This is a genomic window from Exiguobacterium sp. s122, assembly GCF_018618475.1.
Taxonomy (GTDB): domain Bacteria; phylum Bacillota; class Bacilli; order Exiguobacteriales; family Exiguobacteriaceae; genus Exiguobacterium; species Exiguobacterium himgiriensis.
Genome location: NZ_JACSMD010000003.1, coordinates 57672 through 170818 on the forward strand (window position 1 = coordinate 57672; position 113147 = coordinate 170818).

117 protein-coding genes, 3 tRNA genes and 1 other annotated feature (2 of these 121 cut by a window edge) are annotated in these 113147 nt (G+C 50.8%); of the genes, 73 read left to right on the top strand and 47 right to left on the bottom strand.

Going from position 1 to position 113147, the window contains the following annotated elements:
- Nucleotides 1-844, top strand: the 3' portion of a protein-coding gene (locus tag KNP92_RS12735; protein ID WP_214841086.1) for a Na+/H+ antiporter NhaC family protein. It extends 749 nt beyond the left edge of the window; the window shows 844 of its 1593 coding nt (coding positions 750-1593); its start codon lies beyond the left edge, outside the window; its stop codon occupies nt 842-844.
- Nucleotides 845-931: 87 nt separating this feature from the next.
- Here the strand turns inward: KNP92_RS12735 and KNP92_RS12740 are convergent, their stop codons facing one another.
- Complete coding sequence (locus KNP92_RS12740; protein WP_214841088.1) at nt 932-2560, bottom strand: peptide ABC transporter substrate-binding protein; 1629 nt, start codon at nt 2558-2560, stop codon at nt 932-934.
- A gap of 226 nt (nt 2561-2786) precedes the next feature.
- On the opposite strand from KNP92_RS12740, the gene KNP92_RS12745 reads away from it, so the two are divergent.
- Nucleotides 2787-4190 (top strand): basic amino acid/polyamine antiporter, encoded by a 1404-nt coding sequence (locus tag KNP92_RS12745; protein WP_214841089.1) that lies wholly within the window; start codon nt 2787-2789, stop codon nt 4188-4190.
- Between the two features lie 23 nt (nt 4191-4213).
- Here the strand turns inward: KNP92_RS12745 and KNP92_RS12750 are convergent, their stop codons facing one another.
- Nucleotides 4214-6268: a putative bifunctional diguanylate cyclase/phosphodiesterase gene (locus KNP92_RS12750; RefSeq protein WP_260564105.1), complete on the bottom strand. Its 2055-nt coding sequence runs from the start codon at nt 6266-6268 to the stop codon at nt 4214-4216.
- A 158-nt stretch (nt 6269-6426) separates the two neighbouring features.
- Between KNP92_RS12750 and KNP92_RS12755 the strand changes: the two genes are divergently transcribed.
- The 3 genes from KNP92_RS12755 to KNP92_RS12765 all read left to right on the top strand — a co-directional run bounded on the left by KNP92_RS12755 (nt 6427) and on the right by KNP92_RS12765 (nt 8462).
- Nucleotides 6427-7629 (top strand): ornithine--oxo-acid transaminase, encoded by a 1203-nt coding sequence (locus KNP92_RS12755; protein WP_214841098.1) that lies wholly within the window; start codon nt 6427-6429, stop codon nt 7627-7629.
- Between the two features lie 84 nt (nt 7630-7713).
- The gene (crcB, locus tag KNP92_RS12760; RefSeq protein ID WP_214841100.1) at nt 7714-8121 is read left to right on the top strand and encodes a fluoride efflux transporter CrcB; all 408 of its coding nucleotides are present in this window, start codon (nt 7714-7716) and stop codon (nt 8119-8121) included.
- Nucleotides 8118-8462 carry a fluoride efflux transporter FluC gene (locus tag KNP92_RS12765; RefSeq protein WP_251136585.1) on the top strand — a complete coding sequence of 115 codons (345 nt, stop codon included), beginning with the start codon at nt 8118-8120 and terminating at the stop codon, nt 8460-8462. Before crcB ends, KNP92_RS12765 begins: the two co-directional genes overlap by 4 nt.
- A 37-nt stretch (nt 8463-8499) precedes the next feature.
- On the opposite strand, the gene yhfH is transcribed toward KNP92_RS12765, so the two are convergent.
- A complete protein-coding gene (yhfH, locus tag KNP92_RS12770; RefSeq protein ID WP_214841102.1) occupies nt 8500-8658 on the bottom strand; it encodes a protein YhfH in 159 nt (52 codons plus the stop codon).
- A gap of 147 nt (nt 8659-8805) precedes the next feature.
- On the opposite strand from yhfH, the gene KNP92_RS12775 reads away from it, so the two are divergent.
- Nucleotides 8806-9174: an ArsR/SmtB family transcription factor gene (locus tag KNP92_RS12775; protein WP_214841104.1), complete on the top strand. Its 369-nt coding sequence runs from the start codon at nt 8806-8808 to the stop codon at nt 9172-9174.
- 106 nt (nt 9175-9280) lie between these two features.
- A complete protein-coding gene (locus KNP92_RS12780; RefSeq protein WP_214841106.1) occupies nt 9281-11338 on the top strand; it encodes a heavy metal translocating P-type ATPase in 2058 nt (685 codons plus the stop codon).
- 14 nt (nt 11339-11352) lie between these two features.
- Here the strand turns inward: KNP92_RS12780 and KNP92_RS12785 are convergent, their stop codons facing one another.
- Complete coding sequence (locus KNP92_RS12785; RefSeq protein ID WP_214841108.1) at nt 11353-11973, bottom strand: hypothetical protein; 621 nt, start codon at nt 11971-11973, stop codon at nt 11353-11355.
- Nucleotides 11974-12144: 171 nt separating this feature from the next.
- Here KNP92_RS12785 and KNP92_RS12790 point away from each other — a divergent pair, with 171 nt between their 5' ends.
- On the top strand, nt 12145-14214 hold the full coding sequence (locus KNP92_RS12790) for an alpha-amylase family protein (protein WP_251136586.1): 2070 nt from the start codon (nt 12145-12147) through the stop codon (nt 14212-14214).
- A gap of 41 nt (nt 14215-14255) precedes the next feature.
- Here the strand turns inward: KNP92_RS12790 and KNP92_RS12795 are convergent, their stop codons facing one another.
- The 3 genes from KNP92_RS12795 to KNP92_RS12805 form a co-directional block, all read right to left on the bottom strand.
- Complete coding sequence (locus tag KNP92_RS12795) at nt 14256-16859, bottom strand: putative bifunctional diguanylate cyclase/phosphodiesterase (protein ID WP_214841110.1); 2604 nt, start codon at nt 16857-16859, stop codon at nt 14256-14258.
- A 97-nt stretch (nt 16860-16956) separates the two neighbouring features.
- A complete protein-coding gene (locus tag KNP92_RS12800) occupies nt 16957-17823 on the bottom strand; it encodes a YitT family protein (RefSeq protein WP_214841112.1) in 867 nt (288 codons plus the stop codon).
- An 86-nt stretch (nt 17824-17909) separates the two neighbouring features.
- Nucleotides 17910-18317, bottom strand: a complete 408-nt coding sequence (locus KNP92_RS12805; RefSeq protein WP_214841114.1) for a YkvA family protein — start codon at nt 18315-18317, stop codon at nt 17910-17912.
- Between the two features lie 115 nt (nt 18318-18432).
- Here KNP92_RS12805 and KNP92_RS12810 point away from each other — a divergent pair, with 115 nt between their 5' ends.
- Complete coding sequence (locus KNP92_RS12810) at nt 18433-19671, top strand: aminopeptidase (RefSeq protein ID WP_214841116.1); 1239 nt, start codon at nt 18433-18435, stop codon at nt 19669-19671.
- 106 nt (nt 19672-19777) lie between these two features.
- The gene (locus KNP92_RS12815; protein ID WP_214841118.1) at nt 19778-20083 is read left to right on the top strand and encodes a hypothetical protein; all 306 of its coding nucleotides are present in this window, start codon (nt 19778-19780) and stop codon (nt 20081-20083) included.
- 28 nt (nt 20084-20111) lie between these two features.
- Here KNP92_RS12815 and KNP92_RS12820 read toward each other — a convergent pair whose 3' ends face one another.
- A complete protein-coding gene (locus KNP92_RS12820; protein ID WP_214841121.1) occupies nt 20112-20882 on the bottom strand; it encodes an alpha/beta hydrolase in 771 nt (256 codons plus the stop codon).
- 127 nt (nt 20883-21009) lie between these two features.
- Between KNP92_RS12820 and KNP92_RS12825 the strand changes: the two genes are divergently transcribed.
- The 6 genes from KNP92_RS12825 (at nt 21010) to KNP92_RS12850 (ending at nt 23887) form a co-directional block, all read left to right on the top strand.
- The gene (locus tag KNP92_RS12825) at nt 21010-21588 is read left to right on the top strand and encodes a TetR/AcrR family transcriptional regulator (RefSeq protein WP_214841123.1); all 579 of its coding nucleotides are present in this window, start codon (nt 21010-21012) and stop codon (nt 21586-21588) included.
- Nucleotides 21579-21929 carry a DMT family transporter gene (locus KNP92_RS12830; RefSeq protein ID WP_214841125.1) on the top strand — a complete coding sequence of 117 codons (351 nt, stop codon included), beginning with the start codon at nt 21579-21581 and terminating at the stop codon, nt 21927-21929. Before KNP92_RS12825 ends, KNP92_RS12830 begins: the two co-directional genes overlap by 10 nt.
- On the top strand, nt 21926-22240 hold the full coding sequence (locus tag KNP92_RS12835) for a DMT family transporter (RefSeq protein ID WP_214841127.1): 315 nt from the start codon (nt 21926-21928) through the stop codon (nt 22238-22240). Before KNP92_RS12830 ends, KNP92_RS12835 begins: the two co-directional genes overlap by 4 nt.
- A 67-nt stretch (nt 22241-22307) precedes the next feature.
- A complete protein-coding gene (locus KNP92_RS12840) occupies nt 22308-22865 on the top strand; it encodes a GNAT family N-acetyltransferase (protein ID WP_214841136.1) in 558 nt (185 codons plus the stop codon).
- A gap of 86 nt (nt 22866-22951) precedes the next feature.
- A tRNA-Val gene (locus tag KNP92_RS12845) sits at nt 22952-23024 on the top strand.
- A 158-nt stretch (nt 23025-23182) separates the two neighbouring features.
- A complete protein-coding gene (locus KNP92_RS12850) occupies nt 23183-23887 on the top strand; it encodes a DUF554 domain-containing protein (RefSeq protein WP_214841138.1) in 705 nt (234 codons plus the stop codon).
- A 41-nt stretch (nt 23888-23928) separates the two neighbouring features.
- Here KNP92_RS12850 and KNP92_RS12855 read toward each other — a convergent pair whose 3' ends face one another.
- Entirely contained in the window at nt 23929-24711 is a 783-nt protein-coding gene (locus KNP92_RS12855; RefSeq protein WP_214841140.1) for a pyrroline-5-carboxylate reductase family protein, read from the bottom strand.
- A 206-nt stretch (nt 24712-24917) separates the two neighbouring features.
- Between KNP92_RS12855 and yidD the strand changes: the two genes are divergently transcribed.
- Both yidD and KNP92_RS12865 read left to right on the top strand, forming a co-directional pair.
- Nucleotides 24918-25187 (top strand): membrane protein insertion efficiency factor YidD, encoded by a 270-nt coding sequence (gene yidD / locus KNP92_RS12860; RefSeq protein WP_214841431.1) that lies wholly within the window; start codon nt 24918-24920, stop codon nt 25185-25187.
- Nucleotides 25188-25317: 130 nt separating this feature from the next.
- On the top strand, nt 25318-26676 hold the full coding sequence (locus KNP92_RS12865) for an alanine/glycine:cation symporter family protein (protein ID WP_214841142.1): 1359 nt from the start codon (nt 25318-25320) through the stop codon (nt 26674-26676).
- A 17-nt stretch (nt 26677-26693) separates the two neighbouring features.
- On the opposite strand, the gene KNP92_RS12870 is transcribed toward KNP92_RS12865, so the two are convergent.
- Nucleotides 26694-27053 (bottom strand): potassium channel family protein, encoded by a 360-nt coding sequence (locus tag KNP92_RS12870; RefSeq protein WP_214841144.1) that lies wholly within the window; start codon nt 27051-27053, stop codon nt 26694-26696.
- 84 nt (nt 27054-27137) lie between these two features.
- Here KNP92_RS12870 and KNP92_RS12875 point away from each other — a divergent pair, with 84 nt between their 5' ends.
- A complete protein-coding gene (locus tag KNP92_RS12875) occupies nt 27138-28379 on the top strand; it encodes a cytochrome P450 (protein ID WP_214841146.1) in 1242 nt (413 codons plus the stop codon).
- 25 nt (nt 28380-28404) lie between these two features.
- Here the strand turns inward: KNP92_RS12875 and KNP92_RS12880 are convergent, their stop codons facing one another.
- The gene (locus tag KNP92_RS12880; RefSeq protein WP_214841148.1) at nt 28405-29154 is read right to left on the bottom strand and encodes a sugar nucleotide-binding protein; all 750 of its coding nucleotides are present in this window, start codon (nt 29152-29154) and stop codon (nt 28405-28407) included.
- Between the two features lie 98 nt (nt 29155-29252).
- Between KNP92_RS12880 and KNP92_RS12885 the strand changes: the two genes are divergently transcribed.
- Nucleotides 29253-29807, top strand: coding sequence for a GNAT family N-acetyltransferase (locus KNP92_RS12885; RefSeq protein ID WP_214841150.1), 555 nt, complete (start codon nt 29253-29255; stop codon nt 29805-29807).
- Between the two features lie 108 nt (nt 29808-29915).
- The gene (locus tag KNP92_RS12890; protein WP_214841152.1) at nt 29916-30725 is read left to right on the top strand and encodes a DUF368 domain-containing protein; all 810 of its coding nucleotides are present in this window, start codon (nt 29916-29918) and stop codon (nt 30723-30725) included.
- A gap of 39 nt (nt 30726-30764) precedes the next feature.
- Here KNP92_RS12890 and KNP92_RS12895 read toward each other — a convergent pair whose 3' ends face one another.
- Complete coding sequence (locus KNP92_RS12895) at nt 30765-31319, bottom strand: methyltransferase family protein (RefSeq protein WP_214841154.1); 555 nt, start codon at nt 31317-31319, stop codon at nt 30765-30767.
- Nucleotides 31320-31461: 142 nt separating this feature from the next.
- On the bottom strand, nt 31462-32298 hold the full coding sequence (locus tag KNP92_RS12900) for an ABC transporter ATP-binding protein (protein ID WP_214841156.1): 837 nt from the start codon (nt 32296-32298) through the stop codon (nt 31462-31464).
- A gap of 189 nt (nt 32299-32487) precedes the next feature.
- On the opposite strand from KNP92_RS12900, the gene KNP92_RS12905 reads away from it, so the two are divergent.
- Entirely contained in the window at nt 32488-33537 is a 1050-nt protein-coding gene (locus tag KNP92_RS12905; RefSeq protein ID WP_214841158.1) for an NAD(P)/FAD-dependent oxidoreductase, read from the top strand.
- Nucleotides 33538-33545: 8 nt separating this feature from the next.
- Here the strand turns inward: KNP92_RS12905 and KNP92_RS12910 are convergent, their stop codons facing one another.
- Nucleotides 33546-33965, bottom strand: coding sequence for a VOC family protein (locus KNP92_RS12910; RefSeq protein ID WP_214841433.1), 420 nt, complete (start codon nt 33963-33965; stop codon nt 33546-33548).
- A gap of 97 nt (nt 33966-34062) precedes the next feature.
- Between KNP92_RS12910 and KNP92_RS12915 the strand changes: the two genes are divergently transcribed.
- Entirely contained in the window at nt 34063-34434 is a 372-nt protein-coding gene (locus KNP92_RS12915; protein WP_214841160.1) for a hypothetical protein, read from the top strand.
- Between the two features lie 56 nt (nt 34435-34490).
- Here KNP92_RS12915 and KNP92_RS12920 read toward each other — a convergent pair whose 3' ends face one another.
- Complete coding sequence (locus KNP92_RS12920) at nt 34491-35345, bottom strand: hypothetical protein (protein WP_214841162.1); 855 nt, start codon at nt 35343-35345, stop codon at nt 34491-34493.
- A gap of 342 nt (nt 35346-35687) precedes the next feature.
- Between KNP92_RS12920 and KNP92_RS12925 the strand changes: the two genes are divergently transcribed.
- Nucleotides 35688-35885, top strand: a complete 198-nt coding sequence (locus KNP92_RS12925; protein ID WP_214841164.1) for a hypothetical protein — start codon at nt 35688-35690, stop codon at nt 35883-35885.
- A 197-nt stretch (nt 35886-36082) separates the two neighbouring features.
- Here the strand turns inward: KNP92_RS12925 and KNP92_RS12930 are convergent, their stop codons facing one another.
- Nucleotides 36083-36997 carry a hypothetical protein gene (locus KNP92_RS12930; protein WP_214841166.1) on the bottom strand — a complete coding sequence of 305 codons (915 nt, stop codon included), beginning with the start codon at nt 36995-36997 and terminating at the stop codon, nt 36083-36085.
- Between the two features lie 193 nt (nt 36998-37190).
- On the opposite strand from KNP92_RS12930, the gene KNP92_RS12935 reads away from it, so the two are divergent.
- The 3 genes from KNP92_RS12935 to KNP92_RS12945 all read left to right on the top strand — a co-directional run bounded on the left by KNP92_RS12935 (nt 37191) and on the right by KNP92_RS12945 (nt 39452).
- Nucleotides 37191-38432, top strand: a complete 1242-nt coding sequence (locus KNP92_RS12935) for an LCP family protein (protein WP_214841168.1) — start codon at nt 37191-37193, stop codon at nt 38430-38432.
- Nucleotides 38433-38511: 79 nt separating this feature from the next.
- On the top strand, nt 38512-39216 hold the full coding sequence (locus tag KNP92_RS12940) for an SDR family oxidoreductase (protein WP_214841170.1): 705 nt from the start codon (nt 38512-38514) through the stop codon (nt 39214-39216).
- A 17-nt stretch (nt 39217-39233) separates the two neighbouring features.
- Nucleotides 39234-39452 carry a PspC domain-containing protein gene (locus KNP92_RS12945; RefSeq protein WP_214841172.1) on the top strand — a complete coding sequence of 73 codons (219 nt, stop codon included), beginning with the start codon at nt 39234-39236 and terminating at the stop codon, nt 39450-39452.
- Nucleotides 39453-39486: 34 nt separating this feature from the next.
- Here KNP92_RS12945 and KNP92_RS12950 read toward each other — a convergent pair whose 3' ends face one another.
- Complete coding sequence (locus KNP92_RS12950) at nt 39487-40344, bottom strand: aldose 1-epimerase family protein (RefSeq protein ID WP_214841174.1); 858 nt, start codon at nt 40342-40344, stop codon at nt 39487-39489.
- A gap of 74 nt (nt 40345-40418) precedes the next feature.
- On the opposite strand from KNP92_RS12950, the gene KNP92_RS12955 reads away from it, so the two are divergent.
- Entirely contained in the window at nt 40419-40970 is a 552-nt protein-coding gene (locus KNP92_RS12955) for a TlpA family protein disulfide reductase (protein ID WP_214841176.1), read from the top strand.
- A 40-nt stretch (nt 40971-41010) separates the two neighbouring features.
- Here the strand turns inward: KNP92_RS12955 and KNP92_RS12960 are convergent, their stop codons facing one another.
- The 4 genes from KNP92_RS12960 to KNP92_RS12975 all read right to left on the bottom strand — a co-directional run bounded on the left by KNP92_RS12960 (nt 41011) and on the right by KNP92_RS12975 (nt 42740).
- Entirely contained in the window at nt 41011-41217 is a 207-nt protein-coding gene (locus KNP92_RS12960; RefSeq protein ID WP_016508383.1) for a DUF3006 domain-containing protein, read from the bottom strand.
- 391 nt (nt 41218-41608) lie between these two features.
- The gene (locus KNP92_RS12965; protein WP_214841178.1) at nt 41609-42409 is read right to left on the bottom strand and encodes an MBL fold metallo-hydrolase; all 801 of its coding nucleotides are present in this window, start codon (nt 42407-42409) and stop codon (nt 41609-41611) included.
- 165 nt (nt 42410-42574) lie between these two features.
- Nucleotides 42575-42648, bottom strand: a tRNA-Gly gene (locus tag KNP92_RS12970).
- Between the two features lie 18 nt (nt 42649-42666).
- A tRNA-Gly gene (locus KNP92_RS12975) sits at nt 42667-42740 on the bottom strand.
- Nucleotides 42741-42899: 159 nt separating this feature from the next.
- On the opposite strand from KNP92_RS12975, the gene KNP92_RS12980 reads away from it, so the two are divergent.
- From KNP92_RS12980 to KNP92_RS12990, 3 genes are read left to right on the top strand one after another with little or no spacing between them, the layout of a single operon-like run.
- Nucleotides 42900-43229 carry a hypothetical protein gene (locus tag KNP92_RS12980; RefSeq protein ID WP_251136589.1) on the top strand — a complete coding sequence of 110 codons (330 nt, stop codon included), beginning with the start codon at nt 42900-42902 and terminating at the stop codon, nt 43227-43229.
- A gap of 2 nt (nt 43230-43231) precedes the next feature.
- Nucleotides 43232-43786, top strand: coding sequence for a hypothetical protein (locus KNP92_RS12985; RefSeq protein WP_214841183.1), 555 nt, complete (start codon nt 43232-43234; stop codon nt 43784-43786).
- A complete protein-coding gene (locus KNP92_RS12990; RefSeq protein ID WP_214841185.1) occupies nt 43783-44196 on the top strand; it encodes a hypothetical protein in 414 nt (137 codons plus the stop codon). Before KNP92_RS12985 ends, KNP92_RS12990 begins: the two co-directional genes overlap by 4 nt.
- A gap of 42 nt (nt 44197-44238) precedes the next feature.
- Here KNP92_RS12990 and KNP92_RS12995 read toward each other — a convergent pair whose 3' ends face one another.
- From KNP92_RS12995 to KNP92_RS13005, 3 genes are all read right to left on the bottom strand, one after another.
- Nucleotides 44239-47001 carry an SH3 domain-containing protein gene (locus KNP92_RS12995; protein WP_214841187.1) on the bottom strand — a complete coding sequence of 921 codons (2763 nt, stop codon included), beginning with the start codon at nt 46999-47001 and terminating at the stop codon, nt 44239-44241.
- Between the two features lie 181 nt (nt 47002-47182).
- Nucleotides 47183-48112: an alpha/beta fold hydrolase gene (locus tag KNP92_RS13000; protein ID WP_251136590.1), complete on the bottom strand. Its 930-nt coding sequence runs from the start codon at nt 48110-48112 to the stop codon at nt 47183-47185.
- 24 nt (nt 48113-48136) lie between these two features.
- A complete protein-coding gene (locus tag KNP92_RS13005) occupies nt 48137-49822 on the bottom strand; it encodes a formate--tetrahydrofolate ligase (protein WP_214841189.1) in 1686 nt (561 codons plus the stop codon).
- A 244-nt stretch (nt 49823-50066) separates the two neighbouring features.
- Between KNP92_RS13005 and KNP92_RS13010 the strand changes: the two genes are divergently transcribed.
- The 21 genes from KNP92_RS13010 to KNP92_RS13110 all read left to right on the top strand — a co-directional run bounded on the left by KNP92_RS13010 (nt 50067) and on the right by KNP92_RS13110 (nt 71999).
- Nucleotides 50067-50972, top strand: coding sequence for a carbohydrate ABC transporter permease (locus tag KNP92_RS13010; protein ID WP_376778115.1), 906 nt, complete (start codon nt 50067-50069; stop codon nt 50970-50972).
- On the top strand, nt 50969-51874 hold the full coding sequence (locus KNP92_RS13015) for a carbohydrate ABC transporter permease (protein ID WP_214841190.1): 906 nt from the start codon (nt 50969-50971) through the stop codon (nt 51872-51874). Before KNP92_RS13010 ends, KNP92_RS13015 begins: the two co-directional genes overlap by 4 nt.
- A gap of 107 nt (nt 51875-51981) precedes the next feature.
- Nucleotides 51982-52223: a binding site (T-box leader), on the top strand.
- Between the two features lie 67 nt (nt 52224-52290).
- On the top strand, nt 52291-53271 hold the full coding sequence (gene asnA, locus KNP92_RS13020; protein ID WP_214841192.1) for an aspartate--ammonia ligase: 981 nt from the start codon (nt 52291-52293) through the stop codon (nt 53269-53271).
- A gap of 180 nt (nt 53272-53451) precedes the next feature.
- Nucleotides 53452-54747, top strand: a complete 1296-nt coding sequence (locus tag KNP92_RS13025) for an ABC transporter substrate-binding protein (protein ID WP_214841194.1) — start codon at nt 53452-53454, stop codon at nt 54745-54747.
- A gap of 173 nt (nt 54748-54920) precedes the next feature.
- On the top strand, nt 54921-56381 hold the full coding sequence (locus KNP92_RS13030) for an MDR family MFS transporter (protein ID WP_214841196.1): 1461 nt from the start codon (nt 54921-54923) through the stop codon (nt 56379-56381).
- A 36-nt stretch (nt 56382-56417) separates the two neighbouring features.
- Nucleotides 56418-57518, top strand: coding sequence for a PQQ-dependent sugar dehydrogenase (locus tag KNP92_RS13035; protein WP_260564093.1), 1101 nt, complete (start codon nt 56418-56420; stop codon nt 57516-57518).
- Between the two features lie 96 nt (nt 57519-57614).
- Entirely contained in the window at nt 57615-58814 is a 1200-nt protein-coding gene (locus KNP92_RS13040) for a M48 family metallopeptidase (protein ID WP_214841204.1), read from the top strand.
- Nucleotides 58815-58912: 98 nt separating this feature from the next.
- A complete protein-coding gene (locus KNP92_RS13045) occupies nt 58913-60670 on the top strand; it encodes a sensor histidine kinase (RefSeq protein ID WP_214841207.1) in 1758 nt (585 codons plus the stop codon).
- Nucleotides 60667-61374: a response regulator transcription factor gene (locus KNP92_RS13050; RefSeq protein ID WP_214841209.1), complete on the top strand. Its 708-nt coding sequence runs from the start codon at nt 60667-60669 to the stop codon at nt 61372-61374. The genes KNP92_RS13045 and KNP92_RS13050 overlap by 4 nt, the downstream gene beginning before the upstream one ends.
- A gap of 15 nt (nt 61375-61389) precedes the next feature.
- Nucleotides 61390-62103 (top strand): purine-nucleoside phosphorylase, encoded by a 714-nt coding sequence (gene deoD, locus KNP92_RS13055; protein WP_214841211.1) that lies wholly within the window; start codon nt 61390-61392, stop codon nt 62101-62103.
- Nucleotides 62104-62237: 134 nt separating this feature from the next.
- Nucleotides 62238-63404, top strand: coding sequence for an MFS transporter (locus KNP92_RS13060; RefSeq protein WP_214841213.1), 1167 nt, complete (start codon nt 62238-62240; stop codon nt 63402-63404).
- Between the two features lie 93 nt (nt 63405-63497).
- Nucleotides 63498-64883 (top strand): aldehyde dehydrogenase, encoded by a 1386-nt coding sequence (locus KNP92_RS13065; protein WP_214841215.1) that lies wholly within the window; start codon nt 63498-63500, stop codon nt 64881-64883.
- A gap of 165 nt (nt 64884-65048) precedes the next feature.
- The gene (locus KNP92_RS13070; protein WP_251136591.1) at nt 65049-65762 is read left to right on the top strand and encodes a Crp/Fnr family transcriptional regulator; all 714 of its coding nucleotides are present in this window, start codon (nt 65049-65051) and stop codon (nt 65760-65762) included.
- Between the two features lie 178 nt (nt 65763-65940).
- Nucleotides 65941-66060 carry a cytochrome c oxidase subunit 2A gene (locus KNP92_RS13075; protein ID WP_251136608.1) on the top strand — a complete coding sequence of 40 codons (120 nt, stop codon included), beginning with the start codon at nt 65941-65943 and terminating at the stop codon, nt 66058-66060.
- 21 nt (nt 66061-66081) lie between these two features.
- Nucleotides 66082-66552, top strand: a complete 471-nt coding sequence (locus KNP92_RS13080) for a cytochrome c oxidase subunit II (protein ID WP_214841219.1) — start codon at nt 66082-66084, stop codon at nt 66550-66552.
- A 1-nt stretch (nt 66553) separates the two neighbouring features.
- Entirely contained in the window at nt 66554-68239 is a 1686-nt protein-coding gene (locus KNP92_RS13085; RefSeq protein ID WP_251136592.1) for a b(o/a)3-type cytochrome-c oxidase subunit 1, read from the top strand.
- A 54-nt stretch (nt 68240-68293) separates the two neighbouring features.
- On the top strand, nt 68294-68899 hold the full coding sequence (locus tag KNP92_RS13090; protein WP_260564092.1) for a kinase: 606 nt from the start codon (nt 68294-68296) through the stop codon (nt 68897-68899).
- A 133-nt stretch (nt 68900-69032) separates the two neighbouring features.
- Nucleotides 69033-69425, top strand: a complete 393-nt coding sequence (locus KNP92_RS13095; RefSeq protein ID WP_214841223.1) for a GntR family transcriptional regulator — start codon at nt 69033-69035, stop codon at nt 69423-69425.
- Nucleotides 69403-70083 carry an ABC transporter ATP-binding protein gene (locus tag KNP92_RS13100; protein ID WP_214841225.1) on the top strand — a complete coding sequence of 227 codons (681 nt, stop codon included), beginning with the start codon at nt 69403-69405 and terminating at the stop codon, nt 70081-70083. Before KNP92_RS13095 ends, KNP92_RS13100 begins: the two co-directional genes overlap by 23 nt.
- On the top strand, nt 70080-70886 hold the full coding sequence (locus tag KNP92_RS13105; protein WP_214841227.1) for a hypothetical protein: 807 nt from the start codon (nt 70080-70082) through the stop codon (nt 70884-70886). The genes KNP92_RS13100 and KNP92_RS13105 overlap by 4 nt, the downstream gene beginning before the upstream one ends.
- Before the next feature lie 9 nt (nt 70887-70895).
- The gene (locus KNP92_RS13110) at nt 70896-71999 is read left to right on the top strand and encodes a hypothetical protein (protein ID WP_214841234.1); all 1104 of its coding nucleotides are present in this window, start codon (nt 70896-70898) and stop codon (nt 71997-71999) included.
- A 28-nt stretch (nt 72000-72027) separates the two neighbouring features.
- Here the strand turns inward: KNP92_RS13110 and KNP92_RS13115 are convergent, their stop codons facing one another.
- The 3 genes from KNP92_RS13115 to KNP92_RS13125 are packed head-to-tail and all read right to left on the bottom strand — an operon-like array spanning nt 72028 to nt 74309.
- Nucleotides 72028-72669: a hypothetical protein gene (locus tag KNP92_RS13115; RefSeq protein WP_214841236.1), complete on the bottom strand. Its 642-nt coding sequence runs from the start codon at nt 72667-72669 to the stop codon at nt 72028-72030.
- Nucleotides 72666-73832, bottom strand: a complete 1167-nt coding sequence (locus KNP92_RS13120; protein ID WP_214841238.1) for a DEAD/DEAH box helicase — start codon at nt 73830-73832, stop codon at nt 72666-72668. Before KNP92_RS13120 ends, KNP92_RS13115 begins: the two co-directional genes overlap by 4 nt.
- A gap of 54 nt (nt 73833-73886) precedes the next feature.
- Nucleotides 73887-74309 (bottom strand): hypothetical protein, encoded by a 423-nt coding sequence (locus KNP92_RS13125; RefSeq protein WP_214841240.1) that lies wholly within the window; start codon nt 74307-74309, stop codon nt 73887-73889.
- A 361-nt stretch (nt 74310-74670) separates the two neighbouring features.
- Between KNP92_RS13125 and pflB the strand changes: the two genes are divergently transcribed.
- On the top strand, nt 74671-76917 hold the full coding sequence (pflB, locus tag KNP92_RS13130; protein ID WP_214841242.1) for a formate C-acetyltransferase: 2247 nt from the start codon (nt 74671-74673) through the stop codon (nt 76915-76917).
- Nucleotides 76918-76966: 49 nt separating this feature from the next.
- A complete protein-coding gene (gene pflA, locus KNP92_RS13135) occupies nt 76967-77683 on the top strand; it encodes a pyruvate formate-lyase-activating protein (RefSeq protein ID WP_214841244.1) in 717 nt (238 codons plus the stop codon).
- Nucleotides 77684-77723: 40 nt separating this feature from the next.
- On the opposite strand, the gene KNP92_RS13140 is transcribed toward pflA, so the two are convergent.
- On the bottom strand, nt 77724-78950 hold the full coding sequence (locus KNP92_RS13140) for an NAD(P)-dependent malic enzyme (protein WP_214841246.1): 1227 nt from the start codon (nt 78948-78950) through the stop codon (nt 77724-77726).
- 208 nt (nt 78951-79158) lie between these two features.
- Entirely contained in the window at nt 79159-80133 is a 975-nt protein-coding gene (gene rsgA / locus KNP92_RS13145) for a ribosome small subunit-dependent GTPase A (protein ID WP_214841248.1), read from the bottom strand.
- Nucleotides 80134-80377: 244 nt separating this feature from the next.
- Here rsgA and KNP92_RS13150 point away from each other — a divergent pair, with 244 nt between their 5' ends.
- The 6 genes from KNP92_RS13150 to KNP92_RS13175 all read left to right on the top strand — a co-directional run bounded on the left by KNP92_RS13150 (nt 80378) and on the right by KNP92_RS13175 (nt 84413).
- Nucleotides 80378-80764 carry a lmo0954 family membrane protein gene (locus tag KNP92_RS13150; RefSeq protein ID WP_214841255.1) on the top strand — a complete coding sequence of 129 codons (387 nt, stop codon included), beginning with the start codon at nt 80378-80380 and terminating at the stop codon, nt 80762-80764.
- Between the two features lie 22 nt (nt 80765-80786).
- Nucleotides 80787-81431: a PspA/IM30 family protein gene (locus tag KNP92_RS13155; RefSeq protein WP_214841257.1), complete on the top strand. Its 645-nt coding sequence runs from the start codon at nt 80787-80789 to the stop codon at nt 81429-81431.
- Between the two features lie 84 nt (nt 81432-81515).
- Complete coding sequence (liaF, locus tag KNP92_RS13160) at nt 81516-82208, top strand: cell wall-active antibiotics response protein LiaF (RefSeq protein WP_214841264.1); 693 nt, start codon at nt 81516-81518, stop codon at nt 82206-82208.
- A complete protein-coding gene (locus KNP92_RS13165; RefSeq protein ID WP_214841266.1) occupies nt 82205-83233 on the top strand; it encodes a sensor histidine kinase in 1029 nt (342 codons plus the stop codon). The genes liaF and KNP92_RS13165 overlap by 4 nt, the downstream gene beginning before the upstream one ends.
- Nucleotides 83230-83862, top strand: coding sequence for a response regulator (locus KNP92_RS13170; RefSeq protein ID WP_024371642.1), 633 nt, complete (start codon nt 83230-83232; stop codon nt 83860-83862). The genes KNP92_RS13165 and KNP92_RS13170 overlap by 4 nt, the downstream gene beginning before the upstream one ends.
- Nucleotides 83863-83936: 74 nt before the next feature.
- A complete protein-coding gene (locus KNP92_RS13175) occupies nt 83937-84413 on the top strand; it encodes a GNAT family N-acetyltransferase (protein WP_251136593.1) in 477 nt (158 codons plus the stop codon).
- Nucleotides 84414-84422: 9 nt separating this feature from the next.
- On the opposite strand, the gene KNP92_RS13180 is transcribed toward KNP92_RS13175, so the two are convergent.
- The 4 genes from KNP92_RS13180 to KNP92_RS13195 all read right to left on the bottom strand — a co-directional run bounded on the left by KNP92_RS13180 (nt 84423) and on the right by KNP92_RS13195 (nt 87682).
- Nucleotides 84423-86312, bottom strand: a complete 1890-nt coding sequence (locus KNP92_RS13180) for an ABC-F family ATP-binding cassette domain-containing protein (RefSeq protein WP_214841268.1) — start codon at nt 86310-86312, stop codon at nt 84423-84425.
- Nucleotides 86309-87010, bottom strand: a complete 702-nt coding sequence (locus KNP92_RS13185) for a lysophospholipid acyltransferase family protein (protein ID WP_214841270.1) — start codon at nt 87008-87010, stop codon at nt 86309-86311. The genes KNP92_RS13180 and KNP92_RS13185 overlap by 4 nt, the downstream gene beginning before the upstream one ends.
- Before the next feature lie 82 nt (nt 87011-87092).
- Nucleotides 87093-87353, bottom strand: a complete 261-nt coding sequence (locus KNP92_RS13190) for a hypothetical protein (protein ID WP_214841272.1) — start codon at nt 87351-87353, stop codon at nt 87093-87095.
- Nucleotides 87354-87439: 86 nt separating this feature from the next.
- Nucleotides 87440-87682, bottom strand: coding sequence for a hypothetical protein (locus tag KNP92_RS13195; protein ID WP_214841279.1), 243 nt, complete (start codon nt 87680-87682; stop codon nt 87440-87442).
- 563 nt (nt 87683-88245) lie between these two features.
- On the opposite strand from KNP92_RS13195, the gene KNP92_RS13200 reads away from it, so the two are divergent.
- The 5 genes from KNP92_RS13200 to map all read left to right on the top strand — a co-directional run bounded on the left by KNP92_RS13200 (nt 88246) and on the right by map (nt 93137).
- Nucleotides 88246-89097 carry a CvfB family protein gene (locus KNP92_RS13200; protein WP_034803867.1) on the top strand — a complete coding sequence of 284 codons (852 nt, stop codon included), beginning with the start codon at nt 88246-88248 and terminating at the stop codon, nt 89095-89097.
- Nucleotides 89098-89260: 163 nt separating this feature from the next.
- Nucleotides 89261-90787: a degradosome RNA helicase CshA gene (gene cshA, locus KNP92_RS13205; protein WP_152545845.1), complete on the top strand. Its 1527-nt coding sequence runs from the start codon at nt 89261-89263 to the stop codon at nt 90785-90787.
- A 101-nt stretch (nt 90788-90888) separates the two neighbouring features.
- Nucleotides 90889-91140 carry a hypothetical protein gene (locus KNP92_RS13210; RefSeq protein ID WP_034803864.1) on the top strand — a complete coding sequence of 84 codons (252 nt, stop codon included), beginning with the start codon at nt 90889-90891 and terminating at the stop codon, nt 91138-91140.
- A 48-nt stretch (nt 91141-91188) separates the two neighbouring features.
- Entirely contained in the window at nt 91189-92373 is a 1185-nt protein-coding gene (locus KNP92_RS13215) for an EAL-associated domain-containing protein (protein ID WP_214841281.1), read from the top strand.
- Between the two features lie 14 nt (nt 92374-92387).
- Complete coding sequence (map, locus tag KNP92_RS13220) at nt 92388-93137, top strand: type I methionyl aminopeptidase (RefSeq protein WP_214841283.1); 750 nt, start codon at nt 92388-92390, stop codon at nt 93135-93137.
- A gap of 36 nt (nt 93138-93173) precedes the next feature.
- Here map and menC read toward each other — a convergent pair whose 3' ends face one another.
- The 6 genes from menC to KNP92_RS13250 are packed head-to-tail and all read right to left on the bottom strand — an operon-like array spanning nt 93174 to nt 100272.
- The gene (menC, locus tag KNP92_RS13225) at nt 93174-94241 is read right to left on the bottom strand and encodes an o-succinylbenzoate synthase (RefSeq protein WP_214841285.1); all 1068 of its coding nucleotides are present in this window, start codon (nt 94239-94241) and stop codon (nt 93174-93176) included.
- Nucleotides 94225-95589 (bottom strand): o-succinylbenzoate--CoA ligase, encoded by a 1365-nt coding sequence (gene menE / locus KNP92_RS13230; protein WP_214841287.1) that lies wholly within the window; start codon nt 95587-95589, stop codon nt 94225-94227. The genes menC and menE overlap by 17 nt, the downstream gene beginning before the upstream one ends.
- A 49-nt stretch (nt 95590-95638) precedes the next feature.
- Nucleotides 95639-96463, bottom strand: coding sequence for a 1,4-dihydroxy-2-naphthoyl-CoA synthase (gene menB / locus KNP92_RS13235; RefSeq protein WP_214841289.1), 825 nt, complete (start codon nt 96461-96463; stop codon nt 95639-95641).
- Nucleotides 96423-97241, bottom strand: a complete 819-nt coding sequence (locus KNP92_RS13240; RefSeq protein ID WP_214841291.1) for an alpha/beta fold hydrolase — start codon at nt 97239-97241, stop codon at nt 96423-96425. Before KNP92_RS13240 ends, menB begins: the two co-directional genes overlap by 41 nt.
- Entirely contained in the window at nt 97241-98890 is a 1650-nt protein-coding gene (gene menD / locus KNP92_RS13245; protein ID WP_214841293.1) for a 2-succinyl-5-enolpyruvyl-6-hydroxy-3-cyclohexene-1-carboxylic-acid synthase, read from the bottom strand. Before menD ends, KNP92_RS13240 begins: the two co-directional genes overlap by 1 nt.
- Entirely contained in the window at nt 98887-100272 is a 1386-nt protein-coding gene (locus tag KNP92_RS13250) for an isochorismate synthase (protein WP_214841295.1), read from the bottom strand. The genes menD and KNP92_RS13250 overlap by 4 nt, the downstream gene beginning before the upstream one ends.
- 148 nt (nt 100273-100420) lie before the next feature.
- On the opposite strand from KNP92_RS13250, the gene KNP92_RS13255 reads away from it, so the two are divergent.
- Entirely contained in the window at nt 100421-101320 is a 900-nt protein-coding gene (locus tag KNP92_RS13255) for a 1,4-dihydroxy-2-naphthoate polyprenyltransferase (RefSeq protein WP_214841297.1), read from the top strand.
- Nucleotides 101321-101338: 18 nt separating this feature from the next.
- Nucleotides 101339-101890, top strand: a complete 552-nt coding sequence (locus KNP92_RS13260; RefSeq protein WP_214841299.1) for a beta-class carbonic anhydrase — start codon at nt 101339-101341, stop codon at nt 101888-101890.
- Nucleotides 101891-101926: 36 nt separating this feature from the next.
- Here KNP92_RS13260 and KNP92_RS13265 read toward each other — a convergent pair whose 3' ends face one another.
- The 4 genes from KNP92_RS13265 to KNP92_RS13280 form a co-directional block, all read right to left on the bottom strand.
- A complete protein-coding gene (locus tag KNP92_RS13265) occupies nt 101927-102874 on the bottom strand; it encodes a YihY/virulence factor BrkB family protein (RefSeq protein ID WP_214841301.1) in 948 nt (315 codons plus the stop codon).
- Between the two features lie 67 nt (nt 102875-102941).
- Entirely contained in the window at nt 102942-103376 is a 435-nt protein-coding gene (locus tag KNP92_RS13270; RefSeq protein WP_214841303.1) for an NUDIX domain-containing protein, read from the bottom strand.
- A 65-nt stretch (nt 103377-103441) separates the two neighbouring features.
- A complete protein-coding gene (locus KNP92_RS13275; RefSeq protein ID WP_214841305.1) occupies nt 103442-104368 on the bottom strand; it encodes a carbohydrate kinase family protein in 927 nt (308 codons plus the stop codon).
- A gap of 117 nt (nt 104369-104485) precedes the next feature.
- Nucleotides 104486-106390: a heavy metal translocating P-type ATPase gene (locus KNP92_RS13280; RefSeq protein WP_214841307.1), complete on the bottom strand. Its 1905-nt coding sequence runs from the start codon at nt 106388-106390 to the stop codon at nt 104486-104488.
- Nucleotides 106391-106587: 197 nt separating this feature from the next.
- On the opposite strand from KNP92_RS13280, the gene KNP92_RS13285 reads away from it, so the two are divergent.
- Both KNP92_RS13285 and KNP92_RS13290 read left to right on the top strand, forming a co-directional pair.
- Nucleotides 106588-107526, top strand: a complete 939-nt coding sequence (locus tag KNP92_RS13285) for a DMT family transporter (RefSeq protein WP_214841309.1) — start codon at nt 106588-106590, stop codon at nt 107524-107526.
- 132 nt (nt 107527-107658) lie between these two features.
- Nucleotides 107659-107961 carry a hypothetical protein gene (locus KNP92_RS13290; protein WP_214841311.1) on the top strand — a complete coding sequence of 101 codons (303 nt, stop codon included), beginning with the start codon at nt 107659-107661 and terminating at the stop codon, nt 107959-107961.
- Nucleotides 107962-107999: 38 nt separating this feature from the next.
- On the opposite strand, the gene KNP92_RS13295 is transcribed toward KNP92_RS13290, so the two are convergent.
- Genes KNP92_RS13295 through yfkAB form a run of 3 tightly spaced genes read right to left on the bottom strand, consistent with a single transcriptional unit; the run spans nt 108000 to nt 110537 of the window.
- Entirely contained in the window at nt 108000-109142 is a 1143-nt protein-coding gene (locus KNP92_RS13295; RefSeq protein ID WP_214841313.1) for an MFS transporter, read from the bottom strand.
- Between the two features lie 41 nt (nt 109143-109183).
- Entirely contained in the window at nt 109184-109378 is a 195-nt protein-coding gene (locus tag KNP92_RS13300) for a hypothetical protein (protein ID WP_214841315.1), read from the bottom strand.
- A 52-nt stretch (nt 109379-109430) separates the two neighbouring features.
- Nucleotides 109431-110537 (bottom strand): radical SAM/CxCxxxxC motif protein YfkAB, encoded by a 1107-nt coding sequence (yfkAB, locus tag KNP92_RS13305; RefSeq protein ID WP_214841317.1) that lies wholly within the window; start codon nt 110535-110537, stop codon nt 109431-109433.
- A gap of 85 nt (nt 110538-110622) precedes the next feature.
- Between yfkAB and KNP92_RS13310 the strand changes: the two genes are divergently transcribed.
- The 3 genes from KNP92_RS13310 to KNP92_RS13320 all read left to right on the top strand — a co-directional run bounded on the left by KNP92_RS13310 (nt 110623) and on the right by KNP92_RS13320 (nt 112702).
- Complete coding sequence (locus tag KNP92_RS13310; protein WP_024371614.1) at nt 110623-110820, top strand: hypothetical protein; 198 nt, start codon at nt 110623-110625, stop codon at nt 110818-110820.
- Nucleotides 110821-110826: 6 nt separating this feature from the next.
- Nucleotides 110827-112203, top strand: a complete 1377-nt coding sequence (gene rlmD, locus KNP92_RS13315) for a 23S rRNA (uracil(1939)-C(5))-methyltransferase RlmD (protein ID WP_214841319.1) — start codon at nt 110827-110829, stop codon at nt 112201-112203.
- A 91-nt stretch (nt 112204-112294) separates the two neighbouring features.
- Nucleotides 112295-112702: a cytidine deaminase gene (locus KNP92_RS13320; RefSeq protein WP_214841321.1), complete on the top strand. Its 408-nt coding sequence runs from the start codon at nt 112295-112297 to the stop codon at nt 112700-112702.
- A gap of 32 nt (nt 112703-112734) precedes the next feature.
- Here the strand turns inward: KNP92_RS13320 and KNP92_RS13325 are convergent, their stop codons facing one another.
- Entirely contained in the window at nt 112735-112941 is a 207-nt protein-coding gene (locus KNP92_RS13325) for a hypothetical protein (protein WP_214841323.1), read from the bottom strand.
- Nucleotides 112942-113064: 123 nt separating this feature from the next.
- On the opposite strand from KNP92_RS13325, the gene KNP92_RS13330 reads away from it, so the two are divergent.
- A protein-coding gene (locus KNP92_RS13330) for a hypothetical protein (RefSeq protein WP_214841325.1) crosses the window boundary here: on the top strand, nt 113065-113147 show its 5' end (the start). Its footprint extends 205 nt past the window's final position; 83 of the gene's 288 nt are visible here — the first part of the coding sequence; the start codon lies at nt 113065-113067; its stop codon lies beyond the right edge, outside the window.

The following is a 113147-nucleotide window of genomic DNA, read 5'->3' on the forward strand; positions in this document are numbered from 1 at the left end:
GATGAGTGAAGATATTAAAGAACACGACGGCGGTAAAGTGCGCGACTTGATCGTCCCAATTCTTGTATTAATCGTTGCGACTGTATCGGCCATGCTCTTCACAGGCGGTCAAGCACTCGCAGCAGACGGTCAAGCGTTCTCACTCCTCGGTGCATTCGAGGCAACAGATGTCACGCGTTCACTCGTGGCGGGTGCAATCATCAGTTTGATCGTCACGTTCTTGCTTCTGATCGGCCGTAAAATTCCGGCTGGTGACTATGGACGGGCAACATGGGCCGGTGTTCGGGCGATGTGGCCAGCGGTACTTATTCTCTTGTTCGCTTGGACGATCATCGCGGTCATCGGCGACATGAGAACAGGGGATTACTTGGCAAGCTTCGTCACAGACCGGATTGCCGCCTCTTACTTGCCACTCATCTTGTTCGCGATTGCTGGGTTGATGGCGTTCTCGACGGGAACAAGTTGGGGAACGTTCGGTCTCATGCTTCCAATCGGGGCAGACTTGATTATGGCGGTCGAACCGGAACTCTTGCTTCCGACACTCGCAGCCGTCTTGGCAGGTGCCGTGTTCGGTGACCACTGCTCACCAATTTCGGATACAACGATTCTCAGCTCGACAGGTGCAGGCTCGCATCACATCGATCACGTGTTGACGCAGCTTCCATACGCATCGATTGCAGCGGGTGTCTCGGCGGTCGGTTACTTGGTACTCGGAATGACAGCATCAATGTGGATTGGGTTCTTTGCAGCATTCGCGACGTTTGTCGTCTTGCTCGTCATCGCCCAAATCATTTCAAAACGTGGACATGTCCCGGCAGAAATGCGGGCTGAACGCGAAGCGTAAGATCAGGCAGGCACGTCCCGATGGACATGCCTGTTTTTTGTCGTGATCCATTAAAAAACCCTCCCACGAAAGTGGAAGGGAAGTCGATTAGTTTACGTCTAACCATTTGAAGCTTGCGTCAGCTCCGAACGGGTGGCGGTACATGTTCTTAATGTTCGTACGTTCGAGGTACGCCTCACCTTTTTGATAGATCGGTGCGATGGCGAAGTCATCTTCGAGCAAGATGCGTTCTGCTTCTTGCATCGTCTCCCAACGTTTCATCTCATCGGCTTCTTTCTTCGCTTCTTGAACGAGTTTGTCATATTCCTCGTTCGAGTACTCCATCCGGTTGAACGGACCGTCTGTGACCCACATGTCGAGATACGTCATTGGATCCTGATAGTCTGGCCCCCAACCGGCAGCAGAGACGTCATAGTCGCCTGCACCCTCGAGCTCGAGGAAGTTTTTGAACGGTTGTTGCTTAATGTTAAGCGTAAGTCCTGGCAAGTTCTTCTCGAGCTCACCTTTGATGAACTCGTTCACTTTTTTGAAAGCTTCTTCGTCACGTGAGAGGAACTCAAGTTCGACTGTCTCGACACCAAGTTCAGACAATCCTTTTTCCCACGCCGCTTTCGCTTCGTCGACGTTATAGCTGAGAAGGTCTGGATACTTCTCACGGAAGTCCGCACCGTCAGACGTGTACGTGAAGTCTTTCGCCACGATAAAGTTCGCAGGTTGTGAACCGTCTGTCAAGATGACGTCCGTGACACCTTGTTTATCGAACCCTTTCGCAAGTGCTTCCCGGATGTGAACGTTTTGAAGTGTCTCGTTCTTTTGGTTGAAGCGCAAGAAGTTGATGCGCGCGTCGGCACGTGTCTTGAACTCGTCGCTATCTTGGAACTGTGGTACGAATTCAGACGAGAGGAGCGTGTAGTCCGCCTCTTCCGATTCGAACAAGTTGACGCCAGTTGACACGTCTTTGACGACTTTGACGTTGATCGTCTCCATCTTCACGTTGTCTGCATCCCAATAGTCTGGGTTTTTCTTGTATACCCAACCCGTGTTATCTTGCCAACTTTCGAGCACGTAAGGGCCGTTGTAAAGTGTTTTGTCGACGGTAGTTGCGAACGCTTCGCCTTGCTCTTCGACGAACTCTTGTTTTTGTGGCATATACGTCGGGAAGCCAGTCAACCCGAGGAAGTAAGGAGCCGGTGCTTCCAATGTAACTTCGAGTGTCTTCTCGTCAACGGCTTTGACACCGAGGTCGTCGACGTCAGCTTCGCCTGCGAGAATGCTGTTGGCGTTTTTCAAATCTTGTAAGATGTACGCATACTCGGCACCTGTCGCAGGGTTCAAAGCACGTTTCCATGAGTAAACGAAATCTTCGGCCGTAATCGGTGAGCCGTCTGACCAATTGGCGTCACGTAATTTAAATGTGTATGTAAGCCCGTCTTCTGATACTTCGACATCTTCTGCGATCCCTGGTGTCGGTTGGTTGTTCTCATCAAGACGATACAGTCCCTCGAAGACGTTGTTCGTCACGATAATGGATGTTGAGTCTGTCGTGAGCGTCGGGTCGAGCTGTGGCAAGTCCGTCGCAGAGACGAGGGTGATTTCCTTTTTCGCGTCACCTGATGAAGACCCTTCAGAAGAACTTGATGATTCTTCGCCGCCTCCGCAAGCTGCCGTGGCGAGTAATGCGACTCCCGATAAAGCTAACCATTTCTTATTGCGCATTGTGATTCCTCCCGAAAATTCTGATTGTTTCGAATATAGTGTTTATTAAACTACAATTATTATGAATACGCAATTTATTTTTCTTAATTATTCGAAAATATAAACATTAGTGAAATACCTATCAAACGACCCTTTTATTCAGTAGAATGAAAAAATCGTCGGATGATTATACGTTATGGATGTATAGTTATTCGTCAGACGTCAGGGTAAGTGGAGGTCGTTTTGAATGAAGTCACAGACAGCCGGAATCGGCTTTTTTGGTCTCGCAGCGATGGTCGTAGGCACGATGATCGGTGGCGGGGCGTTTAATTTACCGGGCGCGATGGCACAAGGGGCAGGGGTCGGATCCGTCTTAATTGGGTGGTCGATTACCGGACTCGGCATGATCATGCTCGCGTTCGTATTTCAGTTTTTAGCGAATGCGCGTCCCGAACTCGATGGTGGGATATATGCGTATGCGAAAGAAGGGTTCGGTCGCTTTATCGGATTTAACAGTGGGTGGGGATATTGGATGTCGGCCTGGATTGGTACGGTCGCGAACATTACGCTCATCTTTAGTACACTCAGTTACTTTTTCCCCATCTTTTCAGCCGAACATCGCACGTTCCGTTTGGTGATGAGTGCACTTCTCATCTGGGGATTATTTTGGTTGATTCGTCGGGGGATGCGCGAGGCCGCGCTCCTGAATATCGTCACGACGATTGCCAAGCTCGTACCGCTCTTCCTTTTCATCATCTTGATTTTGTTCGCATTCCGCCTAGAAACGTTTCGTTTCGATTTTTGGGGCGAGGAGGGATTTAGTTGGTCGCACGTGTTTCCTCAAGTCAAATCGACCATGCTCGTCACGCTTTGGGCGTTTGTCGGGATTGAAGGAGCCGTCGTTCTCTCGTCCCGCGCTCGCCATAAGCGAGACGTCGGACGGGCGACGGTGATCGGACTCGTCGGGACGCTTCTCATCTATATGATGATTTCAATCTTCTCGTTCGGGGTGATGACGCAAGCACAATTAGCCGCGCTCCCGGAACCGTCGATGGCGTACGTGCTCGAGGCGGTCGTCGGGCCAGTCGGCGCGACGTTCATCAACATCGGTCTTCTCGTCTCGCTCGGCGGTGCCCTTCTCGGTTGGACAATATTAGCGACCGAGATTTCGTATGTGGCGAGTCGGGACGGCGTGTTCCCGCGTGTATTTAACCGATTGAATCGGAACGAGACACCGGTGAACGCGCTGTTGATCACACAACTGTTCACCCAAGTCGTGACGGTCATTGCGCTCTTTTCGGAACAGACGTATTTGGTGTTGTCGAGCATTGCCGGGATTGCAGCGCTCGTTCCGTATCTATTCTCGGCGCTGTTCGGATGGAAAGAAGCGCGACGCATGCGTTCGCAACGGATGCTCGTCGTATCAGGCATCGCCTCGCTCTATGCCGCTTGGCTCCTTTACGCTTCTGGCATGGAATATGTCCTCATCGCGATGATTTTGTACGCCCCAGGGATATTCGTGTTCATAGTAGCAGAGCGAGAGCAAGGACGCCCGTTTCTCAGCCGGATGCAGTATGCGATTGCCGTCCTCATTCTCCTCGCCGCCACGTATGGGGTGTATGGACTATGGACGGCCGCGATTACGCTGTAACTAAAAATCACTGACCGCGTTGGTCAGTGATTTTTTTCGTTCTTTTGATGCGTCAACAGTTCGATGATGCGTTCAGGCGGCAACGGTTTGGCATATAAAAAGCCTTGGAACGAATCGCAATCAGTCGTTCGCAAATGATCGAGCATTTCCTTGTCCTCGACACCTTCCGCGACGACATGGAGGTTCAAGCTCTTGCCGAGGTGAACGATGACATCGAGTAAATGGGACCTTGAAGCGAGCCAATCGTCTAAAAAGACTTTATCGATTTTCAACTCATCGACCGGAAACGATTTTAAGTATTGGAGCGAGGAGAAGCCGGTGCCGAAGTCGTCAATCGACAGGCGGTAGTCGAGACGTTTGATTTGGTTCATTCGGGCGATGATTTCCTCGGTCTGTTGCATGACGAGACTTTCCGTGATTTCGAGAATCACGTCTGTCGGATTCAAATGTAACTGCTGTTTAATATTTCGAAGCGTGTTGATGAAACTTTCGCTTCGGAATTGGTTTGGCGAGATGTTGACGGCCATCGACAAGGAATGGTCGACGAGCGGCTGCCACGCTTTTAATTGTTTCGCTGCTTCTAGAATGACCCAGTTGTTGATTGGCACGATGAGCGCCATCTCTTCGGCGAGCGGGATAAACTCAGACGGCGGGATTTGGCCGAGCTCGTCGTGATGCCAGCGTAGTAGCGCCTCGAACCCAATGAGTCGATCGGTCTTTAACTCATATTTTGGCTGATACTCCAAATAAAAATGTTTTTCTTCGAGCGCTTGATAGAGCGCTTTTTCAATATGGATTTGCCGTGAGAACGCATCATCCATATCTTTCGTGACGAACTGAATTGTCCCGACACCGATTCGCTTCCCTTTAAACAAGGCGCTTTCCGCTCGGGCATATAATTCTTCGAGCGAATTCGTCGCCGACGGATAAAAGACGCACCCGATCGAAATCGACAGCATGATGGAATGATGATAGATGCGGAACGGACGCTGCAACTCATATTGAAGTTGACGCAACAGCCGAAACACGTCCTCTTTCGACTGTTCTAAAAAGAGGACGCCGAACAAACCACCGGAAGGGTGGAACATGACGCTCGTGTCTGGCAAATGACGGTACGCCCGTTCTTTGATTTGGAGCAATAGCTCATTCCCGACGCGGGAACCAAACGATTCATTAATAATTTTAAAGCGGTCGATGTCAAATAGGGCGATGTGAACAATTCCTCCAGACTCATTCGCCGTCTGAAGGAGATCGCGATATTTGCGCAACCATCCTTTCTTATTCAATAAACCGGTCAAGTCGTTGTGATACGCCAAATATTCGACTTCTCGCTCGAGCCGTTTCTTGTCGGAGACGTCAAAGCCAAATGCCGTATATTGAAGAATTTCACCGTGCTCACTTAAAATCGGGACAACGGTGAGGTTCAGCCAACAAACATTCGTCGTATGACGTGTTGATTGAATCGGCATCTCGCCGTTCCAAATCCGATCAGAAAAAAGAGATGCTCGAACCGTGTCAGCAATCGGTTGCTTCTCATGCATCGGGTGCACAAGGTCGAACCAATCCCGCCCGATGAAGTGGTGTTCTGATTCGCCAATCAGGTCACAGAGCATCGGGTTGACAGCGGTGATTCTCCCATCGGCATCGGCTGATAAATAGTACGTCGTCTGTTCGATCATCGCTTGAAAGTGATGCAACAAGTTGAACTGTTCGGTACTGATGAGTGGACCGAATCCTTTCGGTAAGAAGGCGAGGAAATAGCCGTTATAGTCGGCGATGGCGAATGATTGCAAATAAGCGGTCGCATAGACGAGTGACCCGTCTTTATGTTGGAACGGCGTCATCGCTGTCGTCGAGAACGGATATTGAAGGAGAAGGGGTGCCCACGTTTCGAGCGCACTGTCTAATTGCTCGACGACGGGCAACGCTTGATGAAGCACCTCGTCTCGTTCCCATCCAAACAGCGCGGTCGCGTGTTCGTTCCAAAGCAGGACCTCGCCATCGAGATCGATATAACAGCACGGGATTGATAACGCATCGATGAACGTATCAATCGGCAAGTCACGTAACGAAGCCACACGAATTCCTCCCATCTATCTCAAATGAATGAATGTCTACGTTCAGTGTACCTTATTTTCCCAAACCGAGGAATGGGCAAGTTCGCCGTTGTCAAAAGAAAGACGGTCATCATATACTGAAAGAGTAAGAATGACTTTTTAGACAAGGGGGAAACGAAATGTCAAAAACACAAGACGTGATTCAATTGACAGAGAAGTTCGGGGCGCACAACTATCATCCGCTACCAATCGTCATCTCGGAGGCGAAAGGGATTTGGGTGACGGATCCGGAAGGAAACCGTTACATGGATATGTTGAGTGCATATTCGGCTGTCAACCAGGGGCATTGTCATCCGAAGATCATTCAAGCGTTAAAGGATCAGGCGGATAAAATCACGCTGACGTCACGGGCGTTTTATAACGATCAGCTCGGTCGCTTCTATGAAAAAGTGGTAACGCTTACAAATAAACAAATGGTGTTACCGATGAACACAGGAGCCGAAGCAGTCGAAACAGCCGTCAAGGCAGCGCGTCGTTGGGCGTATGAAGTGAAACAGATTCCGGGTCAGGCAGAAATCATCGTCTGTTCAGGAAACTTCCATGGACGGACGATGGCAGCTGTGTCGATGTCGACAGAGGCGGAATACCAACGCGGGTTCGGACCGCTCTTGCCAGGCTTTAAAGTTGTCCCTTACGGCGACATCGACGCGTTCGAAGCAGCCTTAACAGAGAACACGGCCGCGTTCATCGTGGAACCGATTCAAGGCGAAGCCGGAATCATCATTCCACCAGAAGGCTATTTGAAACGGGCGAGTGAGTTGTGCCGTGAGCAGAACGTCTTGTTCGTCGCCGATGAGATTCAATCGGGGCTTGGTCGTTCTGGGAAATGGTTCGCCATCGAGTGGGAAGATGTCGAGCCAGATATGTTCATCCTTGGAAAAGCACTCGGGGGCGGTGTGTTCCCAGTATCGTGTGTGGCGGCCAACGAAGATGTGCTCAGCGTGTTTAGTCCAGGTTCGCACGGTTCGACGTTTGGGGGGAACCCGCTCGCGGCAGCTGTCTCGATCGCCTCGCTTGAAGTGCTCGAAGAAGAGAAACTTCCGGAGCGTTCACTTGAGCTCGGCACGTACTTCATGGACCGCTTAAAGTCGATTGACAACCCGCTCATCAAAGAAGTGCGTGGACGCGGCTTATTTATCGGTATCGAATTGACTGAAGCGGCACGTCCGTATTGTGAAGCACTCAAAGAGCGTGGGTTGTTATGTAAAGAGACGCATGAGACGGTCATTCGCCTCGCGCCTCCGCTCGTGATTACGAAAGAAGAACTCGATGAGGCGTTCGAAGCGATCTCGGCTGTGTTCGCGCCTGCCGCTATTTCATAAGCGAAAACGCTTTGTTATAATTTAAGAAGCAATCAAACACCTGCCGCAACTAATGGCAGGTGTTTTCGTTAGGGAGGAACCGTGATGCTGTATGTATACGTTGGACTGGCCGGAGCGCTCGGTGCGTTACTCCGCTATGAGATTGGTGTTGGCGTGCACAATTTTTATGGCGGGGCGTTTCCGTTCGAGACGCTCGCGGTCAACTTGATCGGAAGCTTTCTGCTCGGCTGGCTCACGCATTTCTTGTTTCGGACAGGCCGCCTCTCCCCGATGGTCGTGACCGCGCTCGGAACGGGTTTCATCGGGTCGTTTACGACGTTTTCGACGTTCAGTGTCGAGACGATCGTGATGATTGAGGCGAGAAACTTGGTCGGCGCGCTCGTTTACGTCACGCTCAGCATCGGGCTTGGTTTGTTCAGCTCCTGGTTCGGCTATAAATTAGGCCATAGGCGTTTCCGCCGATTTGAACATCGGAAGGGGGACGTGTCATGACGATTTTGGCTATCATGCTTGGTGCGTTCTTCGGGGCGATGGCTCGCTTTGGCATCGGTCAACTCGTAAAAAGATGGACGGCCTCTGTCTTTCCATGGGCGACGCTATTCGTGAACGTGACGGGTTCGTTTTTTCTTGGCTATTTGTTCAATGCGTCGATCAGCGAGACGGTACTACTTGGAATCGGGGTCGGCTTTCTCGGTTCGTTCACGACATTCTCGACGTTCAAACTCGAAGTCATGCGTTTTGTGACGAAAGATTGGATTCGGTTTGGGCTCTATTTATTCGCCACGTATGTAGGTGGAATCCTTGCCGCGTATGCAGGGTATCATCTCGGTTAACGAACAATCCCCTCGGAAATGATTCCGAGGGGATTGTTTATTCGGCAAGTTGAAGTTTTTCGGCACATGAGGAGCAGGTGGTCTCGTAAGACTCGCACTGTTCATCCATATGTTGCCCACATTCTTGACATGTCTTATCGGGTAACTTCCGATAAAATTCAACCGATGATTCGAGACGGCTTGCCCATTCGTTCATGATAAAGTGCCTCCTTCAAGATAGGGGATTCGTGTTTAATTAATTTGATTGTATTATAACAGATGGTAATAAGTCAATAATAATATATAACAGACTTTTGCGAAGTGGTTTGATAAACTAAAGGTAACGAGAAATGAGGTGACATCGATGAAGACACCCCAATGCGAGACGATTGCGATTCAACTAGAAGAAGTAGCTGTGTTACAAACGAAACTCGACCAATTTGACGCCTCACGCGTCAGTCGGTTATTTAAAGCGTTTGCTGATCCGACACGATTGAAGGTGTTGTATGTCTTGACGCTCGAAGCGGAGCTGTGCGTGTGTGACGTCGCAGCCGTCATCGGTCATTCCAACGCGACGGCGTCCCATCACTTACGGACACTCCTCGACCAAGGGCTCGTCAAGTATCGGAAAGACGGAAAAGTCGTCTATTACTCACTCGATGATGACCATGTCCGCTCGCTTGTCGAGATTGCGATGGCGCACAGCGCTGAACAACATCCGAACGAACGTTAAGCATCTTCCGCTTCTATAGCGGAAGATTTTTTTTGGTTGCAGATAGGAGAAGGCGGTATTATGATATATTCAAACGGACATTTGAATATAAGAGGAGGACTGCTTGATGACAAGTCGAGATATCTTGCCGATTGAAGGCGTGACGTGTACAAACTGTGCGGCTAAAATCGAACGGCGCGTCGAAGACCGGGCGAGTGTCGCGTCATGCCAAATTGATTTTGCGACGAGTCGCATGATTATTGAATGGAACGAAACAAATGATCATGAAGCTGAATTACAATCGATTGAACGGGTAATGGAACAGATTGAACCAGGGGCCCACTTTGCTCAAAAAAAGGGGGCGGATCAACATGTTGATCGACTCCTATGGCGCTTTGGAACGGCCCTTGTCATATTCGGACTCGGTGTGTTTACCGACTCGCTTATCCTTTATGTCCTGGCCTATGTAATCGTCGGATATGACGTCGTGTATGCGGCCGTTCGGAACGTCTGGCAACGAGAATGGTTCGACGAGAAGTTCTTAATGACGATTGCGACGTTCGGTGCGTTCGCCATCTCAGAATATCCCGAGGCGGTAGCCGTCATGTTGTTCTATCAGCTCGGTGAGTATGTGCAAGGGCGAGCGGTTCGTGCCTCCCGTAGGTCAATTCAATCGTTGTTGACGATGAAACCGACGATGGCGCGGGTCGTTGAATCGACCCGAGAAGTCGTGCGACGACCCGAGGACGTGTCAATCGGCTCAATCATTGTCGTGTTACCAGGCGAGCTAGTTCCAATGGACGGGAGCGTTGTAAAAGGAGCAAGTTCACTCAATACCGCTTCCCTCACAGGAGAGGCCGTCCCGCGTCCGATTCGGCCGGGCGAACCAGTTTTGGCGGGCATGTTGAATTTGGAAGGACGGCTTGAAGTCGCTGTCGAGCGTCGCTCGACGGAATCAAGTTTACAGAAGATGATTACCCTCGTCGAAGAAGCGAGTGCGAAAAAAGCGCAGACCGAACAAATGATCACGCGTCTCGCAAAAATCTATACACCCGTCGTCGTCGGTCTGGCGGCACTTGTTGCTTTCATTCCACCGCTCTTTGTCGGTGGATTAGAAGAGTGGGTGTATCGTGCCTTGATTTTTCTCGTCATCAGTTGCCCGTGTGCGCTCGTCATCTCGATTCCACTCGGTTATTTTGGTGGAATCGGAGCTGGGTCGAGACGAGGTATTTTAGTGAAAGGGGGCGAGTACTTAGATGTGCTCGCCGAAGTGGACACCGTTATTTTCGATAAGACGGGAACGCTCACGACCGGTGAATTTAACGTCACAGCAGTCGAGACAAATGGCAACTTATCAGCAATCGAACTCATACAGATTGCGGCGAGTGTCGAGCGTGCGTCGACGCATCCACTCGCAAAGGCTATTGTCGACCATGCTGGTGAAGGAAGAACGTTTTCCGATATCCGTGAAGAACCAGGTTATGGTCTCATGGCAATGGATGGGAACGATTGCATCTATGTCGGAGGTACCCGTTATATGGAGAAGTTAGGGCACAAGGTCCATGAAGAGAGCGTTGGAACGCATGTGCATGTCGTTAAAAATGATGTGTGGCTTGGTCGTATTGAATTGACAGACTCGATTAAACGCGATGCGCGCGAAACCATCGCTGCATTGAAACGGAACGGGTACCGGACAGTCATGTTGACCGGGGACCGGGCTGTCGTCGCAGAAGCAGTAGGAGCGGAACTCGGGCTTGATGAAGTGAGAAGCGACCTTTTGCCCCATGAGAAAGTTGAAGTGGTAGAACGATTCGTAAAAGACGGGAAAGTTGCGTTTGTCGGTGATGGTTTAAATGATGCGGCCGCTTTAGCTCGGGCCGATGTCGGTCTTGTTATGGGTGGGATCGGAAGTGACGCGGCAGTAGAAGCTGCTGACGTCGTCATCATGAACGACGAACCACATGACCTGCTCACAGCGATGAAGTTAGGCAAGCGGACGAAACAAATCGTATGGCAAAATATTGCCTTCGCTTTTTTGATGAAAGCAATATTCATGCTCCTTGGTTTATGGGGAATTGCCACGATGTGGGAAGCCGTTTTCGCTGACGTGGGAGTTGCGTTGATTGCGATTGGAAATGCGACCCGATTAATTCGAGAAACAAAAAAAGACCTCAACCAAGGTTGAGGCGAGAAGGCCAATCAAGTGCGATTGGCCTTTCTTTTCGTATGTGTCATTAAGAAAATGAGAATGACGAGGATGGCGATGAGAAGAATGGCGACGGAAATGAGTGCCTGAATCGCAATGTCGATTTCCCGTTGTGTTGCTGTCAGCTGTTTGCGAATGTCGTTATACTGCATCTTCTTCAACGATCGCAAATCCTCTAAAATCGTCTGGCGCTGATCGGTCATCGTCTCGGCGACAGCGGTCGCTTGTTCGAGGTCGCCGGTCTCATAGATGACGACCACACGGTCCGCTTCTTGTTCCCAAATGCCGTCTCGATACAATAAGTCGAGAAGCGAGCTCGGTGTATCCGGGTCGCCAGCGATGGAGGCCTTCAACTCTTTCGCACGTTGGGACATGCTGTAGTACGCTTCGAGGAAACGTCGGTCTTCGTAGGCGAGAAGTCCACGAATCGCATTGGCTCGCTCGATGTTATAGTACATAATCTCTTCGATGGCTTGATAGGAATCTAGTCGAGGCCCGTAAATATCCTCGATTCGTTCGTTTGTATTGCGTAATTGCACGATAAAACTGGCGATGACAAGCACGAGTAAAATGGCCAAGGCCCCGAATAATGCTAACCACTTCCGCTGTGACATGGCACTTCCCTCCCTTCTGATGACAATCGTACAACAATTTCTTTCATTCGGCATAAATTATTTTTTTGGAAAAGGAAAAAAACGGGTAAACGTTTAAATACATAGGATGGCGTACTATGTTATCGTTTACAATTGATGAGGGGTACGATTTTAATCATAAGGAGAATAACTATGCCAGAGAACTCGTCGTTAAAAAAGTTACACCAAGTTTTAAAAGATAAACGGACCGATTTGCACTATGAGATCCCGTCCTTATGGAATCGAATGCGCTTCTTATCCGAACCGGTCCGCGATGGTGTCGAACGGGTCAACCCATACGATTTCTTAATCGAGACGATCGAGAAAGGCATTCTTCCGCATGCGGTCGACGGCCGTGATTACACCGAATCAGTCGCGAAGGCGGACGCTTACTTGGAGACAGGTGGCGATTGGATTAAGCGTGCTTCGGTTTACTCGATGCAAGTGCGGACATCAACGTCTTGGGATCATGATGGGTCTGGTTATGTCGAAATGAAGAATACACAAGGAATGAAAGATACGGGGACGTTCGTAAAGACGCTTGCCTTGTTGCCTCATCTCCTTTACATGGGAATCGATACGTTATTCATGTTGCCAATCTCGCAACATAGCCATAAAAATAAAAAAGGCGAGTTCGGCTCTCCGTATGCCGTCCAAGATTTCTTCGCCATCGATGAAGAGCTCAAAGAGACGCTCACAGGGGACGACATGACCGTCGAGGAAGAGTTTGCCGCTTTCGTCGAAGCTTGTCATATGGTCGGCATCCGTGTTGTCATCGACGTCATTCCTCGAACGTGTGCCCGTGACAACCGATTAATTTTAGAAAATCCAGAATGGTTCTATTGGATTCCGGTTACCGAGCTCGACTATTACCATCCGCCGCACGTACCGGGAATCGGTGAGAACGTGAAGCCAGAATATGCGTTCTTGCCGATGATTTACGGATCAGAAGAAGTGTGGCACCATCTGCGTCGTTTCTCGATGGCACCGAACTTAGTCGATGCGGCGAAATGGGAACAGGTGAAAGCATACTTGCTCGACCATCCGGAAGAGAACTTGCTCGCCGTCATCGAGCGGGAATTCGGTTTAACGACCGCTCCGGCGTTCTCCGACTGCATCAACGACCCGCAACCGCCCTGGTCTGACGTCACGTATTTCCGCTTGTTCCTGGATCATCCGATGGCGGCAGCGCCATACGTGAACGAAGCGAACCTCGCACCGTACATTTTATTCGATTCGATTAAATCGAATCAGTTCCGAGGCGAACAAATCAATGAGCCGCTCTGGGCGATGCTGACGGACATCATCCCGCACTATCAGCGGGAATATGGGATTGATGGCGCACGGATCGATATGGGCCATGCGTTACCGGTCGATTTGGCTCAACGGATTTTGACGGAGCCACGAGCACTCGACTCGAACTTCAGCTTTATCGCCGAAGAGTTGATTGAGATTGGGGCGTGGGCGGCACGCGATGCCGGTTATAATATGATTATCGGCTATGGTTTTTATAAAGAACCACGTTTTGACACGCACGATACACACCAATTCTTTTACGATTCACGCTTCTTGCCACTCCCTGTGTTCGCTGCCGGGGAGACCGCGGATACCCGCCGCATCGCCACTCGTGACGGCGGTCGTCAAGCGAGTCGATTGCTCACTGTCTTGAACGGGTTCATGCCGAACGGGGTGCCGATGACGAACTCCGGACTCGAACTCTATGAGACACAGCCGATGAACACCGGGCTCGACTGTCGTCCGGAAGAAGCGTATCAGCTTTTCCCGACTGATCCTTATTTCGGCAAACTCGCCTTCTTCGACGCGTATCAGTTCCATTGGGATCACCCAGAACGGGACGAGATGATCGAACTGATGCATCAAGTGGCTGGAATTCGTCGTCGTTGGCTGGACGTACTCGTCAATCCGAGCCATTTTGAGCCGTTGACGATGGGGCAGATGGATGCGCCGTTTATTGGTCTGGCCTGGTTGCGTCCGGACACGAACGAGACACTCCTCGTCGTCGCCAATACGAATATGCACCAATCGCTTCAGGGCACGGTCGCCCTCGACGGCGTACGTCGCCGGAACTGGAACGCGAGCCGTTTCGCCGAGATGGTCTACTCCCCGAATTCGTGGCCGTACGCGGAGCACAGTTTTGATGACAATTGGAACTTGTGGGTCGATTTGAAACCAGGTGAAGTGAAAGTATATGAGATGAAATAAGGCAAAAACGCCTCGGACCGAGAACAGGTCCGAGGCGTTTGCTATTGTCGTTGTTTCATGTAGAAGATGACGAACTCATCGAGTGGCATCGGTTTCGCATATCGATAGCCTTGCATCGAGTCACAGCCGATTCGGCGTAAAAACGTCTCTTGGTATTCGGTTTCGACGCCTTCTGCGACAAGCGCCATTCCAAGTTGTCTCGCCATGGCGACAATGGTCGCCGTGACCGTCTGGTACTCTCGATTTTCTTCGAGTTGCATCGTGAACTCGCGTGGAATCTTGAGTTCGTCGATCGGATAGCGGACGAGGTAGGCGAGCGAGCTATAGCCGGTACCGAAATCGTCAATCGACAGTTTGATGCCGAGTGCCTTCAGTTCGAGGATACGATTCAAGACGCGGTCGGAATGGTGTGCTGCGACCGTCTCCGTCAATTCGAAGTTCAATCGGCTCGGCTCAATCGGGAATCGCTCAAAGAGTGACGTCAAATACTCGATTAAGTGTTCATCGAACAATTGGCGGACCGATAAGTTGACCGACAGCTTCGGTAAATCGATTTCGCCTTGTTCGAACGCATACATGAGCTGGAACGTCTCGTGAATCATCCAACGGCCGAGGTCTTGAATATGTCCTGTCTCTTCGGCGATCGGGATGAACTCACTCGGCGGGACGAAGACGCCGTCGCGCTGCCAACGCATGAGCGCTTCGGCACCGATGATCCGCTTCGTCGCCGCATCGACCTGAGGCTGAAGGTAAAGCGAGATCTCGCCTTTTTCTAAAGCGGTATCGAGTCCTTCCATCAACAGTTTACGCTCTTCTTTGTCTTCACGGAGCTCTGGTGCGAACAGGACGGTCTCATCCCGTCCTTTTTCTTTTGCCTTATACATGGCCAAATCAGCGTTTGACAGTAGATGTTTGAGTGTCGCCCCGTGATGAGGATAACGAACGATTCCGATGGAGGCGTGAATTTCGACAAGCGTCCCGGCCAAGTAGTAGGGAGGACTGTAGACAAGACGACGTAGTCGTTCAATCAACATCTCATCGTCATCGTGTTCGGCGACGACGATGAACTCATCCCCACCGAGGCGTCCGGCGTATTCGTTCGGCAATAGGGCGAGGCGGAGCCGTTTGCCGATGTGTTGTAACAATTGGTCGCCCATATGGTGACCGAATTGATCGTTGATTTCTTTAAAGCCATCCAAGTCAGAAAACATTAACGTGAACGGGCGTCCGTCTTCGATGAGCCGTTCAATCTGCTCCTGGAGGGCATAGCGGTTATGTAACCCGGTCAAGCTGTCATGGTTCGCTTGATACAGAATTTGTTCTTGCTGTACGATCATTTGCGTGATGTCTTTGACGATGGCATAGATGCCCTCGACGTCTCCATTGATAATCATCGGGATGTTCATCAATTGCCACACACGTTTCGTCCCGTCATCGGTCACGATATTGACTTCGAGCGTTTCCGGACGTCCGGTCGTCAAGTCGTGAAGGGCGGTGGCGTAAGCCCCTCGGTCCTTCGGTTCGATCACGTCGAGAATGTTTGTCCCGATTAGCGTGTCGGCGGTGTGGCCGAGAACGGAACTCCCCGCCTCATTGACCGACAGCACTTCGCCGTCCAAGTCGAATAAAAAAATTGGTTCCGCATGATAGGCGAATAGCGAGCGATATTGTTGTTCGCGAATTTCGAGTTCGTGTGCTTTTGTCGTCACGGCAGTCTCGAGGTCGGTGTTGACGGTATGTAGGCGATGACTGATTAACGCGTTTTGTTTCGTCACGACGAACTGACGAATGAGTAAAAGCAACACGGCGTTCGCAATCATGGAATCGAGGACGGACGTACCGAGCAGCCGGTCGGATGCAAGCATGAAAAGCATGACGATCATGCTGTAGACAGTATAATCAATCACCGAATCATGGATGAGAACGTCTTCGCTTGGTTCATCGTACAAAAAACTAATGGAGATGAGGAAGATGCTACTGACTTGGAGCACATGAACAAGGTCGTGGCCAATTCCAGCGAAGGCAATCACTTGATTCACGATTGAGGCGGTCGTAAACCCGAGAATCCCGACGAGAAGGAGGATTCGAAACGTATGACCCGGCGTGACAAAACGATTCAAGTACAAAAAAGCGAGCGCCATATACAAACTGACGAGCACCATCTGCTCTTCGAATCCATTCAATTGATTGCGATACGCTTCTCCGTGAGAAGAATAAAAATAAAGATGGAGCGCACCGACAAGTAAAAAACTGAACAGGGCGAACACATCGAATGTCCGGAGTTTCAGCGTGCGCATCTCAATCGATTGTGTGATGACAATCAAAGCCATAATTAAATAAAAAAAGTTTTGGCTAAACAAAATCAAATCACTCGAAACAGGAACTTCGTAATGTAGCGCGGTCAAGTACGTCATGAAGCACACGTTTCCAGCACTAATCAGGATGTAAATGAAGCGTCGCATCCCGCGATGGGCCGCAGCCGCGTAACCGCTAAATAAGGTTGCGATGAACGTGATGACGATGAAATAGACGAACAGACTCGTCTCACGTAGCGAATAAGGACTGAAAATAATCAATAAAAGTCCAAGAAAAAATGTCCCGACGAGCAGGGCGGGTACTGATTGGCGCAAGGAGTGGCTAGACAACTCATGCACCTCCTTCTATATTCTATGAGGCTCATTCGTATTATCGGAACGAATTCTGGTTTGTTACACTAAAAAATCGACAACCACGCGTTGTCGATTAAAGGGTGTATGAATGTTCCTTGAAGTTTCCGACGACCGAATCAATTTCTGACACCGTAATGAACGCTTCTGAGTCGATATCCGACACGATTTGACGCAATTTTGGGATCTCATTGTTTTGGACGACGACGTATAGCATTTTTTTCGTATCGTTCGAATATCCGCCAATCGCATCCATGATCGTGACACCACGCTTCAAGTTCTGCTTAATCACCAAATTGATTTCATCCGACTTTTTACAGATGATAAAGCACTGCTTTTGAGCCGAGAAGAAACGGTGAATCGTCAACAACGTCCGTGAGCGAACGAAGCTCAAGACGAGGGCATACATGACGGCTTTGATGTCGAATGTAATGAAGACGAGCACGTAGACGACGATGTCTTGCGTCAAAAAGATTTTAGGGAGCGAGAGGTTTCGGTTCGTCGTATAGATGACTTTTCCGAGAATATCGAGTCCACCTGTCGAGGCTCCAGCAAATAAGAGTAGCGCCAACCCGAGCCCAGAAACGATGCCGCTGAAGACGGAAGCGACAAGCGGGTCATCGAGCGGGGTCGGTGGAATGAGGACCGGTAGCGCATCGATTAAAATCGAGGACAAGACGACGACGATTCCCGTCATGAAAATGAATCGCTTCCCTAAAAATTTGATTCCGACGATAAAGAGCGGGATATTCAGCAAGAGTTGCGTGAGCCCGATTGGCGTCCCGAAGAGTTCGTTGACAATAAGTGTGATCCCGACGATTCCTCCCGAGCCGATTTCGTTTGGCTTGAGAAGCAAACCGACGAAGATGGATTGTAGAATCGTTCCGGCAATAATGAACAGGACCGTTTCGACGGCGATTCGTTTTCTTGATTTTGCGTACATAGAAGTTGGCTAGGCGCCATACGCCCCCTTTGATATAGTTCTCAAGCAAGCGTACTTCGACCGACGCAGAATTTCAAGCGTATGATTTACATCTCGTGATGAAACCGGTCAATATCACTGGCGAGTTGTTCGTGAACATAATCGATGACTTGGGCATCATCGAACAATCCAAGCGGTGCATCATCCGGAATGGCATCGAATGGCGAGACGAAATACAGCACGGCCGCGACGAGCGCATCTTCTTTTTCTGGTTGCATGTCGAACTGGTCGTTATAGATTGCCCGTAATATATTGAGCAACTGTTTCATCTGGAAATAAAGCGTCAATTCTTCTTCGCGCTCGATGTTCGAGATGTCATAGGAAGCGACGTCGACAGTCACTTTGGCGAGGGCTAGTTCGCCTTGGACGAGCAAGTCTCCGCGCTGCTCATTATCGGTGTATGACGTTTTCGCTGTATCTAGAAAGTGTGCATACGTTGTTTTCCAATCTGGCATATTAAATTCCTCCTTCTTTCTTCATCTACTAATATGCCCGTTTTTGCGATTTGGTTGCAACTTTTCCGAAAATTTAAGAAAATAAGAAAGAACGAAAAAAGGAGGAACTGTACATATGTCTACTTATACAATCCCGACCGAAGCGGAGTTTGCCCGTTATGCGGAACTCGCCGTAAAAAAAGGTGTCAATATCCAACCGGGCCAACAGCTTGAAATCCGTGCCGATATCAGCCAAGCGCCACTCGTCCGTCAAGTCGTCAAAGCAGCATACGCTGCTGGAGCCAAACAAGTTTTCGTTAACTGGAGCGACGAGGAGTCGACGAAGATTCGTTATTTTGACGCGCCACAAGACTCATTTAAAGAATTCCCAGAATGGTTGAAAGCTCGTTTTGAGCAACTTGCAGAAGAGAAGACAGCGTTCTTGTCGATTGTCAGTGATGATCCCGATGCGTTAAACGGTGTCGACTCGTCTCGAATCGCGGATTCGAACCGGGCCGCCGGCGTGGCGCTCGCTACATGGCGCAAGTACGTCATGAGCGACAACGTGAGCTGGTCAATCGTTGCCGGTGCCTCAGAGGCATGGGCGAAAAAGGTATTCCCAGACCGTGAAGATGCGGTTGCTGCACTTTGGCGTGCTATTTTTGCGGCAACCCGCATGGACGAGACAGACGTCGTCGCCGCTTGGGACGAGCACGATCAAGCGCTCCGGACCCGTGCGAAGCTGTTGACGGAAAAGAAATATGCGAAATTGCACTATAAGGCGCCGGGTACGGAATTGACGATTGGCCTTCCGAAGAAGCACGTCTTCCTTGGTGGTGGCGGACCGAACACGGATGGCGTCGATTTCATCGCCAACATGCCGACGGAGGAAGTGTTTACGCTTGCCGATAAAGATGCGGTCGAAGGGCATGTATCGAGCACGAAGCCACTCAGCTACAGCGGAAACTTGATTGACGAGTTCACGCTTTGGTTCGAAGGTGGAAAAGTCGTGAAAGCGGAAGCGAAACAAGGTCAGGCTGCACTTGATGAGTTGCTGAACCTCGATGAAGGGGCGCGTCGTATCGGTGAAGTGGCGCTCGTTCCGGACGATTCACCAATCTCGAACTCGGGCCTCCTCTTCTACAATACGTTGTTTGATGAGAACGCCTCGTGCCACTTGGCGCTCGGACGTGCCTACTCGACATGCCTAGAAGGCGGACCATCGATGTCAGCGGAAGAACTCGCCGAGAACGGGGCGAACGATTCGATGACACACGTCGACTTCATGATTGGGTCAGCCGAGATGGATATCGACGGGGAGCGGGAAGACGGTTCACGCGAAGCGATCATGCGTGCTGGGAACTGGGTGATTTAAAGAGGGAAGAGACGAATCCGATACGGGTTCGTCTCTTTTGGTATGAAGGAAAAAAACATGGCCGGCTCGAATGATTCAGGAACGACTACATAAAGGGGAAATGAGCGTGAAAAAAGGCTTACTTTCAATCGGCGTGACTTGTCTCGTTTTGATGGTGTTACACGCGACGCCGCACGCGGCGCTCCGGACATACGTCTGTCTAATGGGGCACCCAATCGCCGCACTCACATCGCCGATTACAGAAGACGATTCGCGAAACGAGCTAGAGCAGACAGCATTTGAAGAACGGGGCGGGAGGATTTATACGTTGACGGACCCACCAGTGGAACGCGCGACACAAGGTCGGCTCGAGAGCTATTTCGTACGGAAAGTCGGACCGTTCTATTTGGCGGAACATTATGGGGGCGGATAAAAGGGAGGCAGCAGACGCTGCCTCCCTTTTAAGAATGGTCGTACAAATAGGCGAGTGCGTTCGGCAAGCGACGGCACCACGCCGACTCGTGATGAATTGCACCCGGTTCGACTTCATAACGGAACATGATTCCGCTCCTCGCAATCGTCTCGACCAATTTGGCGTTCGTATACAGATAGTCTTCTGGAGTGAACGGGCCGCTCGTCTCGTCCGTTCCGAGGTCCATGTAAAGCCGGGCCGACAGTTCCGCTTGTTTCAGCTCCCGGATGAGCGGGTCCAAGTTCGACCAGGCGGCCGTCGATAACGATCCGACACGACGAATCGAAGGATACGTCATCATCATATAGAGTGAAATGACTCCGCCCATCGAGCTGCCCATCACGCCGACGTCGTCCATATCTGTCGCGTATCGCGCATCAATCCACGGTTTCAACTCGTTCATAATCCAGTCGGTATACCGTCGTCCTTTTCCGCCGAGCGTCGGCCGTGTCTTCGCGAGTTCGGGTCCGATTCGCCGAACCAGCATCTCATCTTCAAAAAAAGAGTAGTCGTCATAACGATCGAGCCAATCCGGCGGGCTAGCGATTGCAACGACCATGAGCGGCAAACGGGACGTCTCGATGAATCGATCGATGCCCCAGTTCGCTTTCGTTTCATGGTGAAAGACGTTTTGACCGTCATGCATATAGAGGACAGGCAACCCTTCGTCATCGGAAACGAAATCCGGGCGAAACACGGATACGAGTCGTTTTTGACCGGTTTGGTCGCTCGGTAGGTTAAAGCTGAACTGTTCAATCATATATACGCTTCCTTTCACTATTTCTAAATTGATTGTGACGTTGTTTCATCAAAAGTTCAATCACCACACTTGACTACCTACCGTTCGTTAGGTAAAGTAAATGGAGAAGATAGGAGGACGAACGAATATGAATACAAAACAACGAATCGAGCAAGCGGCGACGCGCCGTTTTGCGTTAGAAGGATACGAAGGACTCTCACTCGCCACACTTGCCGAGGACGTCGGGATTAAAAAGGCCTCCCTCTATGCCCATATTGAAGGAAAAGAGCAACTGTTTAAACAAGTGGTCGAAGCGATGGCCGCTCGGTATGACCTCGCTTGGAAAGAAGCGCGTGACGAATCGTGTGCTGCGCCGCCACTTGAACGAATCGAAGCAATCGTACATGCACTGATCTGTTTCTTCGGGGAAGAAGAGACGTGGATGCTGACGAAACGGATGCTTCTTGTCCCACCACCGGAGCTGAGACCGTTCATCGAGTCGACGCTCGGGAATGTGGAGGCAGAACTGCAGGCGTTTGAAAAGGAACAGTTCCGCCTCGCGATGGAGCAGGGGGCATTGCCGGAGCAATCGCTTGACGACATATATGACGCCTATTATTGCTTTTTAGACGGGGCGCTCATCTCGCTCTTCACATTTGAAACGAATCGCTCTGCGCGTCAACGCGCTGCTTTTAACATCTTTAAGAAAGGAATTGGATGGACATGAAACGAGATCAACTAGCGTGGCTTTGGCTCGTCATCGCCGGTCTACTCGAGATCGTCTGGGCGACGACGATGAAACTATCGAACGGCTTCACTGTTCTTCTCCCGACTGTGATAACGTTCGTTTTATTGATCGTCAGCTTCGGCTTATTGGCTTTATCGTTCCGGGTGTTACCAGCCGGAACGGGCTATGCCGTTTTTACCGGGATTGGCGCTGTCGGAACGGTCATTGTCGGAAATATATTGTTTGATGAGGTGCTCACCGGTATGAAGCTTCTTTTTATTAGTACGTTGTTAATTGGTGTGATTGGTTTGAAACAAGTGACAGGAGGAGAGACGGGATGAGTTGGGCATTTTTAATTGGGGCGGGACTTGCCGAAATGATCGCTGTCTTCTTCATGGGGAAATCAAAAGGCTATCAAATTTTGAAATGGTCCGTGCTATCGGTTATGACGTTCGCGCTCAGTTTCTATTTATTGTCCCGTTCGCTTGAGACGTTGCCACTCGGACTCGCCTACTCGATTTGGGTCGGGATTGGGGCAGCCGGTGGCGTCATCCTCGGTATGCTCTATTTGAATGAATCGACAGATCGCCGGCGTATCTTCTTTTTAACGCTCATTATCGGAAGCGTCGTCGGCTTAAAAGTCATCGCTTAACGAGGATTCAACTTGCCTCAAAACGGGAATTAATGAGTAAAGACTGTGAATGAAAGGGGCGGGAACGATGAAGCATGTCGAGTTACACTCTGAACGCTTACGGCTTGAACCCTATACGATTTCCGATTTTTATTTCGTGAAGTCTTTACTCCAAGACCCGCGTGTCATGAGGTTTATCAGTCCGGACGGGAAACCGTTCACGGACGAGCAGACGATTGAATGGTTCGAGCGGCAGCTTGCGCGTTACAAGACAGGACGACAAACCGGGTTACTCAAATTGATGACGTTCAATAGTGATGAGCCAATTGGTCATGCCGGGACGTTACTGCACGATTTGGATGGTAACGTGGAATTAGAGGTCGGCTACTGGCTTGCGCCGAAACATTGGCATATGGGTTATGGCCGGGAAGCGGCTGCCCGACTCATGCAACATGCGTTTGAGGAAGGCGAGACGGGGATCATCTCCCTCATCCATCCTGACAACGTGCCTTCCCAACGTGTGGCGAAAGCGAACGGCCTACATTGGGATCGCGACACGGTGTATGAGGGCATGGTCGTGTCCGTTTACGCAGGCGATTTAGAACGGCTATGCCGACATATGCAACGGCAAGAACTGTCTCGCTAAAAAAAATAAAAAAATTTTTAAAAACTTGTTGCCAAGTGATTAGTTTCTTGATATATTAATAGTGTCCTTAAGAGAGGACACGACCTGATTCTGTAGCTCAGCTGGGAGAGCGCTACCTTGACAGGGTAGAGGTCGCTGGTTCGAGCCCAGTCAGAATCACTTGGGTGCCAAACCCGATGCGAAACCCACCGGAACATGGGTTTCCGCGAAGCCACTTCTTGCGAGAAGTGGCTCTTTTTTTGTTCTTTTTTCAATTGACAGACGTTGGAACGGATTGGTATATTGCTTTCAATACATATAGAAACGGGGGATACCGGATGGTGTTGTTAGGGACGATCGTCAACGCGGCGCTCATCGTCGTCGGGACGTTGCTCGGCCTTTTATTCCATCGAATCCCTGAGCGGATGAAAGAGACGGTCACAGCGGCGATCGGGCTTGCGGTCGTCGTGCTCGGTGTGCAGATGGGGATGAAAAGTGAGAACTTCTTAATCGTGATCGGCAGCCTTGTCGCCGGGGCGGCGCTCGGGGAATGGTGGAAACTCGATGAAAAATTGAATGAAGTCGGCTACCAATTGGAACGCCGCATCGGCGGGAAAAGCAAGTCGAGCATTGCCGAAGGATTTATTACAGCGACGCTCATTTTCGTCATCGGGGCGATGGCTGTCATCGGGGCGCTCGACAGCGGCTTACGTGGCGACCACGATGTATTGTATACGAAAGGATTAATCGATGGGTTTACCGCCCTCGTCCTCGCCTCCTCGCTCGGAATCGGAGTCATGTTTTCGGCCGTTCCGGTCTTGCTGTATCAAGGGGCGATTGCCTTATTGGCGATTCAAATTATGAAAATCGTACCCGAAACACTCATGGACAGCTTTATTTTAGAGATGACGGCAACGGGCGGGGTGATGATTGTGGCGATTGGTTTGAACTTGGCTGGTATCACTCGGATTCGAGTCGCAAACTTGTTACCTGGTATTTTAGTCGTAGGCATCATTGTTTCCATCTTACATATGCTCGCATAAGAAAAGGTCCGAACGTGATGATCAACGTTTCGGACCTTTCGTCATTCTTGATGTTGTTCAACATCTTCTTTCGCACTTTCACGGAGCGCGGCCGACATCACGTCAGATAAATTGCGATCACGCAACACGCCGACGCCACGATCGGTTGGCCCGCCCGGGGCAGCCACGTCTGAGATAAGCGCGTCAGTCGGACGCGTCTCGTTCAACAGTAGTTCAGCCGATCCTTTCATCGCTTGAGCGACGATTTGTCGTGCCGTCGTCTCGTCAAATCCGGCATCGGTCAACACCGGTGTCATCGACCCGACGATTTCATAAAAGAACGCTGGACTGCAACCGGCGGCGGCCATGAAGGCAGACATCGTTTTCGCGTCTGTCACGGCGGTTCGGCCGACCCGTTCAAATAGCGCCGTCGCCGTCGCGCGCACGACCTCGTCCGTCTCCGGTCCGAACCAAAGCCCTGTCATCCCGTCACGGAAAGCGACCGGCGTGTTCGGCATGGCGCAAACGGCTGGGAGCCCTGAAGCGGCCTCGAGTTCCGCAGGCTCGATATGTGCGGCAACTGAGATTAAAAGTGGGGCATGCCATGTCTTCGAGCGCACGTATGGGAGCACACCGTCTGGTTGCATGGCGAGTACGACGATGTCGTATGCGTTCACGTCTTCGTCTTCTACGACTTGGACGCCGAGTTCATTGTGGAGTTGGTCCAATCGAGCCCGGTCACTCCGATTCGTCATCGTGATCGTCTCCGGCGAAAGACCGGAGTCAATCCAACCTCGGACGAGTGCCTCACTCATCGAACCGGCTCCTATCATTAATAATTTCATGTTTCGTCACCTCTTCTGTTAGATTCGGTCTTGTACATGGTGCCTATCATAACAAATGTTCCGCTGAATATCCCCTTCTATGCTCGAATTGTAAAAGAAAGGAAATAATGTAACCACTTCTTCACACGTCATATCGGACAGTGAAAGTGACAGAATCCGTTCGACGAGCTATGATGGCAGTAATCTATTCGAGCGAGGCGATTTTCATGAAACGAATTCTTGTGCGTGGCATAAAAGGGTACCAGCGTGTCCTCTCTCCCTTAAAACCTCCGACATGTCGCTTCTATCCGACGTGCTCCCATTACGGGATTGAGGCGATTGAAAAGCATGGTGCGGTCAAAGGCGGTTACTTGACGGCGCGACGTTTATTACGGTGTCAGCCGTTCCATTCGGGTGGACTAGACTATGTGCCGGACGAATTTGACTGGAAAGCCCCTTTACAACGAGAAAAACCGCCTTCACAGCGAGATGCCTAAGCAGCGTCTCGCTGTTTTAGGTACAGAACCTTTCTGTCACTATTGTTTTAGTACAATACTTTTGACAAGGTTCTAAGTAGTCTGAAAAAATAGAGAGGTACAACTACATAAGGGGAAAGGGGATTTCAGCATGAGTCAATCGTTCAGTGAACTAATCGGTACGATTTCAGACTTTGTGTGGGGACCACCGCTGTTAATTTTGCTTGTGGGGACAGGCGTTTATTTGACAGTACGTTTAGGTGGCCTTCAAATCACAAAACTGCCTTACGCATTAAAGCTCGCCTTCTCGAAAAATCAAGACAAGACGTCACGGGGGGACATCAGTCACTTTCAAGCCCTCATGACGGCCCTTGCAGCCACCGTCGGTACGGGGAATATCGTCGGGGTCGCCACGGCCGTCGTCCTTGGTGGACCAGGCGCCATCGTTTGGATGTGGCTGTCCGGGTTCTTTGGGATGGCGACGAAGTATGCCGAAGCCGTGCTTGCCGTCAAATATCGGGTGACGGATGAGCGCGGACAAATGGCCGGAGGCCCGATGTATTATTTGGAACGTGGGTTAAAACAACGGTGGCTCGCCGTTCTCTTCGCCGCGTTCGCCTCGATCGCCGCCTTTGGAATCGGCAACGGCGTCCAGACGAACTCGGTCGCGCTCGCGCTCAAGTCGACGTTTGACGTTCCGCTCTACGTGTCTGGTATTTTGGTAATGGTGTTCACGGGTGCCGTCATTCTCGGTGGTGTGAAATCCATCGGACGTGTCGTCAGTTATTTCGTTCCGATTATGATCATCTTCTATTTAGGTAGCGGTCTTATTATTATGGTCATGAACTTCACGCTTATTCCGGATGCGATCGCACTCATCTTCAGCAGCACGTTCAGTGCCGAGGCCATCGGCGGAGGAGCCATCGGGGCCGCGATTCGTTACGGTGTCGCGCGCGGCGTCTTCTCAAACGAAGCGGGTCTCGGTTCGGCTCCAATCGCTGCGGCCGCGGCGAAAACGGATATGCCGGGTCGGCAAGCGCTCGTGTCGATGACACAAGTCTTTCTCGATACGCTCGTTGTCTGTTCCATCACGGGAATCACGCTCGTTATGGGCGGACAAATCGGCTCGGGACTTGAAGGTGTCGATTTGACAGCGGCTACGTTTGAACAGTTCCTCGGGCCGTTCGGTCGCTACGTCGTTACGATCGGTCTCGTCATGTTCGCCTATTCGACGGTCCTCGGTTGGTCGTATTATGGGGAACGCTCGATTCACTACTTGTTCGGACAAAAGTCGATTATCCCGTATCGGATCGCGTTCGTCCTTGTCGCCGGTCTCGGTGCGATGACGACGAACTTGAACTTGGTGTGGGCGCTCTCGGACGTGTTCAACGGATTGATGGCCATCCCGAACTTGATTGGTCTCTTGTTCTTGTCAGGGGTCGTCATCGCCGAGACGAAACGATTCAATCAACAACTCGCGCTCGAAAACCGCAATCGAAAGGCGTCCTGACGCCAAAACGCCACCTCTCACGTTGGAGGTGGCGTTTTTTTCTGTTTCACTTCTTTGAGTCGGGCTTGTTGCAAGTGATTGAATACTTGGGTGACGAACCCGACCATGATGCCCGTACCCGTAATCACGTAGCCAATCGTGAACGCTTTTCCGAGGTCTGTTGTCGGAACGAAATCACCATAGCCGATCGTCGTCAGCGTGATGACGCTGAAATAGAGTGAATCGAGCCAACGCAAGTTCTCGAAACTGGAATAAAACAACGTACCCGACAAGATTGTGAAGAAAGCGAGGCTGAACAACACTTGAAATTCAGGTTCTTTTAACCCACGCCAGATTCCTCGAAACATACGACGGAACGTCAAGATGAATGAAAGCATACTCTTTTCCCCTTTCTCTAATAGGTTTGTTCGTGACAAAGGAGGGAACATCCTCTATAGCTCAACGAAGAAAGGGTGAAGGAGATGACGAAACCGATACCAAAAGAACAAGGTCTCGATCACAGCCTCGATTTTTTACGGGAAGGCTATCATTTTGTCCCGAACCGTCGAACGAGTTTTCAGTCGAACGTGTTTGAGACGCGTTTGTTAGGGGAGCGTGCGATTTGTCTCGGCGGAGAAGAAGGAGCGGCGTTGTTTTATGATGCTGAACGATTCATGCGACAAGACGCGGCCCCGAAACGGCTATTGAAGACGCTATTCGGGGAAAGCGGCGTACAGACACTCGACGGTCCTGCCCACACGCATCGGAAGCGCATGTTCATGTCGCTCATGTTTCCGGAAAATATTGACCGCCTGATCCGTCTTGTCGGTCGGGAATGGGAAAAAGAACTCGATCAAGCGAGCGGGGAGACAGTTCTTTACGAAACGGCTCAACGCGTATTGATGCGGGCCGTTTGCGAATGGGCGGGGGTGCCCCTTGCCGAATCCGAAGTTGACAAGCGCACGAACGAGATGCGGCTGTTGTTCGAATCGGGGACAGCACTCGGACCTAAGCATTTTCTTGGGCGCAAGGCACGCGCGTCTGCCGAGGCATGGATCACATCGATGGTCGAAGAAGTGCGTACGAAGCGCTTGTTGCCGAATGAGAAGACGGCCTTATACGAGTTCTCGTGGCATCGCGATGAGTCGGGCGAACTGTTACCGGCAAACGTCGTGGCCGTTGAAGTGATCAATATATTACGGCCGACCGTCGCCGTGTCCATTTACGTCTTGTTCACGGTGCTCGCACTTCATCAGTTTGAAGAAGCGCGTGAGAAACTTGCAGCGGGATCGGTCGATTCGCGAGCGTTTGTGCAAGAAGTGCGACGGTTTTATCCGTTCTTCCCGGTGACCGCCGCGCGAGTGAAGCGAGATTTTGAATGGAACGGCTATGCGTTCGAGCAAGGGACGCTCGTCTTGTTGGATTTATATGGGACGAATCATGATCCGGCGCATTGGGAAGAACCTGGACAGTTTAAACCGGAACGGTTCGAAGATTGGAAAGAAAGTCCGTTTACCTTCATCCCGCAAGGTGGAGGAGATGTCGATTTCGGACATCGTTGTGCGGGTGAACACGTCACCATTGCGATTATGAACGAGACGATTGATGTGTTCCTCCGTCGCTATCGCTATGACGTTCCCTCGCAGGACCTCAGTTATAGCTTCGTCGACTTGCCGAGTCTACCGAAAAGTAAGCTCATCTTGGCAAACATTGAACGTAAATAAAAAATGAACCACCCGAAGGGGTGGTTCATTTCGTGTGGAGCGATAGCCGTTTCGTAATCGGTTCGATGCGACTGTTCGTGTCCACCATCCGATTATCTCGTTTTGGTTCATCGGCTCGTTCGATACGCCACGGACGATCGTGAAGTTCAGCGAGAGCGGACGCGATGTCATACAACGAATAACTTGTGTTTCCGTTCAGTTGGTAAAGGCCAGGACCTCGTTTCGTCAAGATGTTAAAGAGAGCATCGGCCGTATCTTCTAGAAACGAGCACGAGGGGTACCAGTGAACGCTCGCGACGATTGCGCCTTTTTGCTCCATTTCGGCTTCGAAAAAGTCCATCATATTGTTTGAACCAGCTGTGTCGCCGATTTGCCATCCGAGCCGGACGATTTGAGCGCCAGGGTTGGCACGGGCGACGGCTTGCTCACACGCACGTTTATATGCGCCATATTCGTCTTCAGCGTCAGGCGGTGTGTCCGGTGTGATGGGCCCGGTCACCTTGTCCGAGAAGACGGAAACGGTACTCGTAAATAGGAACGGAATCTCGTATTCCCCACATAGTTTGGCGAGCGACGCAGCCCATTCAACTGATCCCATCCCGATATGAAGGAAATAATCAGGACGCACCGATTCGATGAATGCTCGCATCTCCGCTTCCTTATCGGTCGAGACTTTGGAACGGTCCCAAGCGACAGATTCAATCCCGTGTCGCTTTAACGTGGCGGCGACGACTGGAGCGACCGTCCCGTTCATCCCTGTAATGATTGCTTTCATATATCTTCCTCCTTTCTGTTTCTATCATCCCACAGTTCGCACGTTAACAAACACACTCTTTTTATCAATATGATAAAGTGGGAAGTGGAGGAGATACGATGAACATTCGACAAGCAAGAAAAACCGATGCAACGAACGTGGCCCCGCTCGTCTACGCGGCCATCCATGACATCGCGTATACGTTGACGGGAACGAAAGAAAAAGAACAAGTCCTCGACCGGCTCGCGATGTGGATTGGCCGGCCCGCGAACCGTCTGAGCTACGAAAACATTTGGGTCGCGGAGAGTGAAGAGACCATCGCGGGGATCATCATTGCCTACGCAGGAGCGGACGCGGCTAAATTAGACGAGCCGATTCGACAGTGGTTGGTAGAAGCGGGAGAAACAGGGGAACTCGACGTCGAGACAGAAGGCGATGTGTTTTACATCGATTCCGTCGCGGTCGATTCACAGTTCGGCGGACGTGGAATCGGGACGACGCTCATTCGTCACGTCATTGCACACGCCCGCACGTTAAACATCCCGGTCGTCACGTTGAACGTGGACCAGACGAATCCTGCGGCAACGCGCCTTTACGAGCGACTCGGATTTTATAAACAAAAAGAGATTAAAATCTCTGGTGGACGGTTCGATTATATGGTGCTCGATTTATGAAGACGGACGAAAGTCCGTTTTTTCAGTCTTGAAACCGATGCATTTGTCGACGCTGTCCGCTATACTAAATGCTTGAAACGAACTTGCGGATAAAGGAGCCTTTTACTTATGGAATGGAGAAATATATTACGCGGCATCGCAATGGGGACGAGTGACTTAATCCCTGGCGTCAGCGGCGGAACGATTGCGGTCATTTTAGGGATTTACGACCGATTGATTGAAGCGATTAGCGGTGTGTTTAGCCGGTATTGGAAAAAACATATCGGTTTTTTGATTCCGCTCGCAATTGGGATGGGCGGTGCGATTTTAGGACTGAGCCGTCTCATTGAATTTTTATTGTTAAATTATCATGCGCCGACCCAGTTTTTCTTTATCGGGCTGATTTTAGGGATTATCCCGCTCTTGTTGTTCGAGTTTAAATCGCGGGCAACGATGCGGCCAATTCATATCATCGCGATGATTGTCGGGACGATCCTTGTCGCGAGTATGGCAATCATCAAACCTGCCGATACGGCAATCATTACCGACGTGACGATGGGGACAGCGCTCCTTCTCTTCTTCTCGGGGTGGCTCGGCAGTATGGCCATGCTCTTACCCGGCATTAGCGGTTCGTTCGTCTTATTGTTGATCGGTGTCTATCCGACAGTCATTAGCGCCTTATCGAACTTGAACGTGATCGTCATTGGAATTGTCGGTCTCGGTGTCGCCGTCGGATTTATCGTCAGCAGTAAAGTGATTCGCCATCTACTCGCGAACTATCCAGGCATGACGTTCTCTGTCATCCTTGGACTGGTGATTGGTTCGCTCGCCGTCGTCTTCCCAGGCCTTCCGGAGACGACTGTCATGTGGGGATTGAGCATCGTCTCGTTCCTTGCTGGCTTTATCATCGTACGATTGCTTGGAAAATTCTCGGCATAAACAAAAGACGCGGTGCTCGCTTTTGCGAGACCGCGTTTTTTAGTAGATGAACGGAAGCAGACGCTTCCGAGACTTTGACCACACGGCATAAGCCTCACCAAAATGTGCGGTCAACATCTTCTCTTCGATTTGAATGCGCCATAAAAGGGCCGCTCCCATGGCAATCGTTCCGAGCATCGCAAACCAGAAGAAGCTGAAGGTAAGCGAGAACCCGAACGTGATGAACAACAGTCCCGTATAGAGTGGATGCCGTAAAAACCGATACGGACCTGAGCTCACAATTTCATCCGTCGGCCGGACGACGACGTGACGTGTGAATTGATGCCGTAAATGAATGATGCCCCAGTACCTTAGGGCGACACCGGCGATGTAACACACAAGCCCAATGACGCGCAACGAAACGTCTTGACGCTCGTCCGTTAAGACAGAGAAACCGAATGAACCTGCAAAAACAATCACCATGACGAACGAGACGATGTAAAAACTCATATGCTCGCTTCGACCATCTTTCGAGTCGTCACGGTTTCGATAGCGCCATAGCTCATAGAGCCAAGCCATCGAGGTGACAACGAACAACCCGTCAAGCCAATCCATAGTTTCTCCCCCTTCACTCTCTTTTCACTCATACCCGTGCCGCTTTGACTAAAAACGGACGAATCAAGTCGGCGTGTGCTCCCTTCCACTTGTTCGAGGTCGAATCAAAAAGACCCTGCCTGAAAATCGAACAGGCAGGGGATTATGCGTGAATCAATTGGGGGCGTGGCGCCTCCATCTCGACAGCGGGCTCTTCTTTTATTAAATGATACGTTAAGCACATCGGCTTCTCGGTGCGCGGGTCACGACCGATGATGGCGTCGATGTGGAACACTTGGCGCAGGACGAGCGGGCAGATGACTTCCTCGGCAGAACCCGTCGCGAGCACTTCGCCTTCTTTCATCGCCACGATATGGTCAGCGAAACGAGCGGCTTGGTTCAAATCGTGCAGGACCATGACGATCGTCCGGCCTTGCTCACGATTCAGCGTCTCGAGCAGTTCGAGCACCTCAAGTTGATGAGCCAAGTCGAGGTACGTCGTCGGTTCGTCTAGGAAAATCAAATCGGTCTCTTGGGCGAGCGCCATCGCAATCCAGACACGTTGACGTTGACCGCCGGACAAGGCGTCGACGCTACGATCTTTATAGTCAAGCGTGCCGGTGACGTCGAGCGCCCAATCGATGACTTCGTGGTCACGTTTGGTCAATCGGCCGAATCCGGATTGATACGGGAAACGTCCGTAAGCGACTAGTTCGCCGACGGTCAAGCCGCTTGCGCCTTCTGGTGTTTGCGGTAGGATCGCCATTTTTTTAGCGATTTCTTTCGTCTTACACTTGGCGATGTCGGCGCCGTCTAGATGGACCGACCCGTTCGAAGGGGAGAGAATTCGTGTCATCGCTTTCAACAGCGTCGACTTGCCGCAACCGTTCGGTCCGATAATGGTCGTGATTTGACGGTCCGGAATCGTTAAACTGAGCTGTTTGACGATCGTCTTATCGCCATAACCGACTTCGATGTCTGTTGTATGTATCCGTGACATGATAATTCTCCTCTCGGGGTGCCAAATGTGATAATGATTCTCAATGTCGTACTCACTATAGCAAGCGCTTCACTTTATGTCAATCTTCAATCTGAGAGAAAACGGATTGTACTTCCTTACGATACGCGGTATAGTGAATGAGAATGATAATCAATGACGAGTGGACACGTGGAAGGATGGTTGAGTAGGATGAAAGAACAAGACGTATTCGATGTGACGATTATCGGCGGCGGGCCAGCAGGATTGTATGCGGCGTTTTATAGCGGCCTGCGCGGAATGAAGACAAAAATAATCGAATTTCAACCGCACCTCGGGGGGAAAATCCATGTCTATCCTGAAAAGATGATTTGGGATGTCGGCGGTGTGACGCCGACGACCGGGGCAAAACTGATTGAACAGTTAATCGAACAAGGGCTCACGTTTGACCCGACCGTCGTCTTAGGGGAAAAAGTGGAGTCGATGACGAAAGATCACAACGGCTATTTCATTTTAGACGGCACCCACGGGCGTCACGTCTCAAAGACGGTCATCGTCGCGACCGGAAGCGGGATCCTTCAACCACAAAAGATTGAAATCAGCGGAGCCGAGCGCTTCGAAGTATCCAATCTTCATTACACGGTGAAATCACTCATGCGTTTCAAAGGGAAGACGGTACTTATTTCGGGTGGGGGAAACAGCGCCATCGACTGGGCGAATGAACTCGAACCGATTGCAGAACGTGTCATTTTGACGTATCGAAAAGAGGCGTTGAAAGGACATGAGTCACAAGTTGATAAGTTACGTTGCGGCCGCGTCGACTGTCGATTGTCGACTCGAATCCAGGACTTGATCTCACGTGACGGACAGCAAATTGATGCAGTCGAGCTTGTGGACTGCGTCACTGGTGAAACGGAGCAAGTGGAAGTGGACGAAGTCGTGATTAACCACGGCTACGAACAAGATGCGACGCTACTAGGCGATAGCGAGCTTCAAGTCGAAATGAAAGATGGGTTTTACGTGTCAGGGAATGCGCGGAGCGAGTCGTCAGTGCCAGGATTATATGCAGCAGGGGATATTTTGACGCATGAGGGGAAAGTGCATTTGATTGCCGGGGCGTTCCAAGACGCGGCGAACGCTGTGAACAGTGCGAAGACGTTCATCGATCCTGAGGCGACGAAAGCGGCCATGGTGTCTTCTCATAACGAACGGTTGAAGTCAAAAAACCGGGCCATCATTGAACAGACAATCATCAAGCAGTGAGGATGTCCTCACTGCTTGAGTTTTGGATAGTCACATAGCTCGACGATGACACCGCCTGAATGGCGCGGATCCATATAGATGAGACGCCGTCCTTTTACTGTCGTACGTAACGTTTCTTCTAAAAATGTAATCCCGTCTCGTTTCAGTGATTCAATCGAGGCTTCTAAATCCTCAACCCGATAGGCGATATGGTGAACCCCTTTGCCTCGTGCTTTCATAAATCGGGCGATTGGACTCGTCGGACTCGTTGGTAACAATAATTCGACAACATCGTCCCCGACATGAATGACGGCGATTTCTGTCTCGACGCCGACGGCTGTATTTGTATAGCGGTCAACGAGCTCGCCTTGGAGGACGGTCGTGTAAAACGTGATGGCTTCGTCTAAATCACGGACGGCAATCCCAGTGTGGTCAATGTGCATAGTTATTCCTCCCTCTCTGTCTAGTGTGCCGAAAGTTGAACAAATTGTCACTTCACAACGTTTTCCAATAATCCGATATACTAAGAGAGGGAGGGACGGCGAAATGAACGGAAAGATCACTCTTGGATTGATCAGCGCGTTCGCGCTGGTGTCATTTATGTTTGGGCTCTCACTTGCGACATTTGTCGATTACCGCATTAATGAAGAACAAGTCGTGCTCGAACGGTTGACGACTCATAAAAAAATAGGGCCGGCCGAAATCCTTTCGACGGAAGTGGATTTTCATTTGAACGGATCGAACTACGCTATCCGTTTCACAGATGAACCGCACATTACGTATTGGTTCAGTGTCATCGAACGCGAGATTCAATTCGACCGAATCGAGTCGCTCGACCCACGTGATGTCGGCCTGAGGACTGCTTTATTTGAGGAGATGCCGCCGTTGGCCATCGAATCGACAACTGCCGCTGAATGAAAAAGCGCCTGTACCCCTTTCTTTTTGACTGAAAAGAATGGGAGATAGGCGTTTTTTTAGTTGAAACGGGCTGCACGCGCGGGCAAGATATTCGTCATCGTATAAAAGGCCGACTGCTTCGCTACAGCTTCTTGTTTGATGATGGCATATTGTAAATCGGGTTGAAGCGACGTGACGGTTAGGCGGAGTCGCCTTGACGGTTTCAATTGATGGCAAAACGTCCGTTGAAGGAAAGGGATGGCTTCTTGTGTGACTTCTTCTTGTTCGAAGAGATGTATTTCATGAATCATGACACAGTCTTGATGGTAATGGGCGCGAAAAATACCGACGGCTTTCCCTTTCCGGTGCAAGGTGTAACAACAATGATTGCGTGCGAGGAAGCGTCGCAACCGTTCTTCCGTCAACGGGAAGACGTCGGGCAACACGAGCGCATGCTCGTTTCGATGATGTAGCCATGTCGCATAGTTGCTCGGGTCCACGACGGAGAGTTTCCAATGGTCGAACGTGGCTTTTTCGTATGGGACGAGCGGAAGGACATAGTTGAATGACGTGTGATAAGGATCGAAGCCGAGCGAGGTAAACAGATTTAGCTTGTCTTGGTCCTCGTCGTGGACGACTTGCAACAGCACCATCGTCTCCTGTACGCTTTCTCTACTTAATTTATGGAGGAGCCGATTCATCAACCCGTGAAAGACGTGCCGATTTCGATACGCTTCATGTCGAAGCCGAATTACCCGGTCCGTCCCTTCATCGAGTCGCTCGGTCGCTAAGGCAGCAATCGGCGTCTGACCCTCTAACGCCACATAAACGTGGTGCTGAGGTGAGGAGCAAAAAAAGTCCGGACCATGACCGTTTGCGTACATCGCCTTCACGCCAAATCGAGCTCTTGCTGATAAGTTTGACCATTCCACGTAACTGATTTCAGAATTCAAGCGGGTTCCTACTTTCTGATTCAAGGTAAGTACAGTTAAATTGTAAGCGCTACCAAATAAAAGTGATAATGTAAAAATAATGAATTAATGAGGGTGGATCCACACGGGCCTAAGTCTTTTAAACTAGCAAGAGCTAGGTCGAAAGCGCCAAATGAAGGGAGAATTGACTTCCTGTTTCAAAAATTATAGACACAAACGATTAGATTGTTTGAGGAGATGTGAGATTTGTCGTTGAATTCAATCGAAGGAAAGTTCTGCGTGCTATACTATTCACATGAATCGATAAAGAGGTGTGCAATGAGATACGTACTAACTTGTTTCATGGCATTGAGCTTTGTGTTTGCACCGCTCGTGTCATATGCAGAAACGGAACCGGTTGTTGTTCACGAAAACGTCATCGTCGAGAACGACGTGGAACTATATGAGGGATTTCGCTCGCCGAACGAGATGGTGTTTATTTTCATCTTGATCGTGTTATTGTCTGTCATCGGACTCGGGATAATAAATGCAATCGAATAACGTGAAAACGTTCACAAAAATGCAATAAGTGATGCGTAAGCGTTTCCAGTTTTTCTTTTATACTAAAGATGTAGGAAAGAGGTTCTGCACCAACTTCAATCCTCCTTTTCAGATGAACACCCCTCGTTCATATCATGTTATTCGGACCTGTCGATTTCCGTCGATGGGTCCCTTTTTGCTATACGAAAAACGAACCCCTAAAACGGGATTCGTTTTTCTTTGGCTAGTCGCCGCAGCCGTTTCGTCTCATCGAGATGACCTCGGCTTTCAAGCAAGTTGATATACACCTTGAACGGTTCCGAGCGATGTGAAAAAAAGGGGATATATTCGGTAAATAATTTTTGTTCTGCTTCAGAAAACTGGCCGCGCTCGACGAGCAATTCGAGCTCAAGCATTTTTAAGGCTTGATAGTCTGCGAGCGCTTGTTCATCGTCAGCCGACTTCGCTAACACGCGTTCGCAAAGGGTGACGACGCGTTGGTGGAACGTGGACCATTCTGAAGCGGTAAACGAATGGGCGAGCAGGGTCGAAAGTAAATCGACGCGAGACGAATCGACGTCTTTTGCGACATGAAGGGCGGTATAGAGCGACCGATCGATCCATACTTCGGAATTCGGTGCATCGAGCCGATAGTAGTGAACGAGTTGGGTAAGCATGTCGGTTTGGGAAAGTTTTAACAGACGAAATGGGTCGCTCGTCGTAAACAGGGGTTCTTCGCCAGCGGAAGACGAGAGGAGGAAGAACATTTCCTCATACATGGTACGGGCTTGCGCGTCTTCCTCGGCGTAATAGGCTAAATCTCGGATGATTTTTTTGGCGTGAATATACCAGTTTTTTTGATCACGTTCGGTCATCACTTGATTCGGCAACACATATAAATGGTCGTAAGCAAGTTCGATAAAACGCTCGGCGAGAATGATGGTTTGTGAGAGCGAATGGCGCTCATCTGACGACTTTTGCTCTTTATAGCGAGTGAATTGACTGAGCATAAAGTCAATGTCTTTCTCTTCAATCACGTGCTTCGGAGTATGGCGATACATCTCGACGATAATGTCGCGAAGTGTTGCCTCTCCGTACTGTTCTAACAACATACGAAGCTTTCCGATGCGCATTTGCTCTCCCTCCTTTCAAGAGGACGTCGAACCGTCTACCTCAAAGGGCAGACACCAATTAATATTCCTTTCCCGGTTTTGATTTGAAACAATCCTTTCAACTCATGCTTAAGGCGTATTTTTCCGCCATCCGTTGTCAGGAGTGAATTTCTCCGCAATAATAGAAGAAAATCTAAAGGTAGAGGTAAAGACTATGAATGATGATCAACATTTGTCACGCGTCGAACGACGAAAGCGAGAGCTTGAACGCGAACGGGCTGATGCCGAGCGACAACATAAAGAAGTTGAAGAACAGGACAATCATACGGAAATGAACGACCACGAAGCGTCTCCAATTGATCGGGAACAGCGAACAGAGGCGTCAGAGCATCCGTTCTTGAACCAAACGGAAGCGCAGCGTACATCTAACCAGAATTCAAAAGCGCGCGATCGTAAACCGTCGGTCCGGGCACCGAAACCGAAATGGGGTTTACCGATCGGCAAAGGTTCGAAACGGAAACGGGAAACGCGTGAGCAACAAGCACGTCCGGCCGAAGCGAAACGGCGTGAACCAACGCGGGACAGCTCGCAGCCACGGGAACAGCCGCCGAAAGAAAAGCGCAAGCGCCGCGGCTGGAAAGGGAAGATGTTCCTTTTCTTGTTGCTTGTGACGGTGATTGTCGGATATCTTGCGACGAACCCGTTTACGTTCCTCGTCATGGGAAGCGACGCCCGTGTCGGAGAATCACTTTCCGGTTCACGGACGGACTCGCTGCAACTGATTGAATTTGTTCCGCGCTCACGGGCGGTGCAAAACGTCTCCATTCCGCGTGACACGTATACGGCCATCCCGTGTGAACCGGACCGCGAAGGTGATAAAATTACCCATGCGTTCGCTTATGGGGGCGCGACATGTACGGTGGGAGCGGTCGAAGGGTTGACCGATGCTTCTGTTGACGGTCAAATCGTCATCACGTTCGAAACGTTCATGGAGTTGATTGATACGGTCGGCGGCGTCAATGTGACGGCGACACACTCGTTCAGCGAGAAAGGGTTCAATCAGACGTATGAGTATACGGAAGGGGTCTCTTACTCGATGGACGGGGACATGGCCCTCGCCTATGCACGCCACCGGAAATCGGATACGGACGGGGCGAGATCGAGCCGTCAAACCGAAGTGATGGGCGCCGTAGCCGACAAGTTAGCGAGTCCGTCAGGCTGGACGAAGATTCCTGCGACGTACCGCTTCATGAAAGACGAGATGGGACTCGAAATGAACCCGCTTCAGATGGCATCCGTCGGCTTGACGATGCTCCTCCGACCAGACGTCAATAAGATGCAAGTCGAAGGACAGGACGCCTACATCAATAACGTCTATTATTATCAGCCAAACGAGGAGAGTGTCCAAGCGATTCGAGACGCGTTGGATTTGACGCTATGGGGCACCGTCAGATAATTTCGTGAAACGGGTTTGATTCCATGACGAAAGAGGAATTTTAATCAAATGAACTACTCTTTTGAGGAGGGAAATTTGAATGAAAGTTTTAGTCATTGGAGCAACCGGCAAGATCGGAAGACGCGTCTTGAAAAGTCTAGCGAAAACTCACCAAGTGACCGCTTTAATTCGTTATCCTGAACTGCAAGCAGAGTACGAGAAGATGGGTGCGCGCGTGCTGACGGTCGACGTCGAGAAAGAGCTCGATAAAAAGATTCACGAAGCAACGTCTGGTCAAGACGCGGTCATCATCGCCGCGACGGCCGGTGCCGACGGATCGAGTAAAGAGATCGAACTGCTCGACAGAAGCGTCGCCATGAAAGCGATCGATGCAGCGAAAAAGGAACGGGTTCGCCACGTCGTCCTGCTCAGCGCATACGGTGCCGATCAACCGGACGCCGCACCGAAAGAACTGTTTAACTTTTTGTCAGCCAATAACGCAGCCGATGAGTATATCGAACATAGCGGTTTAAACTATACGATCATTTGCCCAGTGACCATTGTCGATGGGGTCGGGAAAGGCTCGATTGAAGCATCGGAAGATTTGAACGACCCGAACGGTGCAACCATCTCCGAAACGGATGTTGCGACCGTGATCGCCGCCTCGCTCGACAATCGCGGTTTATACGGTCGCCGGATTGAAATCATGTCCGGTAGCACACCAATCAATGAAGCGCTCGATTTTGATAGTCGCGGTGAGGCGGCGACGGCCGGTCGGACGACGCTCCGTCGACCACAACGATAAAGGGAGGAATACATTTGATGGAACGTAAACTGTACAAAGACCCGTCTGATCAAATGATTGCCGGTGTTTGTTCCGGCTTAGGGAGATATCTCGGGGTCGACGTGACGCTCATGCGAATCATCTTCGTCGCACTCGCACTGTTCGGCGGACCGGGTATTCTCATCTATATCGTCTTGGCGATCGTCATGAAAAAACCGCCGTCAGAATATGAGGCGGAACAAGAAAGTCGTTATTAAATAACAGGCTGACCTTTAGGGGGTCAGCCTGTTTTCATGTCTCGAGATAAAGCGTATAGGTGGCTTCGAACATTTCGCGCGGCGGGAGGAGTTGCATGTCCTCTTTCTGGCGGATATCTTTTTGATGGCCAGTATAATCGGCGTGCCCGAACCATGGCTCGAGGCAGACGAACGGTGCCTCAGACTGCGGTGGTGACCAAATGCCGAAATGAGTGAACGCCGGACATTCCATGACAATCGCTTTGCCTGAAGGATCGTGACGAAGTGCGGCATAGTCCACGTTCTCAAAAATCAACGCGTCCTGGTCGAACAATGGGTGGGTAAGTGGGATATAGCGCCGGTCGCCGAGCGGTTCATACGCGCCGCTTAAATAAGGACCTTCGAGGAGAAGACGGTCGAGTGTGCGCGACGTTCCGAAGTCGATCGTGTAATCTTCAAACACACCGCCCGCAAACGGAACATTGAACGCGGGATGACCGCCGATACTAAACGGAAGGACGTCGTCGCCAACGTTGTGGACACGGTACGTGACGGACAGCTCTTGTCCGATTAAACGGTACTCGACTTGGAGCTTGAACGCGAACGGATAATGGCTACGTGTCTCGGCAGAGTCTTGTAGTTCAAACAGGGCGTACGTATCGGATGAATCGATTAAATCAAAGTGTTCATCACGTGCGAACCCATGTTGACTCATCGTATAAATGGATGCGTCGTAACAATAGCGGTCGTCAAGCAAGCGGCCGACAAACGGGAAGAGGATGGGCGCTTGGCGTCCCCAATAGGTCGGGTCCCCTTGCCAGAGGAGTTCGGTCTCACCGACTTGCCAACTCGTCATCTCGGCGCCGTGGGCTTTTAGCGTGACGCGCACGTTTTCATTTTGAAGAGATATCATGTGTTAGGCTCCTTCGTACGAATATGATAAGTTAAGTGTAGAAAATGTATCGCATCGACGACAAGGGGTAAATCATGAAAATCCATAAATTATTCATAGGTTTGATTATGTTGGCGCTGATCGGCGGCCTCGCGTATAAAGGATATGGGGAATATCAGGCGAGCCAACAACCTGAGCCGATGAGCATCAACGGCGACTCATCGGTTCTTGGCGGGCTCGAGGTCGGGCAACGCGCACCGGATTTTGAATTAAGTACGATTGACGGGAAGACTGTCTCGCTCGCTGACTTCGCTGGTGAACAGATTGTATTAAATTTTTGGGCGACGTGGTGTCCGCCATGCCGAGAGGAGTTGCCGGAATTGATTTCGTTCAGTGAGGAGACCGGCATCCCGGTCCTCGGGATTAACGTCACAAAAAACGAACGACGCGGTCAATCGGACGTCGAAGCGTTTTTAAAAGAAGTACCGCTCAGTTTCCCGGTTTTGTTGGATGAGGCGGGCGCGGTCGAGCGGACGTACCGTGTCGTCGCCCTCCCGACGACGTACGTGATTGCCCCGGACGGCACGGTCACCGCCAAACAAGTCGGTCCCGTCGACTTCGATTGGCTGCATGGACAGACAAATTGAACAGACAAAAGCAGACTGGGACGGACCGGTCTGCTTTTGTTTACTTTTTATAATGTTGTTTGATCAATGCGTCAAAATTCGGTGTCATGTCTTCCTCGAGATAATAGTGATGATTATCTCGAATGATCGTATCGCCAACTCGTGCTTCTGATGGCAAGAATCGTCTAGGGATAAAGCTCGAGCCGTTATTCCAACGCAACACGGCGTATTTCCCTTCAACTCGCACCAACGTGCCATACTTGATCATGCCTCTTCCTCCTCAACGAACAGCTTTCTGTCTCTTTTATTCTTATAGAGTGTATTCCCAAATTCCACAAAACCTACACATATTTGACTTAGCATGCACAATCAGATAAGAAGAAAAGAAACAAAAGAATTGTGAAGAAAGTTTGAAGAAAACGCTTTCTTTTTAGAAAAGTTTCTTCTATAATAAAACCACGGGGTGATTATGACGAATTTGTGAACAATGGGGGTATGGTCAATGTTTTCAACAGCCATGATAGGGTTGCTTGCGCTCACGGGCGTAACGGTTTTTGGGATTGACCGTATGTTCACGGTCCGTTCAGAACGCGTCACAAAGAAATAGTTCTACATAGGGGGGATCGCAACGTCTTGGGGAGACGTTGCGATTTTTTTATTTAATAATCTTGACGCCGTGCTTCACGTTCTTGCATCTTTTGTTCCACGTGCTTGCGATTGCGTTCATGGACGCGGTCAAAGAAAGCGTGGGTGGGCCAAAGTGGAGACCATACCCGTTCTTCTGGTAACGCGAGGATATACTCTTCGGCAGCGCTCAGCCGTTCAATCATCTTGCTCCGGTCGTCACAGACGTCGCCATGGCCCGGGACGAGCCAGCGGATTTCATGCTCATACACGGCGGTCTGTAACGTTTGCAGCGAATGGATGTATGCTTCGGCGTCATGCTCGATAAACGGCGGCTCGATATTCGATCCGTAGTCTCCACAGATGAGAAGTTTGAGCGGTTCGACGACAAGAGATAGATGCGTCGAGTCGTGCCCCGGTGTCAAATAGAACGTAATCGGGGTCGCGCCGAGCTCTAGCGTCCCGTCTTCAGCGATAATCAGGTCGACGTTTGGTTTTTGAATCGGCCGATCGATATAGTTCTGTTCATAGAACGACTGGATTTCATGTAGCTGTTCGTCCGAGTTTGTCTCGACGAACGCCCGTGAGGCAATGACGGTCGCATCCGGGAATGCGTAGGCACCGATCAAATGGTCATAATGATGGTGTGTATAGATGACGTACAGCTTCTTGCCGTTTCGAGTCAATTCGATGTCGCGGCGAATCATCGCGACTTCTTCGGGTAACCAAGTCGGATCGACTAAAATGAGGCTCTCCTCCGTATGGATTAATGTCGATGTCGTACGCATAAGTGCACTTTCGTACACGGTGAACGATTGTAAGCGAACTTGAATCACGGCGCATCCCTCCTCTTGAATCTATCTACCTTTTCCCGATTTCAAGCGACGTATGCGTTATCGTGAAAAACAAAAAGCAGGAAGTCCGAAGACTTCCTGCTCGCTGCATGATGTGCACCATGCGGGTTATGTGTGCGAGTCGTTTCTCGCGTATATGTTGAAAGTTGGAGCGGGTGAAGAGAATCGAACTCTCGTCATCAGCTTGGAAGGCTGAGGTTTTACCATTAAACTACACCCGCAAATCAATTCAATTAAAATGGAGCGGGTGAAGAGAATCGAACTCTCGTCATCAGCTTGGAAGGCTGAGGTTTTACCATTAAACTACACCCGCGAAACGCTTAACGTTACGATAAATATAATAGCATAGGAATTTAAGTTTGCAAACCCTTTTTTGAAAAAACATTGGTTGTGGCGCGGTACGTTGTCTTGCTAAGATAATAGAAGAGGGGAGTGAACGGCCGTGAGCGAACGAAAATCATATTTGCAATTAATGAGTGATGGATTTCGGATGATGAAACAAGCGAAAGAAACCGAGCAGACCATCCTCCTCCGAGACTGGACGTTCTCGTTTCGGCATGATCGACAGTGGACGGTCATTTTACGGACGGAACGTGTCAAATGGGTCAGTCGGCCGTTCGAGCAATTCACGATCGAACCGACATGGGTTCAGTTTGGCGATGCGTTGCTTCACCGTCACGTCGAGTCGAACGAGGTACGTTTGAAGGTCGACGAAGAATGGGGAATTGAAAGTAAGGTCGTCTGTGACAATCAGGAGTGGGACCGATTCGTCGAGGCGCTCAAACAATTGAAGGGGGAGTAGTCGTGAGTGGAGAGAGGCTGTATCGGATTGAAGCGGAAGCACGTGGAAGTGCTTGGCGTGCCCGTGTATTGACCGGTATCCAGCGGTTCCGCTTCTTTAAAGGGGAATTGCTCGCACCGACAGAACGTCCATACGTCGTCTTGAGTATCTCGCAAGACAAAGGGACACTGCCTGACTTGATTGAGAGCGATATGGGCGTACTTTTGATTCATGAACGAATCGCCCCGGTCTTTATGAACCTATGCCCTTATGACGTTCAGCTCGTCCGTGTGGAACTGCACACGACGACGGGGCGATCCGATGAATATTGTGCACTCAACGTATTGAGACGTTTTGAAATCGAGCATTTGGAGGACTCTGGAGAATACCGTCCCCTTAGTTCCGAACGCCTTTATTTTCTCTCGCATCAAACCGTTCGCATGAATTTATTTGGGCATATGATCGCCCAAGACATAAACAGCCAACGCCTGTACGTGACGGAGCGATTAAAGTATGCGCTCCAAGCAAAAATGGTGACCGGCTTAGCATTTAAAAAGACGAAGGAGAAGACTGCATGAAAGAATATGAAATCGATGGCTGGATTCGTTTGGCGTATCCAGAACACTTTGAATATAACGAAGAAGAAGACCACGTCAGTTTTTACTCGGTAGAGCCTGACGCTCAAGGTACGTTACAGATGTCCATCTATGAGGCGGAGGCCGAACAAAGCCCGGAAGACGCAGCGTTACAAGAGTTGAACACGTTCTTAGGTGAATTCCCAATCGATGTGAAAGTCGCGCCGAGTGTGACCGATCAGTCGGCAGGCATGACGACCGCTTATGCGAGCGGAATCGAGGACGGGATGCATTTGGACGTCTGGTCACTCACTGACGGAAAACGTCTCTTGTTCTTGACGTACGTCGCCGATAAGCGGACAGATGAAAAATTAGAGATTGAAGCGATCATCGATTCGATTGAATGGACATGAAAAGAGACACGATGCCAAGTTTGGCTCGTGTCTCTTTTTTTGTTATTGGAACTTTGGTACGTCGAAGTGGAGCGTGTAAGAATCGAGTGTTTGATACGTTTGATAAATGCGTGTCGTCTGTTTTGTGGCCCAACCGATGTCTGTTGCATATTGATGGATGCCTGGATTGGCAGGGTTGAAACGCATTTTATAGAGTGTGTTTTGCTTATGGGTTGGGTGATTGATGTAACTTGCCCCGATCCAATAAGCTCCACCAACGATGGCAGCTTCAGGAGTGAACCATTTTTGCTCGAAAGCAAATTTTGCTCCTGTAGCGAGAGGACTGCTGTCCACCGCTTGAATGCCATACATATTGTACACAGTCGCAGCGACTGCACGATCTGGGTAAATCCGAGTGCCACTTGAATTAATCAAAGCATTTCCATCTTTATCGACCGGCACCCCTTGAGCAAGCAATGATTTTCCATGGCCTGTTTCATGTACGGCGTGAGCCAATAAATAGATTTCATTGATGCTATATTGATTACCGGCGTTAATGAATGCTTGTCCTTGGTTTGTAAGCGTTCCACTATTCGTGAGCACTCGATTCAATGTTGTTGCAGTTGTTCCAGCGCTCTTCGATAAATCAAGGAACTGATAGAAAGCTTGTGAATTTTGATCGAAATTAGCTGGATTCACAAACGGCTCGAGGTCTGTAACAGAAGCTCTACGCCACACGTTATCAAAAATTCGAATATTATGACCAGCAGGGCGGCGATATGAAACTGTGTAGTAAGTTCCTGTTTGGCCAGTGATGGTCACCGTTTCTCCAGGATTGATTTGTCCGTATGCGTGTGATGTTAGACTCGGTTGGCTAAGGATATCAGCGGCGCCGACAACAGAGCTAGGTGTGACGAAACCAGTCATTGAACCATATTTGACGCGATACCAGACGGTCGTCCCAACAACTTGCCGATCCACATATTCAAGGCTTGTTCCGTTAGGAATTGTCGCGAGCGTAACTGCAGTTGAAGAGGCAGACATTTTAAGCGCTGTTCCAACCCCAGAAATGACCCGCAACTGATTGTTTACGATGGTGCCGGTGTTCCCGTTAACACTTACCCAAGCACGTGGTAAATAGGCTGGAGCGTTGCGGTGCGCGTCTGTTTGCCCAAACTGCGCGACTTGCCGTTCCGCCATGGTGCGCACAGAAAGCGGATAAGATGTATAAGACACAACACGTTGAATACCAGTAGCAGGTGGTGTCGTCGAAACTGGTGCGGTATAGCTCAAATGAATGTATCCACCGACAAAGTTACCACTCGTCAAGATTCCCCATTCTGTATTCAAGACGGGCTTCACTTTGACGATTGTCCCATGTGCGAGTGTTCCGATTGCTGTATTACTAGTTGACGGAGTCGGTCGTACGTTCAAAGGCGTATTATTTGAGACAACTTGTACTTCCCGCTCTGGTCCATACTGCTCGGTTGGCTCTGTCGGTGTCGTTGGTGCCGTCAACGCGAAGTCACGGGCGGCAACAAAACCGACTCGATTGTTATAACGGATTTCAAACCAGGACCCAGTTGCGCCGTGTGTCGCCAATTGATCCACTTTTGCGCCGAGCGGGATGTCTTGAATCGTCGTACGAGTCGATGACATCGACGAGAACATCGGAACTTGGCGTTGTGCATAATAAGGTGTCGCGGTTTGTGGTGCCGTCAACGAAAAGTCGCGAGCGGCCACATAACCTGTCTGATTGTTGTAACGAACTTTGAACCATGAACCTGTCGCGCCATGGACCGACAACTGGTCGACTTTCGCGCCTGTCGGAATGGTTTGGATGGTTTGAGACGTTGTCGATGTCGAAGTGTACATCGTCGCCGCTCGTTGTGCGTAATACGGCGTCACCGGTGCGGCAACTTCCGTTTCAGACAAGTTGCGCATCGGGACGTATCCGGTCACGGAGCCGGCCGTCACTTTTGCCCAAGAACCAGTCGCCCCATGAGTAGAGACGAGTCTCACGCTAGACCCGACCGCTAGCAAGCCGAGCGATTGACCTGACGTCGACATCGAGTTGAACACGCTCGTTGCCGTCTTGACGTAAAGCGTCGTTGGAGACGAAGTGACGATGGCTTGGAGACTGCGCATCGCTACATAACCTGTTTGTCCGGCATATGTGACTTTCGCCCAAGAACCAGTCGCACCATGCGTCGATACGAGTGTGACGCTCGCGCCTTTCGGAATCGTCGCGAGTACAGGTGCCGTTGAAATCATCGAACTATGCATCGTCGTATTTGTCACGGTCGTATGTGTGGCGTTCGATTGAGGAGTCACGGTTGTCCCTCCTGAAAGCGTGAAGTAACGTTGTGCAACGTAACCTGTTTTCCCACCGTAGGTCACTTTTAACCATGAGCCTGTCGCACCATGTGTCGAAATGTAGGTGACCGTTGCACCTTTTGGGACCGTCGTGACGATTGGAGCGGTCGTCGTCATCGCCGAGCGCATATTGACGTTCTCGTTAGCCGTATAGGTTTGTACACTCGTCTTCGTGACGGTTGTTGGTTTGAGCGTCAAATAGGAAGAGGATACGTACCGTTTTTGGCCTTCGAAGTCGATTTCGGCCCAGTTGTTGCTTGTCGAATAGACGTGAACCGTCGTCCCTTGCGTCAGCTTGCCGACGATGGATGATGTGGTCGAAGTTGAAGAACGTACGTTCAGAATAGAGGTATTTACCGTACCTTCGTATGTTGCTGCGTATGACTGAGTCGGGCCAATCGTGCTGAGCACAGTGCTCGTGACGAGGACGGCCACACTAAGTCTTGTCATCGTTGGTTTCAATGTCTTACCCCTTTCGATCCGTGTGAATCTATGTCATTTGATTTGAATTTCATTGCGTGCGGTCTAAGTATAGCGTACTGAAAAAATGGAAAGAAGAAGAAAAATTTCAAAAAAGGTAAATGATTTAGAATGGGTATGTCTGAATTTTACAAAAAGAAAAAACCTCCAATTAATAGGAGGTTTTTTCAAGTGGGATAGAAGTCGTTTGGAGGAGCCAGGATGTGATGTCATTCCACACTTCGGTCCGGTTTGTTTCGCGTAACACTTCGTGACGTGCTCCGTCATAAGTCAGGGCGGTCACTTCGATGTCAGCAGCCTGATAGTTCCGGACCATGCCTTTCAGTCCTTCCCCGTCCTGTACGACAGGGTCATCCGCCCCGACGACGAAGAGGAGTGGAAGCGTCTTCGGATGTTCATGGATTCGCGGGAGCGACGTGACGTCGAGCGAGGCGCTTGCGACTTCATATAAGTAGCCAAGCGTCGGTAGCCCGCCGCAAAGTGGGTCGCTTCGATATGCCGCCACTTCTTCGGGGTCACTTGAAATCCAATCGCTTTCCGTCTTAGGTGGATAGAATTTCAGATTATAACGTCCAAACAACACGCGTTCGAATAAGCGTGACGGATAATCGCTTCCTTTTCGGCGGATGGCCATATCGATGGCGAACCGTCCGATGCGCCCGAGGATGCCAGAGCCGGGGGGAGGCGAGATAGCGACCACCCCAGCAAGTTGGTGGCCCATCACTTGACCGAGTCGGAGTGACAACAGGGAGCCGAAACTGTGTCCGAGCACAAAGGTCGGGAGACCTTTGCCATACGTCTCGATCACGTGCATCGCATCCGTCACCATATGTTCGAACCCTTCATTTGGAAGTAAATGCGCATAAGTCGCCTGCTCTTTCGCAAATTCACCTGCCCCGCGCATATCACAGACATATACATTAAATCCATTTTCAGCCAAATGACTAGCGAACTCTCGGTAACGTGCATGATGTTCTAACATGCCGTGAAATAAGAAGCAGTCGGCGACGGCGTTCATCGCTTTCACGGTCAAGATGTTCGTCCGATATCCATCTGCATACGTATGCGCTGTAACGTTCAAACTCATCCCTCCAAAATGTAGTCGTTAGAATAGCCCAATTGCGTTACCGGTCTCGTCGATGCCCATATTGAGTGCGGCGGGTTGTTTCGGTAGTCCTGGCATCGTCAATACGTTTCCGGTCAAGGCGACGAGGAAGCCGGCGCCGACGGAAGGCTTTAGTTCTCGGACGGTCACGGTAAAGCCTGCTTGATAACCGATTTTTGTCGGATCATCGGACAGTGAGAACGGCGTCTTTGCCATACAGATTGGCAAGTCGGCCCATCCGTTCGTTACAATGTGCGCCATCTGTTTACGAGCTTTCGGCGTGAACGTCACGTCGGATGCCCCGTACACTTCTCGGGCGATGGTCGTGATTTTGTCTTCGATTGAGTCCGTCACTTCATAAAGCGGGGTCAACGCGGCATCGTTCGACTCGACCGCTGCGATGACGGCCTCGGCAAGTGCTTCGCCGCCTTGTCCACCTTGCGCCCATACTTCGCTGAGTGCGACGCGGATTTTTTGTGAGCGGCACCATTCGAGGACCGCTGTAAGTTCTTCTTCTGTATCGGAGTTGAAGCGGTTGAGGGCGACGACGACCGGGAGGCCGAGTTTCGCCATCGTGTCGACATGTTTCGCGAGTAGCTGTAAGCCTGTTTTCACAGCTTCCACATGCTCGACGTGAAGCGTGTCTTTCGCGACACCGCCATGCATCTTGAGCGCGCGGACAGTCGCAACGAGGACGACGGCATCCGGCTTCAATCCGCCAATCCGTGATTTGATATGACAGAACTTTTCAGCACCGAGGTCAGCTCCGAAACCGGCCTCTGTGACGACGTATTCGCCCAGTTTCAGCGCGGTCTTCGTCGCGATCAGAGAGTTGCAACCATGAGCGATATTCGCGAACGGTCCACCGTGCACGAGGGCAGGTGTCTGTTCGAGCGTCTGCACCAAGTTCGGTTTGAACGCTTCTTTCAACAAGAGCGTCGCCGCACCGGCGGCGCCAATCTGTTCGGCCGTTATCGGTTCGTTGTCACGGTCGTATGCGACGACGATGCGCTTAATGCGAGCCTCTAAGTCGCTGAGCGAGTCGGCGAGGCAAAGGATTGCCATGATTTCTGAAGCGACGGTAATATCGAATCCGTCCTCACGCGGGACACCGTGAGCGGGGCCCCCAAGGCCGATCGTTACGTTACGAAGGGCTCGGTCATTCAAATCAAGGACACGTTTCCAGACGATGTTTCGGACGTCGATTCCGAGGTCATTCCCTTGATGTAAGTGATTGTCAATCATCGCGCTAATTGTATTATGTGCCGCCGTGATGGCATGCATATCTCCAGTGAAGTGCAGGTTGATGTCTTCCATCGGCAACACTTGGCTGAATCCGCCACCGGCTGCGCCGCCTTTCAAGCCCATCGTCGGACCGAGTGACGGCTCTCTGAGACAGACGATCGCTTGCTTATCGAGACGATTGAGCGCTTGTCCGAGTCCGACGGTAACGGTCGATTTCCCTTCGCCGGCCGGCGTTGGATTGATCGCTGTGACGAGGACGAGTTTCCCGTCTGTTCGGGTCTTCACGTCATCAAGCAAATCGAACGATAACTTCGCTTTGTATTTACCATATAGGTCCAGGTCGTCTTCTTTTAGTCCGAGCTTTTCTGCGATTTGTTTGATGGGAAGCATCTCCGCTTGCTGGGCAATCGTCAGGTCGGTCAAAGGCTTGATGGTCGTCATATACAAAAATCCCTCCACTTTCGAACGTTTTATTAATAAAGTAATCATTTTATTCGTGAATCGAGCCAGAATTGAAGCGGATTTACCTATTTCACCGGACTCGTTCGTCTTGTCATTGTGTTTATCATACAGTATCACCGTTTGAAATTCATCCGTGAAGTTCAATATATTCCACCCATTTTGTCAAATGTATCCGTTTTCATTGTTGGTCTATCCATGTAAATTGATAGTGGAGGCGATCAACATGACAGATACAACGAAACGGATGAAACGAAGACGCAATTGGAAGAAGCCGGCCAGCTTTATCGGCTTCGTCGGTCCGGCATTTTTAGCATTTGTGGCCATCGTCCTCATCCCGTTCTTTAACGGCATCTATTACAGTTTCACCGACTGGAACGGGGTGACCGGCCAGTTGAACTTTATCGGCTTCGACAATTACCAGCGGTTACTGTTTGAGGACGAGCAATTTCGGGCGTCATTTTGGATTACAACGAAATATACGCTCGTCGCCGTTTTATTGACGAATGTCGTCGGCTTTTCGCTCGCATTGTTATTGACGCTCAACATTAAGACACGCAACCTGCTTCGGACCGTCTTTTTTATGCCGAACTTGATTGGCGGACTGATCCTCGGCTTTATCTGGCAGTTCATCTACGTCAAAGGGTTTGAGTCGATTGGGTCGCTTACCGGCTGGCGTTTGTTTGAACTACCTTGGTTAGGTGATGCGCAGACCGCATTTTGGGGAATTGTCATCGTTGCGATTTGGCAAGGTGGCGGCTACGTCATGGTCATCTATATTGCGGCACTCCAAAACGTGCCGACGGACCTTCTCGAGGCGGCAAAGATTGACGGAGCCAATCGCATGAAGATGTTGCGTCATATTACACTCCCGATGATTATGCCGTCGATTACGATTTGTTTATTCTTGACGATCTCTTGGTCGTTCAAAGTGTTCGATACGAACCTTTCACTCACGAACGGTGGGCCGTTCAAGTCGACCGAGATGCTCGCTTTGAACATTTACACGGAATCGTTCGTGAACAACAATTATGGACTCGGCTCGGCGAAGGCGGTCATCTTCTTCCTCGTCGTCGCAGCGATTACGGTCACCCAAGTCTACTTGACGAAGAAGCGGGAGGTGGAGGCATGACGACGGAAAAAATTGAACAGCTCGAATCAAAGCTTGATCAAACTCCAAGGCGGCTATTACCCCAAAAACCACTCCGCACCGGAAGCTATACGGCGAACCTCGGACTAGTTGAACTGATTGCCATCTTACTTGGCCTGCTTTATCTTGTCCCATTCTATTACGTGATCGTCAATTCGTTTAAGTCGATTGCGGAAATTTATACGAACACGTCCGCTTTGCCGAACGTGTGGCTCGCCTCTAACTACGCGGAGGCTTGGGAAGCGATGAACTATGGGCGCGTCTTCTTTAACTCGCTCTTCATCACGGCCGGGGCTAACCTTTTCATCGTCATCTTCACGTCGATGGCGGCATGGAAACTCGTACGGACGAAACATTGGATCTCGACAGTCATCTTCTTTTTGTTCGTCGCTGCCATGGTCATCCCGTTCCAATCGATTATGATTCCGCTCGTCAAAGTGTCGAGCATTCTCGGGCTATTGAACAGTCATTGGGGATTGATGATTATGTATCTCGGGTTCGGTTCCGGCATCTCGGTGTTCTTATATCACGGTTTTATGAAATCGATTCCCGAGGAAATTGAAGAGGCTGCCATCATCGATGGATGTTCGACGTGGGGTGTGTTTTGGCGCATCGTATTCCCACTGTTAAAACCGATCACGGTGACGATCGTCATTTTGAATAGCCTCTGGATTTGGAATGATTTTCTCTTACCTTCACTTGTCCTCCGAGACATCGAACTGCGGACGATTCCGCTCGCGACGTTCTATTTCTTCGGACAATATACAAAACAATGGGATTTGGCACTCGCTGGATTAGTCCTTGGGATCGTTCCGCTCCTCGTCTTTTTCTTCGGTATGCAAAAGCATATTATCAAAGGGATTACGAGCGGCTCGATCAAATAACCCTTCCCAAGGGTTCTCCTCCGTCCGCTACACGGGGGAGATTTTATTTTTTAAAAAGACTGTTGACATTCGTCTGAATATTGATAATAATAGGGTCAATTCAATTGTGAACGACATTGAAAGGACGAGTACACAGAAGACGTAAGCAAAGCGAGCCGGGGGCGGTGAAAGCCCGGTCTGAAATCTCTGTCGAAGAACCTCCTGGAGTCGCTACCCGAACGCTTTGCAAGTAGACGTAGCCGGACCGTTCCCCGTTATCGGAACTACGAGATGTTCGTCTCGAAAAAGTGAGTAGATTCGTCTACTAATTTGGGTGGCACCGCGGAGCTTGAAGCCTTCCGTCCCATAGTCCATGGGATTGGAGGGCTTTTTTCTATTGCTTCATCCCAAATACCCCACAATTGGAGGAAGACAAAATGACAACAGCAACAAGCATGATGAAAGAAAGACAACAGGCAATCACTTCGGTAAAGGCAACGTTCGAAGAAAAGTTCAGCACAGCACTCGGCCTCACACAAGTCCAAGCGCCATTGTTCGTCACGTCGGCGAGCGGCGTGAACGACCATTTGAACGGCGTTGAACGCATCATCCAGTTCGACACGCAGTACCCGGGACATGAGCTCGAAATCGTCCAATCGCTCGCAAAATGGAAACGTGAGGCGCTCGGCCGTTACGGATTCGATGCCGGGGAAGGGCTTTATACACAAATGCGTGCGATTCGTCGCGACGAGGAACTCGATGCGACGCATTCGCTGTATGTCGATCAATGGGACTGGGAACGCGTCATCACTCGTGAAGAGCGGACGACGGATTATTTGAAAGCGACGGTCGAATCGATTTATGCGGCTTTGCTTGAGACGGAGAAGACAGTCGAAGCGAAGCACGGCATCGAAGCAATCCTTCCTGAGGCGATTCATTTCATCACGAGCCAAGAGCTTGAAGATACGTATCCGACGCTCTCACCAAAAGATCGGGAAAGCGCGATTTGTAAAGAGTATGGTGCGGTATTTATCTCACAAATCGGTGGTGCGCTCCTCTCGGGCGAAAAGCATGACGGCCGAGCGGCAGATTATGACGACTGGTCGCTCAACGGCGATATTCTCGTCTGGCACCCTGAGCTCGAGTCAGCGTTCGAGTTGTCATCGATGGGCATTCGAGTCGATGAAGCGGCCCTCGCGAAGCAACTTGAAATCGCGGATGCTGAAGAGAAACGGAAGTACCCGTTCCACCAAGCCGTTCTAGAAGGTCGTTTGCCGCTTACAATCGGTGGAGGTATCGGGCAGTCACGCGTTGCGATGTATCTGCTCCGGGCCCGTCATATCGGCGAGGTCCAATCATCGGTTTGGCCGAGCGAAGTCGTGGCGGCATGTGAGGAAGCCGGCATCAGCTTGTTGTAAACATTATATAGAAGAAACTCGACACCAGGACTTTCATTTATGGAAGTCCTGGTTTTCTGTGCAACATTTTCCACCCTACACGTCAATTTTTACACCTACATAATGGAAGCGTTTTCATTTACATTTAACATGTACTTAATGGATGGCATCATTCAATCAGGCATCAAAGGAGGAAACAGAATGAAACGAGCATGGAAATTGTCCACGGCCGTTATGACGGCGGGCATGGTCATGACCCTCGCAGCATGCGGCGGCGGTTCACTCACAGAGAATGAAGGGTCGAACGATGCGAACGCGAACGAAGGTAATCAAAAAGAAGTGACGCTAAACGTATTCCAATTCAAAGCCGAAATTGCGAAGGACCTTGAGGCGATGGCGAAAGAATACGAAGAGGAAACAGGCGTCAAAGTGACGGTACAAACCGTCGGTGGTGGTGCGGATTATGGGGCGGCTTTGAAATCGCAATTCGCATCAGGCAATGAACCGGACATTTTCAATAACGGTGGATTCACAGAAGCGAAGACGTGGCAAGACAAGCTTGAAGACCTCTCGGATGAGAAGTGGGTCGGCGACTTGAGTGATGTCGCTAAAGAGCCGATGACAATGGATGGAAAGTTGTACGGGATGCCGATGAACTTAGAAGGGTACGGCTTCATCTATAACAAGGAACTGTTCAAGAAGGCAGGCATCGATGAATTGCCGAAGACATTGTCTGAATTGACGGATGCAGCCGAAAAACTCGATCAAGCAGGCATCACGCCATTCTCGGTCGGCTACGCCGAGTTTTGGATTCTCGGAATCCATCTTTTAAATATCCCGGTGGCGCAACAAGACGATCCAGATGCCTTTATTCAAGCGTTGAATGAGAACAAAGCGAAGTTTGAGGACAACGAGCAATTCCAACAGTTCTTGAAACTGTTCGATTTGACGATTAAGTACGGGAACAAGAACCCGCTCACGACGGACTATAACACGCAAGTCACACAGTTTGCCCAAGGGGAGACGGCGATGCTCCAGCAAGGGAACTGGGCGCAACAGATGATTCTCGACGTGAATCCGGACATTGAGATGGGCTTCGTACCGATTCCGATTAACGATGACAAAGAGAAGATGGACCGCTTGCCGGTCGGCGTCCCGAACAACTGGGTCGTCAATAAGAACTCGCAATATAAAGAAGAAGCGAAAGATTTCCTCGAATGGATGGCGACCTCGGAGACGGGACAAGACTACATGGTCAACAAGTTCAAATTCATCCCGGCGTTCAAGTCGATTGAAGCGAACGACCTCGGTCCGCTCGCCGATGACATTCTCGCCTATTCGAACGAAGGCAAGACGATTTCGTGGAACTGGTTCAAATATCCGGACGGTGCCGTCAACGAGTACGGTGCGTTGATGCAGGCGTATGTCGGCGGACAAAAGACTGGAGACGAGATGCTCCAAGACTTCACGAAAGTATGGGCCGATAAAACGAAATAAAGACACGGGCGCGAAATGACCCCTTCGCGCCTTTGTTTTTTGATGACGTGAAATTATTCTTGTTTATAAGTATTCTTTCTTGTCAAACGGACGTCGCTCAGACAAAATAATAGACAGTGGAAGTGGCGTTCGGGATTGACCGGCGCCACTATTTTGTTTGGGAGATGAATCGAATGAGAAAGAATGTTACGGTCGCCTTGCTACTTGCGACCTTTTTAGCCGCGATTGAAGGGACGGTCGTCTCCGTCGCGACACCTGTCATCGCGAGTGAGTTGAACGGCGCTGCGCTCGTCAGTTGGGTGTTCGCCTCGTATCTGTTGTTCACGGCGGTCTCGACCCCGATTTACGGGAAAGTGGCCGACCTGTTCGGGCGGAAACGCGTGCTCCTTTTCGGAATTGGTTTGTTCACGGTGGCTTCGCTCCTCTGTGGCCTCGCCGGATCGATGGAACAATTGATTGTCTTTCGGGCGCTCCAAGGACTTGGCGCCGGTGCGGTACTTCCTATCTCGATGACGATTATCGGGGACTTGTATAAGTACGAGGAACGTGGAAAGATTCAAGGGATTTTAAGTGCGGTGTGGGGAGTCTCAGGTGTCCTCGGTCCTGTGATTGGCGGATTTTTAGTTGAGGCGTTGTCTTGGCGTTACGTCTTTTTATTGAACGTCCCGTTCGCGCTCATCTCGTTTTTGATGATCGTCGTGTACTATAAAGAAAATGTAAGCGAGACGACGGAGCGGATTGATGTGAAAGGCGCTTTCTTGTTCGCAGGAGGGACGTCAGCATTTCTATACGCACTCATTACGTTCAGTGAAACGAACGTTTGGACGACTCCCGTCGTCATCAGTGGGGTGGCGAGTTTGTTGTTGCTCACAAGCTTTTACGTGTCCGAACGGCGAGCCAAAACACCACTTTTCCCATTTAAGCTATTGAAGCATCCGGTGATCGCATCGATTAACGGCGCCGTCTTCTTTGCAGCCTGGGTACTCGTCTCGATGTCTGCATACATCCCGATTTGGGCGCAAGCGGTCCTCGGAAAAACGGCGACGGAGGCGGGGTTCATGCTCATGCCGCTCTCCGTGTCATGGACAGTTACATCGATTATCGGGGGACGGACGCTCGGGGCGGCTTCGCCGAGACGTCGTGCTGTATCGGGAATGAGTCTGTTGCTACTTGGTACGGTTATTTTGACAAGCCTCACCCAGGCGAGTCCTGATGTATTCGTCTATCTCGCCGTCGCATTGATTGGCGTCGGTTTCGGATTGTCGCAACCGATGTTTATCGTCGTCTTGCAAACGGTCGTCTCGTATCGGGAACGGGGGACGGCGACCGCGGCGAACTCGTTTTTGAGCACGGTCGGTCAAACGCTCGGAGTCGCCGTATTCGGAGCGGTCTTTAACTTTATCGTGTTGAGCGGGTTTCGGACGGAGGAGGCGCTACGCGGCGTCTCGCTCGAGTCGTTCTTTAACCGGGCAGCGAGTACTGCGCTCGAGGCGGGTGTCCGTCTGCAAGGGGAACAGTTGATTGCAGACGGGTTGAACACCGTGTTTGCCGGGGCCGCGCTTGCTGCGTTCATCGCCCTTCTCATCGCGCTTCGTTTGCCGGTGCGCCCACCCGAGCCTTCACGTGATAACTAAAATCACGTTATGATGGAGGCAAGGGAGGCGATTACAGTGAAACGATGGATTCTCATGTTAGGCCTAATTTTCGTTGCCGGATGTGCATCTGAACCGGCTGAAGACGGCAGGCAAGACGAAACACCGGTCGAACAGGCGCCTGAACAAACGGAAGAAACGGAGAACGGACAAACGAATGACGACGTGGAAGGCTTATCGATTGGGACGAGTGAGGCTGTTGCGAGCCAACTTGAAGCCCCATGGTCGATCGCGAGAACCGCAGACGGCTGGCTCGTTTCAGAACGAGGGGGTACGATCGCCGTCATCGATGAGGAGGGGAACGTGGACCGACAAGCTGTCGAGTTGACAGAAGCGGTCCTTGAGATTGGAGAAGGCGGGCTGCTCGGTCTCGCCCTCGCCTCGGACTTCGATTCGTCGCGCCAGTTGTATGCTTACCATACGTACGGCACACCGGGCAATGTTCAAAATCGCGTCGTCGAACTGACTTGGGAAGAGGACCGTTTCGTCGAGACGGACGTCATCCTCGAAGGCATCCCAGGTGCACAGTTTCATAACGGCGGCCGACTGTTGTTAGACGGTGATGCGCTCTGGGTGACGAACGGCGACGCCCTCGTTCCGGACCTCGCCCAAGACGAGACGTCGCTCGCTGGGAAAATTCTGCAGATTCCGCTGTCCGGTGAAGGCGAACCGACTGACTGGATCTACTCTTCAGGTCACCGTAATCCTCAAGGGTTGGCGAGTATCGACGATGTCCTCTATGCGAGTGAACATGGGGCGTCCGGTCACGATGAAGTCAATCGCATCGAGCAAGGAAAGAATTACGGATGGCCATTGATTGAGGCGGACGAGTCCGAAGACGGGCTCGAGACACCGTGGTTTGAGGTCGGTCCGACCTCGTGGGCCCCGTCCGGTATCGTCGCGGACGACGCATATGTATATATGGCGACATTGCGCGGGAATCGTCTCGTCGCCCTCGGTCGCGAGACGCAAGACGTCATCCCGGTCGTTGAGGACAAGGGACGGATTCGGGACGTCTGGCTCGAAGAAGACACGCTATATTACATCACGAACAATACCGATGGACGGGGCAATCCTGGCGCCGACGACGATCAATTGTATCGTGTGAGCATCCGATAGAAACTGACAACTTGTCAGTTTCTATTTTTTTTGTTGCTTTTTGAAGGTAAGTCGCTATAATTAGGTTGTTAATTGGAAAATGAAGGGGAATATTATGTGAATCAAACAAAACTTATCCATAAGCACGAAAATTTGTATTTCGGCTTGCTCGTCGCATCAAGCATTATGACCATTCTTGTAGCAATCGTTTTAACATTTGCGACTTACGGTTTCCTTTTAGTGATCATCGGCTTCATCGTGTCGTTATCGATGTTCGCCCACTGGGTTCAAATCGGTTACATCCGAACGAACGGGGTCAAAGTGACCAAACATCAATTTACGGATTTATATGAGACCTATCAACGCGTCGGACAAGGGATGGGCATCCGGATGTTACCAGACGTCTACATCTTGCAAGCCGGGGGGATCTTGAACGCGTTCGCGACTCGGTTCTTCCAAAAGAATATGATCATTTTGTATTCAGACATCGTTGAATTGTCACGAAACGGTCAAGTGAAAGAAGTCGAGTTCGTCATTGCGCATGAACTGGCACATATTCGCCGTAACCATGTGCAAAAACAATGGCTCGTCTTGCTCGGGAATATCGTCCCGTTCCTCGGGTCAGCCTATTCACGGGCTTGCGAATATACGTGCGACCGGATGGCGGCTCACTATATTCAAGACGAAGCGGCAGCGAAACAGGCGCTTACCGTCCTTGCAATCGGTGGCACGCTCGCCAAGGAAGTAAACGAGTTCGACTATTTACAAGAGGCGAGCCGTGAGAACGGCTTTATCGCCAAATACAGCGAACTCATTTCGACACATCCGACGCTACCAAAACGAATCGCCGCCATTGCCACGGCAGCTGGCGAAGTGAATGTACCGGTATTTAAGACGGCCGGATATGTCAAAGCGTCAATCATTGGAACAATCGCCTTGACGGTCGTGTTGAACGGGGCCATCATCGCATGGCTGGTCATGAGTGACGGGTTCACGAGTCTTGCTTCGACGCCATTTATCGAAGAATTCGACGACATGGACCCGATTTTGGAACTGGCCTATGACAATGCGAGCTATGAAGAGTTTGAAGCTGAGATTTCAACTGGCGCCGACGTCAACGTTCAAGATGGATTTGGCGATACGCCGCTCCACAACTTGTTCTATAACGAAGAGGTCGACTATGCGACGGTCGAGCTATTGCTCAAGAACGGAGCAGATGCGTCGATTAAGAACTTGGACGAGATGACGCCGCGTGATTTGGCCATCGAGGGAGGGTATTCTTTCGAACTGGTGGAATTGTTGCGCAAGTACGAATAAAGGAAAGATTCGTTCTATAGTACATCTATGGAGCGAATCTTTTTTTATGTTTCTTTGCAAGCGTTTGCATTGGGCGTGATATAATGGCAAGAGGAGGGATGAGAGTGAACAGCATACGGACGAAGCTGACGGGGATGATCGCGCTAACGATTCTCGTCCCGGTCATTTTAGCGACGGTTGTCTCATATTGGTATGTGAAGGATCGTGAGCGTGAGCGGGGCTTACAGCTGACCGAATGGTCGCTCGAGCGTGGCACGCTACAATTCGAACGTTACATATCGGACTTGAGTCGTCTCCCGACGAGTCTTTATGCGAATCGGGACGTACTCGACATTTTAGAGTACGGTCCGGGTCTATCCCTCGAACAGACCGAGATTGAGGTGCGTCGAGCGCTACTTGGGATGTATTTATCACGAGAAGACGTCGCACAAATTCAATTGCTCATCCTTGAAGACATGGATTCATTTGCGGCTTATAAAATGAAAGTGTCACCTCGCTCGAAAAAAGAACCGAGTTCAATTCAGCAACAATTGCTTGAGAATAAGGAGAGCCGTGTGTTGCTCGAGGCGTCGCATTCGCTCGTTCCGTATCATGATTTCGGACCGATCGTATCCGAGCAAGAAGTCGTCACGCTCCATTTCCGGCTCGATAAAATCGAAACGGATACGCCGCTCGCCGTCTTATCCATCGACATTCCGGAAGACGTCTTCATCGGTCAACTCGCGTCATTACAAAACAATCCCGATGAGAGCCTCTGGTTCGTCGGGGCAGGTGAGCAAGTGTTCGCCCATCTCGGTGACGAAGTGATTCCAGACACGGTCGCACCGATGTCTGTGTCTACGGACGGAAAACATCATCGGATCATCAAATCGTTTGAGTTCGAGAATCAGCGGTTTTACGTCGGAAAATCGATTCCGGACCGCTTGCTGACGGAGCCGGCTTCTCGAACGTCGTTTATTATTTTTGTGGTTGGGGTGGTGTCACTTATTTTGGCGCTCATCGGCGCTACTTATGCATCGATGCGCTTGACGACCCCGATTAAGACGCTCACGTCAAACATTTGGCGAATCGAGCAAGGGGATATGACCGTCTCGTTCGATTCCCTCGGAAATGACGAGTTCGGGGTGCTCGGTCGACAATTTAAACGAATGATTGAACGCATCGATGATTTGATTCAGCGGGAATATCGGCTCGCGCTCGAGAATCGAACGAATGAGCTTCGAGCGCTCCAGGCCCAGACGAATCCACACTTTTTATTCAATGCGTTGCAGTCCATCGGAACACTGGCGCTGAAGGGCGACGGGAAAGTAGTGTATCGCCTGATTACGCAACTGTCCTCGATGATGCGCTATACGATGCATCCGGATGAATCATTGGTCATGTTGAAACGAGAGGTCGATCATTTGCATTCATACGTCCGGCTTCAGCACGTCCGTTTCCCAGACCAGTTCAACGTTGACGTCGACGTCCCTGAAGAGTTGCAGACGCTCACCGTCCCAAAGATGATTTTACAGCCGCTTGCCGAGAACTTTTTCAAGCACGGATTCGAGCGTGACGGGGCCTCGACATCAAACCGTTTTTCTCTTCGCATCCGTCAAGTCGGTCAGGAGCTCGTCATCCATTGTGAGAACAGCGGGCGAAAAATACCGAATGATCAACTGGACGCGTTAAACGAACGTATGGAACAGACGACCGAATTACGTACTGGGGCGGAAGGTACCGGTTTAAAGAACATTCGCGATCGTCTCATGTTAAACTATAAACGGGAGGCTGAATTTATGTTGGCTACGCCAGAGACAGGCGGTTTTCGCATTATCATGCGTTTTCCAGCGGTGAAGGAGGCAGATGCGTCATGACAAAAGTGTTGATTGTCGATGATGAGTCGCCGGTACGGGAAGCTGTCAAGTTACTCGGGGAATGGGAGCGTCTCGGTGTCACGACCTTGATGGAGGCGAGTGACGGGAATGAGGCGAAAGCATTGATTGCCAAAGAACGTCCCGCCCTCGTCCTATCGGACATTCAAATGCCAGGGTGCAACGGAATCGAGTTGATGGAGTGGGTCCATCAAGAAGCAGATTCGACAAAGTTGATCGTCTTGACCGGATACGATGAATATTCGTATATGCGGCGTGCGATTCAGCTCGGGAGCTTTGACTATCTCTTGAAACCGATTGACCCAGACGTGTTGAATGACACTCTCGAACGGGCACTTGTCGACATCTGCCCCTCGCTAGAAGACCCGATTGTCCAAATCGGTGCGTTCATCGAACGGCATTATGCGGAAGAACTGAGTCTGCAGGGAATGAGTGAGCGCTTTTTTTTAAGCCGTGAATACATATCGCGGCGCTTCAAGCAACATTATGGCGTCAACTTATCAGAGTATTTGCTCTCGATTCGCATGCTCGAGGCCAAACGTCTCCTTGAGACGAGTAGACAACGTATTTACGAGGTCGCCCAAGCGGTAGGCTTTTCGGACGATAAATACTTCCGAAAGGTCTTCAAGAAACACGTTGGTGTTACCCCGAATGAATATCGGGAACAAGATCAACGACAACCTTAAAGGAGGACATGAATCATGAGTGTACACATTGGAGCAAAAGAAGGACAAATCGCAGAAACGGTATTACTTCCAGGAGATCCGCTTCGTGCGAAATATATCGCCGAGACGTTCCTTGAAGACGTCGAATTGTACAATGAAGTCCGTGGCATGTACGGCTTCACAGGTACGTATAAAGGCAAACGCATCTCGGTGCAAGGGACAGGGATGGGTGTACCGTCGATGTCGATTTATGTGAATGAGTTGATCATGTCATATGGCGCAAAAAACTTGATTCGTGTTGGGACGGCCGGTGGAATTCAGGAAGACGTCAAAGTCCGTGACGTTGTCATCGCCATGAGTGCATCAAGTGAGATGGGACAAAACCGTGTCCGTTTCAACGGTATGGATTATGCACCGACTGCGACGTTCGACCTCCTACATCGTGCGTATATGAACGCCGAGAAAGCCGGCATCCCGGTTAAGGTCGGTCAAATCTTCACAGCGGATCAGTTCTATCAAGATGATTTCCATCACTTCAAGAAGTGGGCTGACTTCGGTTGTCTCGCCATCGAGATGGAAGCAGCTGGTCTCTACACGCTTGCAGCTAAACATAAAGTCAACGCGTTGACGATTCTTACAATCTCAGACCACTTGTTGACGGGGGAAGAGACGACGTCTGAAGAGCGTCAGTCGACGTTTGACGAGATGATTCGTGTCGCCCTCGACACAGCTGTCGAAGTAACCAACTAATCGTGTGCCCTACAAATTCGTTTGTAGGGCATTTTTGTGTCGGTGTGCTCAGTCGTCTATACAAAAGAAAGACGGCAAGCTAGACTGAAGCTGAAAACGTAGTCCTCACCGACTATGCCGAGGAGTTGAAACGATTGAATAAGACGTCAGCGTTTGTCATCTACAGTATCGTCTTTTTTGCCTTCTTTGATTTATTCGCTCAGCTTCCCGTCATGAGCACGTTCGCCGTCTCAGTCGGGGCGACGCCGTTCATCGCCGGCGTCGCGATTGCTATCTACTCGTTATCGAACACGTTCGGCAATATCTTGTCTGGCGTGTGGACGGATAAGATTGGTCCGAATCGCATCTTGCTAGCAGGTCTCCTGTTGTCGAGTGTGAGCCTGCTGTCCTACCACATCGTCGATCACCCGACGACGTTACTTGTCGTCCGTGTCGTCCACGGGTTTGTGGCCGGACTCATCGTCCCGGCCGCCTTCACCTTGTCCGCCAATTTGACGGTTGCGAACCGTCAAGGGAAGAAAGTCGCGCTCACCGGGAGCTTCGTCGGACTCGCCGCCATCCTCGGACCTGCCTTTAGCGGCATACTAGCGAGCCGCACGTCGGTGCCTGCCGTCTTTTCATTCGTTGCGCTCTACGGCGTGATTGTTGCTATCTTGACGTTGTTCGTCATGCGGTCATCCCGTTTGCCGGAACGGCCATCGGATGATGAGTCGCACGTGACGTCCCACGGGTTACAGCGCGACGTCTTCAAAGCATATGTCGGCGCGTTCTTGCTCATGTTTTCGCAAGGGGCGCTCGCTTACTTGTTGCCACTCTACGTCCAAACGCTCGGGTACGACTCCCGGTTGAGCGGGACGCTACTCAGTACGTTTGGTGTCGTGGCGGTCCTCGTCTTCGTCTTACCGACGAACCGATTATTCGACCGTCTTGAACCGACGAAACTTGCCGCATTCGGCATCGGCATCCTCGGCCTCAGTCAACTGCTCATCGGGAGCTCGACGAGTGCGATGGCGCTTTACGGGGTGCTCGCCGTTTACGGGCTCGGTTTTGCGATTTTATTCCCGGCCATCAACACCCTATTAATTCGCGCGACGACGCGAACGAATCGAGGGAAATCATACGGTTATTTTTATGCCTTCTTCTCGCTCGGCACGGTCGTCGGATCTGCATTGCTTGGCTGGATCACCATCGCGTTACCGTATAAATTCACGGTCACAGGTGTCGTCTTGCTTAGTGCTGCCGTCGGATTCAGCTTATTCGAACAGTTGCGCCGACGTGTCTTGACTACGAAGTCGGAGTGACGAGTCGTTTCCCATGAGAGGATTCAAAATGGTCGCGAGGGAAGCGAAAATGATAAGATGGAGGTAGCGTTATGACTCAAGGGAGGAACTTTCATGCTCGCACCGATTGAACAATTGTCAGTCAAGGAACTGATTCAGAAGCAACGCCGTTTCTATAAGACACAAGCGACCAAATCGCTCGCGTTTCGACTCAGTATGTTGACGTTTTTGAAAGAAGCCATCAAGCATCATGAACCAGAAATCATCGAGGCGCTCAAGACGGATTTGAACAAATCGGAACTCGATGCGTTCACGACTGAGATTGGCTTCATTTATGATGAAATCAATCGAACGACGCGCGAATTGAAACGCTGGATGCGCCCGAAACGTGTGAGCGGCGCGACGATTCATCTAGGGACGAAGAGTGAGATTATGTATGAACCGTATGGGACGGTCCTCGTCATCGCACCTTGGAATTATCCGTTCCAGCTTGCTATTGCCCCGCTCATCGGAGCCATCGCAGCCGGAAATACAGCCGTCGTCAAGCCATCGGAACTGACCCCGAACGTGGCCCGCATGATTACGACCGTGCTCGAACGCGCCTTCACTGACCGTTACGTCGTCAGCGTGGAGGGGGACAAAGACGTCGCTTCTGCGCTTCTCGCCGAGAAATGGGACCATATTTTCTTCACCGGGTCGACTGCTGTCGGGAAAATCGTAATGGATGCGGCGGCGAAACATTTGACGCCGGTCACACTTGAACTCGGCGGCAAATCACCTGCCATCGTGCATGAAGATGCGGTCATTGACATCGCGGCGAAACGGATCGCCTGGGGCAAATGGATGAACGCCGGTCAAACATGCGTCGCACCCGACTATGTTCTCGTTCACGAATCACGCCGAGATGAGTTTTTAGAGGCGATTAAGCGGGAGGCGTTTGCGATGTTCGGCAATGGGGTCGGGACAAAACGATTCACGCGCATCGTCAACACGAATCATTTTGACCGAATCACTCGTTATTTGGACGAGGGCGAGATTTACTTTGGCGGGGAGACTGACCGTGACCTCTTAAAAATTGCACCGACTGTGATGACAGACATCCAAGCGGAGGCGAACGTCATGAAGGATGAGATTTTCGGTCCGATTTTACCGGTTCTGACATATCGTGATTTGGACGAGGCGATTGAATTCGTTTCCGAACGTCCGCATCCGCTCGCACTTTATTTATTCACCGAATCGAAATCGGTCGAACAGAAGGCGTTCAAACATCTTGCATTCGGCGGAGGATGTGTCAACGATGTCCTCATGCATTTGACGAACCCGAACTTACCGTTTGGCGGAGTCGGCGACAGCGGCATCGGGTCGTACCACGGACGATACAGCTTTGAGACGTTCAGCCATGCGAAATCGATTTTACGAAACACGACAAAGTTTGATTTGCCGCTTCGGTACCCGAACTTTAAGGCGGCCGAGAAATTAATTCGTCTCGTCTACCGTTGAATGTAAACTGCAACCTAGAAGGGTTGCAGTTTTTGTATGCGTAAAAACGAAGATTGTTTGAAATGTCACATACTTCTGTGATGAAGCTACCTGTTCTCCTGTATAATAAATCCATACGATCAACAGGTACGAGACATTCATAAAGAATGATGGAGGGAGCAGGGCATGATGTCGACGAAATGTGGAACGACCCAACCGAACAGTTTCATCTTCTCGAGCGAGACAAAACAATTGTTGCTTGAAATGATGACGACGCAAGAGTACCCAAAGGCGAGCATCGTCTGTTGGGAAGGTGAAAAGTGTGACAAATTCTTTTATATAAAGAGTGGTGCGGTCAAGTTTACAAAAATCACGAAAAAAGGAAATCCACTTGTCATGTTTTTATTCGGCGCAGACGACTTTTTTGGTGAGTTCGACATCGTGGAATCCTACCCGAGTTCATATAGCATCGAGACGACAGAAGAAAGTGTCATCGGCACGATTTCGAAGCAAGAACTCGAGAAGCTCATGCAACAAGATATCCGGTTCGCAGGCGAGATCATTCGTTGGACCTCCATGATGCGGAAGCATTCAGAAATGAAAGTGCGCGACTTGCTGCTTTACGGAAAACCGGGAGCACTTGCCTCGACGTTGCTTCGGATGGCCGCGATGCATGGGATTGAAGAGGATGGTTGTGTCGTCATACCGAGACATCCGTCGGACGGGGAACTTGGTCAATTGATTGGTGCACCTCGAGAAACGGTCAATCGCCTCATGAGCCAATGGCGGAAGGATGGCGTCTTGACGACATCGTCTAATACGATTGCGATCCAAAATCTCGAATTCTTAAAAGAGCTATGTCACTGCGAAGGCTGTCCGGTTGGGATCTGCCGATTATAACGATTTTGAAACCGTCTCGTCACGAGACGGTTTTTCTTATGGCATTTGTGAATTTTATGTGTTGAAACTAAGCAAAAATGATGTGATTGTCACTTTTCGAGTGATAAAAGTCACATATTAATAGGGATTCGATTTCATACAATGAAGGTGGAAAACAAAGCGGAAAGGGGTGCTTCACGTGGATAAAAATAATGGGAAAGAGCCAGACTTGAGAGGCACGTTCACATCAGTCATGATCGTCGCGGGCGTCATCATCGCCATGTGGTCGTCGGTCTTTTACTTATTCCTTACACGATAATTCAGAAAGGAGTGACAGACATTGCATATTCATAAACTTGAAAAATATTGGTTAGGTTTCGGCATCATATTATTAGGCGTCTTCTTGACCGTCCTTGGCATTTCTGCATTTGCAGCAGGGAATCAACCGGCTTCTGATGCCGACTTGATCGATCCGGCCACCGTCCATCAGACGGCGCCGTTCGACAATCCGGGCTTACACAAAATCGGGGACAACGAATACGAGCTCGTCATGGTTGCCCAAGCGTTCACGTTCACACCAGGTAACGTCGAGATTCCAAAGGGTGCGAAAGTGACGTTCCTCGTCACGTCACCTGACGTCGTCCACGGCTTCCAGCTCGTCGGGACACCGGTCAACATGATGGTCGTACCGGGTCATATCAACTCACTCACGTATACGTTTAAAGAAACAGGAGAATTTCTAATCCTTTGTAACGAATATTGTGGGACCGGTCATCATATGATGTCGACAAAAATTAAGGTGGTGGAGTAACATGAACGACGTAGCTTCGAAATTAAAACAGTGGGAAATGGAACGGGGTGTGCCGGTACCGAGTATCGGTGTTAAAGAAGCACGCCTCGCCTATGCCCACGTCGTCATCTCGGTCCTTGCCGTCTTAATCGGTGGGTTGGCGGGACTCATGCAGACATTGATTCGAACCGGTGTCATTCCGGAAATCTTCGGTTATTATCAACTGTTGACCGCGCACGGCATCATGCTCGGTCTTGTCTTTACAACGATGTTCATTATCGGTCTTCTTTATGCGCTGCTCGCCAAGTCGTTCGGACGGTTCGAAGCCTTCCCGACACGCCTCGCCTGGCTCGGTTTTTGGATGATTATCGCCGGTGCGGTGCTCGTCACGATTATGGTACTCGCCAATAAGGCGACGGTGCTCTATACATTTTACGCGCCGCTCATGGCCGATCCGGTGTTTTATATCGGTCTCGTCTTGTTCGTCGTCGGGACGTGGCTCTCGGCGTTCGCCATGTTCCGAATGTACGCGGACTACAAGCGAGAGAATCCAGGGATTCACCCTCCACTTCCGGCGTTCATGAGTATTATGACGATGCTCCTTTGGGTCATCGCCACGCTCGGTGTCGCAGGGACAATCTTGTTCCAATTGCTCCCGCTCTCGCTCGGATGGACAGATACGGTCGGAATCGAGTTGTCGCGGACACTGTTCTGGTACTTCGGCCATCCACTCGTTTACTTTTGGCTCATGCCGGCCTATATCGTCTGGTATACGGTCGTGCCGAAAGTCATCGGTGGGAAGATCTTCTCGGATGCCCTCGCTCGAATGGCATTCCTGTTATTCTTGTTGTTCTCGTTCCCGGTCGGCTTCCACCATCAATTGACGGAGCCTGGAATCGATCCGTTCTGGAAGTTCGTCCAAGTCATTTTGACGTTCCTCGTCGTCATCCCATCGTTCATGACCGCGTTCTCGCTCTTTGCGACGTTTGAACTTCGGGGACGTACCCTCGGTGCTCGCGGCTTATTCGGCTGGGTGAAGAAGATGCCGTACAGTGACGTCCGCTTCCTCGCACCGTTCGTCGGCATGCTGTTCTTCATTCCGGCGGGTGCGGGCGGCATCATCAACGCTTCCCATCAATTGAACGCGATGGTGCACAACACATTGTGGGTGACCGGTCACTTCCATATCACGGTCGGTACGGCTGTCGCCTTGACGTTCTTCGGAACCGCGTATTGGCTCGTCCCTGTCCTACGTGGTCGTACCCTCACGAAAGCGATGAACCGCCTTGGATTACTTCAAACGGCAACATGGGCGTTCGGGATGTCGATTATGTCATATGCGATGCATATCTCAGGACTCCAAGGGAACCCGCGACGAACCGGTCCGGCGACATATTTCTCGGACGCGCTCACGCGGGAATGGATTCCGTACCATATCGCCATGGCAATTGGTGGGACAATCCTCTTACTCTCGGTCCTCATCTTCGTCTACTCGATGTTCAATTTATCGTTCCTCGCACCGAAAGGAGAGGAAGAGTTCCCGCTCGCCGAGACGGAAGAGGCCGCGATGGAGACGCCGCGCTTCTTCGAGAACTGGAAGCTTTGGATCACCGTCACGTTTGTCTTGATTGCGTTCGCTTATACGATTCCGATTTGGCACTTGATTGAAAGTGCGCCACCTGGCGCACGCGGTTGGGTGCTCTGGTAAACTGAAGTCAGCCCTCATGTGAGGGCTGGCTTTTTCGTGAGAGGAGTGGGGAAGGTGAACATCCTTCGGAAAAACATAAATCAGGCATACACCAAACATTCAGCGGGAAAACCCTTCATCGTCGCAATCGATGGGCTGAGCGGGTCGGGAAAGACGACGATGGTCGAGCAGTTACGCGACCTTTCAAAAGATGTAGTCGTCTTTCATATCGATGACTTCATCGTCGAGCGGTCCAAACGATACGGAACAGGCGAGTCGGAGGCGATGGAATATTATGCGCTCCAATGGGACGTCGACTTGCTCGTGAAGACATTGTTCAAGCCGCTACAGGAGGGGAAAACGAAGTTGACATTGCCTTATTATGAGCGCGACCGAGATGAGGTCATCAACCGAACGGTGGAAATCGCACCGAACGCACTCGTATTGATTGAAGGCATCTTTTTACTGCGTGACGAATGGCGACGATATTTTGACTATATCGTGTATCTCGACTGCCCTCGAGAAGTCCGGTATGAGCGGGCATTACATCGCGATACTTACATCGGCGACTTAGCGGAACGGCTTGACAAGTATACACGACGCTATTGGCCGGGCGAAGCGCACTATGTGAAGACCATCAATCCAAAGGCGAAGGCCGATCATATCGTTCATGCGGATTGACGCATCCATATTCAAGTGGATGCGTTTTTTTGTTGGATAGTTTTTACAAATAATTGTTGACAGTGAAGTGTATTACATTGATAATACAGTCAGATAGTGTATTAGTCGCATCATACACTTAGAGAGGTGGCCTATGATCATTCAATTTAACACGAGAGCCCCCGTCTATATCCAAGTCGTCGATTACTTCAAAAAGAAGATGGCGCTCGGAGAATTGCAGGCGGGTGAAGAAATGCCGTCCCGGCGCGAGCTCGCGACCGAACTGAAAATCAATCCGAACACTGTTCAAAAGGCGTTCAAAGAAATGGAGGAACAACAATTGATTACGACCGAACGGAACCGGCCGAGCCGCGTCACGACCGATGAACACATTTTAAAACGAATCCGCACGGAACTAGTTGACGAAGCGGTCGCTGTCTTCGTTGAATCGATTCAAGAGCTCGACGTCACGATGGATGAGCTCGTTGATAAAATCAAACGACAATACGGGGAGGAGAATCTCGATGATCGAAGTACTGGGAGTTAAGAAACGTTACCGCAAGAAACAAGTGCTTGAAGACGTGTCATTCACGGCTCAAAAAGGGGAAATCACGTGTTTGATCGGATTGAACGGTACTGGGAAATCTACGATTTTGAAAGGCATCATGGGCCTCACTCCGTTCGACCGGGGCACGGTGCTCGTCGATGGGGAACCGCTCGATTTGAATCGCGTGGCGTTCGTTCCGGATCACTCGACGTTTCCGATTCACTTCACGATCGAGCAGTGTGAGGCGTTCATGCGCGACTTTTATCCAAAATTCGATTCGAAACTGTTTGCCCGTCTCGTCGATGAGTTCAAGCTGTTCCTAGAAGACAAGTTAAACGAGCTGTCGAAAGGGACACTCGCGAAAGTGAACTTGGCGCTCGGCATCGCGCAAGATCCGGACTATTTATTGCTCGACGAGCCGTTTTCAGGGATCGACGTGTTCTCAAAAGAACAGATCGTCGAGTTGTTTTCGAGTGATTTGATGGAAAACCGAGGCGTGTTGATTACGACGCACGAGATTGACGATATCGAATATTTGGTCGACAAGGCCGTCATCTTGAACCGAGGACGAATCGTTCGTGAGTTCGACGTCGAGGACGTCCGTTTCATTCACGGTAAGTCGATTGTCGATGTCATGAGAGAGGAGTACGGGGCATGAATTTATTAAAGTTAGTCGGATGGGAAGTCGAACGGGTGACAAAACCATACCTCATTTTGATTTCACTGCTCGTCGTCACACAGTTCGCATGGCTTGGTTATTTCTTATGGAGCGAGACAGCGTTTTATGAAGAGATGCGTCGTACCGGGACGCCGGATTATGTGTTGACGTTTAGTAATTATATCGGGGGCACCCCATTCATCTTGTCGATTGGATTTGCCGTCACGGCGATGCTCATGTATAGCTTTTGGATTTGGTATCGCGACTTCCAAGGCCGTGGTACGTTCATGATGCGGTTGTTGATGATTCCGCAACAGCGGATGTTCGTCTTCACTGCGAAACTTTTCACGATGATGTTGATGGTACTCGGACTGTTTTCGATTCAGTGGATTGTATTAAAGATTGAGTACATAGCGTTCACAAATTGGTTCAATTCACAAATGATGCCGATTAGCGGCTCTTTTGAGCGGGCCATTAGCTTCGATGGAGCGTTAGCAATCATGTTTCCAGCCTCACTATTCAACTTTTTCGTACATCAAATAGTAATTGTCCTCGTCATTTTGTTTATTTTTACGTTTGTATTAATTGAACGAAGTCTTTGGCAACACACAATTTGGGCATCTGTGTTCGCTGGTTTGAAACTTGTAGGTATTTTGGCCGTCCCGATTATTGGATACTTTTTTATAGAAAAACGCTTAATTTATGATGAAACGCTTTTATTTATCGGAGGCGTATTAGTCAGTATGTTCTTTATGACGGTCTGGATGATCCGACACTATTTGACAAAGAAATTGAATGTGTGAGGTGACGAGATGAAACGAATTTGGAACGTGATTGCTCTTGGAGCCATCATTGTGATTGGATTGGGCACGTTTGCAGTAAACGCGACAGAAACGACTGCAGAGTGGGTGCTTAAAGTCGGATCAAATCCGACGGTTTGGAAAGACAGAACAGTTGATGTCAGTTATAGTATGCAAGATGCTGTTAATAAACAGTTTGAAGTTACATTGGAAGAAAGTCGTCCGACGACGAATTTGAGTTATTTCGAAGAAGGGCTTCGTTATCGAGAACGATTGAGCGGGGATGAACGTAAAATCCATCGACAAATGAATCGTTTGACGTTCGCTCAATCGATTCAAACCGGTCGAGGTTTCCTTGGTATCGGACAACGAGGGAATGACGAGCTAGTCGTCTTTAAACAACTTGATGGAGAGAGCATATCTACTTACACATTTGAAGGGAAAGATAGTCAAATTTCTGATGTTATTACAGGATTTTGGGCAGGGTTATTTGTTCAAAAAAATGAATTAAATTTAATTTATCGTGAAGGGCATGACGGGGAAGAACGGACGATGCTCGCGACGTTTAATGAAGCAATGAATGATGTCACAGTCTCAGAGATAAAAATGGATAAAGGGTTCGTTTCACATGTGTTTGGAACAAATCGATTTTATAATACGAACATGTTGATGGAAAAGCAGGATACTCGATTTGTACCTGTTGGGGTAGGAGGATATGAGTCGGTCATAGAATATGGACAAACATCTTATAATCAAACAGATTTATCTGGATTATATGCATATGATACGAAAGAACGTCAAGTTGTCAAGTTGCTATCAGATAAGGAGTTTTGGACATCTACGATAGTTGATAATGAATTGATTGCTTTAACCGCTGAGGGAGATGAAGTGGTCATTGATTTAAATACGTTGAAACAGACGACGAGAAAAACACTGGAAGGTTCAGTCAAAGAGGCATACTACTTAGACAACCTACTTTATCAGGTTCGCTCCATAAAAGATGGGGTCATCATCGATGTGTACGAAGACGGCGAACAAATCTCGAGTGCGACGGTTTTAGCTGAAAATGATGAAGCGAAAGCGATGCTCAATCATGCTACATTTTATGTGAGATAAAAATAACCGAGAGGCGACCGCCTCTCGGTTATTTTGATGGTTTCGGAATGATGACGCCTTCTTCTAAATCGAGCAACAAATCAATCAGTTCCGCACAAAACTCGGGGAACTGGTCAAGAAACGCACCCGGGCCGACCTCGTCTGTGAAATCGATATATAAATCGGATACGTTACCCGCCATCTTTTTCGGGAGGGCGAGGAACGCCGATCCGAAACGCCAGCTGCCGCGAATGTCGAGCAACTTCCCGAGCATGATGTCACCGAGCTCCCGCTTCTCAGGGAGGTTGACCACGTATGTTTCTTTCGTTTCCCAGTCGCGAAGACCGTTCTCGGTCACTTCAAAGACCGAACAGCGAGGGACGGCGAGCCCGCGGAGCGCATGATACAGGGCCGGGGACATATCTGCTTTATGATCCGCCAAATAGCGACCGTGCGGTGTCATCCCGTCCTCGTCCGTCTCAAAGAAGACGGCCCAATCGATGAACAGATCGCGGAACAGTTCGGCGTCTTTTAAATGCCATGTGCCTTCCGAGGCGATTTCTTGAATATAGTTCGTCCATTGTGTGCTTCGTGCGAGTGCTGCCTGCTCATACAACTTTTTCAGTTCGGCCAGCAATTCGGACTCTTCCACAAGCAATGGGAATGGAATCACTTTCCGGTCTTTTTTCATCGTCTTGGTCCTCGCTTGTTCGCGGGACGCTTGACGACTTTCGGTTTGTCTTCGATTCGTTTCTCGATGACATCGCCGCGGTAAATCTCGAGCTCCTTCAACTCAACACCGAGTTGACGGGCGAACGCCTTCAAGTGCTTCAAGTCCTCATCGGTCACGAGAGAGAGGACAGTCCCAGCGGCATTTCCACGAGCCGTCCGGCCAGAGCGGTGAATGAAGTCGTCAATCGACTCGGGCAAGTCGAAATGGACGACGTGCGTCACTTCTTCGATGTCAAGGCCACGAGCGGCAAGGCCCGTCGTAATGAGGAGCGGGTACTCGCCTTTGCGGAATTCCCGGAGCGTCTCGACGCGTTCCCGTTTCCCTTTTAAGCTGTCGAGCATCCGATAGTTCACGTTCATTTTTTCGAGCTCTCCTTTTAACGGAGGCAAGAACGAGCGGTTGTTGATGAACGCGAGCGCTTTGACACCGTCGACGTGAGACAGACGACGGAGTAGTTCCGGTTTATAGCGGCGCGTCGTCAACATGTAGCCGTACGTCACTTGGTTATTCACGGCCCGCTCGATTTTGATGTGAGCCGGTTCGTTCAAAAATGGTGCGGCCCAGTCCGTTAACGAGTCTGTCAATGTCGCCGACACGAGGGCGATTTGACGATTTGCTGCTGTATGCTTGATGATGCGTTCTGCAGTCTCAGTGAGTCCGCTGTCGATGATTTGATCCGCTTCATCGAGAATGACAGTGTGCGTCTCATGCAACTTCAATTTTTTCTTTTCAATCAATTCGACGAGACGTCCCGGCGTCCCGACAATCAAATGCGGTTTTTTCTTCAAGCGGTCGATTTGACGCTTCAGCTCAACCCCACCGATGAATGAGCCGATCCGGACATCACCTTTCTCTGTGAAGCGCTGCGCGACGTTTTGAATCTGCATGACGAGTTCCCGTGTTGGAGCGACGATGACGACTTGGATGCGTTCGTTCGTCGGGTCGATTTTTTCAATCGCTGGTAGCAAATAAGCGAGCGTCTTTCCGGTGCCGGTCGGCGCCTCGATGGTCACGTCTTTGCCGTCTAGCAAGAGCGGGAACGCTTCCGCTTGGACCGGCATCGGTTCATTGAAGCCGAGGCGTTCCCAGGCTTCATTAATAAATGGCTTTGTAAAGTTCATATCAGTTCTCCTTATCGTTGGGCAAAAACAAAGGAAGCATAAGCGCTCCCTGTCTCAAATATAACGAACATGTTCAGTGTCGCCGTCAAATGACGAGCGGAGTGTCTGCGTATACGTTTGGCCGTCTTCGATGAGCGAAATGTGCACATCCATCCCGTCGGCTGTCCGTTCAATGCCTTCGAGTGTAAATCCTTGATAGACGCGGTACTGTAACTCCGCTACTAGCTGCTCATACGGCTTCAATTCAGGATGTGTCTCGATCACGTCAAGCGGGCGCGCGACGAGTGTGACGAGCAAACTGTCTCGATAATCGATGAAATCTTCATTCTCGATGTCATCATCGAAACGAATCCAAAATCCTGCATCTTCAAATTCTGTGATGAATCCGTCACGCGATTCTCCAGCTGAATCGACTTTAAGTGAAATCCGGTCCCCGACTTTTAAGTCGTGTTCGGGTGTCAATGGTTCATACGTCATGGGAAGAACCCCTTCCTCTTCTACAATGTTCTGCCTTCATTGTGTCTGAAATGCGTCAAAAATTCAAGTTCTATCCCCGGAGTGTGAGGGATATCACGCATGAAACTGTATACTTTGTCACAGATATTCATGATGAGTACAGATAGAGTGAAACATAAGTCGTGGCGGGCATCACCTGTTTCAAATTAGTTAGAAGGTACGGTATAACAGATGGTGAAGCGCTTACAAAAAGCGAGGGATATCAACGTTCATTAGATTGTTACAACATTCACAAGTTCGTAATACATCTTGTTCACTTTTTCACGTACACTCATATTATAGAAAGCAGGCAGTTATCTCAACCTATGAGGAGTGACCAACCATGGCAACCGAAATCAAATCAGCGTGGTCAGGATTTGTTCCTGGTCAATGGACGACGGAAGTGAACGTCGGGGAGTTTATTCGATTGAACCGGCACGAGTATACAGGAGACGACCGTTTCTTGGCAGGCCCGACAGAGGCGACAAATCGTCTTTGGGCGCATGTGATGGAATTGACGAAACAAGAACGAGAACGTGGCGGGGTTTGGGATGTTGATCAACATACCCCATCGACCATCATCTCGCACGGACCAGGATACTTAGACAAAGCGTTAGAAAAAGTCGTCGGCGTTCAGACGGATGAGCCGTTCAAACGTTCAATCCACCCGAACGGCGGGATTCGGATGGTCGATGCGGCCCTCGAATCGTACGGGTTCGAGCCGGATCCACAGATTACCAAGATTTATTCGGACATTCGGAAAACGCACAACCAAGGCGTTTTCGATGCGTATACGCCTGAAATGCGTGCAGCTCGGAAATCCGGGATCATCACCGGTCTTCCTGACGCGTATGGACGCGGACGCATCATCGGAGACTATCGCCGCGTCGCTCTCTATGGTGTCGACTTCTTGATGGCTGAACGGAAGAAAGATTTGGCAAACCGTGGTGGCTTCTTATCTGAAGCCGACATCCGCACACGCGAAGAGATGTCGGAACAACTCCGAGCGCTTCAAGAATTGAAACAACTCGGTACGGCGTACGGGTTTGACCTCGGCCGGCCGGCGGAAAATACACAAGAGGCGTACCAATGGGTGTACCTCGCCTATCTCGCTGCGGTCAAAGAACAAAACGGTGCAGCTATGTCACTCGGACGCGTTTCGACGTTCCTCGACGTCTATGCTGAGCGTGACATCGAAGCCGGTCGATTGACGGAGTCGGATGTCCAAGAAATCGTCGATCACTTCATTATGAAGCTTCGAATCGTCAAGTTTTTACGGACGCCAGACTATAATGAACTGTTCTCAGGTGACCCGACATGGGTGACCGAGTCAATCGGAGGCATGAGTGAAGACGGTCGCTCGAACGTGACGAAGAGCTCGTTCCGCTTCTTGCATTCCCTCTCAAACCTCGGCCCGGCTCCTGAGCCGAACTTGACGGTGCTCTGGTCGACGAAATTGCCAGAAGGGTTCAAACAATACTGTGCGAAGATGTCGATTGAGACGTCGGCCATCCAATATGAAAACGATGATCTCATGCTTCCGACGTTCGGTGACGATTATGGCATCGCCTGCTGTGTGTCGCCGATGAAGATCGGGAAACAGATGCAATTTTTCGGCGCCCGCGCCAACATGGCGAAAGCACTCCTCTACAGCATGAACGGGGGACGCGATGAGAAGAGCGGCGACCAAATCGCACCGGCTTGGGAGATGAACACGGAAGACGTCCTCACGTACGAAAAAGTGTACGCCGACTTTGACCGGACGCTCGATTGGCTCGCTGAACTATACGTCAACACGCTCAATGTCATTCACTTCATGCATGACAAATATGCGTACGAACGGATTGAAATGGCGCTCCACGACCCAGAAATTTTACGGACGATGGCATGTGGGATCGCCGGCCTCTCGGTCACAGCTGACAGTCTTTCCGCCATCAAGTATGCGACGGTGAAACCGGTCCGAAACGAACAAGGCATTGCTATCGACTTCGAGACAGAAGGCGACTTCCCGAAATTCGGCAACAACGACGACCGTGTCGATGCAATCGCCGTCGAACTCGTTGAATCGTTCATGCAAAAAGTACGCAAGCATAAAACATACCGTGACGCGCTCCATACGCAGTCGGTCTTGACAATCACATCGAACGTCGTCTACGGCAAGAAGACCGGGAACACACCGGACGGCCGCCGCGCCGGCGAACCGTTCGCACCGGGTGCGAACCCGATGCACGGCCGGGATACGAAAGGGGCTGCCGCGTCGCTCTCATCTGTCGCGAAACTTCCGTTCGAACACGCGCAAGATGGTATCTCATACACGTTCTCGATTGTCCCGAAAGCGCTCGGTAAAGAAGAAGTGGCCCGTGAACTCAACTTAGCGGCACTCCTTGACGGTTATATGGGCGGGGCACATAAAGGCCATCACTTGAACGTCAACGTCTTCAACCGTGAGACGTTGCTCGATGCGATGGAGCATCCGGAAGAATATCCACAGCTCACGATCCGTGTCTCAGGCTACGCGGTCAACTTCATCAAGTTGACACGTGAGCAACAGATTGACGTCATCAACCGGACGTTCCACGGTTCATTGTAAACAAAGGCTTTAGCGGCTCATGCCGCTCACTCGTTAGGAGGTCATTTCGATGACAATGGGATATGTACACTCGGTCGAATCGTTTGGAACCGTTGACGGCCCGGGGATTCGTTTTATCGTCTTTTTACAAGGTTGTGCGCTGCGTTGTCTCTATTGCCATAACGCTGACACGTGGGATTTCAAAAAGAATAACCATCGTTCGGCCGAGGACGTTATTCAAGAAGCGCTCAGCTATCGTCCGTTCATGGAAGCGTCAAAAGGCGGCATCACGATTTCTGGGGGCGACCCGCTCGCACAGCCGGAGTTTTTAGAGGCGCTGTTGCGTGAAGCGAAGAAACACGGGCTTCATACGACACTCGACACGTCGGGTGCACTCCGTCCCCCTAACTTGGACGCGATTTTGGACCATACCGATCTCGTCTTGCTTGATATTAAACATATCGACGATGAGATGTGTAAGAAACTGACCGGACGGAGCAACGTCAACACGCTCGCGCTCGCGGAACACTTATCCGAGCGCGGAACGAACATGTGGATTCGCCACGTCCTCGTCCCGGAATGGACACTCGATGAAGGCGCACTCCGCCGTACCGCGGCGTTCATTCGAAAACTCGACCACGTCGAGAAGGTCGAAATCTTACCGTACCATGAGATGGGCGTCTATAAATGGGAGGCGCTCGGCCTTGACTACCCGCTTAAAGGGATTAAACCGCCTACGTCGGAAGAAGTTGAATGGGCGGAAGGGATTTTGCAAGGAACGATTTAAAAAAACTGCGCAGACCGTCATGGTCTGCGCAGTTTTTGGATTACAGATGCTTTTGACTCACGTGCAGCCGGATGGCTTCCTCATCGAGCGGGCGTTTAGCAACGCCTGTTTCGACAGCGGCTTTCGCAACAGCGACGGCGACGGCCGGTGCGACGCGTTCATCGAACGGGCTCGGGATGACGACCCCGTTCGCCAAATCTTCTTCTGTCAACAGGTCGGCAATCGCGTGGACGGCGGCTTCCTTCATTTCCTCATTGATTTCGGTCGCGCGAACATCAAGCGCGCCACGGAAAATACCTGGGAAGGCGAGAACGTTGTTCACTTGGTTGGCGAAGTCCGAGCGACCGGTCGCGACGATGCGGGCGCCGGCGTTTGTCGCGAGGTCCGGCATAATCTCCGGGACCGGGTTGGCGAGGGCGAAAATGATTGGGTCGACGGCCATTGAATGGACCATCTCTTCCGTGACCGCCCCGGCTGCCGAGACGCCGATAAAGACGTCGGCCCCTTCGAGCACGTCCGAAAGCGACCCTTCGTGCTGTTTCTTGTTCGTCGCTTTGGCGATTTGGTCTTTGAACGGGTTCATCCCTTCGACACGTCCTTCATAAATCGCGCCTTTCGTGTCACAGATGACGAGGTCCTCGACGCCGAATCGCTTCAACAGTTTGGCGATGGCGATACCGGCTGCACCGGCACCGTTCATGACGACGCGGAGTTCAGGCATCGTCTTGTCGACAAGGCGTAGCGCGTTGACGAGACCAGCCAAAACGACGATGGCCGTGCCGTGTTGATCGTCATGGAAGACGGGAATCGGAAGCGATTGCTTTAAGCGAGACTCGATCTCAAAACATTCCGGTGCTTTAATGTCTTCTAGGTTGACCGCGCCGAACGTCGGAGCAAGCAGTTCGACCGTTCGAACGATCTCGTCGACGTCATGCGTGTCGAGGCAGATTGGGAACGCATCGACGCCGGCGAAGCTTTTAAACAATACGGCTTTCCCTTCCATGACCGGGAGGGCGGCCTCAGGTCCGATATTTCCAAGACCGAGGACGGCGCTGCCATCTGAGACGACGGCGACGGTATTGGCTCGGAGTGTATAGTCATAGGACAGCTCTTTATCGTCAGCGATACGTCGGCACGGCTCGGCCACACCGGGCGAGTAGGCGAGGCTGAGCGCCTCCTTCGTGTCGACCTCGACTTTCGGAGTCGTTTCTAATTTTCCGTGATGGAAAGCATGCATCTCGAGTGCGCGTTCGTTCAATGTTTTCATATCTCTCTCCCTATGGCTAAAACGATTTTGTCTATGGCAATTCGTGTCCATTGTAACGGAGAAACCGCTTTCTTTCGAGGGATTTGTGCACATTTGATGGAACAATTTCTGAACGGATGTTCACAAATGTCGGACTCATGATAGGACATGGTGCTAATTGCATCCATCAAAAGAGGGAGACACGGTCATTTCCGTGACTCCCGATTCGTTATGCTTTCGTCTTCCGTTTTTTCTTTTCAGCGATACGAGCTGCCTCGGCTTGTCGTTTCTCGGCGTAGCGAAGTTCGCGTTCGAGTTTGACGAAACTTTGGTAACGTTTCGCATCGAGTGTTCCCGATTCAATCGCTTGCCGAACCGCACAGCCTGGTTCTGCTTGATGCGAGCAGTCGCGGAACCGGCAGGCATCCGCAAGCGTTTCGATATCGCGGAACGTATCGTCGAGATGATCAGCCCCGTCCCAGAGACCGAACTCACGCATACCCGGTGTATCGATGACGAACAAATCCTCGATTTGGAACAGCGCGCGATGTGTCGTCGTATGCTTGCCCCGTTCATCCCGTTCCCGGACAGCTTGGGTCGTTGCAATCGTCTCACCGGCGAGTGCGTTCGTGAGCGTCGATTTGCCGACACCGGATGAACCGACGAGCGCAATCGTGCTCCCACTCGGTAAAGCCATACATAGCGACTCGACACCATCCCCGGTGAGTGAACTGACAGGAAAGACGTCGACTCCGGGGACCGTCAAGTGGATGTCGCCGACAAGTGTCTCTACATCATCGGCTTGATCGCTTTTTGTCAAGACGATGAGCGGTGTCGCGCCGGTCTCCCAAGCGGCGAGCGAGTAACGCTCGAGGCGGCGCAGGTTGAAGTCGTGGCCGCACGCCATCGTGATTAAAATGAAATCGACGTTCGCGCAGATCAGCTGTTCGCGCGTCTCGTTGCCGGCCGCTGCCCGTGAAAGGACAGTGCGTCGTTCAAGGAGACGTCGAATCAAGCCTTGACCATGCTCGCGAACGGTGAATTCGACATAGTCACCGATGACGGGATAATCGCGCTCGCTCTCGGCCTCATGCCGAAATTTTCCGGATACGCTACACGTGTAGGTTTCGTTCTCCGTCGTGACTGTGTACATATGTTGGAACTGTGCCGTGACACGTCCCGTTGTGCTTATTGTTTGATTCAAATAGAATCCTCCCTTTAGTAGTGGAGGACAGTCGCCCTCCGATTGGCTGACAAGGTCGGTACTGCATGGATTAGGGTGCTCATAAAACATCATCCTTTCGTTGTTCGATAGCAGTAGTATACCACATCGATTGAGAACGCTAACATCTCAGTCTTCAGACCGAGGGAAAACAGGCCTTCCGCTCGTCGCACCAAGAAAAATAACGTATTATGATAAGAGTGTACTTAACGAGGAGGGATGACAGATGAATCGCCAGGTGAAGCAAGCGCTGTTCATCGTGGCCGCAATCTCTTTAGTTCTCGTTCTAATCGGCTTTTTACCAAATATGATTTTATTTGGTTTGGGGGCGCTCTTAGCACTGTGGGCTGGAGTCAGATTCATGGCTGTGACACATGTCGGCGCGAAAATCGGTTACGGCATACTCGCCGTAGTCGGGATACTCACTGTATTGTCGAACATTTGGGCATTGATCGGAATTTTGGTGGCATGGATCCTGTTTAAAGGGTATATGATGTATGCCAACCAAAAGCGGGATGTCGAGATTTTTAATGCGGACGGGTCACGTGCGAGTGGAAGAAGTAGCTTTCAATCGTTTGACCAAGTTTGGCAGAAGTTTGTAAACCGTCGCTAAGATTCACAAGGAGGATACGATGATGAAGACACCATTTGACCAGTTTCGTGATTTAGCTAATGAGTTGACGAAAGAGATATCGAAAGAAATGAAGAAGTATCAAGACAAAGAAGCCCCGCGTACGAGTGGCGAAGCCGAGTTGAACCGTCATATCCGCGGTGCTGAAAAAGAAGCGTTGTCGGTGGAGCGTCTCGTCGAGCGTCAAAAAACGTTGCTTGACGAATTGGCGACAAAACGAGATGACGCCAAACAGATGGCCGATAAGCGCTATGAGCAGACGGAATTGGCGAAAAAAGCAGGCGAAGAGAAGTTGGCAGAACGGGCCGCTCTCGAGTCGAAGCATTACGGGGAACAATACCGTTATTTCGAAGGCTTGATCGATGAAGGAACGCGGGAACTCGACGCCCTCGAGCGACGCGCCCTTGAAATGCGCTTGAAGCTCGATGAAATGCAAAACAAACGGTACGAGTTTGCGATGCGTCAAAACATGGACTTGTTGAAAGGTGCGCTCGACCAAATCTTTGGAGCAGATCCATCGAAATCGCATCCGTTCACAGAAGAGGAAGAAAAGAAAGAGTCAACTTCAGAAGAATCAATCGATTCGGCAGATGAGGATGACTTCGAAGCAAAACTGAAAGAACTTGAGCGTCGTTTCAAACAAGACTGACGCAACGGTTCAGCGATGGTCCGAGATAGGTTCGGACCATCGCTTCTTTGCTTCATCTTACATATTAGGAGAGGAGGAAGCCGGATGGAACGTTGGAACACACGCCAAATCATCGGATTTATGATTATCTTATTCGCCATCGGTCTATTCATCGATATCGTCACTGGCGGCAATAGCATTCTGTTCAGCATGATTTTACCGCTACTTTTGCTTTACATCGGACGTCGCTTTAGCCGAAAAGGCAATCAGCCGGTCAGCTATGTCTTTTACGGCATCGGAGGCATCATGCTCGTCGGACTCATCTTCTCATCGGCAGCGTTTGGGTTCGTTTTATCAGGACTTTTGCTCATGTTCGGGTATCGCCTTTATAAAAATCGTCCACTCGAATCGAATCGATTCCGCACCCATCTCCGGCAAGAGCAGGCGTTTTCGTTTGGCACGAAAGAGTCAGGACATTACGTGTTGAAAGACACGAACGAGTTCTTCTTACTTCGTGATGTCGAAATGGACTTGTCTCGCGCCATCATTCCGGAAGGGGAGACGTTTTTACTGTTAAATGGACTCGCCGGTGACGTCCGCATCCTGATTCCGGCTGGGTATGATTATTCGATTGATGCCTCGATTGGATTTGGGAAGATTCAAGTCGACGAATCGAACTATTCACCGGTCTTCAATCGTCGATTCTATACAGCGTCGGACGACTATCCGACGGCGACACGCAAAGTCCGGATTCATATCGTGCTCATGAGCGGAAGTGTCGAGGTGATGACGGTATGAAAAAAGATTCCTATCCAAGGACGGTCGTCTGGCATCAACTATTCAGCAGCTTGTTGACGGCACTGTTCGTCACATCAGCCTTTTTAATAGGTGACTCGACTTCACTCCGAGATTTGTTTACACGTGAAGAAGGGTTGCCTTTCGGTGTGTCCATCCTCGTCATCGCCGTTTTGATTGGCAGTGTGTTCGGGGTCGGGTCCTACTTTTACTTACGTCGCGATTTTCGAGAAGTCGCGAACGCCCTATGGAAATTAGAGAACCAAAAAGAAATCACGTTTCGTCCGTTGTCGCCTTATCGCGACACGTTAGAGCGAATCGTCCGGATCAGTAAACAACGGACCGAGATGGTCGAGGTCGCCAAACGCGTCGGGGACCGTCCCGTCAGCGTCGAGGAGGCGCGAAGTGAGGCGGTCGTTGAAGAGCGTCGCCGTGTGGCCCGCGAGTTGCACGACTCTGTCAGTCAACAACTGTACGCCATCTCGATGATGACGACGGCGGCCAAACAGACGATCAATGCCAAACCGGACGTCGCCGCGAAACAAATCGCACAAGTCGAGGTCATGGCTCAAACCGCCCAAGCAGAGATGCGCTCGCTTCTTTTGCAACTGCGTCCTGTCGAGCTCGAAGGGATGACGCTGAAGACCGGGATTGAACGATTGTTAGAAGAGCTGTCCCGTAAACAATCGACTGAGCTTGTGTGGCGGCTTGAAGAAGTGCATTTATCCCGTCACACCGAGAACGAACTGTTTCGAATCGTCCAAGAAGCGATCAGCAACACCCTCCGTCATGCCAAAGCGAAGCGACTCGAGATTGAGATGCGGACCGTCCAACAGACGGTCATCTTGAAAATCAATGATGACGGCATCGGGTTTAATGTCGATGATACACAAGTCGCTTCATATGGCTTACAATCGATAAGAGAGAGAACGGCTGAGGTCGGTGGGACGTTACGTCTCGTGAGTGTCCCCGGTGCCGGTACTCAAATTGAAGTGCGCGTGAAACAACAAGTGGAGGGATTGGAATGATTCGAGTCGTATTAATTGATGACCACGAAATGGTCCGGGCCGGAGTGTCGGCTTTCTTGTCGACCCAACCGGATATTGAAGTCGTGGGCGAAGCCTCGGACGGGGCGACGGGCGCAGAACTCGCTATCGCGGAGAAACCGGACGTCGTTTTAATGGACCTCGTCATGGAGCCGGTCGACGGTGTCGAGTCGACGAAACGCATTAAGGCGAGCTGGAAAGAGGCGAAGATTCTAGTCGTGACGAGCTTTTTGGATGATGAGAAAGTGTATCCGGTCATCGAGGCCGGGGCGATGAGTTACGTCTTGAAGACGGCGAACGCGAACGAGATTGCCGACGCCATCCGTCAGACGGCAGCCGGCAATCCCGTCATGGCCGCGCAAGTGACCGGGAAGATGCTCGAACGTCTCCGTCATCCGGAAACGACACTTCACGAGAGTCTGACGGCACGAGAGCGTGAGATTTTACAGCTGATGGCCGAAGGGAAAGCGAATCAAGTCATCGCCGACGAATTGTACATTTCGCTCAAGACGGTAAAGACACACGTGTCGAACATTTTGACGAAGCTCGACGTGTATGACCGGACCCAAGCCGTCGTCTATGCGTTCCAACATAATTTGGTGAGTAAATGAGCGGTGTCATGATTCCGACGTTAGAGACGGAACGGCTGACGTTGCGGCCGCTCGAGGTAGTCGACGCAAGTTAGTTGTTCCCGATTTTTTCGAACGCGGCCGTCTTGAAGCATTATGGGATGGAGCCCCATGTCACGGTTGACGAGACAATCCAGATGGTGACGAACATGGTCGAAGGAATGCAGACGGGCACGGCAATCCGATGGGGAATCATACGCAAACGCGATTTGACCTTGATGGGGACGATTGGCTTTCATAACTTGGCTCGGCGTCATCGCCGTGCTGAAATCGGTTATGAGATTCATCCGGACTATTGGCATAACGGTTATGCGTCCGAAGCGTTGCGCCGGACGCTCGACTATGCCACCCACGTGGCAGATTTTGAACGGGTCGGGGCGGTCGTCTACACGGGGAACATCGCGTCGCAACACATGCTTGAGCGGAACGGGTTTTTACGCGAAGGCACGCTCCGGCACTATATGCGCCAAGCGGAGAAAGCGCATGACGTCTATATGTATAGCTACATACACGAAAGGCAGGATCACGAATGATCCTGCCTTTTACCGTTTCTGCGCCTCAATCTGTTCGTCAATTTCTGATAGGTATTCCCATCGTTCCATTTTCGAATCGAGCGCTTCTTTCAGCGTCGAGATTTCAGCATAAATCTCATTCACTTTTCCGAGGTCGCTGCCGGCATCGGCCAAGCGTGCCTCGGCGGTCTCGATGGCAGACTCAAGTGAGGCGATGTCGTCCTCAATCGTCTCCCATTCCTTCTGTTCTTTAAACGTGAATTTGACGACGTCCGTCTTGACGCGCTCCTTCTTCTCTTTCGGTTCCTTTTTCGCTTGAACTTTCGTCTCTTCGAGCGAGGCCAAGTAGTCGCTATACTCGGCATGGTACACGTTGATTGCACCGTCTTCGAACGCGATGAGTCGACCGGCAATCCGATCTAGGAAATAGCGGTCGTGACTGACGGCGATGACAGTTCCGGGGAAGGATTCCAAATAGTCCTCGAGAACGGATAACGTCTCGGTATCGAGATCGTTCGTCGGTTCATCTAAGAACAAGACGTTCGGTTCATCCATTAAGATGCGCATGAGGACGAGACGACGTTTTTCGCCGCCCGAAAGTTTCGCAATCGGTTTATACTGGGCGTCTGGAGTAAACAAGAACCGCTCGAGCATCTGACTCGCCGTAATCGATTCACCGTCTGGGGTGTGAATGACTTGGGCGATGCGCTCGATTTCATCGATGACACGGCGTGACAAATCCTCGAACTCGACTTGTTGGCCGTAGTATCCGATGTGAACGGTCTCGCCATGTACGATTGAACCAGACGTCGGCTCAAGTCGTTTCGCAAGGAGATTCATAAGCGTCGTTTTCCCGCTTCCGTTCGGACCGACGATGCCGTACCGTTCACGACGTCCGAATAGCCAGTTAAATTCACGGATGATTGGCGTGGCCTCATATTGGAACGAAAGGTCTTCGACTTCGATGACCTTTTTCCCGAGACGACGCGATCCGACAGACACGTCGAGCGCTTCGTCTTCAGCGAGCGATTCTTGATGTTTCAAGTCTTCGACACGTTGGATTCGGGCTTTCTGTTTCGTCGTCCGTGCTTTGGCGCCGCGTCGGAGCCAAGCGAGTTCGCGCCGTAAGATGTTCTGCCGTTTTTGTTCCATCGATTGGGCCCGTGCTTTCCGTTCGGCTCGTTTCTCAAGGAACAGCTCATAGTTTCCGTCATAGAAATAGCTCGTCCCGTCCGCAATCTCTAAAATGTGATTCGTGACACGATTCAAAAAGTAACGGTCGTGCGTGATGAGTAAGATGGCCCCGCGATAGTCCGCGAGCACCGTCTCGAGCCAAGCGATCGTATCGGCATCGAGTTCGTTCGTCGGCTCGTCAAGCAAGAGCAAGTCCGCTTCATCGAGCAGGGCCGCAGCGAGGGCGACCCGCTTTTGTTGGCCGCCAGATAAAGAACTGACGTCAGCTGTCACGTCCGGAAGGCCAAGTCGGTTTAAAATCGATTTTAATTTCGCCTCGGTCTCCCATGCGTCAGCGGCGTCGACGGCTTGTTGAGCTTTCATGAACCGTTCAAGTCGTTGTTCGCTCGCGGGGTCGGCCTCAAGTTGTTGTCGGGCTCGTTCATACGCTTTGAGTGCGAGGACGGACGGGGTGTCACTCGTGAACAAGGCGTCTAAAATGGTTTGGTTAGGTGCGAATTCGACCGTCTGTGTCAAATAGCGGATGCGATAATCGTTCGGGTGTTGCATCGTGCCCCGGTCGGCCGTCTCATCGCCAGCGATGATTTTCATGAACGTCGATTTTCCGGAACCGTTGACGCCAATGATTCCAATGCGGTTTCCCGGATGAATCGTCATCGTCACGTCGTCGAATAGGACTTTGTCGGCAAACTCTTTATGGATGCCTTCGATTGTAAGCAAACTCATGACTCGTCTCCTTCCACGACTTGGCGAATCGCGGCTTCGACCGTGGCGGCGATTTCTTTATTCGGGATATCGGCCGGATCGATGGACGGAAGAAACGTCACGTCGACTGTGCCTGGCGTGATGCGATTTTTCATCTCGAGCAGATGGTGACTTCCTTGAATGGCGACCGGTACGATTTTAGCTCCGCTCGACGTGGCGAGCGTCAAACTGCCGGCTTTGAATTCTTTGATCGGTCCGCCTTTTGAGCGTGTGCCTTCTGGGAAGATAATAATCGATTGGCCAGATTTAATCGTCTCGACTCCAGAGCGAATCGCCTGGATGGATTGACGTCGGTCGCTCCGGTCGATAAAGATACAACCCATCAATTCCATCCAACGCGGGATAATCGGGAATTTCTGTACCTCAATTTTCGAGATGAACGCTTTCGGATGTTTCGTTGCCGTGATCATAATCGGGACGTCGAAATTCCCTTGATGGTTCGCAACGTAGACGACCGGTTCGTTCGGAATGTTTTCGAGGCCCGTCACGCGAACCTTTGCCCCGGCGACCTTTAATAAGAAGTTGGCCCATTTATAAGCGATTTCTTGAACATAGCTGTAGCGAGCTGGGACTTCCAGCGTGCGTGCTTTCTTCAAGAACGGTAACGTCACGGGGAGTACAGCGAAAAACGAGAAAAACCAAATAGCGGTGCGGATCATACAGTTGTCTCCTTTCCATGTAGCGCGCAATAAGAAAGAGTCTTCTTCTCAAATGGAGAATCCGACTCTACGGCATGAAACCTTATTCCCAGAAGCGAGAATCGCTTTCCTCTTCTTCTTCCTCGAGTTCGAACGTAATTCGTTTATTCACCGGGTCGACGACGAAGTAAGCTCCGTCTTGTTCGATGCTTTTAATTTGCATCGCCTGATCGTTCCCGATTTCAAGGGTGAGCCGAATCCGGTTGTCGTGATCGACGAGTAAGATTCCGTCTTCCTTTAACCACAGCTCCATTACCGGTGAGTAACGTAATAACCATTCGTTCGATAAGGGGATTTCATTCATACGTGTATGTGCCTCCTACGGTTCAATTCCGTTATGCGATCTACTATCTTCATTAGAATAACAAAACTGACCGTCGAAGACGAGTGTTATGTAGAGCGTTTGCGCGAGCTAGAATGCATCCGGGCGACGATTCGATTGATTCGCTTTTGGTCACGTCGTTCTTTGATAAGGTGGTTCGTTTGAGCGATTAGTTGCTTGAACGATGACAACCCCATCGCGAGTAGCGCGGCGAATAAGAACGTGCCGATCGGATCCTTGAAAAAACCGGTTTGGAACGAGACGGATAAACCGACGACCGAGATAATCGTGGCGAGAAAGTAAAATAGCATGAGTGACTCTTCCTTTCCGACAGGATTCAAAAAGTATCGAACGTTATGTTCGTTCGACACCGGTTCGATAAATTCCTTTTTCTGTCGAACACAAGAAAAAAACGCCTTCTCGAACGGAGAGGCGTTTCACTCTTGGACCATAGTGACGGATGAAGATACATTCGTATCCACACCGTTTGAGAAAATGAAGCTGAGTGAAGCGAGAAGGGCGAAGAACGTAATTAATAATCCCTTCATGAAGCGTTTCGCAAAAGAGCGAGATTGAACATCAAACATTTTATATCCCCCGTTCGGCAGTGGCTGAAACCTAATTGTTTAACAACACTCCTCTAATAATAACGTTTTCAAAATGTGGATACTAGATGGAAATATCTCGTTCACGAAATTGTCACAATTATTCAAACATTGACGACGCATCCATGCCATTTTTTCGCTTCATCTTATCGTCCCTGTTCACATTTTGGTCACATTTGTTTGGGGGAAGAAAAAGGAACATGATATGATTAGGAACGTGTGTAGGTAGGTATACTGACAGTAATAGAAGAAAAAAGGATGTGGATCATATGGCATTACGTGCAGGAGAAGTCGTAGACTTGGTCGCGGAACGTTCCGCTGATTTCGGTGTGTTCATCGGAAACGGTCGTGAAGAAGTACTGCTTCATCGAAAAGAGCAAACGGAAGAAGTCACGGTCGGACAGACGGTGCGTGTCTTCCTTTATCATGATTCAGAAGGACGGCTCGCCTCGACGATGACGATTCCGAACGTGACGTTCGATGAGTACGAATGGTTCGAAGTGACGGGTGTCCGGTACAATACGGGCGTGTTCGTCAATATCGGGATTCAAAAAGATGTGCTCGTCTCACAAGACGACCTTCCTGAAAATCGGTCGTACTGGCCAAAAGAAGGCGACAAGCTATGCGTTCGCCTCAAGTACGACCAAAAAGGGCGTCTGTTAGGCGACCCGGCTCCATACGCTTACTTGAATTTATTAGCTCGCCCCGCAAAAGAAGAGTGGGGCAACCAAGACGTGTCGGCAATCGTATTAAATAAACGAGACGTCGGGGTCAACGTTTGGGTCGAGAACGAGTCACTCGGTTTCTTACATGAAGCGGAGATGACAAGATGGCCACGCCTTGGGGAACAATTGACAGTCCGCGTGACGAAAGTGAAACAAGACGGGACGGTACTCGTCTCAATGAAGCCACGTGCGTACGAAGCGATTGAAGGGGACGCAGGAAACGTTCTCTCTTATATTGAAGAACGAGGTGGCCAAATGCCTTATGGCGATAAAACGGCACCTGACATCATCGACCGGGAGTTCGGGATGAGCAAAGCGGCCTTCAAACGTGCCCTCGGTAAGTTATTAAAAGAAAAGCGAGTTGAAAAGCTCGACAACGGGTACAAATTGAAATAAGATTACTCATGCTGACGCAGTCATGAAAAGTTTTAGAATGTATTTCTTTCATTTTAGAAACGAATACGTTATAGTTAGTAAAGTTGACTAAGAGGAAACATTGAAAGAACGTCTGTTGAACGAACTCTCAGACGTTTTTTGTATGAACAAAGGAGAATATAATTTGACAAAATTCCAAGATTTACAGTTAAGTGAAGCATTAGTAAAAGGTGTACTCAAGATGGGCTTCGAAGAAGCCACACCGATTCAAGCTGAAACAATTCCTGTCGCACTCACTGGAGTGGACGTATTAGGACAAGCACAAACAGGTACAGGGAAAACAGCAGCTTTCGGTATTCCGACAATTGAGCGAATCGATTCAAAGGCGCGTCAAGTCCAAGCACTCGTTCTTGCACCGACACGTGAACTTGCGATTCAAGTTGCAGAAGAATTGAACAAAATCGGGGAAGCGAAACGTGTATACGCACTCCCTGTTTACGGTGGTCAACAAATCGACCGTCAAATCCGCGGCTTGAAAAAGAACCCACAAATCGTCGTTGCGACACCAGGACGTCTCATGGACCACATGAAACGCAAGACGATCAAACTCGACGAGATCCAAACGGTCATCTTGGACGAGGCGGATGAAATGCTCAACATGGGCTTCGTAGAAGATATCGAGACGATTTTGGCTGGTCTTCCAGCTGAGCGTCAGACGCTTCTCTTCTCAGCGACGATGCCACCACAGATCAAGAAGATTGCTGAACGCTTCATGAAGTCGCCGACAATCATCAAAGTAAAAGCGAAGGAAATGACAGTTGAGAACATCAACCAACAGTTCCTCGAATTGCGCGAAGGCCAGAAATTCGATACGCTTTGCCGTTTGATTGACATCGACTCACCAGAACTCAGCATCATCTTCGCTCGTACGAAGAAACGCGTTGACGAAGTGACAGAAGCCCTTATCAAGCGTGGTTACACGGCTGATGGTCTTCACGGTGACTTGACGCAATCAAAACGCGACCAAGTCATCCGTCGTTTCAAAAACGGCACGATTGACATCTTAGTCGCAACAGACGTTGCAGCACGTGGTCTCGACATCTCAGGTGTCACACACGTGTACAACTTCGATGTGCCACAAGACCCGGAAAGCTACGTGCACCGGATCGGACGTACAGGCCGTGCTGGTAAAACAGGTACTGCTCTTACGTTCATCACGCCACGTGAGTTCGGCCAAGTCAAAGCAATCGAGCGTGTGACGAACAAGAAGATGAACCGTCGTCACGTACCGACAATCGCGGAAGTACTTGAAGGCAACCAAAAGCAAGCAGCTGAAGAGTTGATCGAACGCGTTCAAGCGGGCGACTTCAAAGCTTACACGCAACTTGCGACAGAGCTTCTTGAAGAGTATGAAGCAGTTGAAATTCTTGCGGCAGCCCTTCGTGGATTGACGAAAGAGCCGGATTCAACACCAGTTGAAATCTCATACGCAGACCCAATTCGCGTGAAGCGTCAAGGCGGACGCAACGACCGCGGTGGATACCGTGGAAACCGTAGTGGCGGCGGCGAACGTCGTGGCGGCGGAGACCGTGGCGGCCGTAGCGGTGGCGGCGGTGGATACCGTGGCAAACGTAGCGGTGGAGACGACCGTCGTCGTTCGGACGATCGCCGTCGTTCAGACGACCGTGGCCCACGCCGTCCACGTGACTAATCGATAAATCAAAACCGCATTTCCTTAAGTGGATTTGCGGTTTTTTTATTGCGGTCATGCTACACTAAACGAGTAGAGATGGAAGGATGAGGTGTCAACGGATGGTAGAACTTAGTTTCGGTTTCGTCATACTGTTGGTATGTGTATTGGCGTTAAAGCCAATCGTATCAAAGACGGACCGGCCGAATTTTCGCTATATCCCCGTAGCGACGTTACTATTTGGCGCGATGATTTGGCTCGTCATGGCCATCGGTGTCGGTGGGAAAATGGGAATCGGCTATGGGGTAATGAGTATCGTGTATTTCATTGCTTGTTTCGGTGCCTATATGTATGTGCATACACGAGCGAGCTGAAACCGGCTCGCTTTCTTATTTTTGATTAAATGAATGAGGTGATGACGAGTGGATGCAGTGGATGTGATGATGAATCCAGACGAAGTCGAGGTGACGTATGAGCCCGTTCTTGGAGCGGCGACGTTTCAAGTCGAAGGCTATATGGTGCATGGCCAGTTTAGGGGTGAATCGCTCACATCGTTCTTTTATGATGACGACGTGCCGGTCGAATATCAGCTCGATATCGCCAAGCGGATGGAGCGTTTGGCTGCGGAGTCGCTCCGGGATGCAAAACAGTTCGTCACGTTTCGCTGTCGGGCTGAATGGATCCTTGAAGAAGGGGGCGAAGCGTTTCTCGCACCGCTTCACGAATTGAACTTCCCGCTCCATCGCATCTACGTGACGATTCAAGGGACCGACCTCGTCGATGTGTCGAGGTTATCGCGTGTCGTCCAGTATTACCGTTCATACGGTGTAAAAATCGCGCTCGACTGTGCGGAATCGACGAGCATCGAAGACATCATGGCCATCGCGCCGGAACTATTGCTCGTTGACTTGGCGACGATGGTCGAGAAAAAGACGTTATCGGTGACGTATCCACACATGCTGCAGACGATGGAGTACATCGCTTCAAAACTTGGGGCTCCGCTACTTTATAAGTCAATCGATCACGTCGGTCAGTTACGTTACGCGTGGCAACATGGCGGACGTTATTATATGGGCGGGTTACTAGGTCAACGAACGATGTCACCTGTATACGAGACGAAAGGAATGGGTGTGCTCGCACAAGAAGTGCCGTCGTTCTTTCTTCATGATCAGGAACGGTTGCAGCGCCTCTATGAACTCGAGTTTGAGTTACACCGTCAAATTCAAGAGCTCGTTCAGACTGGAAAATGGTCTCGAGACAAGAAGGATGAATGGTTACTTCATATCGCTGCGAAGCTCGAAGGGAAATTTGTCCGATATTATCTAACTGACCGGACCGGATTCCAGACGAGTGCGAACATCTATCAGGCCGATGCTGAATGGAAGGTCGACAATACGTATCGGGGATATAACTGGAGTTTTCGCCCATACTTTATTCAGACGATGGCGGCGATGAGTGTCCGTGGACGCGGTTACTTATCCGACGATTATCGGGATTTCAGCTCGAATGAAGTGACGCGGACGTTTAGCTACCCGTTACCGGACGGCATGTTCTTGTTTGCCGATTTGTCAGAGGAATACTTATATCAAAACCGATTATTAGATTGAAAGAGGGATGCAGGATGCTTGATTATGATTACGATGCGTTACGTGAGATTGGCCGAATCGTGGCCTTGGCGAGAGATGAAATGGCGAAAGCGGTCACGCCCGGTATCACAACAAAACAACTGGATGAGATTGGACAACGGATTCTTGAAGCGGAAGGTGCGGCCTCTGCGCCGATCACGATGTATGAGTTCCCCGGCTATACATGTATCTCTGTCAATGAGATTGCAGCGCACGGGATTCCAGGCGAGCTCGTCATTCAAGATGGGGACCTCGTCAACATCGACGTCTCGGCCGTAAAAGACGGGTATTATGCGGACACGGGCCGAACGGTCATTGCCGGTACGCCGAAATCGTCACAGCACGAGCGACTTGTCGAAGTTTCCCTCACGTCGCTTGAAGCGGGACTCAGCAAAGTAAAAGCCGGGACGAAAGTGAACCAGATCGGGAAAGCGATTTATGCCGATGCCCGTAAGAATGGCTTCACGGTCATCCGTAACTTGGCCGGACATGGCTTAGGGCGTACGCTTCACGGAGAGCCAGAGTCGATTTCGAACTACTACAACCGGGAAGAGAACGACATCTTGAAAGTCGGTCAAGTCATTGCCGTTGAGACGTTCATTTCGACGAAAGATGAAATCGTCTACCAATCAGAAGAGGACGGCTGGTCGCTCTTCACACCGAACAACAGTCTCGTGTCTCAATTTGAGCACACGGTCGTCGTTACTGAGGATGGCTATGAAGTATTGACGGGCTCGTTCCGTTAAATAATAAAAGGCAGATGACTATGTCATCCGCCTTTTTTATTTGAGCCGAATCGTCTCTTCAGCCAGGTGCTGAATCATCGCCCAGTCAGGTCTCGGATCGTCCGGGAGTGTCAAGACACCGTTTTTGACTTCGAGTGGGGCATCTAGCAAATCGGTCTCGAAATAGGCACTCGTTCCAGCCATGTCGGCCGGGAAGGCGGCGCCGCTCAAGGAAGCGAACAAAAGCGTATGATAACGCCCGATTGCGGATTCGTACATCCCACCGACCCAATACGGCACATTCATCTCACGGATAGCGAGTGCCTCTGTCAAGCCCCCGACACGGGCCGGTTTGATGTTGACGATTCGTCCGGCGTCGAGTCTCGTCATCGTTTCGACGTCTTGTCGGCACGAGATGGACTCATCGAGACAAAGCGGAGTGTCAAGCCGGGCTTGCAAATCGGCAGATGCGCCCCAGTGGGTGCTCGGGAACGGTTGTTCAATCATCAAGAGACGATACGTATCCAACTGTTCGAACCATGATTGCGGTTCATTCCCACCGCTACCGTTCAAATCGATCATGAGTGGGGCGTCAGGGAAGACAGCACGTATCTCGTTCAACGAAGACAATAAATCTTCGGGCGCCGCTTTTAATTTGATGCGATCGAATCCTGCCGTGAGTGCTTCTTCGATTGCGTTTAACGTTTGGGTTAAAAGGCCGATGCCAATCGTTCGACCACAAGCGACTTGATCACCTGCGCCGAGCAATTGTTTGAGCGAAGTCTCCCTCCGGGCCGCTTCAATTTCCCAACACGCACTTTCCCACATCGCCTTCGTCATCGGATGGCCGATGATGGAGTGAGCGAGCGTCAGGAACGATTGAGGCGATATGAGGTGACCTTCTAACAGTTTCGTAATCAGTGTCGAGGCGTCGATTGTCGAACGGATGGTCTCTGCCGTATACCAGGGTGTCTCGAAGGCGACACCTTCCCCGTATCCGACGAGGCCATCGGTTGTCTCGATTCGGAGGATGACCGTTCGTCGCGTCGAGAGGACAGAATGGGCGGTCACGATCGGGTGTTTGAACGTCAATGGCACAATGTACAAGTCAGCGCGTCGAATCATAAGCGGTCTCCTTTAAACGATGGCGCATCAATTTTCCGTTCGCATTACGAGGGAGTTCGCGGACAGAATAAAACGCCTTCGGATGTTTATAACTAGCTAGATGTTCCGTCAGCAGACGTTCGAGTTCGAGCGCGTCATACGTTCCGACGATATAGGCGACTGGGACCGTTCCCCACTTCGCATCTGGACGTCCGGTGACACCGACGTCTTCAATACCCGGGCATCTTCGAAGTACACTCTCAATTTCAGCCGGATAGACATTCTCCCCTCCAGAGATGATTAAGTCACTTCTCCGGTCATGAACATACAAATAGCCGTCTTGGATTGTACCCAAATCGCCGGTCCGCCAAAACCCGTCTTCCGTCCATGCGTCGGCCTCGGGTTGTTTATAAAAGCCGGGTGTGACGGTCGGTCCGCTTACTTCGATTTCTCCATCTGAATTGATTCGGATGCGGGTCGGCAAGATGGTTCGTCCGCTAGAGCCGAGATGGTCGAGTGCTTCCGACGGGAGTAACGTCGCCACTTGGGAACACGTCTCGGTCATCCCGTAAGTTTGGGCGACCGGAATGTGGCGTCGCTCGGCTTCTTCGAGAAGCGGTTGAGGGACGGGTCCACCTCCGACGAGTACGACGTGAAGGGCGTGGCGTTTGAGCCCGATTGCGAGTAACTGGTCGAGCATGACGGCGACGAGCGAGACATGGGTGATGCCTTCTTTTTCAATCAAGTCACATGTCCGTGCGGCATCAAACTTCGGTTCTACATAGAGCGTCGAACCGAAACAGGCGGCGCGATACACTTGGGCGAGTCCGCTCATATGGAACAGCGGGGTAACGATGAGCATGCGATCATGTTCATCATACCCGAGGTGATGTCGGGCGGCCTCGGCGCTCGCGACGTGGTTGCCGTATGTCTGCTTCACGGCTTTCGCGCGTCCGGTCGTCCCGGATGTGAACATGAGCGACATTACCTCGTCTTGTTTCCACGCATGGAAGTCAGAGATCGGTTCGTCGTCGCGCATCGTAAGCGTGAACTGTGGAACCGGAATGTCAAACGGCTCATCGACGAGCATCAACTCGACATCCGCCGTCTGAAGTTGAGCTTCAATCTCACTCTTTGTTAACCGCGTATTCAAAGGAACGAGTGTTTTCCCAAGCAAGCGGACGGCATGAATGGCGATGACGTAATCGGCGCTATTGGCTGCATACAAGCCGATATGACGTGCATCGGGTGCGTTGCGCTTAATCAAGTGAGCGAGACGTGCGCTCTCATTCCGTAAGGCGCCCCACGTCATCCGGTGGTCAGATGTGACGAGGGCGAGACGATCCGTCGCGTGATTCAATATATTCATCGGGCATACCTCCAAAAAAAGAGTAGCGAAGTCGCTACTCTCGTACAAATTAAGGGAAACGCGGGAATTGACCGAAGTCTGGGTCGCGTTTTTCTTTGAACGCGTCGCGTCCTTCTTTTGCTTCATCTGTCGTGTAATAAAGGAGCGTCGCATCGCCTGCGAGCTGCTGAAGACCAGCGAGGCCATCCGTGTCGGCGTTCATCGCTGCTTTCAAGAAGCGGAGTGCAGTCGGTGAGTGTTGAAGAATCTCTTGGCACCACTGAATTGTTTCCGCTTCAAGTTGATCGAGTGGGACGACCGTGTTGACGAGTCCCATGTCGAGTGCTTCTTGTGCGTCGTACTGACGGCAAAGGTACCAAATCTCACGGGCTTTCTTATGCCCGATGATGCGTGCCAAATAGCCTGAGCCGTATCCAGCGTCGAACGAACCGACTTTTGGTCCGGTTTGACCGAAACGCGCGTTATCCGCAGCAATCGTCAAGTCACAGACGACGTGTAAGACGTGCCCGCCGCCGATGGCAAAGCCAGCGACCATCGCGATGACCGGTTTTGGAATGACGCGAATCAAACGTTGAAGATCGAGAACGTTCAAGCGTGGAATCTCATCGTCACCGACGTATCCACCATGGCCACGAACCTTTTGGTCGCCACCTGAACAGAACGCTTTTTCGCCTTCACCTGTCAAGATGATGACGCCGACTTCTTTGTCGTCACGGGCGCGCGCGAACGCGTCAATCAACTCGTTGACCGTGAGCGGACGAAAGGCGTTCCGTACTTCTGGGCGGTTGATCGTGATTTTGGCGATCCCGTTCCATTTCTCATATTTGATATCTTCATACGTTCGGACCGAAGTCCAGTTTGCTACTGATTCCATTTTCATTTCCCCCTAAAATCAATTTCTCTATCATTGTACCAAATTGTTGGGCATTCTCGATATGTGGAGCATGGCCGGCGTCGGGAATTTCATGGATGCGAATATGCGCTTGGCGCAGTTGCATCCGTTTTGCAATCTCCCGAAACTTTAAATCGTGTTTTCCGACAATCAAATCGGTACGTGGCAACCGGTCGAGCATCGGCCAGACGGACGGCATACTGCCGGTTCCGATGGCGCGAAGGTGATCGGCGAGCGCCTCAGGACGCTGGGCCAACCGCTCTGGCCGAAGTGCCGCGCGCATCTCTTCGGTCTGATGCCAAAGTGGGAGTCGTTCCCACCGATTGACGAACGCTTCGATGCCGTGCTGTTCAAGAAAACCGGCGAGCGCTGCGTCTTGCGTTCTGCGCTCTTTCCGCAAGGTAGCGGACTCGAGCCCCGCGGTCGTGCTAATCCCGATGAAATGCTCGACCCGGTCGTCACATGCGGCTAGCGTCATGCCGATTCGGCCTCCGAGCGAATAGCCGATGACCGTCCATGGTCGATCGTCGCGGTCGAGCAGGGCCGAGAGGTCCCGGACTTGTTGACTCATCCGCATCCGGCCAATGGATTCGTGACTCGTTCCGCCATGCCCGAGGAGCGACGGGGAGATGAGACGTGCGGGTAAGTCAGGAAAGCGGTCAATCCAGCTTCCTTGCCCGGTAAATCCATGCAAGAGCAGGACAGGGCGTCCGCTACCGCGCTCGAACAGTTCATAATCGACTCCTCGAATTTGATGCATCACGTCCCGTTCTCCAACGTCAAACGGTCACAGAGCGAACTCGTCCATTCGCGATGGGCTCTGACGTTCTCGGCCCGATCGGACGGGAATTCAATCAAGTGGATCCCCGCTTCAATCGCTTCCTGAATAGCTTCTGGCTCTTCGACGAGGCGATAGCTCAAGCCATACGTATCGGCAAAGCCACGGATATTCAACTCAAGTGGAGTCCCGAACAAGTCTTCGAACAGTTGAGGCTCGATGGACGCTTGTGGCAGGAACGAGAAGATGCCGCCCCCGTTATTATTGACGATGACGACCGAGAACGTGCCGGGATGCGTCTTCAACAGCTGAAGCGCGTTGCTGTCATGGTAAAAGGCCAAGTCGCCGACGAGCAAAGCGGCTCGTTCTGTATCGTAACAAGCCCCGAGCGCGCTGGATAAAATCCCATCGATTCCATTCGCACCGCGATTGGCGAGTACATCGAGCGGTTGACCTGCCCGTAACGTCGTGTCGACGTCTCGGATCGGCATACTGTTGCTGACGAATAGTCGCTCAATCGAGGTATTGAGCAATTGACGGGTCAAGGCACTTTCTCCTGTCAGTCCGCCCTTGGCAGCTTCTGTCGTACGTTCGAGCGCGCTGAGCCGGGCGCGATACGCGTCGTCGTACATGTTATTGATTTCACGTAAATAGTCACGCGCATCCCCGTACACGAGAATCGCTGTGCTAGAAGGGTCTCGAAACGACCCGGGCTGTTCGATGATGACTTGGGTCGTGCGTCCGAGCCATTGGTTCAATCGTTTCGAGACAGGTGCGGCCCCGAACCGAATGATCGTATCGGGAAGCCACTCGTCCCGATGCTCACTTGCGAGCCACGTATCATAGTTGACGCATACGTCCTCAAAGCGTCGCATCCCACTGAGTGGGTCTGCGAAAATCGGGATGCGATGGGTGGCCGCCGTCTCCTGTATTGCCGGTAACCAGTCGAGCGGTGTACCAGGTCCGACGAGGAAGGCGAGCCGTTCGACGTGAAGGCATGTGTTGAACCGGGACACGTCTTGTGGCGTCGGGCGGAAGTAGGTCGGCTCGTTCAATTCGTACGTTGACGTGAACAGCGTCTTCAACTGTTCGATATCAGGTAAGAGCGGTTCGCGAAACGGAACGTTGACGTGAACGGGTCCAAGCGGTGCTGATGCGGCGAGACGGACGAACCGGCTGATGGTCTGGCCCATATAGGACAAGGAAGACTCGTCTGGTACCGGCAAATCGACACTTGCTTTCACATGTTCGCCGTAGAGACGAACTTGATCGATTGCTTGCGGTGCTCCGACGTTTCGCAATTCATGCGGCCGGTCAGTCGTGAGCACGACGAGAGGCAACTGCGCAATCGTCGCCTCGGCGATGGCTGAAAAATAGTTCGTCGCGGCCGTTCCGCTCGTGCAGACGAGCGCGACCGGTCGAATCGTTTCGCTCGATCGGGTCAAGCCGAGTGCAAAGTAGGCGGCCGAACGTTCGTCGACAATGATATGGTGCCGAATTTCTGGGTGAAGATAGGATGCCATAGCGAGCGGTGTCGAACGAGATCCTGGACTGATGACGACGTCCTTGACGCCTTGTTCGACGAGCCGGTTCACCATATGGGCAACCCATTTGGTTAACGTGTCGTTCATGATGGACTGCCTCCTGGTACAGCTGGGTTTAATCCGAGTGCTTCTTTGATTGGACTCAATTTCATCTCGGTCTCTGCTAATTCGGATTCAAGCTCAGACTCTTGGACGATTCCACAGCCTGCATACATCGCGACAAATTGATGATGGACGAGCGCAGATCGAATGGCAACGACAAACTCGCCTTCGCCTTCGGTGCTCAACCATCCGAACGGTGAACCGTACCAACCGCGGTCGAATCGCTCGATGTCACGTAGCAACCGAACGGACGTCCGTTTCGGATAGCCGCCGAGGGCAGGGGTCGGATGAAGCGATTCGATGATGGACAACAGCGATGCGTTCGTATCAAGTGTCGCTCGAATCGGTGTGTGCAGATGATAGACAGAGCGCGTCTCTAAAATACGTGGTGACTCCGGAACCTTGATTGTTGCTGAGTAAGGGGCGAGTGCATGTTGAATATCTTTGACGACAATTTGATGTTCTTCAAGGTTTTTCTGATCGTGAAGCAAGTGCGCTTTCGCCGCCTCGGCTTCGTCTTCTGAGAGTGGACGTTTCGTCGTCCCGGCGATGGCTGCCGTCTCGATATACGGTCCCTCTTTTTTCACTAATCGCTCTGGCGTAGCGCCGAAGAAGCCCATTTCTCGTTTCGGTTGATATAAGAAGATGTAGCTTCCGAGCTGTTGCGCTTCGAGATGACGTAACGTCTCGGCAAACGGAAACGCTTCATCGGACGTCTGGTAAATCTCTTCTCGGGCGATGACAATCTTTTCAACTTTTTCTTCCTTGATCGCTTGTTTGGCTTGTTGGAAGCTCGATTTAAAATGATCGACCCCATTCTTCACTTGCGTATACGTAGGGGACGGGCTGTCTGGCGTCTGGAGCGAGCTAAACTGGGCCAACTGGTCTGCTAATTGAATCAAGTACTGTTCGACCGATTGTTTTGCCGATACGAGCGTCGACACGGTCAGCGTGTGCGTATCGCCGAGCCGGCGATATAAAAATTTCGGCACGACGAGTGAAGCTTCCCCGAACGCTTCCCACATGTTCTTTTGAGGCCGAACGAACGTATCGAATGAAAAGCCCGAGAACGCGTATAAAATCGCGTCGACGTCTCGGCGATGCAAGCTCCAGTCGTACTGTAGTCGCTGAAAGCGCTCCGCACCTGACGCTGTTAGAACGAGGGCGTCGGCACAGCCGAGCATCTCGAGGGAACGGTCAGCGGAAGTGAAATAATAATGGGACGTTTCCGTGTTTTGAATGATATGAAACGCATCGAACGAAGGGATTTCCCACGTGTAAGACGCAAGGACAGGACGTTGCCAAGCGCGGGCACGTTTATGGGCCTGTTCGATTCGTTGTTTAATATGTGTTTGAGTATCTGGCATGAACGAAAAGCCTCCTCAATCCGATAGAATTCTCATCTTTTAGTGTATCATGACTTGGCTGCTGACCCGCCTGTCAAATGCTCGAGGAAACGGCGGGCATTGACAGATTTTTTTACGTAGACGTAAACTAACGAAGGGAGGGAAGGATATGAAACAGAGAGAGAAAGGTGCGTATTGGCGCATGATTCGGCCGCATACGTTGACGGCAAGCTTTATTCCGGTGTTGCTCGGGACGTTTATCGTCGTCGGTCAAGTCGAGTTGAAATGGGGATTGTTTTTAGCAATGCTCATCGCGTCCGTCTTGATTCAAATCGCAACGAACTTATTTAACGAATACTATGACTATAAACGTGGTCTGGACCATGAAGGATCGATTGGAATCGGTGGCTCGATTGTCCGGGATGGCTTCACGCCAGGGCAAATACTCGGGATTGCCCTCGGGATGTATGGGGTCGCGGCCGCGCTCGGTCTCTATATTGCCGCGTCTACAAGCTGGCACTTATTATGGATTGGCGCCTTGTCGATGGTCGTCGGCTATTTGTATACGGGCGGGCCGCTGCCGATCGCCTATACACCATTTGGCGAGCTGGTCGCGGGACTATTCATGGGATATGTCATTATCGGGATTTCTGGATATATTCAAGTCGGGACGGTGACGACTGAACTGCTCATCGTCTCATTCCCGATGGCACTGTTGATCGGGGCGATTTTACTCGCCAACAACATTCGAGATTTAGACAATGATAAAGAAAATGGGCGGAAGACGATTGCGTGTCTCGTCGGGCATCAGCGAGCGGTGCTCGTCTTGGCGGGGTTCTTCGTGACGGCGCTTGTTGGAATCCTAATCGGTGTTGTCGTATACGACGTCACGCCATGGGTGCTCTTATCACTACTCACGATCCCGCTCATGATTCGTGCAGTGAAACGTTTCTGGGTGAAACGTGAACCAATCGAACTCATGCCGGCGATGGCGATGACCGCGAAAGTGAACACGTTGTTTGGCGCGTGGATGGTCATTGGATTATTGGTCGCTCGAATCATCGCATAACAAAAAGGAGTGGGGAAGATGACAGTCGTAAAAGACATGTTAGCGTTCAATAAACAGTTCGTGACAGAAAAGAAGTATGAACCGTTCGTATCCGATAAATTTCCGGATAAGAAAATCGTCATTTTGACATGTATGGATACACGTTTGACAGCACTATTGCCACAAGCGCTCGGATTGAAGAATGGGGACGCGAAAATCATCAAAAACGCAGGGGCAGTCTTGTCGCACCCGTTCGGTTCAGTCATGCGTTCCATTCTCGTCGCTTTGTACGCACTCGGTGCCGAAGAAGTGATTGTCATTGGACATTATGATTGTGGGATGGCTGCGATTGACCCGAATGCGGTCATCAGTGAGATGGAACGGCGCGGGATCGATCCGCAGACGCTCCAAACGCTTAAAGCATCAGGAATGGATTTGGAGAAGTGGTTACATGGGTTTGATTCGGTCGAGGCGAACGTCAAAAACTCGGTCGGTCTCATTCGAAACCATCCGCTCTTGCCACCCGAGACGAACGTTCATGGATTCGTTATTGATCCGGGGACAGGGCGCCTTGACGTAGTCGAGGGATAACGAAAAAGGCGAACTCGATTGCGAGTTCGCCTTTTCTTATCCATACGTATTGATTGGGATGTCTTTGTAGTCGTCTTCGGTTTCGCCTTTTTTCTTCGCTTTCTTGTTCTTCTTAAAATCACGTTCATACGCTTGTTCGCTCGGTGTTTTGAAGAAGCGCATCCACGTGGCGTTAATCTCCGAGCCAATCAAAATGATCATCCCGGTCAATTGGAGCCAGAGTAACGTGACGATAATCCCGCCGAGCGATCCGTACGTCGAATCGTAATTGCCGAAGTTCGATACGTACAGACTGAATCCGAGCGAGACGAGCTGCCACGTGATGACACCGAAGATTGCACCCGGGATTGTACTTTTCCAAAAGACGTGCTGTTGGGGCGCAATCTTATAGAAGATGGAGAGTGTCAAAATCAAGATGATCGTCGTCAACGCATAACGGAAAATGTTGATTAAAATGACATCTGCCCCAGAAATCGGGAGAAACTTGGTGAAAAACGAGATGATTTGCGAACCGAATACGTTCGAGACGATGAGGAGCAATACGCCCACGCCAAGTAGGAACGTCAACCCGAGGGCAATCCCTTTACTGACAAAGAATTTGCGTTCATTCTCTTCACCGTATGCGTGAATCGCCATATTGATGAGTCGCTCGACCCCTTTTGAAGCGGACCAAATCGCTAAAATCGCACCGATTGAGAGCAAGCCGCCGCGAGGTTCCCCGAGCGCTTCAAAAATACCGGTTAGAAACTCGGTAGCCGCGGCGCCGGGTGCCAAATCGTTCAACTGCTCTTGAAACGACGCCTGTGTGATGTCAAAGAACGACAATAAGGCGAGGATGAAGATGATTCCTGGAAAAATAGACAAAAACCAAAAAAAAGCGAGCGTCGCACCAAAATCTTGGACGTTATGCTCTTTAAATCGACGCAACAGTTCCTTCCCGAACGAGAGCCAATTCTTTTTTTCTTTCACTTCTTTCGTATCCATAGCCTACCTCCCAAACGTTATCGTTAGAAACCATCTTCCCGATTTGGAGGGAGGTTACACCATGAATTCAATCTTCGGCTAACGTTTTGTCATAGAAGCGCGTCGAGGTCTGGCTGAGTAGTTCCGCGAGCGAAGGGGGACGGACCGGGAGGTGACTAAGGGCACTCCGTTTAATCCACATCGGCGTGTAAGAACCTTCCGTCTGTTCGGCTTGGAACTCTTCGCCTGTCCCGGTACCGAATTCGCCTCCGGTGATGCGTGCCCAATAATAAGGGTTCAATTCGCCGTTAAATGCGACATGTGCGGCGACACCTTCGAGTTCGATCTGAACGCCGAGCTCTTCATGCGCTTCACGAATCGCCGTTTCTTCCGTCGTATGACCGAACTCGACACCGCCGCCCGGAAAGACATAATACAGGACGTCCGCTTTCTCACGTCGAATGAGGGCGACCTCGTCTTGTTCGTTGACGAGAATAATGGCGCTACGTTGTTTCGTTCTCATAAATCCAATCATTCCTTTCGGTATCCGAGAACAAAACGCATCGACGCGGCGGTCGATGCGTTAGTTCAGTCGTGGGTAGGTTGTTCGAGGGAAGCATACATCTCAGGCGTCAATCCGTTGTCATGAGAACCGATGACTTTGCCAGCGACACGCATGCCGAGGCGAAGTGCATCTTCAATCGAATGTTCTTTCATGAGTTCAGAAATGACGGCGGAGAAGAAGGAATCCCCGGCGCCGGTTGAATCGGCGACTTTCACTTTCGTCGTTGGCACATGGCCTTGTTCATTCGTACGAAGGTCGACATAGACCGCCCCGAGTTCGCTCATCGTGACGATTGTGAGCGGTGCGCCTTTCATCGCAAGCACTTCCGCGACGCGAAGGGCATCGTCGACCGTGACGATGGACATGTCCGAGAGGATCTCGGCTTCTTCACGGCTGCAGATGAAGCCCGTGAAGCCTTGAAGCAAGTGACGGTTGCGTTCGATGACCGAGAGGTGACCACATACGCCGTATAACGGTAACTTCATCTCACGACACAATTCAATCGTCTCATTCAAGACGTTGACCGACAAGTCGAGGTCGATCGCGACGGCCTTACTCTCAGCGAACACAGTGTCGATGCGACGGAGAATACATTGTTCCATCATCGCTTCGTCAGGCTGTTTAGAGATTGACGTCTGGAGGTCACCGTTGTTGTCCATGACCGCGAGCCACATGCCCATGCCGTTGTCGTCGAGTAAGTCGACATGGTCGACGTTGACGTTCAAACCGCGGAGTTCTTCCAGAACACCGATGCCGATTTGATCGTTCGTCACGGTCGAGACGAAACGGACATCGTTCCCGAGTACGCCTAAGTTTTGGGCGACGTTTCGACCTGTCCCGCCGTTTGAGAACGCGATGTCTCCGACGTTTTTCGCGTCTTTGTGAAGCGGGGCGAACGATGTTCCTTTTATGTCGACAAACACTTTGCCGATTACTGCAATCGTATTCATACCTTGTACCACCTTTAGCCAATCTACCTATTGTTTCGGTCTGTTAGACACATTGTTTCCATTATAGCGAAATCGGCATTTGCTTTCAATGACGGTTTCGTGTCGTGTCGAAAAATGTCAGTCCCACGAAGAGCTAAGCAAACGCAGCCCGTTTAAAATGACGAGAATGGTCGACCCTTCATGTCCGACGACGGCGAACGGCATGACGAGTAACTCAAAGATGTTCGTCGCAATCAAGACGAGGATGACCCCGAGAGCGAAGACGACATTTTGAAGGACGATGCGATTCAATTTGCGCGACTGCTCAATCGCTGAGCTGAGGCGAACGAGGTCATTTTTCATAAGCACGACATCCGCCGTCTCCAGTGCCGCGTCCGTCCCTTCTCCCATCGCGATTCCGACGTCAGCCGTCGCGAGCGCCGGCGCGTCATTGATGCCGTCGCCAATCATGCCGATTGAACCATACTCCGCTTTTAACAACTTGACTTGCGCGACTTTTTCTTCTGGTAAGCATTCCGCGATGTAGCGAGTGAGTCCGGCTTCTGTCGCGATGGCGCGGGCTGTCGACTCGTTGTCACCGGTAATCATAATCGTCGCGATGCCGAGACGATTCAAGCGTTCAATCGCTTGTTTTGCTTCAGGACGGAGCGTGTCACGGAGAGCGAACGCGCCGAGTGTGCGTGACGCGTCACTAATGAAAACGAGCGTGTGACCAGCTGACTTCAACCGATTGACTTGATCCGTGAAGAAATCACCGCTTCGGTCCGCAAACTTTTGTTTACCGACCCGATACGTCATCCCGTCAATCGTTGCCTCGATCCCCGAACCGGTCACATCTTTGAACTCTTCCATGACGCCTTTGTGTTTCCCTGTATAGGCGACGAGTGCTTCGGCGAGCGGATGCATCGAATGTTCTTCAATCAAGCTGACGATTCGGTAGACGTCGTCTTGTGCGACATCTGGGTGCAGCAAGACGTGTTGGACCTCAGGTTTACCGATCGTGAGCGTGCCGGTCTTATCGAACGCAATCGCTTTAAGCCGTCCCATATTCTCGATGTGGGCGCCTCCTTTAAAGAGAATTCCGTGCTTCGCGGAAGCGGCGATTGCTGCCAAGGCGGCTGGAGTGATCGCGGCGACGAGGGCACAAGGGGAGGCGACGACGAGCAAAATCATTCCACGGTAAATACTCGTCTCGAGTGACCATGATGTAAGGAAAGGACCGAGTAAAATGATGGCCGTGACGGAGGCGAGCACGATTTGAACGTAACGGCCTTCGTAGCGGTCGATGAACTGAGCAGAAGGAGACTTTTCTTCTTGCGCTTGTTGGACCATTTGAATGATTTTTTGGAACAACGTTTCCGTGGCGAGCTTTGTGACTTCGATCGTTAAGACGCCGTTCAAGTTGACGCTTGAACCGAACACGTCGTCGCCGATGCCGCGGTCGACCGGAATCGACTCGCCCGTGATGGCCGCTTCCTCAATCGAAGCGTTCCCACTTAGGATGCGTCCGTCAACCGGGATGCGCTCGCCCGGGCGAACGTAAATCTGGTCGCCGACGGCCAAGTCTTCGATTTGGACGACTTCGAGTCTGTCGCCGGTGACGCGCGTTGCTTGTTCAGGTTGCAGTTCCATGAGTGATTCGAGGGCACGCTCATTTTTGTTCATCGTATACGTCTCGAGCGCACCGGATAAAGCGAAAATGAAAATGAGGATGGCGCCTTCCATCCAATACCCGATCGAGGCGGCTCCGATTGCTGCGATAATCATCAACAGCTCGACGTTCAGTGATCTGGTTTCCCACGTGTCGGTCAATCCTTCTTTCGCTTTGGCGTAGCCGCCGATTAAAAAGGCGCTCAAATACAGAGTGACGTAGACTGACGGCGCTCCAACTTGTTTTTCAGCGAGATAAGCGAGTACAATCAATACACCGCTGACGAGCGCCATGATGAGCTCGATATGCTCGAGCCAACTTGCCCGTTTGAATACGTGGCTTTTTTCGTGTGGGACGGTTGATGTGTTCATGAAGCACCTCTTTCTAATTGATAATGGATATCACTTAAATGATAATAATTGAGGATGATTATCATTATCTATCCCCTTGAAAATAGGGTTTATTTACGGGATTACTGATTTCCTTATTTATAATGATTATCATGTAAATTCATTTTATCATGGAAGAGAACAACTCACAAACTATAAGATTAAGGAGGTTTGGTGACATGCCCAACTTGTTTCAACGGCCTTGGACCGTCACGTTGTTCGCATTGTTGAACACGTTTTTATGGGGAAGTGCATTCCCTTTCATCAAGCTGAGCTATGATGCGCTCGACATCGGTGCAGACGAATATGGACAACAACTCATTTTTGCCGGAGAGCGTTTTTTGCTCGCTGGCGTGCTCCTGTTACTGATCAGTCGCACGATCTTCAAACGACCGATCCGTCTGACGGTCGAGCGTGTAAAGGCGTATACACATCTCGGTACGTTTTTGACATTTTTTCAATACTTATTCTTTTATGTCGGGTTATCACTCTCAACGGGTGTTCAAGGATCGATTATCGCGGGGGCGACCTCTTTCTTCCAAATGGCGCTTGCCCATTTCCGTTATGAGGACGACCGGTTGAACCGGTTGAAAGGCATCGCCCTCACGCTCGGCTTTTCTGGAATCGTGATCGCCAACTGGCCGTCTGCGAGTTCAGAGATTGGTTTTGGGGTCGGGGAAGTGTTGCTTATTATGGCGATGATTTCGGGGGCGTTCGGGAACTTGATTGCGAAAGATTACGCACGAAACCATGACGTCGCACCGATGACGGCTTGGGCGATGGTGTTCGGGTCGCTCGGGTTACTCGTCGTCGGACTCGTGCTTGACCCAAGCGGCGTGTTCATCCCCTATACGGCGAAGACGCTCCTGTTCCTTTTATACTTGGCCCTCTTGTCTGCGGTCGGCTTCACATTATGGAACACCTTGATGAAATATAATCCGGTCAGCCGTGTGTCGCTCTACATGTTCTTTGTTCCCTTATTCGGGGTCATTTTATCGAGCCTTTTACTCGGCGAGGCGATTCCGTTGAACGCACTCGTCGGACTCTTGTTCGTCGTTGCCGGAATCTATTTGTCCACTTATTTCCAAGGGCGTCAACGCACGTTCGGTCGGAAATGAATAGGAAGCGCGATTGACGGAAATGCATTCTCATGGCAAAATATATTAAAAATTCTGAATTCTTTCAGTTCACTGTCGGTCTTCGTCGTAAAGACTTGCGTACACAGTATTGCAAAGAAAGGAGGAAAGGACGTGACGAGAAACCAGATTGTCCGCAATATCCTTGTCTCGCGTCAACCGCGTGACGAGTATGTCAAGTACGTGATGAAGTGCGTGAGTCGGGGGTTGAAAGAGCACCATGACCAAGTGGATGCGCGTGCCGTGCGACAAGGCGACGACATTCAGACGAAATGGCAAATCAACGACCGGGTCATCGAGGTGACGCTCAAGTCGGACGTGTTGGCCACACTTGAGACAGAACCGTATGCGCTCGATGAGGTTTTCATTCAAGCGTTCGAACGAAACGACGTCCGTGTCGGTCCAAGAAGAGAATAAACGATAAGGGATGGGGTTCCGGAGAGCCCCATCCCTTATTAAATGTCGATCGGTTTGGCTTTTGCTGTAAACAGACTGACGGCGAGGATGCCAAGAATGAGCGCATACATGAGAAAGTATACGTCTTTTGGCAAACTGATCCAAAACGCGCCAATCATCGGTCCGCTAATCGAACCAACACTGAATGCAATGCTATAAAGCATGTTGCCCGTCGGCAAAAGTGAACGGGGCAACACCTCGGTCATGTGGGCGAGTCCGAGCGAATACGTCGAACCGAGCCCGGCCCCGGCCAAGGCGAACAAGACGAGGAGCCACGCATAATGGTCGACGGCTAAGTTGGCGATTGCAAAGAGCACGGTGCCGATCGTCAACACGATTTGTAAAATGCGTTTCTTCCCGAAGTGGTCGGCAAGGCGACCGAGGGGAAGTTGAACGAGAATCGAGGCGACGATGAACGTCGTGATGAGCGTACTCGTCTGGGCAAGCCCGATGTCGTTTCGAACCGTGAAGATTGGCAAGTTCGCATTCAAGCTCGCCTCGAGAAACCCGTATGTAAAGGCAGGGAGTAGCGTATAGCCGGCCCCGATCATGACGAGTCGAATCCGACCGGTCGAATCTGTTTTAACCTTCTCGGCTTCGGGAAACTCGTTCTCGACTTTAAAGATGAGAAAGAGAGACGCGAGACAGAAGAAGATTAAGACGACGAACGGTAACCAGAAATGCAAATCGACGAGCGGTGCGATGAGCGGACCGACTGCGAAGCCGAGACTAAACGACATCCCGTAGTACGCCATCGCGCGGCCGAGACTGCGTTTTTCGCTCACGGACGTCACCCACACTTGCGAGCCATAATGGAGTGCGGAGTCGCCGAAACCGATGACAAATCGCATGACCGCCCAGGCGAGAAGCGTCGGCCACAGGGGGAGGAAGAACGTCGCGAGTGCCGTCAAGACGATGCCGAGAACGATCGTCGGTCGAAACCCGTACTTACGGACAAACCGTTCGAGTAGCGGCGCGGAGACGATGACGCCGAGATAGAGCATCGTAGCGTTTAAGCCGTTCAACCATGCCGGGTTGCCGTCGCGTTCGATAAGCGTCGACAACAGCGGGATGAGCGCCCCTTGAATCAAACCGGAAATAAAGACGATGAGTAATAAAATTGAAAAACGAAATCGTTGCATAGTTCACCTCGTGAGCACATAGTAAAAAGCTGAGAAGAATCTCAGCTCTTTGTTTCGTCAATCGGTTGGGAGAGATGATTCAAATGTAAGAGCTCGTCGTCCCAACTGCCTTGACTAAAGACTTCATCACGGTCTACTTTGTCTGAAACGAATGCGGCTGTCAATAAGATGCTGAGCACACCGCCGAAAATGACGATGGCCATGACGGTTATCATAAGAATATAGATCGCAGTCATCACACACACCTCGATTCAGTTTAGTTACTAAACATTTCCCGATGAGAAGAAATTAAAACGGTTCGGCGACACGTTTTTGAAAGTCGATGTCCGGATAATATGCTTGTTTGACAAGCGCGTTCGGGCCAAGACATTTCACCGCGGGACAATGACAAGACAATGTCGCGTTCAAGGCGCTGTTCGTCCACGTCTCATACGCCTCTTGGAACGATGTATCGTAAAGCGTCCCGAGTGAACCGAGCTCGTCGCCGAAATCGGTGACGATGATCTCGCCATCGAAAATGTTCGTGTTAAGACGGGAACGTCCGTCCGGATCGTTTCGGACCGTGACGTTTTTCGACTCATGCAGCCGCTTCAATAAGGCACGGTCTTCTGGTAAATCGGAGCACGCATAGAACGGCAACGTGCCGAACAACATCCAGACGTTTTCGTCGCGCACGTCGAGCAGGTCGTGAATGGCTTGGCGAATGTCCGGGAGCGAGGCCGATTCGAGCGCACTCGCGAAATCGGCAGGGTACATCGGATGCACCTCCATCCGCTGACAGCCGAGTGAGACGATCTCTTCATGAATCGCTTTCAGGTGCGGGATCGTCCGTTTGTTTAACATCGTCTCAGCTGACACGATGACCCCTTCAGAAGTGAGGGCCCGGGCATTGTCTTTCATCGTTTGAAGCATCTTCCGACGAGCCGTTTCGCTCGGCTTCCGGTCCATCATCGCAAAGCCACCTTCTAAAAAGTCTTCGTCCGTTCCCCAGTTATGGGAGATGTGCAAAACGTCGAGGTAAGGGGTAATAAGATGGTAGCGAGACAGCGGTAGGGTCAAGTTCGAGTTGATTTGCGTCCGGGCGCCACGTTCCTTCGCATAACGGAGGAGCGGCACGACGTAGTTGCGGACCGACTTCATCGAGAGCATCGGCTCACCACCCGTAATCGAGAAGGCACGTAAATGTTCAATCTCATCAAGACGCGAGATGAGCAGTTCGAGCGGCACTTCCGGTTCTTCTGTCTGGTCGAGCATATAGCCGACGGCGCAATGCTCGCAACGCATGTTGCATAGTTTGGTCGTCGTCACTTCGACGTTCGAAAGGACGAGACGGCCGAACTCGGTTTGATCGAGATAGGCTTCCCATGGATCAAACGTAATCGAGATGTTTTGCATGTTGATTCCACCTTTTCATCTAGTCACACGAAATAGTATGCTATAATAACAACTCTTTGTCACGAACCAAAGGAGCGATCATGAGATGGGTAAATCACGAACCGATACGGCAGGAAAAATGAATGTGTTGAAATCGAGAACGGAATTGCTCTGTCTATCAGTCAATACGTTGGACGAGCACACGACGCCAGAGGATTTGCATCGCCTGTTAGCTGACATTGATTCCTTACGTGCGAAAGTCGTACGTTACGCCAAAGATTTAGAACAAGGATCGAAAGGATGAAACACATTGAAACTGATCGTAGGAGATTATAAGAGCGTTACCGCTGAACGCCTTGGGATTAACGGGGAAGGGATTGCGACCATCAATCGGATGGTCGTCTTTATTCCGAACTTGTTGCCGGGCGAAGAGGCGAAAGTAGAGATCACGCGCGTCGAACGTAATTATGCCGAGGCTCGTGTCGTCAAGCGCGACAATGCGTCAAAAGACCGCGTTAAACCGCCATGTCCGATTTATGACGAGTGCGGGGGCTGTCAGATTCAGCATATGAGCGCACGCCTGCAGATGGAATATAAGGAAGAAATCGTACGCAACGCGTTCCGTCAAAAGACGAAATTGAACGTCGACAAATCGGACATTCGTCCGACGATTGGAATGGAAGACCCTTGGTATTATCGCAATAAATCGCAATTCCCGCTCAGCGTCCGCCGTGGGGAAATCGTGTCGGGCCTCTATAAACCGAACTCGAACCACCTCGTCCCAATCGAACATTGTATGGTCCAACAGCGTGATACGACGAACATCAACAATGCCATCGTTCGCATCTTAAATGAACTCGACATCCCGGTGTACGATGCGCGTCGTGATACCGGCTGTGCTCGGACGATCGTCGTCCGTTCCGGATACAACACGAATGACGTACAGGTCGTGCTCGTCGTCGGACATGAGGACGTGCCAGACTTAGATGAACTGAGTGACCGGATTATGGCGTTACCAAACGTCGTCTCGTTCCATTTGAACATCAACTCGAACCGTTCAAGCGTCATTTTCGGTTATCGGACGGTCCACATCGCGGGCCAAGAGAAGATGGACGAACGGCTCGACGACGTCCATTACCACTTGTCGCCACGCGCGTTCTTCCAATTGAACCCGGCCCAAACCGAGGTCATGTATCGGGAAGTTGTCGAGGCGGCCGCTTTGACGGGCGAGGAACGTGTCATTGACGCGTACGCCGGTGTTGGCTCGATCGGACTTTGGCTCGCACCACACGCCAAAGAGATTCGTGGGATGGAAGTCGTGCCGGAAGCCGTCGAAGACGCAAATGCACACATGCGCGAGAACGGCTTTAATCATGCGACGTACGTCGAAGGCCGGGCCGAGCATTGGATTCCACGGTGGGTGAAGGATGGATGGATCCCTGACGTCATCGTCGTCGACCCGCCGCGCACGGGGGTGGATCACCAACTATTAAATGCAATCATTTCTTCAAAGGCGCAGCGACTCGTCTACGTATCTTGTAATCCACAGACGCTTGCTCGTGATGCGGATCAACTTATGAAGGCCGGATACAAAGTCAACTATATCCAACCGTATGACATGTTCCCACAAACGTCGCATGTCGAGTCGGTCGTCGTCTTTGAGAAAAAGAAAAAGAAGAAATATTGACAAGACAATGAAAACACTTGAGTAGAAAGCGTTTTCATTGTATAGTTCAGATGTCAGACTTCCTTTATTATATGAAGCGGAGGAACATTCTATGATTCCACAAGACCGAGTGAACGAACTTGTCCAAAAGGCGATTGCGGCCCGTACGCGCGCTTATACGCCTTATTCAAAATTCAATGTTGGCGCCGTCGTCATCGATGAGGCGGGGAAAGAGATTTCAGGTTGCAACGTCGAGAACGCCTCCTACGGATTGTCGATGTGCGCCGAACGGACGGCCATCTTCAAGGCCGTGTCAGAAGGCAGCAAGACGATTGAGACGGTTGTCGTCGTTGGCGACACCGACGGGCCAATCTCGCCGTGCGGCGCTTGCCGTCAAGTCATCGCTGAATTTGCAGGTGACGACTTCACGTTGATTTTAGCGAATATGGCGGGCGACACGAAAGTGATGACGAAAGAAGAAATGTTGCCGTATGGATTTTCACCAAGCGATTTAACATAAAACCAACTGGGTGCCTGCACCCAGTTGGTTTTTTATCGACCATTGTACCGTTTTTCACTCGAAGAATCGTTCTTTGTCTTCCGCTTTTCTTTTTCTTCTTTCATCTCCTGGTTTAAGTCCTCGACCGGGATTGGATCGACCGTCTCCATACCTTCTTGATCGTATATGCTTTCTTTCTCCGTATCGAGTGCATCAGGATTATCGAATGGCCGGTTAGATGATTGTTTGGATTTTTTCATCGTCATCGCCTCCTTCTGTTTTGTCCTATTCCACTTCTGGATTTCATGTAAACGCTTCATGAAATGGTTTCAATTTGGGAGAAGGGTGGAATTATCCGTACATAGTGACTAAGGAGGGGTAGCATGGATAAGAAAGTGTTGATGGGCATCGTCCTCGGCGTCGCCGGGGCCGCGCTCGTGGCGCCGAAAGTGGCAGCATTGTTGAC

What these genes read in the sequence shown, in the direction of transcription:
- KNP92_RS12740 (WP_214841088.1), bottom strand. Translation starts at nt 2,560, where the DNA reads ATGCGCAATAAGAAATGGTTAGCTTTATCGGGAGTCGCATTACTCGCC.
- KNP92_RS12745 (WP_214841089.1), top strand. Translation starts at nt 2,787, where the DNA reads ATGAAGTCACAGACAGCCGGAATCGGCTTTTTTGGTCTCGCAGCGATG.
- KNP92_RS12755 (WP_214841098.1), top strand. Translation starts at nt 6,427, where the DNA reads ATGTCAAAAACACAAGACGTGATTCAATTGACAGAGAAGTTCGGGGCG.
- crcB (WP_214841100.1), top strand. Translation starts at nt 7,714, where the DNA reads ATGCTGTATGTATACGTTGGACTGGCCGGAGCGCTCGGTGCGTTACTC.
- KNP92_RS12765 (WP_251136585.1), top strand. Translation starts at nt 8,118, where the DNA reads ATGACGATTTTGGCTATCATGCTTGGTGCGTTCTTCGGGGCGATGGCT.
- yhfH (WP_214841102.1), bottom strand. Translation starts at nt 8,658, where the DNA reads ATGAACGAATGGGCAAGCCGTCTCGAATCATCGGTTGAATTTTATCGG.
- KNP92_RS12775 (WP_214841104.1), top strand. Translation starts at nt 8,806, where the DNA reads ATGAAGACACCCCAATGCGAGACGATTGCGATTCAACTAGAAGAAGTA.
- KNP92_RS12780 (WP_214841106.1), top strand. Translation starts at nt 9,281, where the DNA reads ATGACAAGTCGAGATATCTTGCCGATTGAAGGCGTGACGTGTACAAAC.
- KNP92_RS12785 (WP_214841108.1), bottom strand. Translation starts at nt 11,973, where the DNA reads ATGTCACAGCGGAAGTGGTTAGCATTATTCGGGGCCTTGGCCATTTTA.
- KNP92_RS12790 (WP_251136586.1), top strand. Translation starts at nt 12,145, where the DNA reads ATGCCAGAGAACTCGTCGTTAAAAAAGTTACACCAAGTTTTAAAAGAT.
- KNP92_RS12800 (WP_214841112.1), bottom strand. Translation starts at nt 17,823, where the DNA reads ATGTACGCAAAATCAAGAAAACGAATCGCCGTCGAAACGGTCCTGTTC.
- KNP92_RS12805 (WP_214841114.1), bottom strand. Translation starts at nt 18,317, where the DNA reads ATGCCAGATTGGAAAACAACGTATGCACACTTTCTAGATACAGCGAAA.
- KNP92_RS12810 (WP_214841116.1), top strand. Translation starts at nt 18,433, where the DNA reads ATGTCTACTTATACAATCCCGACCGAAGCGGAGTTTGCCCGTTATGCG.
- KNP92_RS12820 (WP_214841121.1), bottom strand. Translation starts at nt 20,882, where the DNA reads ATGATTGAACAGTTCAGCTTTAACCTACCGAGCGACCAAACCGGTCAA.
- KNP92_RS12825 (WP_214841123.1), top strand. Translation starts at nt 21,010, where the DNA reads ATGAATACAAAACAACGAATCGAGCAAGCGGCGACGCGCCGTTTTGCG.
- KNP92_RS12830 (WP_214841125.1), top strand. Translation starts at nt 21,579, where the DNA reads ATGGACATGAAACGAGATCAACTAGCGTGGCTTTGGCTCGTCATCGCC.
- KNP92_RS12835 (WP_214841127.1), top strand. Translation starts at nt 21,926, where the DNA reads ATGAGTTGGGCATTTTTAATTGGGGCGGGACTTGCCGAAATGATCGCT.
- KNP92_RS12840 (WP_214841136.1), top strand. Translation starts at nt 22,308, where the DNA reads ATGAAGCATGTCGAGTTACACTCTGAACGCTTACGGCTTGAACCCTAT.
- KNP92_RS12850 (WP_214841138.1), top strand. Translation starts at nt 23,183, where the DNA reads ATGGTGTTGTTAGGGACGATCGTCAACGCGGCGCTCATCGTCGTCGGG.
- KNP92_RS12855 (WP_214841140.1), bottom strand. Translation starts at nt 24,711, where the DNA reads ATGAAATTATTAATGATAGGAGCCGGTTCGATGAGTGAGGCACTCGTC.
- yidD (WP_214841431.1), top strand. Translation starts at nt 24,918, where the DNA reads ATGAAACGAATTCTTGTGCGTGGCATAAAAGGGTACCAGCGTGTCCTC.
- KNP92_RS12865 (WP_214841142.1), top strand. Translation starts at nt 25,318, where the DNA reads ATGAGTCAATCGTTCAGTGAACTAATCGGTACGATTTCAGACTTTGTG.
- KNP92_RS12870 (WP_214841144.1), bottom strand. Translation starts at nt 27,053, where the DNA reads ATGCTTTCATTCATCTTGACGTTCCGTCGTATGTTTCGAGGAATCTGG.
- KNP92_RS12875 (WP_214841146.1), top strand. Translation starts at nt 27,138, where the DNA reads ATGACGAAACCGATACCAAAAGAACAAGGTCTCGATCACAGCCTCGAT.
- KNP92_RS12880 (WP_214841148.1), bottom strand. Translation starts at nt 29,154, where the DNA reads ATGAAAGCAATCATTACAGGGATGAACGGGACGGTCGCTCCAGTCGTC.
- KNP92_RS12885 (WP_214841150.1), top strand. Translation starts at nt 29,253, where the DNA reads ATGAACATTCGACAAGCAAGAAAAACCGATGCAACGAACGTGGCCCCG.
- KNP92_RS12890 (WP_214841152.1), top strand. Translation starts at nt 29,916, where the DNA reads ATGGAATGGAGAAATATATTACGCGGCATCGCAATGGGGACGAGTGAC.
- KNP92_RS12895 (WP_214841154.1), bottom strand. Translation starts at nt 31,319, where the DNA reads ATGGATTGGCTTGACGGGTTGTTCGTTGTCACCTCGATGGCTTGGCTC.
- KNP92_RS12900 (WP_214841156.1), bottom strand. Translation starts at nt 32,298, where the DNA reads ATGTCACGGATACATACAACAGACATCGAAGTCGGTTATGGCGATAAG.
- KNP92_RS12905 (WP_214841158.1), top strand. Translation starts at nt 32,488, where the DNA reads ATGAAAGAACAAGACGTATTCGATGTGACGATTATCGGCGGCGGGCCA.
- KNP92_RS12915 (WP_214841160.1), top strand. Translation starts at nt 34,063, where the DNA reads ATGAACGGAAAGATCACTCTTGGATTGATCAGCGCGTTCGCGCTGGTG.
- KNP92_RS12925 (WP_214841164.1), top strand. Translation starts at nt 35,688, where the DNA reads ATGGCATTGAGCTTTGTGTTTGCACCGCTCGTGTCATATGCAGAAACG.
- KNP92_RS12930 (WP_214841166.1), bottom strand. Translation starts at nt 36,997, where the DNA reads ATGCGCATCGGAAAGCTTCGTATGTTGTTAGAACAGTACGGAGAGGCA.
- KNP92_RS12935 (WP_214841168.1), top strand. Translation starts at nt 37,191, where the DNA reads ATGAATGATGATCAACATTTGTCACGCGTCGAACGACGAAAGCGAGAG.
- KNP92_RS12940 (WP_214841170.1), top strand. Translation starts at nt 38,512, where the DNA reads ATGAAAGTTTTAGTCATTGGAGCAACCGGCAAGATCGGAAGACGCGTC.
- KNP92_RS12945 (WP_214841172.1), top strand. Translation starts at nt 39,234, where the DNA reads ATGGAACGTAAACTGTACAAAGACCCGTCTGATCAAATGATTGCCGGT.
- KNP92_RS12950 (WP_214841174.1), bottom strand. Translation starts at nt 40,344, where the DNA reads ATGATATCTCTTCAAAATGAAAACGTGCGCGTCACGCTAAAAGCCCAC.
- KNP92_RS12955 (WP_214841176.1), top strand. Translation starts at nt 40,419, where the DNA reads ATGAAAATCCATAAATTATTCATAGGTTTGATTATGTTGGCGCTGATC.
- KNP92_RS12960 (WP_016508383.1), bottom strand. Translation starts at nt 41,217, where the DNA reads ATGATCAAGTATGGCACGTTGGTGCGAGTTGAAGGGAAATACGCCGTG.
- KNP92_RS12980 (WP_251136589.1), top strand. Translation starts at nt 42,900, where the DNA reads ATGAGTGATGGATTTCGGATGATGAAACAAGCGAAAGAAACCGAGCAG.
- KNP92_RS12990 (WP_214841185.1), top strand. Translation starts at nt 43,783, where the DNA reads ATGAAAGAATATGAAATCGATGGCTGGATTCGTTTGGCGTATCCAGAA.
- KNP92_RS12995 (WP_214841187.1), bottom strand. Translation starts at nt 47,001, where the DNA reads ATGACAAGACTTAGTGTGGCCGTCCTCGTCACGAGCACTGTGCTCAGC.
- KNP92_RS13005 (WP_214841189.1), bottom strand. Translation starts at nt 49,822, where the DNA reads ATGACGACCATCAAGCCTTTGACCGACCTGACGATTGCCCAGCAAGCG.
- KNP92_RS13010 (WP_376778115.1), top strand. Translation starts at nt 50,067, where the DNA reads ATGACAGATACAACGAAACGGATGAAACGAAGACGCAATTGGAAGAAG.
- KNP92_RS13015 (WP_214841190.1), top strand. Translation starts at nt 50,969, where the DNA reads ATGACGACGGAAAAAATTGAACAGCTCGAATCAAAGCTTGATCAAACT.
- asnA (WP_214841192.1), top strand. Translation starts at nt 52,291, where the DNA reads ATGACAACAGCAACAAGCATGATGAAAGAAAGACAACAGGCAATCACT.
- KNP92_RS13025 (WP_214841194.1), top strand. Translation starts at nt 53,452, where the DNA reads ATGAAACGAGCATGGAAATTGTCCACGGCCGTTATGACGGCGGGCATG.
- KNP92_RS13030 (WP_214841196.1), top strand. Translation starts at nt 54,921, where the DNA reads ATGAGAAAGAATGTTACGGTCGCCTTGCTACTTGCGACCTTTTTAGCC.
- KNP92_RS13045 (WP_214841207.1), top strand. Translation starts at nt 58,913, where the DNA reads ATGAGAGTGAACAGCATACGGACGAAGCTGACGGGGATGATCGCGCTA.
- KNP92_RS13050 (WP_214841209.1), top strand. Translation starts at nt 60,667, where the DNA reads ATGACAAAAGTGTTGATTGTCGATGATGAGTCGCCGGTACGGGAAGCT.
- deoD (WP_214841211.1), top strand. Translation starts at nt 61,390, where the DNA reads ATGAGTGTACACATTGGAGCAAAAGAAGGACAAATCGCAGAAACGGTA.
- KNP92_RS13065 (WP_214841215.1), top strand. Translation starts at nt 63,498, where the DNA reads ATGCTCGCACCGATTGAACAATTGTCAGTCAAGGAACTGATTCAGAAG.
- KNP92_RS13070 (WP_251136591.1), top strand. Translation starts at nt 65,049, where the DNA reads ATGATGTCGACGAAATGTGGAACGACCCAACCGAACAGTTTCATCTTC.
- KNP92_RS13085 (WP_251136592.1), top strand. Translation starts at nt 66,554, where the DNA reads ATGAACGACGTAGCTTCGAAATTAAAACAGTGGGAAATGGAACGGGGT.
- KNP92_RS13095 (WP_214841223.1), top strand. Translation starts at nt 69,033, where the DNA reads ATGATCATTCAATTTAACACGAGAGCCCCCGTCTATATCCAAGTCGTC.
- KNP92_RS13100 (WP_214841225.1), top strand. Translation starts at nt 69,403, where the DNA reads ATGATCGAAGTACTGGGAGTTAAGAAACGTTACCGCAAGAAACAAGTG.
- KNP92_RS13105 (WP_214841227.1), top strand. Translation starts at nt 70,080, where the DNA reads ATGAATTTATTAAAGTTAGTCGGATGGGAAGTCGAACGGGTGACAAAA.
- KNP92_RS13110 (WP_214841234.1), top strand. Translation starts at nt 70,896, where the DNA reads ATGAAACGAATTTGGAACGTGATTGCTCTTGGAGCCATCATTGTGATT.
- KNP92_RS13115 (WP_214841236.1), bottom strand. Translation starts at nt 72,669, where the DNA reads ATGAAAAAAGACCGGAAAGTGATTCCATTCCCATTGCTTGTGGAAGAG.
- KNP92_RS13120 (WP_214841238.1), bottom strand. Translation starts at nt 73,832, where the DNA reads ATGAACTTTACAAAGCCATTTATTAATGAAGCCTGGGAACGCCTCGGC.
- KNP92_RS13125 (WP_214841240.1), bottom strand. Translation starts at nt 74,309, where the DNA reads ATGACGTATGAACCATTGACACCCGAACACGACTTAAAAGTCGGGGAC.
- pflB (WP_214841242.1), top strand. Translation starts at nt 74,671, where the DNA reads ATGGCAACCGAAATCAAATCAGCGTGGTCAGGATTTGTTCCTGGTCAA.
- pflA (WP_214841244.1), top strand. Translation starts at nt 76,967, where the DNA reads ATGACAATGGGATATGTACACTCGGTCGAATCGTTTGGAACCGTTGAC.
- KNP92_RS13140 (WP_214841246.1), bottom strand. Translation starts at nt 78,950, where the DNA reads ATGAAAACATTGAACGAACGCGCACTCGAGATGCATGCTTTCCATCAC.
- KNP92_RS13150 (WP_214841255.1), top strand. Translation starts at nt 80,378, where the DNA reads ATGAATCGCCAGGTGAAGCAAGCGCTGTTCATCGTGGCCGCAATCTCT.
- KNP92_RS13155 (WP_214841257.1), top strand. Translation starts at nt 80,787, where the DNA reads ATGAAGACACCATTTGACCAGTTTCGTGATTTAGCTAATGAGTTGACG.
- liaF (WP_214841264.1), top strand. Translation starts at nt 81,516, where the DNA reads ATGGAACGTTGGAACACACGCCAAATCATCGGATTTATGATTATCTTA.
- KNP92_RS13165 (WP_214841266.1), top strand. Translation starts at nt 82,205, where the DNA reads ATGAAAAAAGATTCCTATCCAAGGACGGTCGTCTGGCATCAACTATTC.
- KNP92_RS13170 (WP_024371642.1), top strand. Translation starts at nt 83,230, where the DNA reads ATGATTCGAGTCGTATTAATTGATGACCACGAAATGGTCCGGGCCGGA.
- KNP92_RS13180 (WP_214841268.1), bottom strand. Translation starts at nt 86,312, where the DNA reads ATGAGTTTGCTTACAATCGAAGGCATCCATAAAGAGTTTGCCGACAAA.
- KNP92_RS13185 (WP_214841270.1), bottom strand. Translation starts at nt 87,010, where the DNA reads ATGATCCGCACCGCTATTTGGTTTTTCTCGTTTTTCGCTGTACTCCCC.
- KNP92_RS13190 (WP_214841272.1), bottom strand. Translation starts at nt 87,353, where the DNA reads ATGAATGAAATCCCCTTATCGAACGAATGGTTATTACGTTACTCACCG.
- KNP92_RS13195 (WP_214841279.1), bottom strand. Translation starts at nt 87,682, where the DNA reads ATGCTATTTTACTTTCTCGCCACGATTATCTCGGTCGTCGGTTTATCC.
- KNP92_RS13200 (WP_034803867.1), top strand. Translation starts at nt 88,246, where the DNA reads ATGGCATTACGTGCAGGAGAAGTCGTAGACTTGGTCGCGGAACGTTCC.
- KNP92_RS13210 (WP_034803864.1), top strand. Translation starts at nt 90,889, where the DNA reads ATGGTAGAACTTAGTTTCGGTTTCGTCATACTGTTGGTATGTGTATTG.
- map (WP_214841283.1), top strand. Translation starts at nt 92,388, where the DNA reads ATGCTTGATTATGATTACGATGCGTTACGTGAGATTGGCCGAATCGTG.
- menC (WP_214841285.1), bottom strand. Translation starts at nt 94,241, where the DNA reads ATGATTCGACGCGCTGACTTGTACATTGTGCCATTGACGTTCAAACAC.
- menE (WP_214841287.1), bottom strand. Translation starts at nt 95,589, where the DNA reads ATGAATATATTGAATCACGCGACGGATCGTCTCGCCCTCGTCACATCT.
- menB (WP_214841289.1), bottom strand. Translation starts at nt 96,463, where the DNA reads ATGGAATCAGTAGCAAACTGGACTTCGGTCCGAACGTATGAAGATATC.
- KNP92_RS13240 (WP_214841291.1), bottom strand. Translation starts at nt 97,241, where the DNA reads ATGCATCAAATTCGAGGAGTCGATTATGAACTGTTCGAGCGCGGTAGC.
- menD (WP_214841293.1), bottom strand. Translation starts at nt 98,890, where the DNA reads ATGAACGACACGTTAACCAAATGGGTTGCCCATATGGTGAACCGGCTC.
- KNP92_RS13250 (WP_214841295.1), bottom strand. Translation starts at nt 100,272, where the DNA reads ATGCCAGATACTCAAACACATATTAAACAACGAATCGAACAGGCCCAT.
- KNP92_RS13255 (WP_214841297.1), top strand. Translation starts at nt 100,421, where the DNA reads ATGAAACAGAGAGAGAAAGGTGCGTATTGGCGCATGATTCGGCCGCAT.
- KNP92_RS13260 (WP_214841299.1), top strand. Translation starts at nt 101,339, where the DNA reads ATGACAGTCGTAAAAGACATGTTAGCGTTCAATAAACAGTTCGTGACA.
- KNP92_RS13265 (WP_214841301.1), bottom strand. Translation starts at nt 102,874, where the DNA reads ATGGATACGAAAGAAGTGAAAGAAAAAAAGAATTGGCTCTCGTTCGGG.
- KNP92_RS13270 (WP_214841303.1), bottom strand. Translation starts at nt 103,376, where the DNA reads ATGAGAACGAAACAACGTAGCGCCATTATTCTCGTCAACGAACAAGAC.
- KNP92_RS13275 (WP_214841305.1), bottom strand. Translation starts at nt 104,368, where the DNA reads ATGAATACGATTGCAGTAATCGGCAAAGTGTTTGTCGACATAAAAGGA.
- KNP92_RS13280 (WP_214841307.1), bottom strand. Translation starts at nt 106,390, where the DNA reads ATGAACACATCAACCGTCCCACACGAAAAAAGCCACGTATTCAAACGG.
- KNP92_RS13285 (WP_214841309.1), top strand. Translation starts at nt 106,588, where the DNA reads ATGCCCAACTTGTTTCAACGGCCTTGGACCGTCACGTTGTTCGCATTG.
- KNP92_RS13295 (WP_214841313.1), bottom strand. Translation starts at nt 109,142, where the DNA reads ATGCAACGATTTCGTTTTTCAATTTTATTACTCATCGTCTTTATTTCC.
- KNP92_RS13300 (WP_214841315.1), bottom strand. Translation starts at nt 109,378, where the DNA reads ATGACTGCGATCTATATTCTTATGATAACCGTCATGGCCATCGTCATT.
- yfkAB (WP_214841317.1), bottom strand. Translation starts at nt 110,537, where the DNA reads ATGCAAAACATCTCGATTACGTTTGATCCATGGGAAGCCTATCTCGAT.
- KNP92_RS13310 (WP_024371614.1), top strand. Translation starts at nt 110,623, where the DNA reads ATGGGTAAATCACGAACCGATACGGCAGGAAAAATGAATGTGTTGAAA.
- KNP92_RS13320 (WP_214841321.1), top strand. Translation starts at nt 112,295, where the DNA reads ATGATTCCACAAGACCGAGTGAACGAACTTGTCCAAAAGGCGATTGCG.
- KNP92_RS13325 (WP_214841323.1), bottom strand. Translation starts at nt 112,941, where the DNA reads ATGAAAAAATCCAAACAATCATCTAACCGGCCATTCGATAATCCTGAT.